121 protein-coding genes, 5 tRNA genes, 2 rRNA genes, 1 pseudogene and 1 riboswitch (2 of these 130 running past the window's edge) are annotated in these 114,093 nt (G+C 27.4%); of the genes and pseudogenes, 46 read left to right on the top strand and 83 right to left on the bottom strand.

Annotated elements, in window-relative coordinates:
* The 6 genes in view from AC5SLT_RS00895 to AC5SLT_RS00870 are tightly spaced (at most 2 nt apart) and all read right to left on the bottom strand, a layout consistent with a single transcriptional unit that may run on beyond the window.
* Positions 1-674, bottom strand: the 5' portion of a protein-coding gene (locus AC5SLT_RS00895; protein ID WP_494592092.1) for a glycosyltransferase family 2 protein. The gene continues 166 nt to the left of window position 1, outside the view; 674 of the gene's 840 nt are visible here — the first part of the coding sequence; it begins with the start codon at positions 672-674; its stop codon lies beyond the left edge, outside the window.
* A 2-nt stretch (positions 675-676) separates the two neighbouring features.
* On the bottom strand, positions 677-1,630 hold the full coding sequence (locus AC5SLT_RS00890) for a GDP-mannose 4,6-dehydratase (RefSeq protein WP_494592091.1): 954 nt from the start codon (positions 1,628-1,630) through the stop codon (positions 677-679).
* Between the two features lies 1 nt (position 1,631).
* Complete coding sequence (locus AC5SLT_RS00885; protein ID WP_494592089.1) at positions 1,632-2,441, bottom strand: glycosyltransferase family 2 protein; 810 nt, start codon at positions 2,439-2,441, stop codon at positions 1,632-1,634.
* A complete protein-coding gene (locus AC5SLT_RS00880; protein WP_494592087.1) occupies positions 2,422-2,712 on the bottom strand; it encodes an FkbM family methyltransferase in 291 nt (96 codons plus the stop codon). The genes AC5SLT_RS00885 and AC5SLT_RS00880 overlap by 20 nt, the downstream gene beginning before the upstream one ends.
* A complete protein-coding gene (locus tag AC5SLT_RS00875; RefSeq protein WP_494592085.1) occupies positions 2,709-3,149 on the bottom strand; it encodes an FkbM family methyltransferase in 441 nt (146 codons plus the stop codon). Before AC5SLT_RS00875 ends, AC5SLT_RS00880 begins: the two co-directional genes overlap by 4 nt.
* Entirely contained in the window at positions 3,142-4,833 is a 1,692-nt protein-coding gene (locus AC5SLT_RS00870; protein WP_494592084.1) for a DUF8201 family protein, read from the bottom strand. Before AC5SLT_RS00870 ends, AC5SLT_RS00875 begins: the two co-directional genes overlap by 8 nt.
* A 132-nt stretch (positions 4,834-4,965) precedes the next feature.
* Here AC5SLT_RS00870 and AC5SLT_RS00865 point away from each other — a divergent pair, with 132 nt between their 5' ends.
* Together AC5SLT_RS00865 and AC5SLT_RS00860 are read left to right on the top strand one after the other, a co-directional pair.
* A complete protein-coding gene (locus tag AC5SLT_RS00865; RefSeq protein ID WP_494592082.1) occupies positions 4,966-5,403 on the top strand; it encodes a hypothetical protein in 438 nt (145 codons plus the stop codon).
* Between the two features lie 736 nt (positions 5,404-6,139).
* Positions 6,140-6,805: a glycosyltransferase family 2 protein gene (locus AC5SLT_RS00860; RefSeq protein WP_494592081.1), complete on the top strand. Its 666-nt coding sequence runs from the start codon at positions 6,140-6,142 to the stop codon at positions 6,803-6,805.
* On the opposite strand, the gene AC5SLT_RS00855 is transcribed toward AC5SLT_RS00860, so the two are convergent.
* Both AC5SLT_RS00855 and AC5SLT_RS00850 read right to left on the bottom strand, forming a co-directional pair.
* Entirely contained in the window at positions 6,800-7,822 is a 1,023-nt protein-coding gene (locus AC5SLT_RS00855) for a hypothetical protein (protein ID WP_494592079.1), read from the bottom strand. The genes AC5SLT_RS00860 and AC5SLT_RS00855 overlap by 6 nt on opposite strands.
* A gap of 4 nt (positions 7,823-7,826) precedes the next feature.
* Complete coding sequence (locus AC5SLT_RS00850) at positions 7,827-8,567, bottom strand: glycosyltransferase family 2 protein (protein WP_494592077.1); 741 nt, start codon at positions 8,565-8,567, stop codon at positions 7,827-7,829.
* 105 nt (positions 8,568-8,672) lie between these two features.
* On the opposite strand from AC5SLT_RS00850, the gene AC5SLT_RS00845 reads away from it, so the two are divergent.
* Positions 8,673-9,767, top strand: coding sequence for a glycosyltransferase (locus AC5SLT_RS00845; protein ID WP_494592075.1), 1,095 nt, complete (start codon positions 8,673-8,675; stop codon positions 9,765-9,767).
* Here AC5SLT_RS00845 and AC5SLT_RS00840 read toward each other — a convergent pair.
* From AC5SLT_RS00840 to AC5SLT_RS00790, 11 genes are read right to left on the bottom strand one after another with little or no spacing between them, the layout of a single operon-like run.
* Positions 9,764-10,441: a class I SAM-dependent methyltransferase gene (locus tag AC5SLT_RS00840; protein ID WP_494592073.1), complete on the bottom strand. Its 678-nt coding sequence runs from the start codon at positions 10,439-10,441 to the stop codon at positions 9,764-9,766. The two genes, AC5SLT_RS00845 and AC5SLT_RS00840, sit on opposite strands and share 4 nt — an antisense overlap.
* A complete protein-coding gene (locus AC5SLT_RS00835; RefSeq protein WP_494592071.1) occupies positions 10,441-11,064 on the bottom strand; it encodes a class I SAM-dependent methyltransferase in 624 nt (207 codons plus the stop codon). The genes AC5SLT_RS00840 and AC5SLT_RS00835 overlap by 1 nt, the downstream gene beginning before the upstream one ends.
* A gap of 2 nt (positions 11,065-11,066) precedes the next feature.
* Positions 11,067-12,230 (bottom strand): glycosyltransferase, encoded by a 1,164-nt coding sequence (locus AC5SLT_RS00830; protein ID WP_494592070.1) that lies wholly within the window; start codon positions 12,228-12,230, stop codon positions 11,067-11,069.
* A gap of 15 nt (positions 12,231-12,245) precedes the next feature.
* The gene (locus tag AC5SLT_RS00825; protein WP_494592068.1) at positions 12,246-12,377 is read right to left on the bottom strand and encodes a hypothetical protein; all 132 of its coding nucleotides are present in this window, start codon (positions 12,375-12,377) and stop codon (positions 12,246-12,248) included.
* Positions 12,378-12,391: 14 nt separating this feature from the next.
* A complete protein-coding gene (locus tag AC5SLT_RS00820) occupies positions 12,392-13,321 on the bottom strand; it encodes a Gfo/Idh/MocA family protein (RefSeq protein WP_494592066.1) in 930 nt (309 codons plus the stop codon).
* Between the two features lie 13 nt (positions 13,322-13,334).
* The gene (locus AC5SLT_RS00815) at positions 13,335-14,129 is read right to left on the bottom strand and encodes a formyltransferase family protein (RefSeq protein WP_494592065.1); all 795 of its coding nucleotides are present in this window, start codon (positions 14,127-14,129) and stop codon (positions 13,335-13,337) included.
* Positions 14,126-15,022 carry an aminotransferase class I/II-fold pyridoxal phosphate-dependent enzyme gene (locus AC5SLT_RS00810; RefSeq protein ID WP_494592064.1) on the bottom strand — a complete coding sequence of 299 codons (897 nt, stop codon included), beginning with the start codon at positions 15,020-15,022 and terminating at the stop codon, positions 14,126-14,128. The genes AC5SLT_RS00815 and AC5SLT_RS00810 overlap by 4 nt, the downstream gene beginning before the upstream one ends.
* A 1-nt stretch (position 15,023) precedes the next feature.
* A complete protein-coding gene (locus AC5SLT_RS00805; RefSeq protein ID WP_494592062.1) occupies positions 15,024-15,713 on the bottom strand; it encodes a class I SAM-dependent methyltransferase in 690 nt (229 codons plus the stop codon).
* A gap of 7 nt (positions 15,714-15,720) precedes the next feature.
* Positions 15,721-16,452 (bottom strand): acylneuraminate cytidylyltransferase family protein, encoded by a 732-nt coding sequence (locus AC5SLT_RS00800; RefSeq protein WP_494592060.1) that lies wholly within the window; start codon positions 16,450-16,452, stop codon positions 15,721-15,723.
* A 12-nt stretch (positions 16,453-16,464) separates the two neighbouring features.
* Positions 16,465-17,130, bottom strand: coding sequence for a cytidylyltransferase domain-containing protein (locus tag AC5SLT_RS00795; protein ID WP_494592058.1), 666 nt, complete (start codon positions 17,128-17,130; stop codon positions 16,465-16,467).
* Positions 17,127-17,894, bottom strand: coding sequence for an aldolase/citrate lyase family protein (locus AC5SLT_RS00790; RefSeq protein WP_494592057.1), 768 nt, complete (start codon positions 17,892-17,894; stop codon positions 17,127-17,129). Before AC5SLT_RS00790 ends, AC5SLT_RS00795 begins: the two co-directional genes overlap by 4 nt.
* Before the next feature lie 113 nt (positions 17,895-18,007).
* Between AC5SLT_RS00790 and AC5SLT_RS00785 the strand changes: the two genes are divergently transcribed.
* Positions 18,008-18,694, top strand: coding sequence for a hypothetical protein (locus AC5SLT_RS00785; RefSeq protein ID WP_494592055.1), 687 nt, complete (start codon positions 18,008-18,010; stop codon positions 18,692-18,694).
* Complete coding sequence (locus AC5SLT_RS00780; protein WP_494592054.1) at positions 18,682-19,902, top strand: glycosyltransferase; 1,221 nt, start codon at positions 18,682-18,684, stop codon at positions 19,900-19,902. The genes AC5SLT_RS00785 and AC5SLT_RS00780 overlap by 13 nt, the downstream gene beginning before the upstream one ends.
* On the opposite strand, the gene AC5SLT_RS00775 is transcribed toward AC5SLT_RS00780, so the two are convergent.
* Positions 19,895-21,403, bottom strand: a complete 1,509-nt coding sequence (locus AC5SLT_RS00775; RefSeq protein ID WP_494592052.1) for an NAD-dependent epimerase/dehydratase family protein — start codon at positions 21,401-21,403, stop codon at positions 19,895-19,897. The two genes, AC5SLT_RS00780 and AC5SLT_RS00775, sit on opposite strands and share 8 nt — an antisense overlap.
* Before the next feature lie 239 nt (positions 21,404-21,642).
* On the opposite strand from AC5SLT_RS00775, the gene asnB (AC5SLT_RS00770) reads away from it, so the two are divergent.
* Complete coding sequence (gene asnB / locus AC5SLT_RS00770; RefSeq protein ID WP_494592050.1) at positions 21,643-23,487, top strand: asparagine synthase (glutamine-hydrolyzing); 1,845 nt, start codon at positions 21,643-21,645, stop codon at positions 23,485-23,487.
* Here asnB (AC5SLT_RS00770) and AC5SLT_RS00765 read toward each other — a convergent pair.
* Genes AC5SLT_RS00765 through AC5SLT_RS00755 form a run of 3 tightly spaced genes read right to left on the bottom strand, consistent with a single transcriptional unit; the run spans position 23,482 to position 26,019 of the window.
* The gene (locus AC5SLT_RS00765; protein ID WP_494592048.1) at positions 23,482-23,643 is read right to left on the bottom strand and encodes a hypothetical protein; all 162 of its coding nucleotides are present in this window, start codon (positions 23,641-23,643) and stop codon (positions 23,482-23,484) included. The two genes, asnB (AC5SLT_RS00770) and AC5SLT_RS00765, sit on opposite strands and share 6 nt — an antisense overlap.
* Positions 23,644-23,675: 32 nt before the next feature.
* Positions 23,676-24,236, bottom strand: coding sequence for a hypothetical protein (locus AC5SLT_RS00760; RefSeq protein WP_494592047.1), 561 nt, complete (start codon positions 24,234-24,236; stop codon positions 23,676-23,678).
* 7 nt (positions 24,237-24,243) lie between these two features.
* Positions 24,244-26,019 (bottom strand): ATP-binding cassette domain-containing protein, encoded by a 1,776-nt coding sequence (locus AC5SLT_RS00755; protein WP_494592045.1) that lies wholly within the window; start codon positions 26,017-26,019, stop codon positions 24,244-24,246.
* 107 nt (positions 26,020-26,126) lie between these two features.
* On the opposite strand from AC5SLT_RS00755, the gene AC5SLT_RS00750 reads away from it, so the two are divergent.
* The 4 genes and pseudogenes from AC5SLT_RS00750 to AC5SLT_RS00735 all read left to right on the top strand — a co-directional run bounded on the left by AC5SLT_RS00750 (position 26,127) and on the right by AC5SLT_RS00735 (position 28,137).
* Positions 26,127-26,453, top strand: a complete 327-nt coding sequence (locus AC5SLT_RS00750) for a hypothetical protein (RefSeq protein ID WP_494592043.1) — start codon at positions 26,127-26,129, stop codon at positions 26,451-26,453.
* A pseudogene (locus tag AC5SLT_RS00745) lies at positions 26,447-26,674 on the top strand (methyltransferase domain-containing protein); the annotation flags it as partial. The gene AC5SLT_RS00750 and the pseudogene AC5SLT_RS00745, both read left to right, overlap by 7 nt.
* Before the next feature lie 21 nt (positions 26,675-26,695).
* Positions 26,696-27,052: a hypothetical protein gene (locus AC5SLT_RS00740; RefSeq protein WP_494592042.1), complete on the top strand. Its 357-nt coding sequence runs from the start codon at positions 26,696-26,698 to the stop codon at positions 27,050-27,052.
* On the top strand, positions 27,049-28,137 hold the full coding sequence (locus AC5SLT_RS00735; protein WP_494592040.1) for a glycosyltransferase family 4 protein: 1,089 nt from the start codon (positions 27,049-27,051) through the stop codon (positions 28,135-28,137). Before AC5SLT_RS00740 ends, AC5SLT_RS00735 begins: the two co-directional genes overlap by 4 nt.
* 9 nt (positions 28,138-28,146) lie before the next feature.
* On the opposite strand, the gene AC5SLT_RS00730 is transcribed toward AC5SLT_RS00735, so the two are convergent.
* From AC5SLT_RS00730 to AC5SLT_RS00655, 16 genes are all read right to left on the bottom strand, one after another.
* Entirely contained in the window at positions 28,147-29,355 is a 1,209-nt protein-coding gene (locus AC5SLT_RS00730; RefSeq protein ID WP_494592038.1) for an N-acetyl sugar amidotransferase, read from the bottom strand.
* Entirely contained in the window at positions 29,352-30,164 is an 813-nt protein-coding gene (hisF, locus tag AC5SLT_RS00725) for an imidazole glycerol phosphate synthase subunit HisF (RefSeq protein WP_494592036.1), read from the bottom strand. Before hisF ends, AC5SLT_RS00730 begins: the two co-directional genes overlap by 4 nt.
* Positions 30,165-30,183: 19 nt before the next feature.
* Positions 30,184-30,792, bottom strand: coding sequence for an imidazole glycerol phosphate synthase subunit HisH (hisH, locus tag AC5SLT_RS00720; protein WP_494592035.1), 609 nt, complete (start codon positions 30,790-30,792; stop codon positions 30,184-30,186).
* A 9-nt stretch (positions 30,793-30,801) separates the two neighbouring features.
* Entirely contained in the window at positions 30,802-32,034 is a 1,233-nt protein-coding gene (locus AC5SLT_RS00715) for a capsular polysaccharide export protein, LipB/KpsS family (protein ID WP_494592033.1), read from the bottom strand.
* A 336-nt stretch (positions 32,035-32,370) separates the two neighbouring features.
* On the bottom strand, positions 32,371-33,183 hold the full coding sequence (locus AC5SLT_RS00710; protein ID WP_494592031.1) for a hypothetical protein: 813 nt from the start codon (positions 33,181-33,183) through the stop codon (positions 32,371-32,373).
* Complete coding sequence (locus AC5SLT_RS00705) at positions 33,141-33,455, bottom strand: hypothetical protein (protein ID WP_494592030.1); 315 nt, start codon at positions 33,453-33,455, stop codon at positions 33,141-33,143. Before AC5SLT_RS00705 ends, AC5SLT_RS00710 begins: the two co-directional genes overlap by 43 nt.
* 93 nt (positions 33,456-33,548) lie before the next feature.
* Entirely contained in the window at positions 33,549-34,346 is a 798-nt protein-coding gene (locus AC5SLT_RS00700) for a class I SAM-dependent methyltransferase (protein WP_494592028.1), read from the bottom strand.
* A gap of 5 nt (positions 34,347-34,351) precedes the next feature.
* Complete coding sequence (locus AC5SLT_RS00695; RefSeq protein WP_494592026.1) at positions 34,352-35,476, bottom strand: N-acetyl sugar amidotransferase; 1,125 nt, start codon at positions 35,474-35,476, stop codon at positions 34,352-34,354.
* A complete protein-coding gene (gene asnB, locus AC5SLT_RS00690; RefSeq protein WP_494592025.1) occupies positions 35,460-37,301 on the bottom strand; it encodes an asparagine synthase (glutamine-hydrolyzing) in 1,842 nt (613 codons plus the stop codon). The genes AC5SLT_RS00695 and asnB (AC5SLT_RS00690) overlap by 17 nt, the downstream gene beginning before the upstream one ends.
* Complete coding sequence (locus tag AC5SLT_RS00685; RefSeq protein WP_494592023.1) at positions 37,301-38,284, bottom strand: N-acetylneuraminate synthase family protein; 984 nt, start codon at positions 38,282-38,284, stop codon at positions 37,301-37,303. The genes asnB (AC5SLT_RS00690) and AC5SLT_RS00685 overlap by 1 nt, the downstream gene beginning before the upstream one ends.
* Entirely contained in the window at positions 38,274-39,287 is a 1,014-nt protein-coding gene (locus AC5SLT_RS00680) for an NAD-dependent epimerase/dehydratase family protein (protein ID WP_494592021.1), read from the bottom strand. Before AC5SLT_RS00680 ends, AC5SLT_RS00685 begins: the two co-directional genes overlap by 11 nt.
* Complete coding sequence (locus AC5SLT_RS00675) at positions 39,277-40,392, bottom strand: DegT/DnrJ/EryC1/StrS family aminotransferase (protein WP_494592019.1); 1,116 nt, start codon at positions 40,390-40,392, stop codon at positions 39,277-39,279. The genes AC5SLT_RS00680 and AC5SLT_RS00675 overlap by 11 nt, the downstream gene beginning before the upstream one ends.
* Positions 40,389-41,372, bottom strand: coding sequence for a Gfo/Idh/MocA family protein (locus AC5SLT_RS00670; protein WP_494592017.1), 984 nt, complete (start codon positions 41,370-41,372; stop codon positions 40,389-40,391). The genes AC5SLT_RS00675 and AC5SLT_RS00670 overlap by 4 nt, the downstream gene beginning before the upstream one ends.
* A 4-nt stretch (positions 41,373-41,376) precedes the next feature.
* A complete protein-coding gene (locus tag AC5SLT_RS00665) occupies positions 41,377-41,535 on the bottom strand; it encodes a hypothetical protein (RefSeq protein WP_494592015.1) in 159 nt (52 codons plus the stop codon).
* A 5-nt stretch (positions 41,536-41,540) separates the two neighbouring features.
* Positions 41,541-41,993: a cytidylyltransferase domain-containing protein gene (locus AC5SLT_RS00660; RefSeq protein ID WP_494592014.1), complete on the bottom strand. Its 453-nt coding sequence runs from the start codon at positions 41,991-41,993 to the stop codon at positions 41,541-41,543.
* Entirely contained in the window at positions 41,993-43,288 is a 1,296-nt protein-coding gene (locus AC5SLT_RS00655; RefSeq protein ID WP_494592012.1) for a nucleotide sugar dehydrogenase, read from the bottom strand. The genes AC5SLT_RS00660 and AC5SLT_RS00655 overlap by 1 nt, the downstream gene beginning before the upstream one ends.
* Positions 43,289-43,453: 165 nt before the next feature.
* Here AC5SLT_RS00655 and AC5SLT_RS00650 point away from each other — a divergent pair, with 165 nt between their 5' ends.
* On the top strand, positions 43,454-44,314 hold the full coding sequence (locus AC5SLT_RS00650; RefSeq protein ID WP_494592010.1) for a class I SAM-dependent methyltransferase: 861 nt from the start codon (positions 43,454-43,456) through the stop codon (positions 44,312-44,314).
* Between the two features lie 126 nt (positions 44,315-44,440).
* On the opposite strand, the gene AC5SLT_RS00645 is transcribed toward AC5SLT_RS00650, so the two are convergent.
* The 5 genes from AC5SLT_RS00645 to AC5SLT_RS00625 all read right to left on the bottom strand — a co-directional run bounded on the left by AC5SLT_RS00645 (position 44,441) and on the right by AC5SLT_RS00625 (position 50,155).
* Positions 44,441-45,436 (bottom strand): glycosyltransferase family 15 protein, encoded by a 996-nt coding sequence (locus AC5SLT_RS00645; protein WP_494592008.1) that lies wholly within the window; start codon positions 45,434-45,436, stop codon positions 44,441-44,443.
* 81 nt (positions 45,437-45,517) lie between these two features.
* Positions 45,518-48,271: ribosomal RNA gene (locus tag AC5SLT_RS00640) — 23S ribosomal RNA — on the bottom strand.
* 149 nt (positions 48,272-48,420) lie between these two features.
* A tRNA-Ala gene (locus AC5SLT_RS00635) sits at positions 48,421-48,496 on the bottom strand.
* A gap of 9 nt (positions 48,497-48,505) precedes the next feature.
* Positions 48,506-48,582, bottom strand: a tRNA-Ile gene (locus AC5SLT_RS00630).
* Between the two features lie 98 nt (positions 48,583-48,680).
* Positions 48,681-50,155: ribosomal RNA gene (locus tag AC5SLT_RS00625) — 16S ribosomal RNA — on the bottom strand.
* Together the 16S and 23S rRNA genes with 2 tRNA genes alongside form the textbook arrangement of a ribosomal RNA operon.
* Before the next feature lie 330 nt (positions 50,156-50,485).
* On the opposite strand from AC5SLT_RS00625, the gene AC5SLT_RS00620 reads away from it, so the two are divergent.
* Positions 50,486-51,784, top strand: coding sequence for a M23 family metallopeptidase (locus tag AC5SLT_RS00620; protein ID WP_494592006.1), 1,299 nt, complete (start codon positions 50,486-50,488; stop codon positions 51,782-51,784).
* Between the two features lie 2 nt (positions 51,785-51,786).
* On the opposite strand, the gene AC5SLT_RS00615 is transcribed toward AC5SLT_RS00620, so the two are convergent.
* Genes AC5SLT_RS00615 through AC5SLT_RS00595 form a run of 5 tightly spaced genes read right to left on the bottom strand, consistent with a single transcriptional unit; the run spans position 51,787 to position 56,516 of the window.
* Positions 51,787-52,263 (bottom strand): DUF4167 domain-containing protein, encoded by a 477-nt coding sequence (locus tag AC5SLT_RS00615; protein ID WP_494592004.1) that lies wholly within the window; start codon positions 52,261-52,263, stop codon positions 51,787-51,789.
* Positions 52,264-52,277: 14 nt separating this feature from the next.
* Positions 52,278-53,120 carry a peptide chain release factor N(5)-glutamine methyltransferase gene (gene prmC, locus AC5SLT_RS00610; protein WP_494592002.1) on the bottom strand — a complete coding sequence of 281 codons (843 nt, stop codon included), beginning with the start codon at positions 53,118-53,120 and terminating at the stop codon, positions 52,278-52,280.
* Position 53,121: 1 nt separating this feature from the next.
* Positions 53,122-54,195, bottom strand: a complete 1,074-nt coding sequence (gene prfA / locus AC5SLT_RS00605) for a peptide chain release factor 1 (protein WP_271564949.1) — start codon at positions 54,193-54,195, stop codon at positions 53,122-53,124.
* Between the two features lie 5 nt (positions 54,196-54,200).
* Positions 54,201-55,301, bottom strand: a complete 1,101-nt coding sequence (gene ispG, locus AC5SLT_RS00600; protein ID WP_494592000.1) for a flavodoxin-dependent (E)-4-hydroxy-3-methylbut-2-enyl-diphosphate synthase — start codon at positions 55,299-55,301, stop codon at positions 54,201-54,203.
* Positions 55,302-55,304: 3 nt separating this feature from the next.
* Positions 55,305-56,516: an aspartate kinase gene (locus tag AC5SLT_RS00595; RefSeq protein WP_494591999.1), complete on the bottom strand. Its 1,212-nt coding sequence runs from the start codon at positions 56,514-56,516 to the stop codon at positions 55,305-55,307.
* 65 nt (positions 56,517-56,581) lie between these two features.
* Here AC5SLT_RS00595 and ubiG point away from each other — a divergent pair, with 65 nt between their 5' ends.
* Positions 56,582-57,304: a bifunctional 2-polyprenyl-6-hydroxyphenol methylase/3-demethylubiquinol 3-O-methyltransferase UbiG gene (ubiG, locus tag AC5SLT_RS00590; RefSeq protein WP_011281767.1), complete on the top strand. Its 723-nt coding sequence runs from the start codon at positions 56,582-56,584 to the stop codon at positions 57,302-57,304.
* Here the strand turns inward: ubiG and AC5SLT_RS00585 are convergent.
* On the bottom strand, positions 57,301-57,732 hold the full coding sequence (locus AC5SLT_RS00585) for a DUF1178 family protein (protein WP_011281766.1): 432 nt from the start codon (positions 57,730-57,732) through the stop codon (positions 57,301-57,303). The two genes, ubiG and AC5SLT_RS00585, sit on opposite strands and share 4 nt — an antisense overlap.
* Before the next feature lie 41 nt (positions 57,733-57,773).
* The gene (gene argJ / locus AC5SLT_RS00580) at positions 57,774-59,075 is read right to left on the bottom strand and encodes a bifunctional glutamate N-acetyltransferase/amino-acid acetyltransferase ArgJ (RefSeq protein WP_494591997.1); all 1,302 of its coding nucleotides are present in this window, start codon (positions 59,073-59,075) and stop codon (positions 57,774-57,776) included.
* Positions 59,076-59,140: 65 nt separating this feature from the next.
* On the opposite strand from argJ, the gene secA reads away from it, so the two are divergent.
* Positions 59,141-61,705, top strand: a complete 2,565-nt coding sequence (secA, locus tag AC5SLT_RS00575; protein ID WP_494591995.1) for a preprotein translocase subunit SecA — start codon at positions 59,141-59,143, stop codon at positions 61,703-61,705.
* Here the strand turns inward: secA and AC5SLT_RS00570 are convergent.
* A complete protein-coding gene (locus AC5SLT_RS00570) occupies positions 61,700-62,806 on the bottom strand; it encodes an acetyl-CoA carboxylase carboxyltransferase subunit alpha (protein ID WP_006997392.1) in 1,107 nt (368 codons plus the stop codon). The genes secA and AC5SLT_RS00570 overlap by 6 nt on opposite strands.
* A gap of 91 nt (positions 62,807-62,897) precedes the next feature.
* A riboswitch (glycine riboswitch) is annotated at positions 62,898-62,984 on the top strand.
* Between the two features lie 70 nt (positions 62,985-63,054).
* On the opposite strand from AC5SLT_RS00570, the gene AC5SLT_RS00565 reads away from it, so the two are divergent.
* Positions 63,055-65,250, top strand: a complete 2,196-nt coding sequence (locus AC5SLT_RS00565; RefSeq protein WP_494591993.1) for a malate synthase G — start codon at positions 63,055-63,057, stop codon at positions 65,248-65,250.
* On the opposite strand, the gene recR is transcribed toward AC5SLT_RS00565, so the two are convergent.
* The 5 genes from recR to kdsB form a co-directional block, all read right to left on the bottom strand.
* On the bottom strand, positions 65,237-65,848 hold the full coding sequence (gene recR / locus AC5SLT_RS00560) for a recombination mediator RecR (protein WP_494591991.1): 612 nt from the start codon (positions 65,846-65,848) through the stop codon (positions 65,237-65,239). The two genes, AC5SLT_RS00565 and recR, sit on opposite strands and share 14 nt — an antisense overlap.
* 4 nt (positions 65,849-65,852) lie before the next feature.
* The gene (locus AC5SLT_RS00555; RefSeq protein ID WP_006997395.1) at positions 65,853-66,170 is read right to left on the bottom strand and encodes a YbaB/EbfC family nucleoid-associated protein; all 318 of its coding nucleotides are present in this window, start codon (positions 66,168-66,170) and stop codon (positions 65,853-65,855) included.
* A gap of 3 nt (positions 66,171-66,173) precedes the next feature.
* Entirely contained in the window at positions 66,174-67,847 is a 1,674-nt protein-coding gene (gene dnaX, locus AC5SLT_RS00550; protein WP_494591989.1) for a DNA polymerase III subunit gamma/tau, read from the bottom strand.
* A gap of 144 nt (positions 67,848-67,991) precedes the next feature.
* Complete coding sequence (locus AC5SLT_RS00545) at positions 67,992-68,822, bottom strand: prephenate dehydratase (protein ID WP_271480527.1); 831 nt, start codon at positions 68,820-68,822, stop codon at positions 67,992-67,994.
* Position 68,823: 1 nt separating this feature from the next.
* Entirely contained in the window at positions 68,824-69,564 is a 741-nt protein-coding gene (gene kdsB, locus AC5SLT_RS00540) for a 3-deoxy-manno-octulosonate cytidylyltransferase (RefSeq protein WP_271766198.1), read from the bottom strand.
* Between the two features lie 103 nt (positions 69,565-69,667).
* On the opposite strand from kdsB, the gene AC5SLT_RS00535 reads away from it, so the two are divergent.
* On the top strand, positions 69,668-70,207 hold the full coding sequence (locus AC5SLT_RS00535) for a c-type cytochrome (RefSeq protein ID WP_271626137.1): 540 nt from the start codon (positions 69,668-69,670) through the stop codon (positions 70,205-70,207).
* On the opposite strand, the gene argF is transcribed toward AC5SLT_RS00535, so the two are convergent.
* From argF to AC5SLT_RS00520, 3 genes are read right to left on the bottom strand one after another with little or no spacing between them, the layout of a single operon-like run.
* Positions 70,199-71,128, bottom strand: coding sequence for an ornithine carbamoyltransferase (gene argF / locus AC5SLT_RS00530; protein WP_011281757.1), 930 nt, complete (start codon positions 71,126-71,128; stop codon positions 70,199-70,201). The genes AC5SLT_RS00535 and argF overlap by 9 nt on opposite strands.
* A gap of 2 nt (positions 71,129-71,130) precedes the next feature.
* A complete protein-coding gene (locus tag AC5SLT_RS00525) occupies positions 71,131-72,297 on the bottom strand; it encodes an aspartate aminotransferase family protein (RefSeq protein ID WP_494591987.1) in 1,167 nt (388 codons plus the stop codon).
* Between the two features lie 3 nt (positions 72,298-72,300).
* Positions 72,301-73,113, bottom strand: coding sequence for an ABC transporter permease (locus AC5SLT_RS00520; RefSeq protein ID WP_494576984.1), 813 nt, complete (start codon positions 73,111-73,113; stop codon positions 72,301-72,303).
* A gap of 123 nt (positions 73,114-73,236) precedes the next feature.
* On the opposite strand from AC5SLT_RS00520, the gene AC5SLT_RS00515 reads away from it, so the two are divergent.
* Positions 73,237-73,737 (top strand): GcrA family cell cycle regulator, encoded by a 501-nt coding sequence (locus AC5SLT_RS00515; RefSeq protein ID WP_020169053.1) that lies wholly within the window; start codon positions 73,237-73,239, stop codon positions 73,735-73,737.
* A 172-nt stretch (positions 73,738-73,909) separates the two neighbouring features.
* Here AC5SLT_RS00515 and AC5SLT_RS00510 read toward each other — a convergent pair whose 3' ends face one another.
* Positions 73,910-74,878: a complex I NDUFA9 subunit family protein gene (locus AC5SLT_RS00510; protein ID WP_271766186.1), complete on the bottom strand. Its 969-nt coding sequence runs from the start codon at positions 74,876-74,878 to the stop codon at positions 73,910-73,912.
* Between the two features lie 16 nt (positions 74,879-74,894).
* On the opposite strand from AC5SLT_RS00510, the gene AC5SLT_RS00505 reads away from it, so the two are divergent.
* From AC5SLT_RS00505 to AC5SLT_RS00440, 14 genes are read left to right on the top strand one after another with little or no spacing between them, the layout of a single operon-like run.
* Complete coding sequence (locus AC5SLT_RS00505; protein ID WP_011281753.1) at positions 74,895-75,506, top strand: ribonuclease D; 612 nt, start codon at positions 74,895-74,897, stop codon at positions 75,504-75,506.
* Positions 75,507-76,478: a KpsF/GutQ family sugar-phosphate isomerase gene (locus AC5SLT_RS00500; protein WP_494591985.1), complete on the top strand. Its 972-nt coding sequence runs from the start codon at positions 75,507-75,509 to the stop codon at positions 76,476-76,478.
* Positions 76,479-77,060, top strand: coding sequence for an LPS export ABC transporter periplasmic protein LptC (gene lptC / locus AC5SLT_RS00495; protein ID WP_494591983.1), 582 nt, complete (start codon positions 76,479-76,481; stop codon positions 77,058-77,060).
* Position 77,061: 1 nt separating this feature from the next.
* Entirely contained in the window at positions 77,062-77,838 is a 777-nt protein-coding gene (locus AC5SLT_RS00490; RefSeq protein WP_494591981.1) for an ATP-binding cassette domain-containing protein, read from the top strand.
* Positions 77,804-79,168, top strand: a complete 1,365-nt coding sequence (gene aroA, locus AC5SLT_RS00485) for a 3-phosphoshikimate 1-carboxyvinyltransferase (RefSeq protein ID WP_494591979.1) — start codon at positions 77,804-77,806, stop codon at positions 79,166-79,168. The genes AC5SLT_RS00490 and aroA overlap by 35 nt, the downstream gene beginning before the upstream one ends.
* Positions 79,165-79,818 carry a (d)CMP kinase gene (locus AC5SLT_RS00480; RefSeq protein ID WP_494591977.1) on the top strand — a complete coding sequence of 218 codons (654 nt, stop codon included), beginning with the start codon at positions 79,165-79,167 and terminating at the stop codon, positions 79,816-79,818. Before aroA ends, AC5SLT_RS00480 begins: the two co-directional genes overlap by 4 nt.
* Positions 79,818-81,548: a S1 RNA-binding domain-containing protein gene (locus tag AC5SLT_RS00475; RefSeq protein WP_006997411.1), complete on the top strand. Its 1,731-nt coding sequence runs from the start codon at positions 79,818-79,820 to the stop codon at positions 81,546-81,548. Before AC5SLT_RS00480 ends, AC5SLT_RS00475 begins: the two co-directional genes overlap by 1 nt.
* 3 nt (positions 81,549-81,551) lie before the next feature.
* Positions 81,552-81,842 (top strand): HU family DNA-binding protein, encoded by a 291-nt coding sequence (locus AC5SLT_RS00470; protein WP_006997412.1) that lies wholly within the window; start codon positions 81,552-81,554, stop codon positions 81,840-81,842.
* The gene (gene pyrF, locus AC5SLT_RS00465) at positions 81,832-82,524 is read left to right on the top strand and encodes an orotidine-5'-phosphate decarboxylase (RefSeq protein ID WP_027306776.1); all 693 of its coding nucleotides are present in this window, start codon (positions 81,832-81,834) and stop codon (positions 82,522-82,524) included. The genes AC5SLT_RS00470 and pyrF overlap by 11 nt, the downstream gene beginning before the upstream one ends.
* On the top strand, positions 82,521-83,150 hold the full coding sequence (locus AC5SLT_RS00460; protein ID WP_027306777.1) for a phosphoribosylanthranilate isomerase: 630 nt from the start codon (positions 82,521-82,523) through the stop codon (positions 83,148-83,150). Before pyrF ends, AC5SLT_RS00460 begins: the two co-directional genes overlap by 4 nt.
* Complete coding sequence (trpB, locus tag AC5SLT_RS00455) at positions 83,140-84,372, top strand: tryptophan synthase subunit beta (RefSeq protein ID WP_494591975.1); 1,233 nt, start codon at positions 83,140-83,142, stop codon at positions 84,370-84,372. The genes AC5SLT_RS00460 and trpB overlap by 11 nt, the downstream gene beginning before the upstream one ends.
* A 1-nt stretch (position 84,373) precedes the next feature.
* A complete protein-coding gene (trpA, locus tag AC5SLT_RS00450) occupies positions 84,374-85,171 on the top strand; it encodes a tryptophan synthase subunit alpha (protein WP_027306778.1) in 798 nt (265 codons plus the stop codon).
* On the top strand, positions 85,168-86,097 hold the full coding sequence (locus tag AC5SLT_RS00445) for an acetyl-CoA carboxylase carboxyl transferase subunit beta (protein WP_011281746.1): 930 nt from the start codon (positions 85,168-85,170) through the stop codon (positions 86,095-86,097). Before trpA ends, AC5SLT_RS00445 begins: the two co-directional genes overlap by 4 nt.
* Positions 86,051-87,319 (top strand): bifunctional folylpolyglutamate synthase/dihydrofolate synthase, encoded by a 1,269-nt coding sequence (locus tag AC5SLT_RS00440; protein WP_271616307.1) that lies wholly within the window; start codon positions 86,051-86,053, stop codon positions 87,317-87,319. The genes AC5SLT_RS00445 and AC5SLT_RS00440 overlap by 47 nt, the downstream gene beginning before the upstream one ends.
* Here AC5SLT_RS00440 and AC5SLT_RS00435 read toward each other — a convergent pair.
* The 16 genes from AC5SLT_RS00435 to AC5SLT_RS00360 form a co-directional block, all read right to left on the bottom strand.
* Entirely contained in the window at positions 87,316-87,633 is a 318-nt protein-coding gene (locus AC5SLT_RS00435; protein ID WP_271627032.1) for a thioredoxin family protein, read from the bottom strand. The two genes, AC5SLT_RS00440 and AC5SLT_RS00435, sit on opposite strands and share 4 nt — an antisense overlap.
* Before the next feature lie 75 nt (positions 87,634-87,708).
* Positions 87,709-89,136: an exonuclease domain-containing protein gene (locus AC5SLT_RS00430; protein ID WP_006997420.1), complete on the bottom strand. Its 1,428-nt coding sequence runs from the start codon at positions 89,134-89,136 to the stop codon at positions 87,709-87,711.
* A gap of 1 nt (position 89,137) precedes the next feature.
* Positions 89,138-89,827, bottom strand: coding sequence for a hypothetical protein (locus AC5SLT_RS00425; RefSeq protein WP_027306781.1), 690 nt, complete (start codon positions 89,825-89,827; stop codon positions 89,138-89,140).
* Between the two features lie 37 nt (positions 89,828-89,864).
* A complete protein-coding gene (locus AC5SLT_RS00420) occupies positions 89,865-90,962 on the bottom strand; it encodes a DNA recombination protein RmuC (protein ID WP_006997422.1) in 1,098 nt (365 codons plus the stop codon).
* Between the two features lie 181 nt (positions 90,963-91,143).
* The gene (gene hisG / locus AC5SLT_RS00415; protein WP_494591972.1) at positions 91,144-91,833 is read right to left on the bottom strand and encodes an ATP phosphoribosyltransferase; all 690 of its coding nucleotides are present in this window, start codon (positions 91,831-91,833) and stop codon (positions 91,144-91,146) included.
* On the bottom strand, positions 91,833-92,885 hold the full coding sequence (locus tag AC5SLT_RS00410) for an ATP phosphoribosyltransferase regulatory subunit (protein ID WP_006997424.1): 1,053 nt from the start codon (positions 92,883-92,885) through the stop codon (positions 91,833-91,835). Before AC5SLT_RS00410 ends, hisG begins: the two co-directional genes overlap by 1 nt.
* Positions 92,863-94,260 carry a histidine--tRNA ligase gene (gene hisS, locus AC5SLT_RS00405; RefSeq protein ID WP_006997425.1) on the bottom strand — a complete coding sequence of 466 codons (1,398 nt, stop codon included), beginning with the start codon at positions 94,258-94,260 and terminating at the stop codon, positions 92,863-92,865. Before hisS ends, AC5SLT_RS00410 begins: the two co-directional genes overlap by 23 nt.
* Positions 94,261-94,265: 5 nt before the next feature.
* A tRNA-His gene (locus tag AC5SLT_RS00400) sits at positions 94,266-94,340 on the bottom strand.
* A 235-nt stretch (positions 94,341-94,575) separates the two neighbouring features.
* On the bottom strand, positions 94,576-94,788 hold the full coding sequence (locus tag AC5SLT_RS00395) for a cold-shock protein (RefSeq protein ID WP_006997426.1): 213 nt from the start codon (positions 94,786-94,788) through the stop codon (positions 94,576-94,578).
* Positions 94,789-94,876: 88 nt separating this feature from the next.
* Positions 94,877-94,952: transfer RNA gene (locus tag AC5SLT_RS00390), tRNA-Phe, on the bottom strand.
* Between the two features lie 5 nt (positions 94,953-94,957).
* Entirely contained in the window at positions 94,958-95,173 is a 216-nt protein-coding gene (gene infA / locus AC5SLT_RS00385) for a translation initiation factor IF-1 (protein ID WP_006997427.1), read from the bottom strand.
* A gap of 2 nt (positions 95,174-95,175) precedes the next feature.
* The gene (gene hisD, locus AC5SLT_RS00380; protein WP_494591970.1) at positions 95,176-96,462 is read right to left on the bottom strand and encodes a histidinol dehydrogenase; all 1,287 of its coding nucleotides are present in this window, start codon (positions 96,460-96,462) and stop codon (positions 95,176-95,178) included.
* Positions 96,462-96,857, bottom strand: coding sequence for a DUF2948 family protein (locus AC5SLT_RS00375; RefSeq protein WP_006997429.1), 396 nt, complete (start codon positions 96,855-96,857; stop codon positions 96,462-96,464). Before AC5SLT_RS00375 ends, hisD begins: the two co-directional genes overlap by 1 nt.
* Positions 96,857-98,110 (bottom strand): UDP-N-acetylglucosamine 1-carboxyvinyltransferase, encoded by a 1,254-nt coding sequence (murA, locus tag AC5SLT_RS00370; RefSeq protein ID WP_494591968.1) that lies wholly within the window; start codon positions 98,108-98,110, stop codon positions 96,857-96,859. The genes AC5SLT_RS00375 and murA overlap by 1 nt, the downstream gene beginning before the upstream one ends.
* Positions 98,111-98,112: 2 nt before the next feature.
* The gene (gene dcd / locus AC5SLT_RS00365; protein WP_006997431.1) at positions 98,113-98,670 is read right to left on the bottom strand and encodes a dCTP deaminase; all 558 of its coding nucleotides are present in this window, start codon (positions 98,668-98,670) and stop codon (positions 98,113-98,115) included.
* Positions 98,671-98,770: 100 nt separating this feature from the next.
* Entirely contained in the window at positions 98,771-98,968 is a 198-nt protein-coding gene (locus AC5SLT_RS00360; RefSeq protein ID WP_006997433.1) for a hypothetical protein, read from the bottom strand.
* Between the two features lie 101 nt (positions 98,969-99,069).
* On the opposite strand from AC5SLT_RS00360, the gene AC5SLT_RS00355 reads away from it, so the two are divergent.
* Positions 99,070-99,143, top strand: a tRNA-Thr gene (locus tag AC5SLT_RS00355).
* 2 nt (positions 99,144-99,145) lie between these two features.
* Here AC5SLT_RS00355 and AC5SLT_RS00350 read toward each other — a convergent pair.
* The gene (locus tag AC5SLT_RS00350; RefSeq protein ID WP_006997434.1) at positions 99,146-99,865 is read right to left on the bottom strand and encodes a TVP38/TMEM64 family protein; all 720 of its coding nucleotides are present in this window, start codon (positions 99,863-99,865) and stop codon (positions 99,146-99,148) included.
* 92 nt (positions 99,866-99,957) lie between these two features.
* Here AC5SLT_RS00350 and rpmH point away from each other — a divergent pair, with 92 nt between their 5' ends.
* Genes rpmH through AC5SLT_RS00300 form a run of 10 tightly spaced genes read left to right on the top strand, consistent with a single transcriptional unit; the run spans position 99,958 to position 107,391 of the window.
* Positions 99,958-100,122 carry a 50S ribosomal protein L34 gene (gene rpmH / locus AC5SLT_RS00345; protein WP_006997435.1) on the top strand — a complete coding sequence of 55 codons (165 nt, stop codon included), beginning with the start codon at positions 99,958-99,960 and terminating at the stop codon, positions 100,120-100,122.
* A gap of 10 nt (positions 100,123-100,132) precedes the next feature.
* Complete coding sequence (gene rnpA, locus AC5SLT_RS00340) at positions 100,133-100,477, top strand: ribonuclease P protein component (protein WP_006997436.1); 345 nt, start codon at positions 100,133-100,135, stop codon at positions 100,475-100,477.
* The gene (gene yidD, locus AC5SLT_RS00335) at positions 100,477-100,728 is read left to right on the top strand and encodes a membrane protein insertion efficiency factor YidD (protein ID WP_006997437.1); all 252 of its coding nucleotides are present in this window, start codon (positions 100,477-100,479) and stop codon (positions 100,726-100,728) included. Before rnpA ends, yidD begins: the two co-directional genes overlap by 1 nt.
* Positions 100,728-102,404 (top strand): membrane protein insertase YidC, encoded by a 1,677-nt coding sequence (yidC, locus tag AC5SLT_RS00330; RefSeq protein ID WP_006997438.1) that lies wholly within the window; start codon positions 100,728-100,730, stop codon positions 102,402-102,404. The genes yidD and yidC overlap by 1 nt, the downstream gene beginning before the upstream one ends.
* Positions 102,405-103,271, top strand: coding sequence for an acetylglutamate kinase (argB, locus tag AC5SLT_RS00325; RefSeq protein ID WP_006997439.1), 867 nt, complete (start codon positions 102,405-102,407; stop codon positions 103,269-103,271).
* Positions 103,268-103,939 (top strand): pyrimidine 5'-nucleotidase, encoded by a 672-nt coding sequence (locus AC5SLT_RS00320; RefSeq protein ID WP_006997440.1) that lies wholly within the window; start codon positions 103,268-103,270, stop codon positions 103,937-103,939. The genes argB and AC5SLT_RS00320 overlap by 4 nt, the downstream gene beginning before the upstream one ends.
* 29 nt (positions 103,940-103,968) lie before the next feature.
* Entirely contained in the window at positions 103,969-104,796 is an 828-nt protein-coding gene (gene dapD / locus AC5SLT_RS00315; protein WP_006997441.1) for a 2,3,4,5-tetrahydropyridine-2,6-dicarboxylate N-succinyltransferase, read from the top strand.
* Entirely contained in the window at positions 104,797-105,954 is a 1,158-nt protein-coding gene (dapE, locus tag AC5SLT_RS00310; RefSeq protein ID WP_494591964.1) for a succinyl-diaminopimelate desuccinylase, read from the top strand.
* The gene (locus AC5SLT_RS00305) at positions 105,951-106,880 is read left to right on the top strand and encodes a histone deacetylase family protein (protein ID WP_494591962.1); all 930 of its coding nucleotides are present in this window, start codon (positions 105,951-105,953) and stop codon (positions 106,878-106,880) included. Before dapE ends, AC5SLT_RS00305 begins: the two co-directional genes overlap by 4 nt.
* A 31-nt stretch (positions 106,881-106,911) precedes the next feature.
* Positions 106,912-107,391 carry an SET domain-containing protein gene (locus AC5SLT_RS00300; RefSeq protein WP_006997444.1) on the top strand — a complete coding sequence of 160 codons (480 nt, stop codon included), beginning with the start codon at positions 106,912-106,914 and terminating at the stop codon, positions 107,389-107,391.
* On the opposite strand, the gene truA is transcribed toward AC5SLT_RS00300, so the two are convergent.
* Genes truA through AC5SLT_RS00280 form a run of 4 tightly spaced genes read right to left on the bottom strand, consistent with a single transcriptional unit; the run spans position 107,381 to position 111,352 of the window.
* On the bottom strand, positions 107,381-108,121 hold the full coding sequence (gene truA / locus AC5SLT_RS00295; protein WP_271615766.1) for a tRNA pseudouridine(38-40) synthase TruA: 741 nt from the start codon (positions 108,119-108,121) through the stop codon (positions 107,381-107,383). The two genes, AC5SLT_RS00300 and truA, sit on opposite strands and share 11 nt — an antisense overlap.
* On the bottom strand, positions 108,114-109,046 hold the full coding sequence (fmt, locus tag AC5SLT_RS00290; protein WP_494591960.1) for a methionyl-tRNA formyltransferase: 933 nt from the start codon (positions 109,044-109,046) through the stop codon (positions 108,114-108,116). Before fmt ends, truA begins: the two co-directional genes overlap by 8 nt.
* Positions 109,047-109,565, bottom strand: coding sequence for a peptide deformylase (def, locus tag AC5SLT_RS00285; RefSeq protein WP_020169025.1), 519 nt, complete (start codon positions 109,563-109,565; stop codon positions 109,047-109,049).
* 26 nt (positions 109,566-109,591) lie between these two features.
* Positions 109,592-111,352 (bottom strand): hypothetical protein, encoded by a 1,761-nt coding sequence (locus AC5SLT_RS00280; protein ID WP_494591958.1) that lies wholly within the window; start codon positions 111,350-111,352, stop codon positions 109,592-109,594.
* Positions 111,353-111,561: 209 nt separating this feature from the next.
* Between AC5SLT_RS00280 and AC5SLT_RS00275 the strand changes: the two genes are divergently transcribed.
* On the top strand, positions 111,562-112,074 hold the full coding sequence (locus AC5SLT_RS00275; protein ID WP_494591956.1) for a shikimate kinase: 513 nt from the start codon (positions 111,562-111,564) through the stop codon (positions 112,072-112,074).
* The gene (gene aroB / locus AC5SLT_RS00270; RefSeq protein WP_494591954.1) at positions 112,061-113,167 is read left to right on the top strand and encodes a 3-dehydroquinate synthase; all 1,107 of its coding nucleotides are present in this window, start codon (positions 112,061-112,063) and stop codon (positions 113,165-113,167) included. Before AC5SLT_RS00275 ends, aroB begins: the two co-directional genes overlap by 14 nt.
* Here aroB and AC5SLT_RS00265 read toward each other — a convergent pair.
* Positions 113,156-113,416 carry a BolA/IbaG family iron-sulfur metabolism protein gene (locus AC5SLT_RS00265; RefSeq protein WP_271480451.1) on the bottom strand — a complete coding sequence of 87 codons (261 nt, stop codon included), beginning with the start codon at positions 113,414-113,416 and terminating at the stop codon, positions 113,156-113,158. The genes aroB and AC5SLT_RS00265 overlap by 12 nt on opposite strands.
* A gap of 25 nt (positions 113,417-113,441) precedes the next feature.
* On the opposite strand from AC5SLT_RS00265, the gene AC5SLT_RS00260 reads away from it, so the two are divergent.
* Together AC5SLT_RS00260 and cobS are read left to right on the top strand one after the other, a co-directional pair.
* Positions 113,442-113,969 carry a J domain-containing protein gene (locus AC5SLT_RS00260; RefSeq protein ID WP_006997453.1) on the top strand — a complete coding sequence of 176 codons (528 nt, stop codon included), beginning with the start codon at positions 113,442-113,444 and terminating at the stop codon, positions 113,967-113,969.
* A protein-coding gene (gene cobS, locus AC5SLT_RS00255; protein WP_271741897.1) for a cobaltochelatase subunit CobS crosses the window boundary here: on the top strand, positions 113,959-114,093 show its 5' portion. 840 nt of this gene lie beyond the right edge of the window; the window shows 135 of its 975 coding nt (coding positions 1-135); the start codon lies at positions 113,959-113,961; its stop codon lies beyond the right edge, outside the window. Before AC5SLT_RS00260 ends, cobS begins: the two co-directional genes overlap by 11 nt.

Genomic DNA, 114,093 nt, shown 5'->3' with positions numbered 1-114,093 from the left:
ATTTCTTTTTTTTTTGTGGCTAACCCATTCATTTTTTTATGAACAATTAGTCTATAAAAATAATCATAGTCTGCGTGGTATTTATATTTTAAGTCGTATAACCCAACTTTTTGAGCAGAAGTTCTTTTAATAAAAAATCCAGTTGAATGACTTGAATAAAAACCCCAACTATAAAAAATTTTTTTTGGTTTATATCCATATAGGACTCCCCAGTGTTTTCTTACACTTCCAAATATAAAGTCAAATTCAGGCTTTTTTTTGATATAACTTGAGATAATTTTTAATGAATTTTTAGTATATGTGTCATCTGAGTTTATTATTCCTATAAAATTTCCCCTACATAAAGACATGCCTTTATTAAATGCATCATAAATTCCTTTGTCTTTCTCACTAACCCAGTAATCAATTTTATTATTATACTTTTTAATTATTTCTAATGTTTTATCAGTTGACCCACCATCGACTATTATATATTCAAAATTTTTATACGATTGCTTTAGAACACTTAAAATTGTTTCTTCAAGGTACTTTTGATTATTATATACAACTGTTATAATTGAAAATAAAGGATTCTTATTTTTAGTATTTTTTTTTCTTAATCTGGTTCCACCTTCATAAAAAAAATTTTTTTTTAATCGAACTATTTTGTCAAAAAATATTAGCTTAGCTGTCATCTTTAATCTAATTTATCATTTAATAAATTATTAACGATGTCCATAGCAGTATATTTTGGATTCCAATTCAGCACCTTTTTTATTTTACTATTGTCGGCTATTCTTGTTCTGTTATCAAACTTTCTAAGTAAAGAATTATTGGTTTTAGTATATTTTAACCAGTCTAAACCGTGGTGGTCAAAAACTTGTTTGATTAAGGTTTTTAGTTTCAAAGTTCTTCCTGTTGCAATTACAAAATCTTCAACTTTTTTTTTATTTAAAATTTTATGAATTAATTTAACATACTCTGGTGCCCAACCCCAATCTCTACTAATTTTTATATCTCCCAAATATAGTTTTTGAGTTTTTTTATTTTTAATATTTTTTGCAGTTTCAATTATTTTTTTTAAAACAAAATCTTTATTTCTTAGAATAGACTCATGGTGAAACATTATGCCAGAGCAAACTTTAAGATTAAATTTTTCTCTAAAAAATTTTACAATTTCAAAGGAAATTAGTTTACTTAATCCATAAATACTATTAGGAGACATTTGACTATTTTCATTCATAGCGTAATTAGATTTTTTAAAAACTTCACAAGACGATGAATTAAAGAATTTAATTTTTTTATTATTTTTTAATATGATATCTATTATATTATAAACTGGGATTACATTACTATAGAGAGTTTCAATAACAGAATTATTTGATATTTTTGGAATATTTTGTCCAGAAAAAAAATATATTTCACTTATTTTGTATTTTTTAATCACTTTTTCTAACTTGATATAGTTATTATAGTCAAAATATTTAATAATTATTTTATTATGAATAGACAATAACTTGTGGTTTTTTAAAACTTTTTTTCTTCTTGATACTCCAATTATATTATAATTTTTTTTTTCAATTAAGTATCTTGATAGATAAGACCCATCTTGCCCTGTTACACCTAATATTAAAATATTTTTTTTTTTCATCTTAATTGTTATTTTTTTTTATTAACATGTTTATAACTTTGGTTATAATCTTATCTAAAGTTAAACGATTTTTAATATTCAACTTATTTGCAACATATTCAAAATAATCGTGGGCTTCGGCTCTTCTTAACCACCAATCATTGCTAATTTTTTTAAATTTAGACGATGCTGAGTTATCTCTTATTCTGTAATATGTTAAATAATTTTCAATTATATTCAATTTTTTATATTTTAGAAATGCGTAAGTGGCTATTCTAAAATCTAGCCATATATTCGGATATTTCTTTATATTAGAAATTCTAAATATATTCTTAGCAAAATTTCTTCGAACTGAAATACAACTCTGAGGACTAAATCTTGGCCAGCTTGAAAAAATAAATGATTTTTGTTTAAATTTTTTTTTAAATTTTTTTTTTCCTATAAGATTTATTGGCAGATCAAATAATAGATTAAGCTTTGTATTCTCTTGATATAAAATCATAATATCTTGAATCTTATTTTTTAAAAAAAAATCATCGCTATCAAGAAAAAATATTATATCTCCTTTTGATTTTTTGTAACCCAAACTATAAGCTTTAATTTGATTAAAACTTCCAACACTAGTTTTAGATTTTGTTTTTATAACTTTAATATTTTTAAATTTTTTTATAGTTTTTAATGAACTGTCATTTGATTGATCATCTACAAAAATTATTTCAATATTTTTATATTTTTGAATTTTAATAGAATTGATACATTCATTTATATATTTATTATTATTATAATTTGCTATAATTACAGAAGCTAAATTGTTATTTTTTTTTAAGTTCATAAATATATTCAAAAGTTTTCCTAAATTTCATTTTTATCTTAAACACCATTTCAAAATTGTGATAAGTCAATAATTTATTTATATCTGAAAATTTATAATCTTTTTTTAACATTAGATCATAATGATGCTCAAAGTAAATAAGCTCTATATCTTTAAATTGGTTATCTGCAATTCCCTTAAGAATTTTGTATTCAAAACCTTCAGTGTCTATTTTAAGTATATCAATTTTTTTGATATTATTTTCTTCTATAAATTTAGATAAAGTGCTCACTTCTGCTTCGATATCTTCTGAAAAAAATTTGTTTGAAAATAAATTAAATATTTTTTTTTTCTTAAATAATAATTACTTTTACTATCTATTTGACTAAATGTTGATGAGGAGGTATCTAAAAAAGTCTTTAATGATCTAGTTTCTATTTTGCTTCCTAGTCCATAATTAAATAAAAATACATTTTTATAATTCATCATCTTTATTTTATTTTTTAATCTCTCGTATATTTTTCTATTTGGTTCAAAACAAAATATTTGTTCAATATTAAAACTTTTAAGAAAAATTTCTAGAGTTTCACCCTTATGTGCACCAACATCAAAAACAACAATTTTTTTATTCAATGTTTTATTTTTTAAAAATTTTATTATTAAATTTTTATTAGATTTATCCACAATACTAATTAGTAATTCTAAAAATTTTAGATATAAATTACTCATCTTTTCTAAATACGATATTAAAACCTAATTTTTTATAACTATCTAAATTTCTATTATATGAACATGGTGTTTTAGAATCCCAACAAGACCCACCCAATGGAGAATAAATTTTAAAATTTTTATTAGTATGTGTAATTTCAGATTGGATTTTTTCAACATAAAATAGTGGAGATTGTTGAATATCATATTTATAAAAATCAATTTCTTTATTTAACCTAACAATGTTTCTTCCATTAAATGTAAGAAATATTATGAAAATCATTAAATTTGTAGTTAAAAATATTTTTGAATTTTTATATGTGTGAGAGCCTAAATATCCACTTATAAAAGTAAAAAAAGGTAAGCTGATTAATACAAAACCACCATAGCGCATTGCTGGATGTTTAATAAACCACACGGTTAAAAAAAATATAATAATTAAGTATATATCGAATGTTTTATATTTTCTTTTCTTTCTTTTTTTTATTTTTAAAAAAAATGAAGAAAAAATTAAGCAAATTGCAAGAATTCCCAACAAGGTGTCTGAAACTTTATTAAAAAAATGTCTATCAATCCAATTCTTTACCCAATTAAAATCTTTAATGTATTCTTCTTTTTTAAGTTTAGATTTATAATTTGGACCTCCTCCTGCTTTAGCCCACCACTCATAATGAATATTCATTTTTTTTACTTCATTGTGTGGTATGTGCCAAATTACTTTTGTGGTGCAGGTGCTTTTTGCTGGATAAAGCAAACATCCTGTACTTAAAAAATTTACTAACAAAATTGAAGTTCCAGCAAAAAATAAAATTAACAAAAATTTATATTTAATAGAAAGGAAATAATATTTAAAATCCTTTAATCCATAAAGTGCAACAGGAATTAAAACTAAATATAAAATATAAATAGCTTTTAAGCTGGCAGTAAAGATTATGATTAACATCATTAAATAAATTAAGTCTTTTTTAGCTTTTTTTTCTAAATTTAAAAATTTTATTTCAAATAAAAAGATAAATATTAAAAGTAATAGTATTTGTGCAGATCTATCAGTTCCATGTTCACCAATTCTATAAAAAATAATGTTTGCAAAAGCTAATGACAATAGAGAAAAAAAATAAACAAAATTTAAATCTTTCTCCTTAGCAAAATAGATTATTTTTGAAATTAACATCGAATTAACAAATATTAATATAATTAAGGGGCCAGAATGAAATAAATAATATTTAATAAAAGGCATATATAAAATAGAGTGATAATAAAAAATTGAAGAAAATGTTCTAAAACCATGACTAAAGTTTCCAGTGCCAACAATAAATTTGTTTTCAGTAAGATTTAATGAGTATGTTAGATGATAATATGAAAAATCATCATGATTTTTAAAAATATAAAGTGCACTAATCAATAATAAAAAAATTATAAAAAGTTCTTTGAGTTCATCTATTTTTAAAGTTTTCTTTTTTAGATATATCAAAAATGAAGCACATCCAATTAAATGGATTATTGAATTATGTAAAAAACCATGTTTAAAAAAAAATGATGTTATAATGGATATAAATGTTATAAAAAAAAAACCAATTAAACCTTGATAGCCTATATTAAATTTTAAAAAATTATTATTAAAATAATTGGAAAACATATAGCCATAACCAATCGTAGAAATAATAAAAAAAATTAAATAGAGTGGAAATATTAAATGATTACTCATAAAATATAAATATAACTAATAATAAATATATCTATTAAAAAATGTCGATGTATCCTAAGAAAAAAAAAAACTGAATATCAAATAATTTTTTTATTTATTTTCTTATACATTAGTGTCCTGCTTGGCTTTATATTGGGTGAAAACTCTAGTGGTGGTGCTTTTCATGACTATGTAAATCAAAAAGAAATTACAGGGTTCTTTGCTAATAATTTTTTATTTACATTCATGAATTATGATGACTACACTACGAGACATTCACCTGTCTTATTAATAGCTTTATCATTTTTTGAGAGGGTTCAATTAGATGATTATCTTATTAGATTAATATATTTCCATATATGTCTAATACTGCCTATTTCTTTTTTTTATATTTTAAAACATAAGTTTAAAGCCCAACAGTTGAAGGCTAAATATCTTCTGATACTTGTTGGACTAATTTTCTTATCACCAATCTTTAGAAGCTTGAGCATATGGCCAGATAGTCGATTAATAGGATTAACTTTCTTTACAACAAGTATCTTATTTTTTTTAAAGTTTATTGAAAAAAAAAAACATCTTTCATGTTCTTAAATATAATTTTTTATACAATCAGTTCTTACTTTAGTCCTAATTTTGCAGTTTTCTCAATATACTTTGTTTATAAATACTTTGGGTATTTGGGTATTAGATCATTTAGATTTTACATTATAATTATTTTTAATTGTATTCTTGCATTTCCTGCTCTGTATTATGTTTTTATTTTAGATATTAATTTCCTTAATAAGTCTGCTGCTATTGGACTTGGTAGAATTGATAATATTTTTTTTACAAATATTTTTAATCAAATTCTCATTATACCCACAATAATATTTTTTTATTTTTTACCCTTTTATTTAACAAAAATTTTAAATATAAAAAAATTAATTAATTATAAAAATTTGTTCATCTCTTTAATTATTTTTTTCATATCATTATTTTATTTTGATTATAGGCCAGAGTACTCCGGAGGTGGAATTATATATAAACTTTCTGACTATTTCTTTAATAACAATATTATTTTTTTTATTTTTTCTTTTATTTCAATTATATTTATTTTAGGGATTATTACAGAAAAAGTAGATAATTTATTAATATTTTTTTTACTATTTATTAGCAACCCACAAATAACTATTTATCACAAATATTATGACCCTCTTTTAATAGTTATGTTTTTTAGTTTATTTGTGTTTAATGTGCGACTAGAGCACCTAAAAAATTTAAAAAAAATATTTTTTCTATATTTATATTTTTTTGGTTTTCTTTTAGCAAATATTTTAAAATCTTATATATGAAAAATTTAACTCTTTTGATCCCTGCAAAAAATGAAGCTGAATCATTACCTGAAGTTTTAAAAGAATTGGAAGCATTTGGATATTCAACCGTAATTATTTTACATCAAAGTGATTTAAAAACAATTGAGGCAATTTCTCACCTCAATGTAAAAATAGTTTTTCAAAAAAATTTTGGTTATGGTGATGCACTTATCACTGGAATAAATGAAATTAATACAGAATTGTTTTGTATATTTAATGCTGATGGTTCTTTTAAACCGGGGGAAATTAAGGATATGATGATAAAACTTGAAACAAATAATTTAGACTTTGTATTCGGTTCTAGATATAACAAGAATGCTAAAAGTGATGATGACACTATAATTACATTGGTAGGAAACTATATATTTTCAACAATAGGTAAGATTTTTTTTAAATTAAATATAAATGATATCTTATATACTTTTGTGCTAGGCAAAACCAATAAGGCTAGAGAGCTGAACCTTAATAGTAAAGACTTTGGTTTTTGTGTTGAATTACCCATCAAGGCTAATAAAAAATTAATGAAATTATCCACAATCACCTCGCATGAAAGACCGCGTATTGCTGGTAAAAAAAAAGTTAATGCTTTTAAAGATGGCTTCTTAATACTTTTAAAGATGATAAGATTATTTTTTTCATAGACTGATATTTTTTATACTTTTATATAATTTTATATAAACGAATAAATACACTAAAACATTTAATACAATTAATGTAATTTGAAATTGAGTGTCACGAACACTTAATGACCCAATGTATAATATAATTAGATTATATAAATTTATCACATTGGCACCTAAATTATTTGATATGTGTCTTTTAAGTTTAAGTGAATCTTTAAAATATAAAAAAATTAATTGATGAAAATGTTGGTTATCTGGTTCAATTGGTGATTTATTTAATTTTAACTTTCTTATTATTGAAAATAATATTTCAAAGCATGGATACCATAATAACAGGATAATAAAAAATGGTGAAATATTTTGATCTAAATTATAAAAGTGAATTAAAAGATAAGAGTAAATCAATCCCAGAACATAAGCGCCATTATCACCTATAAATAAAAGCTTAAATAAATTAAAAAAATAAAATATGACAAGACACATTATCCATCCAACCCATTGTGAACTATTAAGATCTAAAATATAAAAAAAATCTATTTTATATAAAATCAGGGAGACTATAATATAGTATCCTAAAACATTAGTGTTTAGTCCATCAATAAAATTAGTACCATTTACAACTATCAAAACACAAAATAATACAAATAAATTATTAAAGATTGGATCAGTAAGTAATTTATCCAGATAAAGTATTCTTGTATCAAGAATACTTATATCCATAAAATCAATAAATAAATATAATATCATTATTTGTAAAATAAATCTTTTTTGAGCTGATTTAATTATTTTTAAGTCTGCCGACAATCCTAAAAGAAAGGTAAAAAAAAGATGTAGATTGAATACATTTGAGTAATCATAAAAATATAGATAAAAACTACTTAAAATCAATATGCCACCAGATAATGGAATGTTTTCTTTAATTGTAAATTTTTGATGGATTTCACCAGAATAATTCATCAATAATGATTTTTTTTTTAACAAGTTATTAATTAAATAAATTATTATTGGTAACAAAAAAATATATAAATATTTCATAGAATTATTTTTTTTTTAAATAATTAATACTTAAAATAAATAAATAAAAAAAAGATTTAATAAAATTAAAACCCATGTATTTATTATAAACTCTAAATCCATCTTTCAATTTTTGAATTGTGAATGATGATAGTGAATTATCCAGCTTTCTCCAATATGCAAGATTTGATTTGATACCACAGATTCTATAATTTTGTTTTAAAAGATTTAGCCATAATACAAAATCTTCTTTAGTTTTTAAATTTGGGAATTTTATTTTGCCTTTAAAGATACTCTTTTTTAATATAATGGTGGATAGGCCAATATTACAAGATTTTAATAAATCTTCAAATTTGATAAAATCTTTCGCTACACGCGAGGAAATCACTTTATTTCCCTTAATAATATTATATGAAGTGTGAGAAATAGAACATTTATTTTTTATCATAAATTTTAATTGTAATTTTAGTTTATTATTTTTCCACAAATCATCAGCATCAATAAATGCAATAAATTTTCCTTTTGCTGACTTAACACCCATGTTTCTTGAGCCTCCAGCTCCCAATTGTTTTGGATTTATAATAATTTTAACATTTTTATAACCTTTGATTATTTTTCTAATAAATTGAAGGTCCATTAAGTCACTATCATCATAAATTATTATTATCTCAAAATTTTTAAAATTTTGGCTGATAACTGAATTAAAAGTTTTTTTGAAATACAGTTTTTTTTTGAAATAAGGAATAATAACACTGACTAAAACCATATAAATCTTATTTTTTTATTTTTATTAAAGAAATAATATATTTGTAAAACATATTGAATAAAGTGTTTACTATATTTGTATTAAATATTACATACAATATACTTTATGATTAATAAGAAAGTCCTTTTTTTTATGCCCTCTATTGAGGGTGGTGGGGTTGAAAAAAACTTATTCATTGTATCTAAATTTTTCACAAAAAAATTTAGATATATTTCATTAATTACTACATCGGTAAATTTTAAATCTAAGTTTGACAAAAAAATTAAAATAGTTAGTCCAAAATCTGACTTCTGGGTAAAATTTCAAAGAAGACCAAAATATATTATTTGTCTTTTTTTACTTCTAACTGAAATTTTTAAGAATAGAAAAATTATTGTATTTTCTTGGCAAGCAAATATTTATTGTCTTCTCTTGTGTAAATTATTTAGAGTAAAAGTTGTAGTTCGATCAAATTCAGCTCCAATAGGTTGGTCAAAAAATATTTTTAAAAATTTTATTTTTAAAAAAGTTTTAAGATTAGCTGATAAAACTATGGTTAACAGTGAGGAGTTTAATCGTGAATTAAGGAAGAGATATAATATTAAACCAGTAACAATATATAATCCCTTAAATAAAAGTGAAATAATTAAATTGGCCAATAAAAAAATTAAAGAACCTTTTTTTAAAAAAGATTGTTTAAATTTAATTAATGTAGCTAGATTTACCGATCAAAAGGATCACTTAACTTTACTTAAAGCTATTAATTTAATTAAAAATAAAGTTAGATTAAAATTAATGATAATCGGAAGGGGCTCCAACCTTCACACAATGAGAAATTATATAACTAATAATAACTTAAATGATACCATTAAAATAAAAAAATTTACTGATAATCCTTTTCCATACATGCAGTTAGCAAATGCGTTTGTCTTAACATCTACCTTTGAAGGATTACCAAATGTTTTGTTGGAATCTTTAGTTTTAAAAAAATTTATTATATCAAGTAATTGTCAAACAGGTCCTAGGGAAATTTTATTAAATGGAAAAGGAGGCCTACTTTTTAATGTGGGAAATCATACCCAGTTATCAAAAAAAATATTATTTCTCAGCAGAAACAAAAAACAATGTAATAAAATGCTTTCTTTAGCTATTAAAAATTTAGATAGGTTTGATGAAAGTCTCAACTTAAATAAATACCTTAAATTAATAAATAATATTTAACTTTTGTAAAAAATTTTATATTTTATTTTTTTCACGTATTTATAAAAGAAATACAAAAAAACATTATATTTCCATATTGATTTTATATTTGTTATTTTTGAGTCTTTTGTTTTTTTTAAAATGCATAGTCCATTCTCATTCCCGTTAAACTGAAAATCTATTTCTTCAAAATTTGAAAAAAAAAATTCCTCAACAGCTTCTTTTGATAAATCTGAAGTAATTGCATTTGATACACTTTTTATTTGTCTATAAGGGTATGACGAAGTATCATCCACATATATATGCCCATCCTTATTTAAAAAAGGGAAATAAATTTCTAATAATTTCTTTATATGATTGGGCTCATGATAACTATCAATATATAATAAGTCTATTCCCTCATTCAATTTTGGAAATAAAGTAAAAATTTTTTGTTGGTTAAGATCGTTTATTTTGTAAAATTTCCATTTATCGTGACTAAAAAGATTTTTACAATCTTTAATATCAAATGAATAAACTTGTCCATCTGTTTTTTCTACAGCATCTAAAAAAGCGGCAGTAGAGGTTCCTCTATCAACTCCAAATTCTACAATATTTTTGAATTTATTCTTAATTATTTCACTGTGCATGATTGAAAGATGATTTTCTTTATCCCCTTTAATGATCTCAAGTGTCTGTTTATGAAGGCTATTCATTATCTATTTAATAGTTTTCTCAATGAATTTTTTAACGATAGTTCTCTTGACTTAATATTTTTAGGCTCATTTAATTTTTTTTCATTTAATTTAATTATTTTTGCCATTCCAGAACCAACAAAAGAAAAGTATACATTTAGATTTTCTTGATTTGAAAGAATTACCTCATTTATCATTTTAAAAGTTTCTCTATTATTAATCTCGCTATTAAAATGATTTCTATAATTATTTTCAACATATGGTATCCAGCAAATATCATCTATGAACATCTGGCCACCAACTTTTAGTTTTTGATAATAATAAAAAATAATTTTTTTTACATGTTTTGCATTATGAAATGAGTCAATCATGATTACATCAAAAGCATTTGGTATTTCTTTTTCTAACAAGTCAAAATTATCATCTCTTGACTGTATAAATTTCCACCTACTGTTATTTGAAATATGTGAACAATCATCAATATCTACTGAAAACAAATTTCCTTTATTTTTTTCACATATTTCTATAAACTTTTTTGTAGAGAATCCATGTCTAACTCCGAATTCTAATATTATAGGTTTAGAAATTTTATTGGCCTCTGCCATTACAAAATTATCTAATTTATTGCTATACTCATCATTCATTTTTAACTAATTTCTCTTAATAAAATTACAATTTGTTTATAGTGGGAAAAAACTGTAAATTTCTTAATATACTTCTTAGTTTTTAATATTTTAATTTTTTTCTCTATTTCATTTAAATTAGAAAAAATTTTAAAATTTTCTATAAAACTTTTCTTATTATTAGATTTAAACAAAATTCCATTATCTCCATTGTTTAGTATCTCTTTTGGTCCATTTTTGCAATCACTTGATAATATTGGAACATTCAAATATGCGGCTTCAATCAATACAAAGCCTGGGTCTTCCCATAATGATGATAGTATAAAACCACTTGATGCATTCAAATAATTATAAATATTATTTTTGAATGGTATTAACTTTATATTTTTATTTACCTTGTTTTGATTTATTTTATTTTGCATTTCATCTTTTAATTCACCCGTGCCAACAATCAAAAGTTTTGCATCATTTCTAACTTTAATAACCTCAGAAAAACAATCTATTAAAAAGGAAAAATTTTTTTGTTTAGTGAATCTACCTATAGAAATAAAAAATTTTTTAAAATCTGAATTTATAAAAATATTATCATTAATTTTTTCTATTTTTTTTTTTAATATCTCTGAGGGTGTGATTATTGGATCAAATAAAACTCTAATTTTATTTTTTAAGTAATCTATTTCTTTCAAATCATTATAAGTTCCTATAGTTGGGGTGGTAACTAGATTAATATTGGCTACCGTATATTTCCATAATATAGTTCTAAAAAAATTAAATTTTGGCATACCTGAGATTCTTAATATTATTTTAACTTTAAATCTAAAAAAAAAATTTGCGATCAAAGGTAAAGATGAAATTAGATGTAAAATAAAAAAATCTGGTTTATATTTTTTCAAAAGTCTTATTAAAGGGATAAATGCTATTATTATTATATACATATATATCAACCTGCTCCTCCAAAAACCTGTCCAGTTTTTTCCATCTAAAATTTTTGAATTAGTTAGATCTATTATTTTTAACCCAAGTGTATTTTCTTCATTCTTATAACTATTCCATTCGCCAGCTACGTTAACTATCGTGGGTTCAAATTCGTTTTTAGAAAATTTTTTAAGAGCTTCTGATGATTTGATCACAGATCTTACTGTTGCAACCTTTGAAATAAATGGACACCAATAAAAGACTTTCTTCATAGTCATTGATTTAAATTACTTATATATTTTTGAAATTTTTTTATCTGCCCTACCAAGTCTTTTAGAATTTCCTGACGAATTAACTTTTACTGTTTTATTTTTTTCATCTGAAACATAAAATGCATTAATTAATTCCACAGTTTTCAAACAATCACGAAAATTTATACTATATTTTTTTTTTTATTAAAATCGTCTTTAATATCTTCATACATTTTAAAATGACCAAAACCATATGCATTAGGAATATTTTCACTATATTTTTTACAATAACTGTTATCAGGAGAATATTCTTTTAAAATATTTGCAGATAAACCACCAATAGTAACAATTCCCTTAGAACCAACTGCTGAAATCTTAGCTTCATAATCTTTAGGCCTAGCCGCAGTTGTCAATTCTAAAGAACCTAGTGCACCGTTTTGAAACTCAAAAAAACCAACCACGCTATCTTCAACTTCTATTTTTGCACCAAATGTTTTCATTCTTGAACTAACAATTGAAATATCACCAAATAAATATCTTACTAAATCTAAATAATGAATACCTTGATTTGTTAAAACACCTCCATCGTGAGAATAAGTTCCACGCCACTTAGATAAATTATAATATCTTTGAGGTCTGCACCATCTTAATGAAAGATTTACTAATCTAATTTTTCCTAACTTATTTTTATTAATTTCATTTCTTAATTTGAGAATACATTTATTGTTTCTACTTTGAAAAACTGGATAAATTTTTTTTTTATATTTTTTAGCAAGATTATACAGTGAAATTACTTGAGATCTATTCATGCATGGAGGTTTTTCTAATATAATATTTTTTTGAAATTTTTTGATAATTACTGAGGCATGTTCGTAATGCATACCTGACGGAGACATTATCACAACTATATCAATTTTTTTTTCTTTATTAAGCATTGATGTATAATGTTTAAACGTTCTTATTCTAAATTTTTTATTGAAATAATCTCTCTTAGATTTAGATAAATCTGTCATTGCAACTAATTCAAAATTTTTTATTTTTTTAATTGCTTTTATATGATGCTCAGCAATTCTTCCTCCACCCAATAAAGCTATAAAAATTTTTTTTTTCATTAAGTATTTAATGTTAAAATAATTTTACTAATTTAATATTTCTAATTCTAATATTTTTTTTTAAATAGAACGCGGATAACTTATCTTTAAATAATTTATAGTTAATTAACAGATGTTCAATTTTAAAGTCTTTTAATAAAAAAGATTTCCCACTTGTTAATTTTTGACCCTTAGGACTCTTTATCAGCAAAATTGAAATAATTTGATTTATGATATTTCCAATCTTTAATATTGAGACTGATGATAAATCATGAAGATTATAATTTTTTCTTAAATCTGCTCTAACTTGATGTAGTATATTTCCACTATCTGCTTTTTCAATAACGTAATGGATAGTTGCACCAACATTATTTGGCTCTAACATATAACAAGCCCAAAAATTTGAAGCATAACCCCTAAATTTTTGAGTTAATCCACTATGAATATTAATTGTTTTATTTGGCAGGGTAGATAGTAACTTTTTTTGAATAAGGGTAATTCCATAACATAAGACTAAATCAGGTTTAAAATTTCTAACTTTATTAATCATTTTTTGTGAGTTTAACTCATTTAATTCAATGTAAGTTATATCATTATATTTATTAATATAATTTTTGTTTATTTTTAAAAATTTTTTTTCTGAAACATCTCTAAATTTTAGATGATTTTGCAATAAAGAATCTGTTTTTTTTTTTAATTTTTCTTTATTTCTTTTTTGAATAATCACTTTACAATTTTTAAATTTACTCAGCACTTTATTTAAAATAAATTTATTTCTTAAATCATCCCCAAAAAGTAACAAAATTTTTTTATTAGATTTTTTTATCATACTGTGTTCAAAGTTTTCATATCTGTCAAAGCCATCCTGTGGAAACCATCAATTTCTCTTGAACCAAAAACTTTAGTGTATTTATTTTGTTTTTTAAATAATACATAATTTGCAACTGATTTTTTACAGTCATATTTTTGCTCCAAAAAGTTTTTTGTTTCAATCATTCTCATAATAACTTCATCTGTTAAACTAATTATTTCTGGTACAACTATTGAAGCTATAGAGCTAGAAACTTGACTTGTTCTTAATTTTTGAATTTCATTAGCGATTTTAGCTGAAGAATAAGAAAATCCAACTCTCAAACCAGCTATACCTAAGCTTTTACTTAAACTTTTGATAATAATAAAATTAGACTGAAATTTATTTAATAATGAAAATTTATTGGAAAAATCAGAATAAACTTCATCTAAAATTAAAAATTTAAACCTATCTTTTAGTTCAGATATATCATGGCTAGTTCCATCAAACCCGTTAGGATTTGCAATATACATTGCTGAATTATCTTCTAAATTTTTTTTTTTTAAATCTTCCAAATCAATTATCTCATAATTTAAATTAATCATCTTGCAGTAAATTTCAATCATCGCAAACGAATGTTTGACTATATAAAGTTTATCTATATTTAAAGAAAAGATTACTCTCTGCAGTATATCAGCTGCTCCATATCCAATGGCCACCTTACCTATATCTAGATTGTAATAACCACATATAGCTTCATACAAGGAAAATTCATTTCCATAATTTAAAATATATTTTTTTTTATCAATTAATTCTTTTACTTTTAGATTTAATTTTGAATCAAAGTGTACATTTTTTGATAGATCAATTTCTCTATTTTCTTTATCATTAACCATCCAACTTGGTCTAAGTATATCATTTTTTGGCAGCATCTTATTTTTTAATTTCTATATTTAAAGAAAAGCTCTTTGTTTTGTCTATTAAAACTGATGTCATTATAACTTTTTTATTTTTTGTTCTTACGTCACTTGATACTGTATGTTCATATCCATATATATCAATCTTATACTTATATTTTGAAATTTTTAAAATGAATTCTAAAAATTCATTAAAATCTATGATTACGTACGGAAGTCTTAAAAGTGGTTTTTTTGCTATTATTTGATAACTATCAACTTTCTTTTTCATAGTCTTATCAAAAATAAGTCTTACATCAAAATTAATATATTTTTCAGAAAGATTAATAAAATCCTTAATTAGGTTTTTATAGTTTAAACAATAAATTAGAGTCCCAAAACTATAAACCAATTCATATCTAGACTTTAACAAGATTTTCTTTCCATTAAATTTTTCAAATTTATACTTGGGATGTAACAATCTTGCAAAATTTAACATATCATTAGAAATATCAAGGCCTGTATAATTTTTAATACTAGAAATATTTTTTAATATATTTATAAAATTTCCTGTGGCACATCCAAAATCTAGAAAAGTTTTTGAGTTTTTTGCTAATTTAAGGAAAAATTTTTTTTCAGAAGGATAAAGATCTTTAATTCTTTTTCTACCTTTACTAAATTTTTTTAATTGTGATTTATGTCCAAATGCATTTAAATTGAAAGTCATATATTTTTCAATTTTTTATCTTTTTTAAATCTCGCTTTAAGTTTAATTTTTTAATTAAGTGTTTCGCAAGTAATAAATCTTCTTGATTATGAAGATCAATTGAGTCTTTTATTTTAAAAGCCTTTACTTTTTTTCCCATAAACTTCCAAGGATTAAAACCATTATTATTATTTATTGAATTAGTTCTTATTACCCAAAAATTATGGCATAAAAAATAATTTTTTTCTAAATCTTGTCTATTTGTAGATTGGTTATTGTTTATATCTAGATATCCCCTCAAATAACCCTTACTTATCCTTTTGGCTCTTAATGGATGGTAATCATTATTTTCAATAACTGGCACAACCGCACTGATACTTTTATTTTTAATCAAAATATTTAAACATTTTGAAACCCACTCTGATTTTATAATTGGAGAATTGGCTAGTAAGACAACAATAATATCAGGATAAATATTCTCATTTTTTTTTAAATACTTTAAAAAATGTCTTAATACATCTAAATGTTTGGAGTTTGATTGAGAAAATTTTTTTGGCCTTTTTATAGGGCTGAAACCTAACTTTTTTCCTATATCAAGGATTTTATTGTCATCGCTACTTGTAAAAAAATATTTAATCTTTGTAACTTTTTTTGCCTCTCTGCAAGGGTATTCCATGCATGGTATACCGTGTATTTTTAAAATATTTTTATTTTTAAAAGTACTGTTTCCTCTTCCAGTTAAAACTGCTACTACGTTCATGATAGTTAAATTTTAAGAATTTTTTTCAAAGTAATGATTAATTAAAAAATTGTAAATCTTGATATCTTTTAAGGAATTAATTTCAAGACTTGACATCCAATCTATTTCATAAAAATAAGGTTTATTGCCAATAATATTTTTTTTTTCAAAACAAGTTCTTGCATCAACTAAAAACATCCCATTTGATATTTGTGTTAAATAATCAATATTTGCTCTTGAAATTGAATTTTTTTTAAAATTAAAATTAATTGAGTTTTTATTATAAAAAAAATAATCATTTTTTTTTTGAACAGTACATAAAGAATCAAATTTATTTTTATGTTTTTCAAAAGTTATTAATGTTTTATTTATGAGATTAGGAGATAAAAATGGAGATGTTGGATATAAATGCAACAAATAATTTTGTATAAATTTTTTTGAAATTTTTTGATGAAATGTTCTAAGACTGTCTTTTGAATATCTTGAGTAAATTTTTACATTTAATTTTTTGCAAATTTTTTTAATTACTTCATCTGGAGTGGCTACATATATATCTTTTATATATTTTAGTTTTTTTGCCTGAGAAATTTTCCACTCTAATAGGGTCGATCCACCCCATTGATGCAAATCTCCTGATGAAGAATATCTATTTTTTGCAAGTGCAGGAATTATAACAATTATATTTTTTTTAAATTTCATTTTCTTGTTATTAATGTAGATAATCTATTTTTATCAGAATCTGCTCTTTGCTCATAAATTTCATTTTTCAATAAAATATAATAATTTTCAAAATTTAAAGCTTCATTAATTGCTATATCAGACATAAAATTTGATGTGGGTAGAATTACTTTTCTAGTTTCCATTTTATTTATTAATTTCAGTAAATTTTTTGATTTGTTATATTTTTGAATTGTTTTATTACTCAAAGAGCCACCAACAGTTAAGGTCATTTTATATTTTTTTACTTTTTTAGCTATATTAATAATTATATTACTTATAAAATCAGAGTCTGGATAAAGATTTTTCCTAAAAAAACTTTTTGACAAGTCTGATCTCCCAACAGTGATATTCTTTATATATCCGTCTGTATATTTTAATATTTCATCTAAATTATCATATGCAGTTTTAGTCTCTATATTTATACTTAAATGTGGAATTTTCTTTAATTTTTTTTTTCTAAAAAAATCTACAAATTTATAAACAGCAAATTTGCTTTCAATCATAGGGGCAATTATTCCATCAACACCAATCTCTAAACATTTATAGATGTCATTCAAAGCCTCTGCACCTCCAATTTTTACAAACAATTTTGTATTACAATAATTTGTAATTCCTCTAAGATTAGATACGTCATCAAAGCTACTGCCTTCAGCTTCAAATTCAGCTTTTATTCCTATTAATTTATGTTTTGATAATAATATATTTATTTGTTTTATAAGGTTATCTTTGTGTTTAAAATACATTATTAAAGATGAATTAGTTATATTAGAATCAATATAGTTTAATAATTGATATTTACAACAATACAAACTAACAAGTATATAAAAAAGTATTTAGAAAACATTCTAGTTTATTTATGAAATTCGATGTATTGGTAATTGGTTCTAAGCCTAATTCAATTATACCAAATTTTTTTATAAAAAATGTCTATACAGCCCAAGGAGCAGCAGAGAGAGGCAATATATATAAAAAAAAATTTCATAATTCAAATTTGAATTGTTTGGTGGGTGATCTTGAATTTGAAAAAAATCTTAATGTTAAAAAAAGAGTGATTGGCTCCATTCCTCAAAGAATAATTGTAAGAGGAACGAATATTAACTTACCAGAAAAATTAAAAAAAGATTGCAAATTAGAATATATATCTTTTTACAAACAGCTTAAATTTCAATCTCAATTTTTTAAAGGAGGTATAATTACCATTCTTTTTGGTGAGCTAACTAAAGAAATACAATTTTGGGATAAACTTAAATATTTTTTAAAAAAACTAAAAAAATTTGAAATCCAAGGTACTTCAACTGGATTTTATAGCATTCTAAAAGCAATTGATGAGAATCCAAATTCTAAAATTTTGATTACGGGTATAGGAATGGCTGGAGGCAAACAATATTATCATAATTACAACTATGAAAGAACAAACTATCAGGGTAGAGCTCGTGTGGATCGGTTTTTAGTTAAGAAATTAAAAAAAAAATTTTTACAAAATATTTACACTACCGATGAAGAACTTTTTAAAATTGGAAATATCAAATTATGGAAATTATAAAAAAAGACTTCAACATAACCCATCTAGTGGGTGGAGTAAAAAACTCTGGGGCCTTTAAAGGTGCAAATCTACTACATAACGATTTGTTAAAATATAATATTAATTCAAAAATAATATATGATGAACAAAATACAAAAATTAAATTTTTGAAAAGCAAATTAAGACAATCAATAGAAAAATTACCCAAAATACTTTACCCTAATCGTCAAAATACATCATTTAGTTCCTCAATAATAGGCTACAACTTTTTTAATGATAAAACTTATATAAACTCAAATATTATTCACTTACATTGGATTAATAATGGTTTTTTTAATATTTCTCACTTGAGAAAAATCAATAGACCTATTGTATGGACAATAAGAGACATGTGGCCTTTTACTGGTGGATGTCATTATAGTCTTGGTTGTGAGAAATTCATTTCAAAATGTAATCGTTGTCCTCAATTATCTAGTAATAAAAACTATGATCTTTCTACTTTTATACAAAACAGAAAAGGTAAATATTATAATAAAAAAATTAAGTTTGTCGTTAATAGTAATTGGATGAATAAAATGGCGTCAAAAAGCAGCTTACTAAAAAATTATGAAATACTAACATTTTTTCCTTCTTTTGATCTAAATAATTTTTATGAAGACAAAGATAAAAATTATTTAAACTCATTAAATATTAATTCAAATAAAAAAATAATTTTATATGGGGCTCAAAATATAGAGGCAAAATATAAAGGTTTTAAATATTTTTTAGAGTGTTTAGATCATTTAGAAAAAGAAAAATATACAATCGTATTCTTTGGAAATTTCTGGAATGAAAAAGCTTTAAAAGAAAAAAATATAGAATTCATCAATTTAGGTTTTATTAGTGATCAAAATATTCAAAGAAAGCTTTTTAGTTTAGCCGATGTCTTTGTGGCAACATCTTTACAAGAGGGATTTCCAAAAACTGTTGTGGAATCATTATTATGTAAAACACCAATTGTATATTTTAAAGAAACTGCAATAGAAGATGTTTGTGAAAATAAGAAAATTGGTGGATATGGTGCAGATTATTGTGATAGTAAAGACTTGGCAAATGGAATTAAATGGATAACGGAAAATAATACGAAAGTTAAAGAAATAATTGATAAAGCCATATTTAAAATTAAAAATGAATTTAATTCTGAAAAATTAATAAAAAAATACATTGAATTATATAATACGCTTATTTGAATATTTTATTTTCTTTTAGATATTGTAAATAATTCTCAATACCTTTTTCAATTGTATAATTTGGAGAGTATCCAAGAAGTCTTTTTGCTTTTTGTATAGACAATGTACCTCTTTTGGGTCTAAAATTATCTCTTTTAACAACTTCATATTCTAAATTAGGAAAATATTTTTTCAAAATTTTAACAAATTCAAACAACGTTCTCCCTTTTCCGTTGGTTATATTAAAAGTCTCATTTGCACCTTTTTTATTAGTAGAGGCTAAAATCACACCATTAACTAAATCTTGAATATAAGTAAAATCTAGTTTTTCTTCTTTGCCTTGAATAAAAATCTTTTCACCCTTTATTGCTTTTTCAATAAAAATTTGGCTTACTCGCTGATTCATATCTGTAGGTCCATAAACTGCAGAGGGCCTAATCGACGTATAATCAATGTTATAATAGCCACACAAACCTGCTGTAATTACTTCTCCTGCTAGTTTCATTGTTCCATATATTTCTTTTGGATTTGCTTTTGTGTTCTCAGACACTATGTTAGATTTAAAATCTCCATAAATCATACTTGAAGAAAAATAAACAAACCTCTTTATATGATAATTATTAGATGTTGACCTTACAAAATTTAAATTTTCTATCAAATTTTTAGTAGCATCAACCGATCCTATACTGGCCTCAGTTGCATTTAGATTTTTAATTTTAGCAAGCGGTAATGCAGCTGTGTGATAAATTAATGTTGGCTTATATTTTTGTATTAACTTTAAAGTAATCTGCGTATTGCTTGCATCACCTCTTTCAATTATAAATTTTTTACTACTAATAATTCTTTTTTGTCTGTAATCATTATAATTAGACTTTAGGGGGTTAATAAAGCTACCAAAATTATCAAGTAAAATACATTTGGTAACAATTTTTCTTTTAATTAATGTGTTTGCTAAAGTTGAACCAATAAATCCTAATCCACCTGTTATAAGAGCAACATTATTTGACATTAATATAGATCTTTTTTTTAAAGTTTCAGTAGCATATATCATTCCAACAAGATTTTTACTAAGATTAAAAGTTCTATATAAAGTGGCATAATTTTTTCTAAATAGTGCTTTCCATTGGTTTTTTTTATAAAAATTCACTAATCCCTTTTTACAAAGCAAAAATGATGGTTTTTCTTCTTTTGTAATTATATAATTATTAAAACCCATCATAATTTTTCCAAGTTTACTTTTTCTATATTTATTATCTAATATAAGCGTATCAAAAAGTAAAAAAAAATGTTTTTTTTCCTTATCTTGATATTTAAAATAACCTTTCCTTAAAGCAGTATAGCCAATTAAATTTTTATTCATAAAACATAAATTATGAATATCATCTTTTCTTATGTTTTGATCAAACCATTTTAATTGATTGGAAAAACCAAATTTCCAATGATAATCTTTTAATTTACAAATTTGAAAAATAATCTTTTTATTAAGTTCTTTTGTTCTTTTTGACTTAAAGATTAATTCCATTAACTTCTAATATCTATTTTCTTATTATCTTAATTCTTACTTTCATATGTTAATCATCCAGAATTTAAACTTTTAACAATTACTGAAATATCTTTTTTATCAAGATTTGTTTTACATAAAGTAATTTTTCATGATCTTCTATACGAAATTATTTACTAAAAAAAAAGGATTTTAAAAATTTATTTTTAATAATATATAATTTGACTTATTTTTAAATTAAACTAAATCCATATACTATAATGTGTGGAATTGCTGGATATTTTAAAAAAAAATTAGAAAAAAACGCACTCATTTCATGTTTACATAAAATGAATCAAAGCCAAATACATAGGGGCCCTAATAGCACAAATTCTTATATAAACCCTGATAATAACCTTGGTTTAATAATGTGCAGATTATCAATATTAGATTTAGAGCTTGGTATGCAACCAATGACCTCGAAAGATGGACGGTATACAATAATTTTTAATGGAACAATCTTAAATTCACCTGAATTAAGAAAAGAGTTAGAACAAAAAAATGTTAAATTTTTTACAAATAATTCTGACACAGAAGTATTACTTCAATTACTGATAAATTATGGAATAGAAAAACTTGATAAGTTAAACGGTTCGTTTGCATTTGCTTTTTATGACAATCATAAAAAAAAAATAATTTGTGCAAGAGACAGATTTGGCTTGGCACCTTTCTATTATACATGGAAAAATAATGAATTTTTATTTGCTTCAGAATTAAAAGCTTTGCTTGCCACAGGTAAAATATCTAATGAATTAAATTTTGAGAGCTTAAATAAATATTTAAGCTTATTATGGGTACCAGGACCAGATACTATACTTAATGATGTAAAAAAACTTCCTGCAGGATATTTTATCAAAATAGATATTGATAAAGAAAAATTTTCTATAAATAAATGGTGGGACATAGAGATTAAGCAAACAAATTATAAAAATTTAAATGAAATTACTGAAGAAATAAAACAAACCTTAGAACAATCAGTTAAAAGAGCTACTTTATCCGATGTGCCTCTAGCATGTGGATTGTCAGGTGGCTTAGACTCTCAATCGATAGTTGGGCTACTTGCAAAAAACAATTATAAAGTTAATACTTTTACCATGGGTTTTGACGGTCATGAACCAGGCGATTTAAATGAAATCGAAGTATCAAAAATAGCATCAAAAAAATTTAATACCAATCACACAGAGATGATTATTGAAACTAATGACTATTTTAATGATCTTGATAAAATGATTTATCATTTAGATGAACCATATGGGGGTGGATTGCCACTTTGGCATGTGCTTAAGGAAGCTGGTAAAAATTTTGGTGTTATATTAACAGGACTAGGTGGTGACGAACTTTTTGGCAATTTCGGAAGGTGGACTCTATTAGAGAAAACACATTATAAAACTCTTAAAAATAAATTTCATTTTGACACTTTATTTTTTAATAGAAAATATTTTTTTTCTGAAAATCTAAAATCAAAATTGATCAATAAAGAATTAAAATCTTCTGCTAGCACATATCTAAAAGAAATTATAGATAAGAATGATCTAACTAACATGAGAGATAAAATAATGTATTTAGATGTAAAAACTCAATTACAAGATGAATATTGTAATATGGTGAACAAATTTTCAATGGCGAATCAAATCGAAGCTAGAGCTCCTTTTTTAGATAATGATTTTACGAATCTAATTTTTTCTATTTCGTCCAACATAAGAACAAGTAAAAAAGATTTTAAATATTTATTAAGAGAGTCTATGAAAGAAATTATTCCAAAGCAAAATTTAAATAATAGGAAAAGAGGCTTTATTGGTCCAGAATCAAGAAAACAAAATTTTAATTATAAAGAATTAAATAATACTTTATTTTCACCTAATAAGATTAAATCTCAAAATATATTTGATGCTGATTTTATAAAAAACTTTTTAAAATCTTTTGAAGAAAAAGGTTGTTATAAAGAAAATTTGGGATTTTTTACTAAGAACTATGGCTATAAATCATTATGGGGTCTTGTAATGTTTCAAAAATGGTATGATATTTTTTTAGATAAAAATAATAATAATTTTCAATTAAAGTTATAAATATGAAAATCTAAAATTTTTCTTACAAATAATCTTTAAATTTTTCTTACTGTTCAGGATTTTAAATGTAACTTTATAAATTTTAAGAAGTTCTTTATAATCCATATTAAATTCTTTATTACTGAATTTCTTTCTTTTTATTACTTTTTCATCCATTACTATAAGTATGGAAGGCATGGGACAGTGTTTTAGGTACAAATTTGCAATCTTTTTCTTATTTTTTTTTTATAAAGATAAATAAATAATCTTTGAATAAAGCCTTCACTATCAATTATAAATTGAATTTTATTTAAATTCTTGTTTATAAGATAATTTGCTACTATTTCCTCTTTAAACCATCTTGTAAAGATTAACTTATTTTGATGACTGAAATTACTCTCTCTTATCAATTCTAATGTAATTTTTGAAAACTTTTTATTTCTATTCTTTTTAAAAATATTATCAAGATTTTCTTCATAAATTCTAAAAATTTTTTTTTTTAAACCTTGAAACAAAGTCTCCTTATGAACCTTATTGCTTAAAAGGGTTTTTTTAAGATAAAAACTTTGATGACTTTTTTTTCTAAAGAAAAAAAAAATTCTTAATAAAAAATAATTAAATATGTTACTTTCATTGTAAGGTAAATATTCCTCTATTATTTGTTTATATGAGTATGTCCTAATTTTTTTTTCTTTAAGTGTGTTTTTAATATTATCTTTGAATGTTGTCTTTCCTGAACCAGAAATTCCAAAAAACTCAACCCTATTCATAAAAAATTTAGCTTAAATATTTATTTAAATCTTGATTTCTAGACAATACTAACTCTTTTTCACCAAAATCTTTAATAATACCATCACTCATGATCAATAACTTATTACAAAGTTTTAAACTTTCTAATCTATGTGAAACAAAAATTAAAATTTTATTATTTAATTGTTTTATATTCGATAAAATTTCTTTTTCATTATCGTAATCTAATGCATTTAAACTTTCATCTAAAATTATAACATTTGGATCATTATAAATTGCTCTTGCTAAACCTATCCTTTGTCTTTGACCATGTGAAATTTTTGAACCATCATCTCCTAAAAGAGATTTTGTTTTTTTAGGTAAATTTTCAACAAAATTACCTAAGTTAGTAAAACTTAAGCATTCGCTTATTTTTTTTTGATTAATTTCATGTTCTTGATCTGCAAAAGCAATATTTTTTTCTAAAGTTGAGTCTAAAATAAAACTATCCTGTGGAACATACGAAATTTTATTATTTAAATTATATTCATTAATATTATTTTTATCATAATCATTTAAGATTATGCTTCCTTTGTTTGGCTTCAACAATCCACTTAATAGATGAAGTATCGTTGATTTTCCAGATCCAGACGCTCCAATTATACCTAAAAAATCATTTTCCTTAACCTCAAAACTAATATTATGTAGTACGTGCTTGTCAGTTGAAACATATTTAAAATCAACATTTTTAAATGTAATCTTTTTAATATTTTCATTGAGCAAAATTTTTAAATTATTTTTCTCAAAATCTTTTAAGTCCATCATCATGCTGTAAATAATTTCAAATGGAGATCTAAAAAATGATAAGCTTGTATAAGCATTGTTTATTGCTACAAAAGAGGGCAATAATCTAATTGATGCAAATGCTAAAAAAGTAATTGTACCGAATATAGTTTGATTATTTTGACTACTATCTATTAAAAATATTACGACAGATGTGAATATTATTATTATTATCATTTCGAGAAAAATTTTTGGTAATTTTCCTATCAAATAATGGTAAACTTGGTATTTATTTTTTTCTTCTGCAATTTTACTAATAAGATTAATAAAAAAATTTTCTTTTGATCCAAGTTTAATAAATTTTATACTTTGATATGCTTCATTTAAGTATTGAGTTTCAGTTTTTTCAAGTATTCTGGATTTATCACCAATATCATTTAATTTTTTTTTGAAAAACTTGCTAAAAGTATATGTTAAAAGGACTAATATTAGTGTTATAAATAAAATTATTTTCCATTCAACATATATCATTCCAAATAATATTAGTGAGATTAATATTAATTCTTTTATAATTGAAAAAACTTGAAATATGTATCCCATGAAACTTTGTGATTGTCCTGAGACTAAATTTATTAAATGAGATTTGTTATTATTTAAAAAATATTCATAATTTTGACTTAAAAAGAAAGTGAAAATTTTTTTTTTTATATCTAGTAATATTTTCTTAGAAATCTTAATTTCCAAAAAACTAATAAAAAAACTTAACGAATGTTTTATCAAAAAAATAATAATTATAGCAATTGAAAAGAAAGTGATTAATTTGAATTTATCTAGTCCTTGCAAAAAGAATTTTAATGCTGGAACTGGAATTTTCTCTATTACAATTCCTGGATCACTTAGAGAGATTGCAAAAACACCAATCAAACTAATTCCAATCAACTCTAAAAAACTACTTAAAACAGATATAACTAAAACAGATAATAGAGAAAAATAATTTTTATTTCCAAAAATTTTTTTTAAATTTATAAATTTTTTAAACACAATAGAATAAATGAGTAATGATAAATATTGTTAAAATTAAGTTTTTTTTATACTTATTTATTGCATAACATGTATAAGTAATTTTAACTATTTTATTAGGCTTTTATATGTTTTTTAAATATACCAGTATACTTAAATTGATATCTACATACAAAATAGCTAGAAAAAAGTACGCTGAAAGAAAAAATATACAACTATTTCTCAAAAATAAATTAAAAAAAACTGATGTAATTAAGATATCTTACGATATACAATCAGGGGATTACATAAAATATTTTAATAAGCTTCCCAAAAAAAAAATTGAAAAAATTTATTATCCATTAATAAAAGCTATTAATAATAATTTTAAATATTCAAAAACGATCTTAGATTTTGGGTGTGGAGAACTTACAACTTCATATTATGTTTTTAATCATCTAAAAAAAAAATTGTAAAGTATCTTGCCAACGATAACTCTTTAAATAGATTAATAATAGGTAAAAATAATTTAAGAAAGTATTTAAATAAAAATGATTTTAAAAAATTTGAAATATTTTGTAACTCTGAATACAAACTACCATTTAAAGAAAATTCAATTGATTTAGTTTTTACTATTCACTCTTTAGAACCAAATAACAAAATTAAAGAAAAAATTTTTGATGAATTATATAGAATTTCAAGACACGGAATTATTTTTATGGAACCTCATTATGAAATTGCTTCTAAAAAACAAAAAAAACGAATGGTTAATTTAGACTATGTTAGAGGATTCGAGAGGTTATTAAAGAATAAAAAAATTAATTATCAAATTATTAAAAAAAAGTACCATATAAATAATGAAAATATTTCCTCGCTTTTTATTATAAAAAAAAAGAAAACTAACAAAAAAAATAATCATAGATTTGTAGACCCTTTAGATTTAACAGAATTGAAAGATTTCAAAAAATATTTTTATTCAAAAAATAATTTTAGAATTTTTCCTATAATAGATGATGTTAAGATCTTTAATAATGATACTCAGCTTTTTTTACCATCTATAAAAAAATCAAGATGAAAATTTTGTTTGATAATAAAATATTTATTAACCAGATTAATGGTGGACCTTCAGTATATTTCATAAATCTAATTAAAAAGTTACAAGAAATAAATTATAAAACTAACATTTCATCAAAATTACACTTAAGCAACGCACTTTCTGATAGCGGAATTCATAATACTGGAAATAAAGTACCCTTTAACTCAAACCTAATTAAATATAATTTTTTAAAGAAATATCTCCATAAAATTAATAACAAAACTTGCAATAAAGAAATTAAGAATTTTAAACCAAACATATTTCATACAACATACTATGAAAACTATAATTATTCTTATGATAATAAATTAGAAAAAGTTGTTACTATTTTTGATTTAATAAATGAAAAATTTAACAAAACATTTTATAAAGAAAAAAAAAATTCTCATAAAAAGGAAATTTTAAACTTTGCTGACAAAATTATTTGTATATCTAATAATACAAAAAAAGACCTTTTAAATTATTATGATATAGATGAAAAAAAAATAAGTGTTATTTATTTAGGCTACCCAGATAAAAAGGGAAATTTACAAAAAATTTTTGGTTTTCCATATATCTTATATGTTGGAACAAGATGGAAATATAAAAATTTTGAAAATCTTTTAAAAGCAATTTCTTTTTCTAATTATTTGAAAAAAAATTTTAAGCTAATTGCTTTTGGGGGTGGTAAGTTTAATAGATATGAGGAAGATTTAATAAAAAAGTATGACTTAAAAAATGTTTTACAAATTGAGGGCGACGAAACTAAATTACACTCATGTTATAAACATGCATCTTTATTTGTTTATCCAACAAAGTATGAAGGCTTTGGACTGCCTATTTTAGAAAGTTTTTTATATGAGTGTCCTGTTGCGTGTAGTTATAACTCATCATTACCAGAGGTTGCTGGTGATGGAGCTATATATTTTAACCCAGATGATCCAGATGATATTTGTGACAAAATTGAGAAAATTTTAATTTCATCAGAAATAAAAGAAGATCTTAAAAAAAAATCTTCTTTACAACTAAATAAGTTTTCATGGTCTAAATGTGCAAAAGAAACCTATGATTTTTATAAATCTTAATAATTGAATTTATATTTTTCTATTATTTAATTTTTTTTTCTTTTCATTAAATTCATCTATCTCTTTTTTATCTAAGTAGACATATCCATAAGCCGACTCTCCACCCCAAATATTATCTTTGTACCATTGCTTGTTCTTAATTGACCAAACTCTTGGATCTCTAAATTTGTCTGCTTTTTTCCAAAAAGAATTTTCACTCATTCCTACATAATCTAACCAATGTGCCAAATCCTTAGATACAATATGATCATGTTTTTTTACAAGTTCTATCCCTTTTTCTCTTTTTATATGTTTATTTCTCACGTCTTTAGATGCATGATCTGTACATCTTCCATATCCAAACTTAATAAATTTCAATAAATCTGATGCACCATTTGAATATCTATTGTCTAAATTAGAAAAATCTCTGTAAGTTCTTTCAAATGGTTGTTCAGATGATTTCCAATTATATTCTTTTTTCATTAGTTCTGCATTATATCTACCATCCCATTTGAAAAAATTTCCTATATAGATGCCCCTGACTCCAACAGATAAAATTTCCTCATCACTTGGGTATTTTGCCCATATAAAATCTTTTTCACTAAGTTTATTTTCTTTATCATTAATAAAATCATACCATTCATAACCCCTTAATGAATTTTCATGTCTACTTCTATTGCTAAATTCCACAACATCTTCTGGTCCATAAATTCCTGCTATATCCCACTCTGTTTCTCCCCAAATTATTAAAGGAATTTTAAATCTTACTGCCATGATAATTGGTGCAGTAACTATTCCACAATGATCATGCCAATTCATATCTCCAATTTTATTAAATGCTAAACGATTTACCTTTTTTAAAACTTCAACGCTTGGGCTCCACATAATATGATCTATATCAAAATTATTTTTTAATTTATTTCTGTTATATTCACCTTCTGGCAACCAATTATTTCCATCATAAGTTACTAATAATGGTTTTAAATTGTATTTTTTACAAATTATATGAGTTTGATAATAACTATCTTTTCCTCCACTTACTGGGATAATGCAATCATAATAATTATCACTTTTATTGATATTTAAAAGTTCTTGAAATATTTGTTCTCTTTTATTCCAAAACGCATCGTCACATTCAAGAAAAGCTTTATGTGATCTACATCCTGAACATATTCCATCATCATGAATGCTTAATAAAACACTAATACTTGGGTACAAACATTCTTTACAATAATTCATTTTAAAATATTTAATATGTCTGGTTTTCTAACATTTAATTTGTTCTCGTAAAGATATTTTTTTACATTGTAAACACTAAGATCTGTGTGATGAAAAAAGTTTGCTGCTGCTACTGCATCAACAGTTGTATGAGACAGAACATCTAAAAAGTCTTCATTTTTACCAGCACCACCACAGGCAATAATAGGAATTTTGCAATTCTTTGAAACATAATTTAGTAATCCCATATCATAACCAGTTTTACTCCCATCCTTATCAATTGAATTAATTAATACTTCTCCTGCACCTTTATCCTGAATAATTTTAAGCCACTCATTCAAGCTGTAATTGACTTTCTTTTTTCCAAATTTATGAAAAATTTCATGTTTGCCATTTATCATTTTGACATCGATTGAAATTACGATGCTCTGGGACCCAAACTCTTTAGCAATCTGATTAATAAAATCAGGATTTTCCAATGGAGCAGTATTTATACATATCTTATCCGCTCCATATTTAAATCTTTTTTCAACATCAAAAAGATTGCAAATTTTTCCACCAACTGTAATCGGCATAAAAGTTAGCTTTGAGACTTCATTAATTATACTTAAAAAATCATTATAATTTTGATAACCATGATCCTCTCTATGAACATCATAATTTTCATCTCGACTAATATCTAGATATATCAGTTCGTCAGAGCACCATTGACTTAATCGCTTTACAGCTTTAATTGGGTGTCCTATGTAATTGTGAAATTCAAAATTTTTACTTTGGACCAGAAAACCATTTTTTAATAGTAAAATCGGTATTAATCTTTTTTTTATCATTATTCAAACATCTATTTTCTTATTTATAAAAATTCAAAAAATTTTTTAAAAGTAATTGACCAGCTTTTTGACTTTTTTCAGGGTGAAATTGAACACCAACAATATTATCTTTTTGAATAATTGAGCAAATATCTTCCTTATAGTTTGTGGTGGAAATTATATTTTCTTTGTTATCAGGAATAAAATGATAACTATTTAAAAAATAAAAATCAAGATCAGGGTCAAAATTATTTAGTAGATTTGACTCATTTTTGATATTAATGCTATTCCATCCAATATGAGGAAGCTTTTCATTTTGAATTTTTTTTACAACTCCTGGTATCCAATTTAATCCTCTACTTTCTTCAAATTCAAATCCAAAAGACGATAAAATTTGCATACCTACACAAATACCTAAGAAAGGTTTTTTTTTTTTAATTATCTCAATTTCTAATTCATCTAAATTAACTGCTTTTTTTAATTTTTTCATAGCAGCAGCATAAGATCCTACACCTGGTAAAATTATGTGTGATGAGCTCTTTATGTGTTTAGTTTCATTTGTAATTTTACATTCGTAACCCAAAAAATTTATTATATTATAAACAGAAGCTATATTACCAGAACCATAATCTAATATACAAACTTTCATATTCAATTTTTAAATTACCCTTTTAACAAGTGAAAAAAAATAACTCTTATCAAGATTCTTCGATAAGTAAGTTTTAAAAAAGTTAAAATTATTGTTACTTTTATTACGTAAATCAAAAGTGAAATTAAATATTTTTTTAGCTAAATTATCTTTTTTATAATTTTTAAATCTTATGAAGCGCTTTATATGCATTCCATTTTCATAAAAAAATAAAATTTTTTTTGCCAAATTTATTGCCTTAGTTGATGGGTTTTTAATAGTGTGCAGATTACTTAAAACTTTAAAATATTCACTCTTGTTAAGATAACATTTAAATCCTAATGATTTATGAAAGTATCTGGGAACTCCTGCAAGAATAACTGGCTTTCCTTCACATAAAAATTCTAAAGCAATAGTTCCTCTTGAAGAGACTACAAAATCGCATATTTTTTTTAATTTTTCTACTGGGACATTTCTGGGACAAAAAAAAATATTCTTTTTTTTATATTTTTTAAAAAGACTATATAAATGGTTTCTTTCAATATCCAAATTTGATGATGGGTGTGGTCTAAAAATCCAAATATTATTATCATCATTTTTATACACATAATCAAGGGTCTCCTTGAACTGATCGTAATAATCTTGAAAGCAATAGGTAATACCTAACAAATGAGTGACATCTGACAACCTGTGTGAGGCATAAAGTAAGATTTTTTCATATTTATTTTTTTTTAGTTTATCTATTTTTTCTAAAAATTTATCTCCATTACCTTGATTTGCTCTTCCAAAAGAATCTCTAGTATAAAAATTAGATGTTTTAAGTTTTTTTCTATTATAAAAAAATTCATTAATCTTTTTTTTATTAATTTTAAGATTATTAAATCTTTTTAAAATTATTTTATCTTGTAAACTATTATGTCCAATTAATTTTGTTCTACGATTAAATTCAACAATTTCAATGTAACTTTCTTTTACTGGACTATTCCACGTAAAATTTCTTATGTTCTTTTTATAAGTTGAAATTCTTGTCGCTAAACCACTGTCATATGCATAATGCTCTGTACCAGTAATAATTATTTTTACGTTATATTTTTTTAAAAATTCATTTATTTTTATTGTTTTATAAATTGCTGAAATTAATTTTTTTATAAAAAAAAAATCAATTTTAGGGTTAAGGTAATTATTATTTGGTCTCAAATAAGTATCATAAATTAAGTCACCAATTAGTATTTTATTTACTCTAAAAGAATTTATAAACCACATGAATCCTTTTTTTTTAAATTGATTAAACAAACAAGAAAAATGCCAAAACACTTAGTTAATGTGTATGGATTAAACAAAATTTTATATAAACTTATGTCAACAAAATATCTAAACCCAAGGCTATTATAAATTTTAGTAATTCTATTGTCTTTATATGTATTTAGCACATATATTTTTTTTTTATATTTATTATTAACTGCTGCAACAAAATATGAATTAGTGTAAGCCGCATCCAATCTGCCTCTATCAACAAATAAGATGCTTTCTTTAGTATTATAATCTGCAATCAGATTGTTTTTTGATAGTTTTTTTTTTTCATAATTCGTTATAATTTCTTTAAATGGAAATTACATCAAAACCAGAAGTATACTTTATGTTTTGAGCATTTTCTAATTCTTTATTTTTATCAAATTTATACTCAAAAACTTTTTTGTTTTTTTTTGTATTAAAACAAACTACAGAAAAACCACTAGAGCCATAAACTCCATCGACAGTAGTAATAATTCTATTCTTATCAAGTATTTCTATTCCCCTACACCAAGATGGAATTCTATTCAAATTTTTTTTGTTAATCACAAAATATTCTACAGCATGTGAATTTTCAAAATTTTTGTATAGAAATTTATTTTTTATTATTTTTTCCTGTTTTGTAATTTTTTTATCATTATTAACAATTAAAATTTTTCCATCTACTGATGTAAAATAAATTTTATCAAATTTTTTCTTTCCATCATGTATTAGGGATGTACTCATATGACCTATTGTGATTAATTTAATTTTATTTTTTTGAGTATCCAATTTTAATACAGCTCCTAAATTTCTTGATGTTAAAAATACATGCTTTCCATTAACTCTTATATGGTTAAAGTGAAAATTTCCAGTAGGTCCTCTACGTTGTTTTGTTTCAAATCTCCAATCTGTTTTTAACAAAGATCTATCATTTTTTACTACTGATAAATCATCTTTAATTGTAAAGGAACTTTCTAGATTACCTTTTAAATCAGTTATAACTAATGTGTCTTTAAATGATAAAGTTGTATAAATTTTTTTATTTTGAAAAGCCAAACCATGTATATCAGCTGTTAATTTATTAGAAAGTATTTCTTTTAATTGAAAATTTTTTTTTTTATCACGTGTATCCCATTCCAACTTCCTGCAAAGATATATTTATTACTTTGTGCTAATCCTGAAAAACCAAACCTGGGTTGTCTTTTAAAGTCTTTTGAATTTGAGATTTTAAGATCACCTTTAATTATATTTTTATAAATTTTAAAATCTTCAAAGTTTCTTGGAAAAATATAAGAAAAAATTTTTTTTGTATTGTTATAAATATATAGCAGTGCTGGTCTTTTTGGGTCTTTGCTTAATACGTGATTTAAATACCCATGATCAAAACTACACAAGATTTTTTTATTAATCATTAAGGATGATTGTTTAACTGAAAATATCTAAAAATACAAAATTTATTTTATTTCTATTACTTAATAGTTATATCAAAATATTTAAATTCAAATTTACAAATTTTTAAAAAAACCATAAATTGTATATTTACCTGAAGGTTCTTGTATTTGATCAATCTTTAAAACCTTAAAATTATTTTTTTTAAGTAGATTGGAAAAAGATTTTTTGGAAAAAACATGCAAATGTTCAATCATTAATTCCTCTCTATTCTTACTTATGTTCGCGGCAATTTGGTCTGGAACCTCGATATAAAAAATTCCTCCAGGTTTCAAAAGTTTTTTAATTTTTTTTACAAAATAATCAGGTGAATGAATATGTTCCAATACTTTATTTAGACTTACAAAATCATATTTGCCAATAATTTTTTTTGAAAAACTTTTCAAATCAGTATTGTAAATATTAGTTTTTAGAATTTTTTTACAATGATGAAATAAATTTAGATCTGGCTCAATTCCAGTAACATTGTAACCTCTTTTTTTTAGTTCATATAAAAAAACACCTAATCCAGTTCCAATATCAAAAATTTGATGATTCTTATGTAAGTATGATAGGCATCTTTTTACTCTATTTTTGTTGTCTGATTTTTTTGAAGGTAGTGAAATAATTTTATTAAAAATATTTAAAACTTTTTCTAAATTTCCATACGCTTTTTGTGAATAACTTTCATTGTACAAATTTTTTAAATCAAAATCAAAATAGGCAAACATATGGTTGCAATTTTTGCAAATTTTGAACGATCTTTTATATTCTTTAATTCCAAAATTATTTTCTCCTTTTGGTTTTTTTTTATATAAAAAAATATCTGAAGTTTTTTTATTTTTACAACATTTTAAATAAGCTTGGGCTTTCATTTAAATCAATTCCATAAATAATTTTTTACTATGAAATTTTTAATATACCAATTATCTTCTTTACTTTTTTTCCAGATTGATTTGTTTCTAAATTTTTTGATAATTTTATCAAATTGTTTGACTGATATATTTATAAATTTACAAAACTTTTTGATATCTGATGTTGGCCTAATAGTCTTATTAAGTTTTATGATTTTGAGTGCTTTAGATCTGTTTAACCTTCTATTTCTTATTTCAATTGAAAGGTTATCAAATAATCTTGTAAATCCAAATTTATACCATTTTAAATAATGATGAATTGATATAAAATCATCATCTAGATCAGCAAAATTATATAAACCTGTTTTAGCTTTTTTACCTTCTTTGAAACCTGCTTTTTTTACTTCTTGATATACTTTTTTAGGATCCCACTTAATAAAATCCCCCAAAAAAATAGACATAACTTTATTTTTTTTTTTAGGTGTAAAATAAAATCCATTTAAGTCTTTTTCTGAAATTAATTTATCTTTCCAAAAACTTAATTTTGTATTTTTTGTAATATTATGTTGCATAAAATATTCATAGTCAGGATTTTTTTTTATTTCTGAAATATTTTTGTATCCATATTCTGCAGAAGGATTTTCACCCCAAATAACTAAAGGAATATTAAAAGTATTTGCAACTTTATAAGTAATATTAAAAATTGATAAGTGCATCGGTATACCTATTGAACCAAAATTCTTTAAAGCTTTAAGCATCATAGCTTTCTCAATTTTTGGATTAATTGTATAATCAATATGATCTACCCCCAATTTAATCAAATTTTTCAAATTTTTTTCACCAAGCTGATTCCTACCTGAGGGCTTCCAGGTTACTGCGAGTGGTTTGAGTCCAAGTCTTAATGCGGTTAATACCTGCCAAAAACTATCTTTTCCCCCTGAAACTGGAATTACACAATCATAATTACTTTTTGATCTTTTTTTAATTTTTTTTGATAAATTCTTTAAAAACCTAAATCTGATTTTCCAATTTATTTTTTCTTTTTTGAGTGAGCAGATACTACAAATACCATTTTTTAAAATAGTTAAATTAGGCCTAGTATTAGGTAAAACACATTTTTTACACCATTTTATATTATAAGTTTTTTTCATTAAAGTTTTCTATAAATAGCATGGTTGAAATTACAGAAAATATAAATTTACTTTCTGAATTTAAATATTTTTTTTTATTTAAAAGTTTTTTAAATTTAAAAAAATCTACAAATTCATATACTTCAGATTTTTTATTTAGAATATAATTATTTAAATTTTTATCAGTGAAATCAAAAATGGATTGAATTGAAGCATTAAAGCCCTTTTTTTTTGAATCAAACATTACTTTTTTATCAACATATTCTTTGCATGACTCTCTTAATAAATTTTTTGTTAAACCGCTACCCATTAGATATTTAGTTGGTATTGTCGACACAAATTCAACAAGATCTTTATCTAGAAAAGGACATCTATTTTCAATTGAATTATACATGTGATTTAAATCATCTTGATCCGTTAAGACGGGAATAGTTTCATAAAAGCATTCATTGAGCATTCTATTTCTTAATACATCTTTTGTAAAATATTTTTCTTCAAAATTTGAAACTATTTTAGTCTTAGAAAAATCATTTATATCTAAATTTGTTTCAAATATATGTTTACGAAAATTTTTGTTTTGTAAAATAAATTTTTCATTATTTAAATATGGATTTCTAATATTTTTCTTATAATTTTTTTTCCAATAAAGATAATTTTTATTAAAAAATTTTTCTTTTTTAATCACATTTAAATAAAATAATGTATGATCGTAATAACCAGTAAAAATTTCATCAGCACCAATTCCTGACAAATTAACCTTAATATTGGTATTGCTGATTTTTTTTGTCAATAATGATGATAAAAAAGATGAAATTGTTAAGACAGGTTTAAAATGATATTTTGATAATTTTTTAAGTTTTGCAAAATTTAATTTAGATTTTCCATTTAATTTTAATTTAATGTTTTTATTATTTAAAAATTTTTTTGTTAAATTGATATTTTCAATTTCATCATATCTTGCATCATTATCAATTATTGAAAATGATTTAAAATCTTTGTTAAATTTTTTTCTTGCTATTCCAAGTATCGTAGAAGAGTCTATTCCACCACTCAACATTATTGAAAGAGGAACATCTGATATAAGCGTTCTTTGAACGCTTTTTTCAACTAAATATTTTACATTGTTTAATATATCTTCATAACTAATCTTGTAATTTGGACTATATGAAACTTTCCAATATTTTTCTGATGTGAGTTTTCCTTTAAATAATACTAAACACTCTGAAGGTTTAACTTGTTTTACATCTTCAATAAATGTCTCATCATCTTTATATAAAGATTTATAACCTTTGAAGATAAAATTATTTATTTTACTTTTATTAAATTCTAATTGTTTTTTATATAAAATTTTTAATGTTCTCAATTCAGATGCAAAATAAAACTCATCATTTTTCATTATATAATAAAATGGCTTTTCTCCAAACCTGTCTCTACTTAGATATAATTTTTTTAGTTTATCGTCCCATATTGCTATTGACCACATACCAACAAATTTATTAAATGAATCAGTTTTCCATTTAGAAAAAGCCTTAATAACTACTTCTGTATCTGACTCTGTCTTAAATTTATAACCAAGAGAGATTAATTGAGCCTTAATTTCTCTAAAGTTATAAATTTCACCATTAAATATTAAAGTAAAATTTTGAAACTTAAATGGCTGGTTTGACCTTGTTTTTAAGTCGATAATACTTAATCTGCTATGAAAAAAATATAATTTTTTATTATTGAATTGAAGATTTAAACTACTTTGATTATCAGGTCCTCTGTTTGACATACTCAGAAGAGTCTTGTTGATTAATTCTCTACTAATTAGATCTTTAGACAAACAGCCAGCAATTCCGCACATTAATATTTTACGATTTGATCAACTTCAAAATTTTTTTTTGATCTTTTGTTAATTATTTTATCTATATCAATAATTTTATTATATTTACTGCTTCTTAAAAAATTTAAATTTTTTTCAGAAATTTTCTCTTTTTTAGATATTTTTTTTGATGCAAATGGTTTTCTTCTAACTGCATTAATAATTTTTTTTTCTCCTTTTTGTAAATGTTTAACTTGACTTCCTAATATATTTTCTATTTTTCTTATTTGATAAACTAATGTTTTCAGTTCTTCGAAATCAGCAGATAATTGATGATCTCTAAAATTTGAAAATCTTTTATCTAAAGTGATATGTTTTTCTATAACTCTTGCCCCTAAGCTTACTGCACATAAACATGCTTCAACACCTATAGTATGATCAGAATATCCAAATTGAACTTTATGGTTATCTTTTATGTTTTTGATAGATAACATATTTACATCTTTTTCATCAGTTGGATAGCATGCAACGCAATGCAAAACAGCTATATTTGATTTTCTAATCTTTAATAAATCTTTTATTAGTTTATTTGTTTCTTTTGAGTTAAGAAAACCAGTTGAAATAATCATTGGTTTTTTTGTTTCGATAATCTTTTTATGTAATAAAAAAAAATTATTATCTGATGAGGCAACCTTTATAGCATCAGAATTATGAATCAAAAATTCAGCACTTTCTAAATCAAGTGGGGTAGAAATAAATAAAAGTTTTTTTCTATTTGCATAAATTTTTAGTTTTTTAAATTGATCAAAAGTTAATTCAAATTTTTTAAATTTTTTAAAATTTTTTTTATCTAATTTTGAAATAAATTTTTCTGTCTTAAATGTTTGAAATTTTACAGCATCCACACCAGCTTTTGCAGCCATATTTATTAATTTTAATGCATTCCTGAAACTTCCTTCATGGTTGTTACCTATTTCACCAATAATCAAAATTTTTTTTTTTGTATCAAAATTTTTAATTTTCATAAGTCTTTTGTTTTTCCCAAAAATTTTTATACCATTCTATATATTTCGTGTAACCCTCTTCAATTTTATATGCAGGGTTAAATTTGAGTAAATCTCTAGATTTTACATTTAATAAGGTGCCTCTTTTTGGCATTAACTTATCTCTAGCTATATAATTAATTTTAATAGAAGGAAAATTTTGAATCAATATTTCTGCAAGATCACTGATTTTTCTTGCATTTCCATATGTTATATTGAATATTTGATTAAGAGCATTTTTATTCACACAACAAAGACTTATTCCCTCAATTAAATCATTTATGTATGTAAAGTCTAATTTTTCTTCTCCATCACCACTTATGTTTATATCTAAATTTTGTATTGCATTTTCAATAAAAATTTGACCAACTCTTCTACTTACACATCTCTCACCGTATAAAGCTGATGGTCGAATAATAGTATATGGTAAATCAAAAACTTGATTGAATGATTTTATCATTAATTCTCCTGCTAATTTTAAATTGCCATAAATTCCTAATGGTTCACAAATTGAATCCTCATCCACATGGTCTAATTTAAAATTACCATAAACCATGCTTGAAGAAAGATAGATTACATGTGCATTAATATTTTTTGCATTATCCAAAGTGGTCTCCAAAGTTCTTAAACTATTATCAAAAGTGGTATGTGGTTCTTTATTTGATTTTGCTGCATGTGATACAGCTGCTAAATGGATTACTATATCAGGTTTTATCTTATCAAAAATTTTTGACATTTGATGATGCTCTCTAGAGTCCCCTATAATTAATTCAATTCCGTTTTGATTTAATAAATCAATTCTATTATTAAGAATTTTTACGTACAACTTTTTATTTACAATATCCTTATCAGTAAAAGACAAAAGATTATTTACACTTAAGCTATCAACTACAGTCACATTATGACCATCATTTTTTAACTTAATTGCTAGATTGTGACCAATAAAGCCACATCCACCAACAAGTAAGATTTTTTTAACTTTCATTAAACATCTGTTTAATTGAGTAGCAAATAAAATCAATTTCCTTATTTTTTAATTTTGGGTAAACGGGTAAAGATATTATTTGTTTAGAAAATAAATTTGACGATTTAAAATTTTTATCTAATAAATTATATTTTTTTTTATAATATGACATTTGATTAATCGGTTTTAGATATTGGATACTAAAACCTATGCTCAAACTCTTAAACTTTTCGATTAGTTTCTTTCTTTCCTTTAATAATATTTGAAAGACATAAAATGAATGAGATGGATTAAATTTTATAAAATCTACTTGTTTTATTTGCTTTAAATTTTCTGAGTATCTTTTGGCAATTTCTCTTCGTCTTTTCAAATTTTTATTATAATTTTTAACCTGATTTAAACCTAAAGCAGCTTGGAAATCTGTTAATCTATAGTTCAATCCTAAACTCTTTACATCATAATCACCTGGTATTTTTCTATTTTTAATATCCTTATCTATTCCAAAGGCTTTCAATTGTTTTAATTGTTTATAAATTTTTTTATTATTAGTTGTTATTGCTCCACCTTCACCAGTAGTAATTTGCTTTGTTGGGTAAAAAGAAAAATTACCTGTAATACCAAAATTTCCAACGTGAATTTTTTTAAAGGTTGAACCTAAACCGTGTGCACAGTCTTCTATCAAAGTAATTTTTTTTTCTTTACAAAATTTTACTATATCTCTTAAATCACACGGTAAACCAGCCATATGAACAATTATTATTCCCTTTGTTCTAGTAGATATATTTTTTTTAATGTTAATGAGATCTAAATTACCCGTTCTATAATCTATATCAGCAATAACCGCTTTTGCACCTGTATGTTCTACTGCATGAGCTGTAGCCACATGTGTCATTGAAGGGACTATAACCTCATCTCCTTTTTTAAATCCAGCAACAATACAAGATAAATGAAGTCCTGCAGTACAACTAGATACTGTTACACAATATTTTGAGCCAGTTAATTTGCAAAATTCCTTTTCAAATTCGTCTGTAAACTTTCCATGAGTTAACCAACCACTTTTGAGTACATTATTTACACTTCTTAAGTCGCTTGAATAAATTTCTTTTTTTGAGTAATCAACTTTCATAAATACCTTATTTTAACCTCTTTCCTAGACTTAAGAGATTTATCTGCATAAAAACAAATCGACATTAAATCAAATTGTTCTTTTAATGTTAAAATAGGTTTTATACTAGTATCTTTAATTTGATCAATAAAATTTTGAATAAGTTTTTTTCTGTTAAATTTATCAGGATAATTACCCTTTAAATTTTTTTTATTCTTTTTACTATCAATAATAAAACTATGACTTAAATTATGGATGATAGTTTTATTTTTTTCAAAGATTTTTAGTTCATGGAAATGTTCGTAATTTCCAGCTAAGTTTGATGTTATCTTTAACAAGACATTCCCTGGAAATTTAAACAGATTGATTACAAAGCTATTTTCTTTAAATTTTGTTTTATTCGTTGCAATACTATTTCCATAAGAGATTACCGAAATTGGCTTTTTTTTCAAAATCCATGTTGATAGATCAATGAGATGAATTCCAGCACCTAAAGTAGCTGAATAATTTTTAATATTTGCTCGCCACCCTAAAAGCTTTTCTTTTCTGCCCCATATATAATCAGCCTCCAAATAATAAATATTTTTTGGTTTAACAATTTTTTTTATATTTTTAAATAAGTCATTAACTCTTAAAACTAAATTTGATAAAAATTTAATTTGTCTATTTTTTTTTAACAATTTATAAATGTCTATCAATTCTTTTAAATTTAAACAGAATGGTTTTTCTACTATTATGTGTTTATTGTGTTTAATGCACTTGACTATCTGCCTATAATGATAGTTATCATAACTTGCAATTGAGACCAATTTAATACTTTTATCTTTAAAAATTTCATTTTCATTATCAGTAATTTTTAATTTAGTGAACTTTTTCTTTAAATATAGAGCTCTCTTTTTATCCTTTTCACAAATAATTCGTACTTTCACAGATCTGTACCCGTTCATAGCCTCTAAATGCTTTAAACCAATACCAGAACCTATAATTGCTGCATTAAACATCTTTTTATAAATACTTTCTTATTTTTTTTAAGTCAACTTTTCTATCAACTGTAAGATCTATACTATATTTTTTTTTATTTAAATTAATTAAATTTTTAATTTTAAATTTTTTTGGATTATTGTAAAAAAATTTTGTTACGTGTTCTTTTTCATAAATAGACATGTTTTTTAAGTTTGCTTGAATAATATTTCTTTTAATAATCTCAAAAGACATCCCTTTTGAAAATGTTCTTGGGAAAACATTTGTAATAACATCATAATTTTTATAATTTTTTTTTTGTGAATAGTAATTAACTGATCCATTATTTCTGTGTCAATTAATGGGCTATCTGCTGATACTCTTATAAAAAATTTTTTTTTAAATTTTAACGATGTCATATATAATCTTTCAGCTACATTATTTAGATCTCCTCTAAAAAATTTAATTTTTTTTGTCTTTAAAAAATTAACTAATTTATCGTCACTTTTATCAATAGATGTAGAAACAACTATATCATTTTTAAATTTTGATTTTTTTAGCCTGTTTAATACATGAATTATTATAGGTTTATTTTTAAGTTTGAATAAAACTTTATTTGGAAACCTTTGCGAGCTAGTTCTTGCTTGAACAATTATTAACACTAACCTCTCACTATTTTTTTATTCAAGCTATACCTGCCTCTACAATCGATAATAAAATTAGAATTATTTTTTATCAAATCATAATCAAATTGATCGTGATCTGTTGCTAGAATTACAATATCATTTTTCTTTAAAGATCCTGGGCTTAATTTAATTGAAGTTTTCCTTATATTTTTTGAAAATTTACATGATGATATAAACGGGTCTGAATAACTAACAAAATTAAATTTCTTGCTAATTAAATAATCAACCAATCTTTTTGGAGCTGACGCTCTGATGTCATCTAGATTTTTTTTATAAGCAATTCCTAAAATCAGTATTTTAATATTTGATTTATTTTTTTTTATTTTTTTAGTATGTGAAACAATTTTATTATAAATAAATTTTGTAACATCTGAATTTATTTTTGCAGATAACTTAATAAATTCAGGATTAAAACCTTTTTCGACAGATTTCCAATACAAATATTGTGGATCTATTGGAATGCAGTGGCCACCAACTCCTGGTCCTGGATCAAATCTAGAAAATCCGTAGGGTTTAGTACTTGAAAGGGACAAAATTTCAAAAATATCTAAATTAAATCTATCTGCTATAAATTTCATCTCGTTAATAAAACCAATATTTACCGATCTATAAATGTTTTCTAAAAGTTTTGAGAACTCTGCGTCCTCTAAAGATTTCGCTTTAATTACATTTTCAAATAAATTGTTGTAAAATTTTTCACATAAATTTAAACATTTACTACTATATCCACTCACAACTTTTGGGATTTTGTCAATTTTGTTATCGTTATATCCTGGATTAATTCTTTCAGAGGAAAATCCAATAAAAAAATCTTTTCCGATCAAAAATTTAGATTTAAGTTTTTCATATAATTCTTCTCTTGTTGTTCCTGGATAAGAAGTGGACTCTAAAATTAACAACTGACCTTTTCTTAATTGAGGTTTTAGTAACTTTATAGCATTAACAATATGAGATAAATCAGGCTTATTATTTTTTAAAGGTGTCGGCAAACAAATTATCAAAATATCACATTCTGATATGTTCGAAAATCTTTTAAAAAATTTCGTTTTTTTTGAAAACACATTTAAGGAGGTGGATGGAATGTTGGTAAAATACGATTTTCTTTTATCTAACATTTTAAATCTATAGCTATCTCTCTCGTAACCAAAGACTCTAAAATTTTTTTTTGCCGCAAGTATTGCTAAAGGCAATCCAACATACCCCATTCCAATAACTCCAACAGCAATTTTTTTTGATTTTAATCTTGATGTAAAATTATCGTAGAAATTCATAAATATGGTTTGTTTTTATATTAAATGAATATTTTTGATAGTATTATAAAAATTATTTTCATGCTAACTTTTTAAAATCATAATACTTAAAACTTCTACTATTATTGAAAAAATAAATAATATCTGATAGGTAAAATTACCATTAAATATAATTTTGATATAAATATGATAATAAATTTTATAAAAGTTAAATTTTATCTAAAAAATTTAACAAAAAACCCTTTAAAAATATTTTTAATATTTAATTTAAGAATTTTATTAGAAAAAATGAAAGATATTTTTAATACCCAGGTCAAATTTGAGGATTTAAGTTATAAATATCAAAACAAGGTTTTTTCTGAAAGTATAAAAAAAATAAACGAATTTAATAAGACATTCACAAAACAAAAAAAAATTAAAATAATGTCGAGCAATAATTTGGGTGATTTAAGATCTAGATATATAAATCTTGAAGATTACAAGCATTTTGAAAATTTATTTCAAAAAAATGGTAGTGATAAAAAAATAAACCACCTTTGTGCTCTTTATTATGAAATTTGTTTACAATATAATATTCATAATCTTTTAGAAATAGGGCTTGGAACAAATAATATCAGGATAAGGTCAAATATGGGATTAAATGGAAAACCTGGTGCATCACTAAAAGCTTTTGATCAATATCTAAAACATTCCAAAATATTTGGAGCGGACATAGATAAAGAAATTTTATTTCAGACTAAAAAAATAAAAACGTTTTATGTTGATCAATTAGACATTTTATCAATAATAAATTTAAAAGAAAAAATTCCAAAATTAGACTTAATAATAGATGATGGATTACATCAGCCAGATGCAAATCTAAATGTAATTTTGGAATTACTAGATCATCTAAATGAAAATGGCATCATGGTAATTGAAGACATAGAAGGTACAGATAATTTCAAAAATATATTTGAAATTATAAAAAATCAAATTAATATTTCTGAAAAATTTGAAGCAGAAATTATTTATGGTCATGGTTTGACTTTAGTAATAAAAAAAATTTAATAAGTAACTTGCTCGTTGGCTTAATTTACTATTTGATAATGTGAAACTTTTGTTAAAACTAAAGAATCTTAAAAATAAAAACTATCTGTTGTCACAATTAGTATTTAAAATGATAAATTTAGACCTTTAATAAGTTTTATTTTTTTTTAATAAGTTAATATTATAGAATAATCTCATAAGTCTTTTATATAATAGAAAATTTATATTACTAACCAGCCTAGGAAGAGAAAAACCGAAAACACCTTTATGTTCAGTATGTAAAATTTTTTTACTTTTTATATGTGAAGACTTATAAATTTTCTCAGATAAATTTAAATTAGCTATTGGATCTTTGTGATATAAATATAAATATAAATTTATCAAATCATAATCAGCCCACCTATACTTATAAACTCCCCCATATGCATTAACTGCATTTATAAATTTACTAAATTGTTTTGATTTAAAATACTTCATATTATAAAGGTCAAAGTTCCCCATACTGTATGGCAAGTTAAATAACTTTTTTTCATCTCCAGAATTCAATGCTAATCTCAATTCATAGTTAGCAACATTAATTTTATTTTTTTTTATAAATTTTTTTAAGAAAAAAAATAGTTTTTCTCTTGTTAGATGAATTTTACTGTTTTGTGTCTTATCCAATCTTGCGGTTGCCATAGGATATTTTTTTAACTTATTAAAGAAATCAAAAGGAATTTTTTTTCTAAACCACGAATCATCATCAATTCTTAGCAAATAGTCATATTTTTTTAATCCTAGACCTAAACATCCAGTTTTTCCAAATGATGCAATGTTTGAAGTAAAATTACACATATGAAGATAACCTAGTCTCTGTGGGTTAAAACTTTGGTAGGCAAAGTTATTATAGAATCTATAATAAAATAATTCTTTTTTTTTTATGTGGCTGGGTATTGCTGGATAAATAGTTTCAAAATAAATATTTTTATACTTTTTTTTAAAGTATAATTTTTGTGATTCATTAAAAACATTACCAAACGTGTGAACAAATATTGGATAATTATATTTTTTATTCCAATTTTTGTAAAATAATCTTAGAGTTTTTTTAAATAATAAAGGTCGTCCGACAAGAATGATAATTGCCGCTTTTAATTTTATCTTCATTAATTATTCATTGAAAATGAATTTATTTTAAAAAACTACCTAAATACCAATTTTTTATATCTAAAAATTTTTTTCAGTGCATAAATCAAGCCAATTGAGCTATTAGTACTGGTCAGCTACACGCATTACTGCGCTTCCACATCCAGCCTATCAACGTGGTGGTCTACCACGGCTCTATAGGAAGAACTAGTTTTGAGGTGAGTTTCCCGCTTAGATGCTTTCAGCAGTTATCTCTTCCATACTTAGCTACCCTGCACTGCGGCTGGCGCCACAACAGGTCCACCAGTGGTATGTTCAACCCGGTCCTCTCGTACTAGGGTCAACTCCTCTCAATTCTTCTACACGCATAGCAGATAGGGACCGAACTGTCTCACGACGTTCTGAACCCAGCTCACGTACCACTTTAATTGGCGAACAGCCAAACCCTTGGGACCTGCTCCAGCCCCAGGATGTGATGAGCCGACATCGAGGTGCCAAACACTGCCGTCGATATGAGCTCTTGGGCAGTATCAGCCTGTTATCCCCGGCGTACCTTTTATCCGTTGAGCGATGCCCCTTCCACTCAGAAGCACCGGATCACTATGACCGACTTTCGTCTCTGCTCGACTTGTCAGTCTCACAGTCAGGCAGGCTTATGCCATTGCACTCTACGAACGATTTCTGACCGTTCTGAGCCTACCTTCGCACGCCTCCGTTACTATTTGGGAGGCGACCGCCCCAGTCAAACTACCCACCATACAATGTCTCGCTGCCGGATGACGGCTAGCGGTTAGATGTCAAGAAAAACAAAAGAGGTATTTCACTGGTGACTCCACAAAAGCTGACGCCTTTGCTTCAAAGTCTCCCTCCTATGCTAAATATGTTTTTCCTAACACCAATGTAAAGTTGCAGTAAAGGTGCACGGGGTCTTTCCGTCTAACTACGCGAACTCCGCATCTTCACGGAGAATTCAATTTCACTGAGTTGATGTTGGAGACAGCGGAGAAATCGTTACGCCATTCATGCAGGTCGGAACTTACCCGACAAGGAATTTCGCTACCTTAGGACCGTTATAGTTACGGCCGCCGTTTACTGGGGCTTCAGAAGTTAGCTTGCACCAACCGCATTAACCTTCCAGCACCGGGCAGGCGTCAGACCCTATACATCCACTTACGTGTTAGCAGAGCCCTGTGTTTTTGATAAACAGTCGCTTCTCCCTGGCTTGTGCCACCCTTCTATAGTTGCCTACAAAAGGGTCTTCCTTATCCCGAAGTTACGGAAGCATTTTGCCGAGTTCCTTCAACATCATTCTCTCAAGCGCCTAAATATACTCTATTAATCTACCTGTGTCGGTTTCGGGTACGGTCTTCATGATGGAGCTATTTCTTGGGACCTCTTCGCAGCAAGTTCAATCCATTAAGAACTCACAACTTACGAAATCCGTCACTACCATCAGGTCAAGGAATATTAACCTTGTTTCCATCGACTACGGCTTTCGCCCTCGCCTTAGGTGCCGACTAACTCTACGCGGATTAACCTTGCATAGAAACCCTTAGATTTTCGGCGACGAAGTTTTTCACTTCGTTTATCGTTACTTATGTCAGCATTCGCACTTCTGATACCTCCAGGATCCCTCACGGGTATCCCTTCGCAGGCTTACAGAACGTTCCGCTACCCCTTACAAAGTTCGAAAACTTTGCAAAGCCACAGATTCGGTACATGATTTTAGCCCCGTTACATCTTCGGCGCAGAAACTCTATTAGACCGGTGAGCTGTTACGCTATCTTTAAAGGATGGCTGCTTCTAAGCCAACCTCCCGGCTGTTAAGGAATTTCCACATCCTTTCACACTTAATCATGATTTTGGGACCTTATCTGGTGGTCTGGGCTCTTTCCCTCTCGACCATGGACCTTAGCACCCACAGTCTGTCTGCCGAAGAACAATGTCTAGCATTCGGAGTTTTATTAGGTTTGGTAAGAATCTCTTCCCCCTAGCCCATTTAGTGCTCTACCTCTAAACATCTATTTATTCGACGCACTACCTAAATAGTTTTCGCGGAAAACCAGCTATCTACGAATTTGGTTGGCCTTTCACCCCTTACCACAAGTCATCCAAAGACTTTTCAACGTCAACTGGTTCGGTCCTCCGGTTGGTGTTACCCAACTTTCAACCTGCTCATGGTAAGCTCATTCGTTTTCGGGTCTAATTCATTAAACTAATCGCCCTATTAAGACTTGCTTTCGCTGCGCCTACACCTAGATGGCTTAAGCTTGCTTAATAAATTAAGTCACTGACCCATTATACAAAAGGTACGCCCTCACCCTAAAAAGGGCTCGGACTGATTGTAGGCATGCAGTTTCAGGTTCTATTTCACTCCCCTAATAGGGGTTCTTTTCACCTTTCCCTCACGGTACTAGTTCACTATCGGTCACTGAAGAGTATTTAGGCTTAGAGGGTGGTCCCCCTATATTCGAGCAGGATTTCTCGTGTCCCGCTTTACTCAAGAATTTTGTTAAACATTACTCATACGGGACTATCACCCTCTATGGTTAGCATTTCCAAACTATTCAAATTTTTCTAACAAAACTACTGGCCTACTCCGCGTTCGCTCGCCACTACTAACGGAATCTCAATTGATTTCTTTTCCTCTGGTTACTTAGATGTTTCAGTTCTCCAGGTTGTCTCTTTAAACCTATGTATTCAGTTTAAAGTACCACATAAAGTGGTGGGTTTCCCCATTCGGAAATTTTCGGATCAAAGCTTACATACAGCTCCCCGAAACTTATCGCAGTATATCACGTCCTTCATCGGCTTTCAGTGCCAAGGCATCCACTACACGCCCTTAAACGCTTGATTTATGCACAGAAAAAAATTCTTTTAACAGAAAATTTATCTATGTTGTGATCAAATTTTTATTTTGAACATTAAATAATAACTTTTAATGTTCGGATATAGATATTGATATAAATTATTTTTATTTACAGTTTTAATAACTAAATGTTTCCTGGTGGAGGATAGCGGGATCGAACCGCTGACCTCCTGAATGCAAATCAGGCGCTCTCCCAGCTGAGCTAATCCCCCAGTTAAGTATGGTGGGCCGAGAAAGACTCGAACTTTCGACCCCACCCTTATCAAGGGTGTGCTCTAACCAACTGAGCTACCGGCCCTACAAGAAGGAAACATTACTTTAAGAAGAGAAATGAGGACGGTCAACATTACCGATGTATATTATTTAGAGTGAAATTTTACTTTCACTCATCCTTAGAAAGGAGGTAATCCAGCCGCAGGTTCCCCTACGGCTACCTTGTTACGACTTCACCCCAGTCGCTGACTATACCGTGGTCAAGGGTTTAAAACCTTGCCTTAAGGTAGAACCAACTCCCATGGTGTGACGGGCGGTGTGTACAAGACCCGGGAACGCATTCACCGTGGCACGCTGATCCACGATTACTAGTAATTCCAGCTTCATGCACTCGAGTTGCAGAGTGCAATCCGAACTGAGGCATCTTTTCGGGATTTGCTTAACGTTGCCGTTTTGCTTCCTGTTGTAGATGCCATTGTAGCACGTGTGTAGCCCAACACGTAAGGGCCATGAGGACTTGACGTCATCCCCACCTTCCTCCAGCTTATCACTGGCAGTTCTTTCAGAGTGCCCAACTTAATGATGGCAACTAAAAGTGAGGGTTGCGCTCGTTGCGGGACTTAACCCAACATCTCACGACACGAGCTGACGACAGCCATGCAGCACCTGTGTTTCGTCCGGCCGAACCGAAAACTCTAATCTCTTAGAGTCGCGACGAACATGTCAAGTGTTGGTAAGGTTCTGCGCGTATCTTCGAATTAAACCACATGCTCCACTACTTGTGCGGGTCCCCGTCAATTCATTTGAGTTTTAACCTTGCGGTCGTACTCCCCAGGCGGTGTGTTTATCGGTTTCCCTGCGACACTGAAAATAAATTTCCAACGTCTAACACACATCGTTTACGGCATGGACTACGAGGGTATCTAATCCTCTTCGCTACCCATGCTTTCGTTCCTCAGTGTCAGTAATGATCCAGAAAGCTGCCTTCGCAATTGGTATTCTTTCTAATATCTACGAATTTCACCTCTACACTAGAAATTCTGCTTTCCTCTATCATACTCTAGCTGAAAAGTTTTGATGGCAGTTCCAGAGTTAAGCTCTGGGATTTCACCACCAACTTTTTCAACCACCTACGAACTCTTTAAGCCCAGTAATTCCGAACTACGCTAGGTCCCTTCGTATTACCGCGGCTGCTGGCACGAAGTTAGCCGGACCTTCTTATTCGGGTACAGTCATTTTCTTCCCCGACGAAAGAGCTTTACAACCCAAAGGCCTTCTTCACTCACGCGGCATCGCTGCATCAGAGTTTCCTCCATTGTGCAAGATTCCCCACTGCTGCCTCCCGTAGGAGTTTGGGCCGTGTCTCAGTCCCAATGTGGCTGATCATCCTCTCAAATCAGCTATTGATCATAGTCTTGGTAGGCCATTACCCTACCAACAAACTAATCAAGTGCGGGCTCATCCAATGGTGCATAAAGCTTTCTCCGTAAAGACTTATCCGGTATTAGCACAAGTTTCCTCGTGTTATTCCAGGCCAAAGGGTAGATACCCACATGTTACTCACCCGTCTGCCACTAAGTATTGCTACTTCGTTCGACTTGCATGTGTTAGGCGTGCCGCCAGCGTACGTTCTGAGCCATGATCAAACTCTCAAGTTAAAAAACGGCGCACACTAGCTTCATATATAAATTGTAAGAATACAATCCATACGATTTTGAAGTGTGTACGACAAATTTTGGTAACCTTAACCGTCCACACTTCTCTTCTTAAATTTTTACTTTTTAAATAGCTAATTGGGTTTAAAACGCCCAATAATCCTCACTAATTTATTGAGTAAACAATAATTTTACTGAGAAAGTGTGCTGCTTATAAGCTAAAATAAAAGTAAATCAAGCATTTAGCATTTAAATAAATGCTCAAATATATCAATAAATACTAGGTTTTTTTTGATTTTTAGTCATTACTAAATTAATAATTCAAAGTTCAAGATGATATTTAGTTCAAATAAAATAATAAAAATAATAAAAAAAAACATTGAAATTACTTTTCTTTTCTTACTATTGTTAATTACGATTTTAAGCACCAGTATCTATAACGAAAAAAAAATATTAATAAATGAAAATTACAAAAATTTAATAAATAATATTTATTTCCAAAAAAGTATTAATCAAATTTTTGACAATCTAGTTCCAAGATATAAAAATATTGAACATAAAATTTCTAGTGGTGAAACCTTTGATAAAATTTTAAATAATTATTCAATACCAAATGAAGAAATTAATCAGATCAAAAAAAAATTAAATTCGGATTATAATATAAATAATCTTCAGCCAAATCTTGAAATAAAAATTACTATTGACCAATCAAATAATAAAAAAATTACTTCTTTTTTATTTCCAGTTTCTAGAACAGAAAAAATTCAATTAACAAGAAATCTAGATAATAACCTTTTTGAAAAAAAAATAATTATTACAAATTTAAATAAAAAAATTATTTTTAAAGAAGGAAAAATTACACAAAGTTTATATAAAACAGCTATTGATTTGAAAATTCAGCCAAATGTGATTATTGAGTTCGCAAGAATTTATGGATTCCAAGTTGATTTTCAAAGAGATATTAGAAAAAATGATAATTTTCAAATCATGTATGAAGTGTTTGAAGATGATAATGGTAAAATATTTGAGACAAGTAATATAATTTTTGCAGATCTAAAACTAAGTGGAAAAAATAATGCATTATATTATTTTGAAAAAAAAGGAAGTGAAGGACACTATGATGAAAATGGTAAGAGTGTTGAAAAAGCATTGATGAAAACTCCTATTAATGGTGCAAGACTTTCTTCTGCATTTGGAATGAGAAAACATCCTATAGATGGTTTTAATAAAATGCATAGAGGAACTGACTTTGCAGCCCCAATGGGCACTCCTATCATGGCATCTGGAAGTGGACTGATAACTAGAGCAAGATGGTGTGGTGGTGGTGGAAATTGTATTAAAATAAAACATAATTCAACTTATGAAACTATTTATGCTCATATGAAAAATTTTGCTAGAGGAATAAAAGAGGGAGTAAGAGTAAAACAGGGTCAGATAATTGGTTATGTCGGGTCGACTGGAAAATCTACAGGTCCACATCTACATTATGAAGTAGTTGTAAATGGAAAAAAAGTTAACTCTCAAAAATTAAAGTTGCCTTCTGGTAAAACTCTTAAAGGAAAAGAAAGAGAAATATTTGAGGTAGAAAAAATTAAATTAGATGTTTTAAAATCAGAATTAATTATTGGATAAAATTAACTAGCAGCGACTTTCTTTTCAACCACTTTTTTATCTACACTTTTTACAACTTTTTTAACTTCAGGTTCAGTTACTTCTTTTTTAACCGTTTCAGCTTCAGTTTTGATAGTTTCTTCAACTTTTTTTTCTGAAACTAGTGGCTTAATAGTTGCAGTTGCAGATGAATTTGCTCTAGCCATTCTAAGGCTTTCTTGCTCGTTTTGAACTCTTGTAAAGTGATCCGCGTGTTGAAAATAATTTTCAGATAAAATTTTATCTTCATTAGCTAAAGCTTCTCTCGCTAAATCATTGTATTTTTCAATAAGTTTAACTGCATTGTGATTATTTCTACCTGGAACTTTTCTTTGAAAATTATCATTGTTAGAAAATTTTGACCCTTCATTATTGCTTCTAAATGGAGGTCTTCTATTATTATTGCTTCTAAATGGAGGTCTTCTATTATTATTACTATTATTACTTCTAAATGTTACCATAATATTTTTTCAATTTAAATTTTAGTGCTGATTATACAGCGATCATTGTTGCCATAATCTTTTATGGCTTTGTTAACGTAAAAACCTTCTTCTTTTAATATTTTTATAACTTTATTTTTTTGATTAAAACCAATTTCTAAAATAAATTTACCATTTTTCTTAATCAGATTACTTGTTTTATTGATTACTTTTCTGATTTTTGAAAAACCATCAAACCCACCACTTAAAGCTAACTTTGGCTCAAAATTAACTACATCTTTTTCCAAATATTTTAAACTTAACTGCTCAATATATGGAGGGTTTGAAACAATGATATCATATTTGCCATTATTAAAATTGTCAACACTTGAGTGAAAAAACTTTACTCGATTAGTTAAGTTTAGTTGTTTTGCGTTAAATTTACTTACATTTATACTTTTTTTAGAAATATCTATTCCAGTTCCATAAAAATTAGATCTCTCTTTTAATATAGATAAAAGTATGCATCCAGATCCAGTTCCAATATCGAGAATTTGTAGTTGATCATCTTTTGAATAAATTTTTAAAACCTGTTCTATTATTAATTCACTATCAGGTCTTGGAATTAGCACATCTTTATTGACAAAAAATTCATCTTTCCAAAACTCTTTTTTATTTATTAAATAAGCAATTGGTTCACCTTTTTTTCTTCTTTCAATTAAATTTTTAAATTTTCCTAATTGCTCTGAGTTCAAAACTTCTTTAGGATTTAAAATAATATGCTTTTTATCTCTTTTAATCGAGTTGGATAATAATATCTCGCTATCAAGTTGAGGATTGGCTATTTTATTTTTTTGTAGGATGCTGATTCCCTCAATTAGAATATTTTCTATATTCATTTTAATTAAGATTGCTCAATTTTTCTTCTTGTGCTTGTAGCGTTAAGCTTTCTACCATTTCATCAAAGGCTTCGCCTTCTAAAAAAGCTTCAAGTTTGTGTAGGGTTAGATTAATACGGTGATCTGTTACTCTTCCTTGTGGAAAATTATATGTTCTAATTCTTTCAGAGCGGTCTCCAGTTCCTATTTTGCTTTTTCTATCCTCTGATCTTTCGCCCTCTATTCTTGATCTTTCTAATTCATAAAGTCTTGATCTTAAAATTAACATCCCTTTTGCTTTATTTTTGTGTTGTGATTTTTGATCTTGTTGAGATACAGATAATCCAGTTGGAATATGAGTAATTCTCACGGCACTATCAGTTGTATTAACAGATTGCCCACCTGGGCCACCAGCTCTAAATACATCAATTCTTAAGTCTGAATCATTTATTTTTATATCAACCTCTTCTGCTTCTGGTAGTACGGCCACTGTTGCAGCAGAAGTGTGAACTCTCCCTTGAGTTTCTGTATCTGGAACTCTTTGAACACGATGAACTCCACTTTCATACTTTAATGTTGAATAAATATTTTTTCCCCTAATTGATGCAATAACTTCTTTCAGTCCCCCTGCCTCACTCTGAGACATACTTATTAATTCTAATTCCCATTTTTTTTGATGACTAACTTTTTCATACATCTTAAAGAGATCCGCAGCAAATAAACTTGCCTCCAATCCTCCTGTGCCTGCTCTAATTTCTATAATTGCATTTTTTTTATCTGCTTCATCTTTTGGTAATAAAAATAGTTTTAATTTTTTTTCTATAGTTTCGTTTTCTAATTTTAAATCTTTTAATTCTACTTCAGCCATTTCTTTAAACTCATTATCACTACTAGAATCGCTTAATATTTTTTCTAGATCTTTTTTTTCTCCCTCATAAGAAAAATATTTTCTAGCATCATCAATTACCTCATTTAAATCCGAGTATTCTTTTGATTTTTCAGCAAAAAGTTTTTTATCCACTTCACCTGATGATAATTCTTTCTCTAAAACAGAATGCTTAGATATTAAATCTTCAATAGTTTTTAGAGGTATCATTGTATTTATAATTTTTTATCAAGTTCAGCAGCTTTTTTTTCAACTTCACTTACAACTCTTGATATTATATCTTCTGATAAAACTTTTTCACTTTGAATGCCAGATAAATAAAGCATATTATTACCCTTACCGCCTCCAGTAATTCCTATATCTGTCATCGCTGCTTCTCCAGGTCCATTAACTACACAGCCAATAATCGATAATGTTAAAGGGGTTTTGATGTGAGCTAGTTTATCTTCTAATATTTTTACCGTGTCAATTACTTGGAATGCTTGTCTTGCACATGATGGACAAGATATAATTTTTACACCTCTATTTCTTAAATTAAGTGACTTTAATATTTCATTACCAATTTTAATTTCTTTAACAGGATCATCAGACAAAGAAATTCTTATAGTATCACCTATTCCATCCATTAAAAGTGAGCCAAGACCTATTGATGACTTGACACTGCCTGATACAAAGCTTCCAGCTTCTGTAATCCCTAGGTGTAACGGATAATCTGTAACTTTTGATAGTTGACGATACGCTGCAATAGATAAAAATATATCTGAAGATTTTACACTTATCTTAAAATTAAAAAAATCTTGATCTTCTAAAATCTTAATATTCCTTTGTGCGCTTTCAACTAAAGCTTCTGGGCATGGCTCTTTATATTTTTCTAAAATATCTTTTTCAAGAGAGCCAGCGTTAACACCTATTCTAATAGAACAATCATTATTTTTAGCAGCACTAAGTACATCGTGTATTTTTAATTTATCACCAATATTTCCTGGATTAATTCTTAAACATTTTGCTCCATTTTCAGCTGCTTCTATTGCTCTTTTATAATGAAAATGAATATCAGCAATTATTGGAACAGATACATGTTTTGTAATTTCTTTAAGAGCTAATGAAGACTCTTCATCTGGGCAAGAAACTCTAACCAAATCTGCACCCTCTTCATGAATATCATTAATTTGTTTTATTGTGGCCTGAATATCGGTTGTTAAGGTATTGGTCATTGATTGAACAGAAATAGGATTGTCACCACCTATTTTTACATCACCAACATTTATTACTTTTGTTTTTTTTCTATGAATGTCTCTAAATGGTCTTAAGCTCATAAGTTAATCTAACTTAAATTCTTTGTGAAGCACTGCTACTGCTTTTTTTATCTGTTTATTTGAAATTAAAACTGAAATTTTAATTTCAGAAGTTGAAATAACCATTATGTTAATCTTTTTTGAAGCCAAAGCTTGGAACATTCTATAGGTAATTCCTGGTGTTGTAATCATACCCACACCAATAATAGATACTTTTGAAACATTATTGTCATACGTAAGTTTTCTAAATGAAATTCTTTTATTTTGTTTAATTATTTTTTCTGTTTTTTTTACATCCTCAGATTTAATTGTAAAAGTTAAGTCTGTTTCTTTTCCATTTAAAGAAATATTTTGAACTACCATATCAACATTAATTTGATTAAGTGATAATGGTTTAAAAACAGCAGCTGCTACTCCTGGTCTGTCCTTAACACCTACAATCGTAACTTTAGAATCATTTTTTGTAGAAGTAATTCCAGTTATTATTTGATTACTGAAGGTTTTTTTTGTACCAGTTATTAATGTGCCTTTCTTTTTTTGAAATGAAGATTTAACTGAAAAATTAATATTATTTAGTTTTGCATCTTGCACAGATGTAGGTTGCATAACCTTTGCGCCTAATGATGCCATCTCTAACATTTCATCGTAGGAAATTTTATGAATTTTCTTGGCTTTAGAATGATTTCTTGGATCTGTAGTATAAACACCATCTACATCAGTGTAGATATCACACGCATCAGTATTAAAAAATTTTGCAAGCATTATTGCTGATGCATCAGTTCCACCTCTGCCCAGTGTTGTAAGTCTATTTTCTAAGTTAATGCCTTGAAAACCAGTTATGATAGGTATTCCACCTGATTTCATAAAACTAAGTATTTTTCCTTTATTGATTTTGCTAATTCTTGAAGAGCTATAAGGTCCTTCTGTAATAATTGGTAGCTGCCAAGACATCCATGATCTAGCTTTAAAACCAAGGTGTTTTAATCTACCAGCAATTAATGCACAAGTTGCTTGCTCTCCTGTTGCTAACAAAACATCATATTCTGCCGCATCAAAGATATTACTTAATTCTTTTGTTTTTTTTATTAATTCATTGGTTGTGCCACTCATTGCAGATGAAACCACAATGACACCCATTTTCTTCTTTTTGTAAGAGGAAATAATTTTTGCTACGCTCTTTATTCTATCTATACTTCCAACGGAGGTTCCACCGAACTTTAATACAACAGTTTTCATTGATAATTTTGTAATTTATATTTGATAAAATACATCTTAATTGTTATGTCCACAAGTTATCTATTATGAATTCAATAAATAAAAAAGAAATTGAGAAATTTTCCAAAATTGCTGAAGAATGGTGGGATCCTAATGGTAAATTCAAACCATTGCATAATTTTAATCCAATAAGAATTAGATATATAAAAGAAAATATTATCAAAGATTTTAAAATTAGATCATCTGATAAGCCGTTAAAAAATATTAAATTACTTGATATTGGTTGTGGTGGAGGGTTATTATCTGAACCAATGTGCAGACTAGGAGCAAGTGTTGTTGGCATTGATGCATCAAAGAAAAATATTGAAGTTGCAAAATTTCATGCAAAAAAAAATAAACTTAAGATTGACTATAAAGTTGCATCTCCAGAGATGTTAAAAGATAAAAAAAAATTTGATGTAATTTTGAACATGGAAATAGTTGAACATGTTAATGATATAGACTTTTTTATTAAAGAAAGTTCAAAATTATTGAAAAAAAATGGAATAATGTTTATCGCAACTCTTAACAAAACATTAAAATCTTATGTATTTGCAATAGTGGGTGCTGAATATATTTTAAAATGGCTTCCAATTGGAACACATGATTGGGAAAAATTTGTTAAACCTAGTGAGCTAATAGATATAAGTAAAAAAAACAATCTATCTCTTAAAAAATTAGATGGAATGAATTTTAATATATTAGATAATAGCTGGAAAGTAACAAATGATACTTCTGTTAATTATATTACAAAATTTATAAAAAATTAGTTCGTAGTATCTTTTATCCAAGGCAGTATTTCTGCTTTTATACCCTCTTCCTTTAATTCGTTAAGATCTTTTTTTGTTGCGGTACCATAAATACCTTTGGCTTTTTTTTTGTCTTTATAATGTAGAGACCTTGCCTCATAAGCAAAATTTTCTCCCACATATTCAAAATTTTTTTTTATAAATTCTTGATATTTATAAATTGTTTTTTTTATTTCTTTATATTTTTCACTGGATGAATCAATGTCTGTTAAAATATTTTTTGAAGTACTCACATTAGGAGACATCAAACCCTTTCCAACATTTAAAGAATTACAAAAATGACAATTTAAGAATTTTTTCTTTTTAAGTTTTTCATATTCCTTAGACGATGAAAACCAACTATCAAAAGTAGTTTCACAATCTTTACATATGAGCTTGTATTTGATCATGGTTTATAGTTAATAATTAATAAAGTTAATTCAATATCAAATTAGCTTCTATAATCAGCATTAATCTCAATATATTTTTTTGTTAAATCCATTGTGTAAGCAGTAAAACTTTTTGATCCCATATTTAAATTTACTGAAATATCTATTGATTGACTTTTCATATAGTTAGCCACTTCATTTTCTTTGTAATATTTAAAAATTTGTCCTTTTTCTATAATCTTAATACCACCAAAGTTTATTGCTAATTTTTTTAAATCTATTTTCACTCCAGATTTTCCTATGGCCATTATTATTCTACCCCAATTTGGATCTTCTCCTGCGATGGCTGTTTTAACAAGATTTGAATTCGCAATAGAAAAAGCTATTACTCTTGCTTCTTTCTCACTTTTTGATTTAACTATATTGATTGTAATAAATTTAGTAGCTCCTTCACCATCCTTAACCACTCTTTTTGACAAATTTAATAATACTGAATGCAGTGCTTTATCAAAACTAAATATCTTTTTATCATTAATATTATTAATGATTGAGTTTTTTACTTTTCCTGTTGAAAAAATAGAAACCATATCATTAGTACTAGTATCGCCATCGCAACTAATTGCATTAAAAGTTGTATTAATATTTTTCTTTAATAGTTTGTTTAAAATATCGTTTGAAAGATCTGCATCTGTAAAAACATAACCTAATGTGGTCGCCATGTTTGGAAAAATCATTCCTGATCCTTTGGCAATCCCATAAATCTTAACATTTTTATTTCCTATTTTGCATTCCTCCATAGAAATTTTTGGCTGTAGGTCTGTTGTCATTATGCCTAATGCAGCTTTCATCCAGGTAAATTTATTTTGTGTATATTTAATTTTTTTGATTAATTCTGGAATGTTCTTTTTAATTTTTTCAGTTGGATATTTTTCTCCAATTGTCCCTGTGCATCCAAAAAGAACTTGATTTGATGATATCTTCTTTGGAAAATCTTCATCTTCAGTTTGTTTTTTTGTTAATTGTAATGCTGCTTCTTCTGCTATTTCTTTTAAACCTTGGTAACCATCTGATCCTGTAAATGCATTAGCATTTCTAGTATTAATAATCAGAGAGCTTATTTTTTTACTTTTAATATTTAAATTCCACTTAATGTTCTCTGAAACTATTTTTGATTGTGTATAAACAGACGCATAGTTTGCCCCGTCTCTAAAATAAAACATAACCAAATCATCCCTAGGTTTGCTGTATAAATTTGCACAAACTGTGGATATTGAAACTCCATCTAGATGTTCTAAATCTTGAAAGTTACTATTTTTTGACTTTAAATTTAGTGAGTTTATAAAGTTTTTAACGTTTATTGGCATGTGTTTAAAATATTTATTTAATACTTATATTAAAAGTTATAATTAATTATATACCAGAAAATTAAATGCTTAATCCCTTAAATTTTATCACAAAGTTTATTAAATCTAGCAATCAAAAAGAGCTCGATAGAATAAACAAAATAGTTGTAAAAGTTAACTCCTTAGAAGCTTCTGTTAAAAACCTTAGTGACGAAGACTTTCCTAAAAAAACTACAGAATTGAAAGATAGACTTAAAAATGGTGAAAATTTAGACACCCTATTGCCTGAAGCTTTTGCGCTTGTGAGGGAGGCTTCTAAGAGAACAAGAAATGAGAGGCATCATGATGTTCAAATACTTGGAGGTGTTGTGCTTCACGAAGGCAAAATTGCAGAAATGAGAACTGGTGAAGGTAAAACTTTAACAATAAGTCTAGCTGCTTATTTAAATGCTCTGACAGAAAAAGGGGTACATATAGTTACTGTAAATGACTATCTTGCAAAAAGAGACTCCCAAGAAATGGGGGAGATATATAAATTTTTAGGATTAACTTTTGGTTTTATAAATAATGACCAAGATGATCTTGAGAGAAAAAAAAATTATAATTTTGATATTACATATGCAACTAATAGTGAATTAGGGTTTGATTATCTTAGAGATAATATGAAATTTTCAAAAGAACAAATGGTTCAAAGAGGACATGTTTATACTATTGTCGATGAAATAGATTCTTGTTTAATTGATGAGGCTAGAACGCCACTTGTAATATCGGGAGCGGCTGAAGATAAAACAGAACAATATCTTGCGATTGACAAACTTATAAAAAGATTATTACCAGAGCATTATGAGATTGATGAAAAAGATAAAAATATATTGCTTACCAATGAGGGAATAAATAAAGTAGAAAAAATATTCTCTGATGCTGGAATTCTAAAAAATAATAACTTTTATGACCCTGAAAACTTAAGTTTAGTTCATCATGTAAATCAATCTTTAAGAGCTCATCATCTATTTGAAAAAGGAAGGGATTATATTGTTAAAGATGGAACATTAAAAATTATTGACGAACTTACTGGTAGAATATTAGAGGGAAGAAGATTTGGAGATGGCTTACACCAAGCACTTGAAGCCAAAGAAAGAATAGATGTTCAAGCTGAAAATCAAACTCTAGCATCAATAACTTATCAAAATTACTTCAAGCTCTATAATAAAATTTCAGGATGTACTGGAACTGCAGCAACTGAATCTCAGGAGTTTTATGAAATATATAATTTAATTGTGGTTATCATTCCTACGAATAAAGAAATGATTAGAAAAGATTGGAATGATCAAATTTTTAGAACTGAAGAAGAAAAAAATAAAGCCATCATTGAAAAAGTTCTAGAGTGTCACCAGCAAGGTCAGCCTATATTGGTTTTCACTTCTAGCATTAATAAATCAGAAATTTATTCAAAATTACTTAATGATGAAAAAATTAAACATGTAGTTTTAAATGCAAAAAATCATGAAAATGAAGCTGAAATCATTGCAAATGCTGGAAAAATGAATTCAGTTATAATCACAACAAGTATCTCGGGTAGAGGTGTTGATATCCAGTTAGGTGGAAAAAAAGGAAGTCAACCTGATGATGAACTTTTAGAAAGTAAAAATAAAATAAAATCACTTGGTGGACTATTTGTTATTGGTACAGAAAGAATGGAGTCTAGAAGGGTTGATAACCAAGCCAGAGGAAGAGCTGGTAGACAGGGCGATGAAGGAAGTTCAATTTTTTATGTTAGTTTAGAAGATGACTTAATGAGAATTTTTGGTTCAGAATCTATGAATAATATTCTTCAAAAATTAGGCTTAAAAGATGGAGAAAGTATTGATCACCCTTGGATTAATAAAGCACTTGAGAGGGCGCAACAAAAAGTTGAGGCTAGAAATTTTGATATAAGAAAAAATTTATTAAAATTTGATGACGTGTTAAATGATCAAAGACATGTAATATTCTCTCAAAGAAATGGTGTGATGAACAGTGAAAAAGTTTTTGATTATTCAGATGAATTCTTATCTGAAATTATTAGTCATCTAATCACCTTAAAAACACAGAAACTATCAACAACTAAAAATAATGAATTTAACAATCAGTTAAAAACTTTACTAGGAAAAAGTGTTGATGATAATGAATTTAAAAATGTTACTGAATTAAAAGATGAAGAGTTCAAAAATAAAATTAATTCTAAATTTTTAGAAGCAAGAAATGAAAGAATTAAAATGTTGGATGAAGAAAAAGCAAAAGAAGTTGAAAAAAGAATTTTTCTTCAGTGTATAGATTTAAACTGGAAGTCACATATTCAATATCTTGAACAACTAAGACAAGTTATTGGCCTAAGATCTTATGGTCAAAGAGATCCATTAGTTGAGTATAAAAAAGAAGCCTTTTTTCTTTTCGAAAACTTATTGAATAAATTGAAAATGGATTTTGTTACAATTTTAATAAATTTAAAAATAGTTCAAGAACCTAGTGAAAGTATTTCAAGACCATTAAAAAAAGAAACATCTAACGATCCAAAATGTTTACTAATAAAAAGAAAAAATGAAAAAATTTCAAGAAATGAGAAATGTGAAGCTACAGGTAAAAAGTTTAAAAACTGTTGTGGGGCCTTATAAAGAAAATATAAAATAGCCCAATAAAACTATTACTCCAAATAAAACTGCTAAATTTAACTTTGATTTAAAGAAGTTTTTAATAAATAAATTAACCTTACTCTCTTTCATGCTGAGTGTACTTAGATCGTCTAGTTGATTTACGAAACCTTTAGATCTTCCAATAGTTAAAAATTTATTTTTTCTATGATTAAAAATTTCTTCTCCACTCATGTTAAAAAATTCATTCAAATTTTTTTCAATCGATTTTCTTACGTTATCTAATATTAGGTCTCTATCTCTGTGGGCACCACCAATTGGCTCTGGAATAATTTCATCAATTACTTTTAGTTCTAAAAGGTCTTTTGAAGACAATTTCATAGCTTTTGCTGCTTCTAAAGTTCTTTTAGGGTCTCTCCATAAAATGGTGGCACAGCCCTCTGGAGATATTACTGAGTAAATTGCATTTTCTAACATGATTACCTTGTTAGATGAAGCAAGTGCTATTGCCCCTCCTGATCCACCTTCTCCAATAACAATTGCAAGAGTTGGGACGTTTAAAGACATGCAGCACTCAATTGATTTTGCAATTGCCTCTGCTTGACCTCTTTCTTCTGCTCCTACACCAGGGTAGGCTCCGGGTGTGTCTATAAAAGAAATTATCGGAATGTTAAATTTATTTGCTAATTTCATTAATCTAATTGTTTTTCTGTAACCTTCAGGTCTCATCATTCCAAAATTTCTTTCAATTCTACTTTCAAGGCTGTCCCCTTTTTCTTGGCCAATAACTAAGACAGATTTTTCATCAAATTTTGCAAATCCTGCTAATACAGATTTGTCTTCTCCATAATATCTATCACCTGACAATGGGATAAAATCTTCAAATAAATTATCAATAAAAAATTTTGCTTTAGGTCTATCTTCATGTCTTGCAACTAGAGTGGTTTGCCAGGGGTCTAAGTTAGAGTAAATTTCTTGTAGCTTATTATCTATCTCTTTTTGAGACTCAGATATTTTTTTGGTATCTACTTCTGAAAGACCATCTTGATTATAAGGATCTTTAAGTTTGTCTATTTCTATCTCTAAGTTTTTAATATCTGTCTCAAAATTTAAATAATTTTTCATATGATTGTTTAATTATTAATTAATTAAGAAAAAAGGCAATAAAATGTTTCAAATAATTTATATTTGACATAATTCTATTAAGAGATAGTCTTAATCAATATCGGGAGAGACTATTTTAAATAGCGCCGAAGGAGCAACCACCCCGGAAACTCTCAGGCAAATGGACCGATAACAAACATAACACTCTGGAAAGAGATTTATCTCGCCGATGGAGCAAAACTCTCAGGCAAAAATACAGATGGGGTAAAATGGGTGCTATGAAAGAACAATATACAAAAATACACAATCTATCAGTTTCTAATAAATTGCTTAACTTCGTTAATGAAGAGCTGCTTAAAGATACAAATATTTCTTCTGAAAAATTCTGGGAAGGCTTCGACCAAGTAGTTCATGAGCTAGCCCCAAAAAATAAAGAGCTATTAAAAATAAGAGAAGATTTACAAAAAAAAATAGACGATTGGCATATTGCAAATAAAGGAAATGAAATCAATCTAGAGGAGTATAAAAAATTTTTAAAAGAAATTGATTATTTAAAAGAAGTAGGCCCTGATTTTAAGATCAAAACAAATAATGTTGATGAAGAAATAACTAGTATTGCTGGACCTCAATTAGTAGTTCCAATCATGAATGAAAGGTATGCACTGAATGCAGCTAATGCTAGATGGATGAGTTTATATGACAGTTTATATGGTACAGATGTAATCGATCAATCTGAGGATAGTGCCACTCAAAGATACGATCCTTTAAGAGGAGAAATGGTTATAAAATATGGAAGAGACTTTTTAGAAAAATATTTTCCTCTAGAAAATTTTGAATGGCATAATATTACAGGCTTTAAAATTGATAATGGCTCTTTAACAGTATTAAAAGATAGTAATAAATCATCTTTAAAAAATAAAGATAAATATATTGGTCATAGAGGAGAGGCCAATGATCCATCAGCAATAATTTTAAAAAATAATAATCTTCATATAGAAATAATTATAGACCCAAATGCTTTTAGCGCTCAACAAGATCCTGCTAAAATTAGTGATATTATTGTTGAAGCTGCAGTTTCAACTATTTGTGATAATGAAGATAGTGTTGCTGCAGTAGATGCTGATGACAAAGTTATTTGTTATCGTAATTGGCTTGGACTTATGAAAGGTGATTTGAAATCAACTTTTGAAAAAAATGGAAAGACTTATGAGCGTAAATTAAATCCCGACAGAAGTTATGTTTCTAAAGATGGAAAAGGATTAAAGCTACATGGAAGAAGTTTATTATTGGTAAGGAATGTTGGACACCTTATGACTAACTCAGCAATCACTTTAAAAGATGGTTCTGAAATACCAGAAGGTATTATGGATGCCTTTATAACTTCAGCAGCTTGCCTTCATGATATTAAAAAAAAAGGTAATTCTAGAACTGGTTCCATTTATATTGTTAAACCAAAAATGCATGGCCCTGATGAAACCTCATTTACTGATTTAATTTTTACTAAAGTTGAAGAAGTTTTAGGATTGGAAAAATACACTTGTAAAATTGGAATTATGGATGAAGAGAGAAGAACCTCATCAAATTTAAAAGAGTGTATTAGAACACTGCAAAATAGAGTATTTTTTATTAATACTGGTTTTTTAGATCGTACTGGTGATGAAATGCATACTTCAATGGAAGCTGGTCCTATGATTAAAAAAGGAGACATGAAATCTTCTAAATGGATTGGGGCATATGAAAATAACAATGTAGACATAGGTCTTCAATGTGGTCTTTCTGGTAAGGCTCAAATTGGCAAAGGAATGTGGGCTATGCCGGACAAAATGAAAGAGATGATGGAACAAAAAACTGGGCATCTAAATGCTGGTGCAAATTGTGCTTGGGTTCCCTCACCTACAGCGGCAGCTCTTCATGCTCTTCATTATCATGAGATAAATATTTTTGAGAAACAAAAAGAAATTCAAAAAAGAGAATCTGCAAAACTGGATGATTTGTTAACAATTCCTGTGGCAGATAGACCAAACTGGTCAATGGAAGAAATTAACTCCGAAATTTCCAATTCTGCACAAACTCTTTTAGGGTATGTCGTCAGATGGATAGATCATGGGGTTGGCTGCTCAAAGGTACCCGATATTAATAATGTTGGTTTGATGGAGGATAGAGCCACTTTAAGAATTTCTTCTCAACATATAGCTAATTGGATACATCACGATATTTGTACAAAATCACAAGTTATGGAAGTAATGAAAAAAATGGCAAAAATTGTTGATGATCAAAATAAAAATGATGGTGCCTATACTCGCTCCGGAAGAGGAAGCTACGAAATGATGTCTGAAAATTTTGAGCAATCAATTGCTTTTAAGACAGCTTGTGATTTAATCTTTAAAGGTAAAGAGCAACCTTCGGGTTACACAGAACCGTTATTACATCTAAATCGATTAATAAAGAAATCTAGTCAGAATTAGTTTTAATTCCAGTTCTGTTTTTAAAAGCTGAATATAAAGTTCCATCATCGAGACTTTCTATTTCACCACCAACAGGAAGTCCTTGAGCAAGTTTTGTAACCTTAGTAGAAGTTTTTTTTAAACTATCCTCTATGTAATAAGCAGTAGTTTGACCTTCTACTGTTGCACTTGTTGCTAGTATAACTTCTTCAATATTTTCTCTTGAAACTCTTTCTGCTAATGAATTAATCAAAAGATCCTCTTTTCTCTGGCCGGCAGAAGAAATAGTGCCACCAAGAATATGAAAGTAGCCTTTATAGATATTTGAATTTTCAATTGACCATTGATCTGCAATGTCTTCAACTACACATATTTTATTATATTTTTCTTTTGAATTTTCACAATTGTTACAGCCTAATGAATTAGATTTTAAAGTACCACAAGATTGACACCTAATAACATTTTTATAAACTTGTGCCAACGTGTTTGCCATTGGCTTTACAAGTTCATCCCTATTATTAATAAGTTTTAATACAATTCTTTTTGCAGATTTAGGACCTAAGCCAGGAAGTTTAGAAATTAATTTAATTAACTCTTCTATCTCATTAATATTTTGCATATTCTTAAAGTGGCCATTTAAAACCAGGAATACCTAATCCACTTGTAGACTTAGAAATTTCTTCAGATGTCTTAGATTTTAATTCTGATTTTGCATTATTATGGGCAGCCACTATCAAATCTTCGATTATAATTTTATTTTCCTTTAATATTTCGTCTGAAAGATCAATTTTGATCATTTCATTTTCACCATTTAAAGTAACCTTTACAGAATTTGAACCAGACGTTCCTTCTACCTGAATGTTCTTTATTTTTTCTTGGCTCTCTTTCATTTTAGCCTCTAATTCTTTTGCTTTATCTAAAATTTTTGTAAAATCAGTCATTCTTTAATCTTCTTTTCTAGGTTTAACATCAATAAGTTCTGCGTCAGGGAAACTTTTTAAAATATCTTTATAAATTGAGGAGTTCTTTACACTTTCTATCAGTTCTTTTTTTTGATTGATTTCTTCTTCTTTTTTAGATGGCTGTCCTTTAGTTTTGCTTAGACTTATAATCCATCTTTCATTGGTCCATTCAAAAAGTTTTGTTGAAAGATCTTTAATAAAATCTTTATCTAAATCTTCATTAAATGAAATTTCAATTCTTTTGTTCTCAAAACTTACAAGGTTAACATTTTTTTCTAATTCATATTTTAATTTAATCTCTTTTTTAGAAGAGCATGCTTTTAATAGATCATCAAATGAATTTATAAGACTGGTATTTATTTCAATGTTATTATTTTCTTTTTCTTTGATATCTTTTTCCTGAACAATATTTTTCATTTGCCCTATTGTTTCAGATTTATCTTTTATTCCAAAGATATCTTCGTTTGTTTTTTTTGGGGAAAAAGATGTTTGGTTTTCACTTTCAACTAATAGTTTGCTATCTTCTTTATATTTTTCACTTTCCTGTTTAATACTTTTTAAATGAATTAATCTAATTAAGAACATTTCCATTGATAAATGTTGATTAGAAACAATATCAAGCTCCTCAAGTGTTTTAATAGTAAATTGCCAAAATAATATTAGGGTTTCATTGTTAACTTTTTCTGAAAGATCTTTAATTTTATTAAACTCTTCATCATTCAATAAAAAATTATTACCATCCAAATTTAGTGAATCAATATTTTTAAAATAATATAAGAGCTCTAAGAAATCATTAATAAAAATTTTTGGTTCAACACCTTGGTTATATATTTCTCTGTAAGTGTTGAGAACTTCAGTTTCTTTACCTTCAAATATTAATTCAAATAAATCAATTAATTGAGACTTATCAAAATAACCAAATATTTTTTGTGCTGCTGCAAGATCTAATTCTTTGTCTTTATCCAAAGTAAGTAGAGCTCTATCAAGTAACGATAGCGCATCCCTAACTGAACCCTCAGAAATTTTAACAATTAATTTAAGAGCATCATCTGATGCGTTACCATTTTCTTTTTCTTTAATTTTCTTAATAAAATCAAACAACTCTAAAGATTTAATTCTAGATAAATCAAATCTTTGACAACGTGAGACTACTGTAATTGGAATTTTTTTTATTTCTGTTGTTGCAAAGATAAATTTTAAATATTCTGGCGGCTCCTCTAAGGTTTTTAATAATGCATTGAATGCTTGTTTGCTAAGCATGTGAACTTCATCAATTATAAATATTTTATATTTAGCAGTAGTTGGGCCATATCTAGAAAATTCAATAAGGTCTCTTACATCGTCCACCCCTGTTTTACTTGCTGCATCCATTTCCAATACATCAATATGATTTGAGTTAGAAATGGCATTACAATTTTCACAAAGTTCCTCTTTACACAAATTATCTATTCCATTTGAACAATTTAGAGATTTTGCAACAATCCTTGCTGTTGTCGTTTTTCCTATTCCTCTAATTCCAGTAAAAAGATAGGCATTAGGCACTTTATTAGCCTTAATAGAGTTAGAAATTGTTTCCGCAACAACATCTTGCCCTATAAGATCATTAAATGTCTGAGGTCTGTACTTTAAAGCTAAAACTTTTGTATTTTTATTCATTTTATATAAAGGAGACTAGAACCTGAATAACTGTCTCTACGACTGCTTCCGTTAAGATCTGGTCGGGTTCAAGCAGTATCCACCTCTAGCCTCCAAAACTATTATAACAGTAATGTTTTCAATTCTACAAGAAAACTTTCTAAGTTATTTTTCTCTAAACTTATCAGCCTCAAAAACACCTAGTACGTGAAAATCTTGGCAATGAAGTCCTAATTCTTCTAAAGACTTTTGTACTTTTGGATTGTCTATGTGTCCCTCTAAATCACATAAGAAAAAATATGACTCAAAAGAATTTTGCTCTGGATAGCTTTGAAGTTTTGTAAGGTTAACTCCATTGATCGCAAAGCCACCTAATGATTGATAGAGAGCTGCAGGCTTACTTTTTAACTTAAATAGAAAAGAAGTTATGTATTTTTTATCACCAAAATCAGGCTGTAAAACTTCATTACCCATTACCAAAAACCTCGTAGCATTTCCTTTTTCATTTTCAATATTTTTTGAAAGTATTTTTAGATCATAAATTTCAGCACTTAAAGTAGAGGCAATTGCAGCTTCTGTTTTAATTTTAGACTTTGAAATTGTCTCAGCTGAACCAGCAGTATCTGCACGAATATGTTCAACTAAATTATTTTTTTTAATAAATTTAGAGCATTGTGATAAAGCTTGAGCATGAGAATAAACATCTTTGATATCACTTAAATTGCTATCTGGCTGTCCTAATAAATTATGTTCAATTTTTTGAAAATGTTCTGCATAAATATTAAGTCTATACTTAAAAATAAGATATTCGATTCCAATATTTCCTGTAATTCGATTTGATTCTGGAATTACCATTCTCGAATTTTTATCTTGAGATGTTTTTAAAAAACATTCATCAAATGTCTTACATGGAATTATTTCTGCTTTAGGATTTATTTCTAGCGCTGCTAAATGTGAATAAGCACCGAATGTTCCTTGAAAATAAATTTTGGTCATTTTAGGATTTATATTCCATAATTTTTTTTATAGCTAGATAATCTTCTTTTGTATCTACACCAATGGGAGAAAAGTTTGCCAAAGCAACGTTGATTTTCAGATCATTATCTAATGCTCTTAACTGTTCTAATCTATTTTTTTTTTCTTTAAATGTTTGATCCAGACTAACAAATTTTTTTAATGTACTTGTTTTATATGAATAGATTCCAATATGATGATAAATATTTTGATCATTTCTTGAAAAACCATCTCTAGTAAAATTTAATGCTGTTGGAAAATTATTCTTTTCTAATTTTGTTTCTGTAATAACCTTAACTACATTTTGATCAATTAACATTTTATCATTTTTAATTTCTGCTGCTAGCGTTCCAATTCCAGAATTACTATTAATCATAAAGTTATTTAAATTTATAATATCATTTTTATTGATATTTGGTTCATCCCCTTGCAGGTTTAATATAAAATCAATGTCTTTAATATTAAGCTTTTCGTAAGCCTCAAAAATTCTATCTGTGCCAGTTTTGTGAGTGTTACTCGTCAAAACAGCTCTACCACCATTTTTTTCAACATCATCGAGTATTTCTTGATCTTCGGTTGCTACTACTACCTCGCCAATATTTGTTTCCTCTGCCCTTTTAAAAACATGAGAAATTATTGATAAATTATTAATTGTTAAAAGCGGTTTACCTGGCAATCTACTTGCTGACATTCTTGATGGAATTAATATTAATGTTTTAGCCATTATAAATTTACCAATTTGTGCGTCTAACAGACGCAAAATTAAAAATTAAAAATTAAGTATTTTTTTAATTATCATGTTATATCTGCAAAATAATAAAATTTATATGGATTCGTTCGAGCTTAATAAAATTATTGCTGCTATTTTAATGGTTGCACTTCTTGTAATTGGTTTAGGAAAAGTTGCCGACGGTGTCTTTCATGTAAATAAACCAGAAAATCCAGGGTATCAAGTTGAAGTAGAAGGACAACCAGCTTCCACAGTATCTCAAGTTGCTGAAGTTGAGCAAAAAGTAGACATTGCCGCTATAATGGCTCTAGGCGATGTAACTTCAGGTGAAAAAATTTTTAAAAAATGTGCAGCATGTCACTCTATTGAAAAAGGTGGTCCAAATAAAATTGGTCCTGCTCTTTATAACGTAGTGGGCAGTAAAGTAGGTGCTGTAGAAGACTACAAATATTCTAAAACTTTAGCCTCATATGGTAAAGACTGGACTTTTGAAGAACTCAATGGTTTTTTAACAAAACCTAGCTCATATTTGAAAGGAACAAAAATGTCTTACGCTGGCTTGAGAAAAGAAGCAGATAGAGCCTCGATTATTAAGTACCTAAATCAAAATAGTGATAGCCCTAAACAGCTACCTTAATTTACCAAAACAATATAATAAAATACTTTTTTGAACATGCACTCTATTTAGAGCCTGCAGCCATACTTCAGAATTTTTTCCCAAAAAAACATCTGCTGCAACCTCTTCTCCCCTTGGAAGACAGTGTAAAAAAGTTGTATCTTTTTTAGCAAAACTCATCAATTTTGAATTGATTTGAAAGTTTCTAAAATCTTTAATTTTTTTATTTTTATTAACTTTATCGTTCAATGAAATTACTTTATCTGAAAAAATTACATCAGCATTTTTAACTGCTTTTTTAGCATCATAAAATATGTGAATTTTTCTTTTATTTTTTTTTACCCAATCTAATACAAATTTTTTAGGCCCATAATTCTTGGGACAACCAATATTTAAGTTGAAAGAAAATTTAACTGAAGCAGCAATCAAACTATTTAGAACATTATTAGAATCTCCAATCCAACAAATATTTAATTTGGAAATAGATTTTTTTTTAATTTCTTCAACTGTGAAAATATCTGATAGCACTTGTGTTGGATGAGACGATGGACTTAGACCATTTATTACTGGTATCTTTAAGTATCTGCTAAATTCTTCTATTTTTTTATCACTGTCAGTTCTCAGCATAAAACCATCCCCATAAGTTGATAAAATTTTAGCAGTATCTGCTAGACTTTCCCCACCTTTTCCTAGGTGTAATTCATTAGCTCTAAGTGTTATAGTTCCTCCACCTAGTTGTTTTATTGCAAGGTAAAAACTTAATCGCGTTCTCAAACTTGCTTTTTCAAACATTTGAATGAGTAACTTGCCTTTTAAAGGTTTATCTTTATCAACTTCTAAAGTGTTATAATTTTTTCTTTTTTGTTTTCTGTTCTTTGCATCAATGATGATTTTTTTAAGGTCTGCTGAAGGTATATCTTTAAGGTTGATGAAATGTTTCATATTTATTTATAAGTAGAACACACTTTTTCAATAATATTTATTGCTATTTTTATTTCTTCTTTTTTAACATTAAGAGGAGGTAATATTCTAATAACATTTTCAGCCGCTCTAATTGTTAATAATTTATTATCCATTAGTTTCTGTATAAATTTTGTTTGATCATTATGAAGTTGTAATCCTATTAATAAACCAACACCTCTTACTTCTTTAATTATTTTAGGAAACTTTTTTCTCAATATATTTAATTCTGAATGAAAGTATTTTGATAATTTTTTAACATTTGAAAGAAATCCTTTTTTTAATATTTGATCTAAAACTGCATTTCCAACAGACATAGCTAGTGGGTTGCCACCAAATGTTGACCCATGAGTTCCAGCTGTCATTCCTGATGCTACCTTTTTATTCATTAAAACTGCACCTAACGGAAACCCACCTCCAATTCCTTTTGCTATTGGAACAATATCGGGCTTAATTTTCGAATTTTCAAATGCAAAAAAATTTCCACTTCTTCCAATTCCACACTGGACTTCATCTAAAATTAATAAAATTTTTTTCTTATCACAAATTTTTCTTAATTCTTTTAAACACCAATTGGGTATAACTTTAATTCCTCCTTCTCCCATCACAGTTTCAACCATAATAGCAGCCGTTTTTTTTGTTATTTTTTTTTTAAAATCTTTATGATTTCCAAATTCAAAATGGTCAAATCCATCAACTTTCGGTCCAAAGCCCTCCGTCATCTTCTTTGATCCACTAGCATAAATTGTAGCTAATGTTCTTCCATGAAATGAATTTTTAACACAAAGAATTCTATTTTTTGAAGGTTGTCCTATCGAATAAAAATACCTTCTAGCAACTTTAATTGCTGCTTCTGTGGCTTCTGCTCCACTATTTTGGAAAATAATAAAATCTGCAAAAGTTTTTATTGCCAATCTTTTAGCCAATTTTTCTCCCTCTGGAATGATAAATGCATTAGAAACATGCCAAAGTTTTTTAGATTGTTTGTTAACTGCTTTTATTAAATATGGGTTTGCATGCCCCAAGGAATTTACTGCTATTCCCTGAACAAAGTCTAAATATTTTTTTCCATTAGTAGAATATAAAAAACTTCCCTTACCATATTTAAAAGAGATTTTTTTTCTATTATAATTTTTTGCTAAAGCGCTCATTAACTAAGATTTAATTTTATAACCTTTTTTGTAAAGAAGAAAAGCAACATACCACATGAGAACACTTAATATAATTAGATAGATTAAGCCTACTGTTATCGATCCATCTGATTTTCCTAAGAAGCCATATCTAAACCCATCGATCATATAAAAAAATGGATTAATATGACTTATCGTTTGAAAAAATTGTGGAAGTTTATCTATTGAATAAAATACTCCAGATAAAAAACTTAATGGAGTTATTATAAAATTTGTTACAGTTGCTGTATGATCAAATTTTTCAGCCCAAAGACCAGTTATAAAACCAAGACTTCCAAGAATAAATGCACTTAAAAAACCAAATACAAAAATATAAAAGATATTATAAATTGTGATATCAACTATTAATGAAAAGACAGCTATTGAAATTATAGCTATTAAAAAACTTCTTGTTAAGGCAGCCAATATTATTGCCATTGATACTTCAAGGGCTGATAATGGTGCATAGAGCATATCAACAATATTTCCTTGAATTTTTCCTATCATTAGTGAAGAAACAGAGTGACTAAATGATTGTGTTAAGATGCTCATCGCAATTAAACCAGGAGCTAAAAAATTTATAAAAGAATAGCCAAGTACATCTCCTCTATTATTGCCTAAAGCTAGGGATAGAACTGATAAAAATAATAAACTTGAAACAAGTGGAGATAACAAAGTTTGCTGCCAAACTGCCATGAACCTGTTACACTCTTTAAGCCATAGACTTTTAAAGCCAATCCAATTTACAAAGCCAAACTTTTTAACTCCGATATGATATTTTTTATCCAATTCAACCATAAGTAATCATATATAAATTTTAAAAAAAGATGTGTATAAAACAGAAAAATCCGTTGTCTTTTTTTTAATCTTGTGTGATCTGTATATAGTTATAAAAATTAATTAACATACTAAATATAGAATATGAGCTGGAACGAGGAAAAAGTAGAAAAGTTAAAAGAACTTTGGGGCAAAGGAAGCACTGCAAGCCAAATAGCTGAAATAATCGGTGGTATTAGTAGAAATGCAGTAATTGGTAAAGCTCATAGATTAAATTTATCATCAAAAATTAAAACTAGAAATGTATCTTCAAGCCAAAATTTTGATAATAGTTCAGAAGAAAATTCTTCTAAGCAAAAAAGAGGCCGAAAAAGTAAGTTTCAATCCTTAATTATTGAAAAAGATTTTGAACCAGAAAATCCTAAGAAATTAGAAGAACTAGACGAGAGCTCTTGTAAATGGCCTATAGGTCATCCTGAAGAACAATCATTTTATTTTTGTGGGCGATCGTCTTTAAAAGATTTTTCATATTGCAAACTTCATTTGCTATATGCCTATCAGCCAAAAGGAAGAAAAGAAGAGCCTGTAGCTGATAAAGATGAAGAGACACCTCAGTATATTGATAAAAAAATTAATACTGCTTAATAATTTTTTAATTTAATTAATCTTAATTTTTTATTTCTTATTCTTCCCATTAAACCCTCTAATCAGAGATTTTATGATTAGATAAATTAGATAAGAGAAAATTGAGAATATTAAAAAATAAATAATATTAATTATCATAAATAATCATACAATTTTAGTATAGGAAATTCTATTAAGAATTAGCAGGGTTATATTTTTTTGTAGAAAATTGCCCACCTTCTCTCCACATATAGCTATATTTTTCTACTTCATTATCAAATACTCTTGTACTTGGAACCCCAATATCAGCATTAGTTTGATATTTACCTGAAGGAACATTGTCATATTTTAAAAGCGTAAGCTGATCTATTGTTAGGAGTGGTTTTGGAAATAATTGAAAAAATTTAGCAGACATAGTTGCTACAAAAAGAGGTAATGGTACTAATAATCTTTTTTTATCTATTAAATGTAATAATTTTTTTAAAATTTCTTTTAAGGATAAGATGTCAGGCCCAACACACTCTATAATTTTCGAGTAAATATTTTTAGAGACAACATGATAAATGGTATCAGTTAAATCCGAACAATGTATTGGAGCAAATTTAGTTGATCCATTATAATAAAGAGGGAAAAATGGAAGTCTACTGAGTAAAGTCATAAAAGACGTAGTAAAATTATCATCAACTGAATAAACTACAGAAGGCCTTAATATTGTTGCTAAAGGAAAATTTTTTTGAATATTGAGTTCACCATCTAATTTACTTTTTGCATACTCTGAGTCTGGTGCATTATTTATCCCTAATGCTGACAAATGAATAAATTGCTGAACTTTATATTCTTTACAAAGTTTAGATAAAATAGATGGAAAAATAGAGTGAATATTTTTGAAAGTATTGCCCTTGCCACTTTCATATAAAATACCAATTAAATTTATACAAATATCAGTTTGAGAGAAAAGCTTTCTAATTTTTTTTTCATCAAAGATATTAGCTTCAACAATGTCTATGTAACCTGCATTAGCTTGAGTTTTTATTGCATATCCTTTTTGATGAAGGTTTCTAGTAACCACAGTTACTTTATAATTATTTTTAGTAAGCTTTCTTATTAAATGACGACCTATTTGACCACTACCGCCAAAAATTAGACAATTTTTTGCTTTCATATATATATAATTAAAAATGAATATTGATATTAAACTTCACAAGAATGATCTACCAGAAGATTTAGATTTAGGCAATATTATAGCGGTTGATGGAGAGTTTATGGGTCTCAATGTTAAGCGTGATCCTTTATGCCTTATTCAAATATCAACTGGTAATTCTGATGCTCATATTATCCAGCTTGATAGGGAAAAATATGATGCTCCAAACTTAAATAAAGTTCTTTCTGACGCATCAATCATAAAAATATTTCATTATGGTAGGGCGGACATGGCTCACATAAAGCATTACCTAAAAACAGAAACTAATAATATTCTTGATACAAAAATTGCTTCAAAGCTAGCTAGATCCTATTCTGATAGTCACTCCCTAAAAACGTTAATTAAAGAATTTATGAACGTAGATGTAAGTAAACAATTTCAAAGTTCAGATTTTGGAGGAGAACTATCTCCAGCACAATTAAAATATTGTGCTAATGATGTTATTTATTTGCATAAAATTCATGAAGAATTAAATAAAATTCTAGTAAGAGAAAAACGAATTGATTTATATAAAAGCTGTTTAGCATTTTTAAAAACTAGAGTTGATCTTGATTTGGCTTTATTTAAAGACGATATATGGTCTCATTAAATGAAAAAAAGAAATTATAAAAAAATTGCAAAGAGTGTAATTGATCTTGAAATCAAAGCTCTAAAAAAATTAAAAAATTCAATTAATAATTCATTTAATGACGCTGTTGATGCAATATCAAAATGTCAATCTAAAGTAATACTATGTGGTGTTGGCAAAAGTGGATTAATAGCAGCAAAAATTTCAGCAACACTTTCTTCTGTTGGAACACCTTCGTTTTCACTATCTGCAAACGACTGTTCTCATGGTGATCTTGGTAGCATTTCAAAAAAAGATATTTTAATTTTAATAAGTTATTCAGGATCTACAGAAGAATTAAAGAATATAATAAAATATGCCAACAGAAATAAAATTACATTAATAGGCATAATGTCTAAAAAAGACTCAATACTATATAAAGCTTCAGACATTAAGTTACTTATACCAGAGGTAACTGAGGCAGGACTTGGTATTGTTCCAACTTCAAGCACTATAAATCAATTAAGTATTGGTGATGCATTAGCAATATCAACTCTAAATCAAAAAAAAATTAGCAAAAAAGATTTTAAAAAATTTCATCCTTCAGGAAATCTTGGGGCCAAACTAAGAACAGTAGAGGAAATAATGATAATTGGAAATAAAATTCCTTTTGTAAATGGTAATTTAATAATGAAAAAAGCTTTACAAATAATATCAAATAAAAAACTTGGAATATTGGTGGTTAGGAATAACAAAGGGATTACAACTGGAGTTATTACAGATGGTCAAATTAGAAGATTTAATGAGGTAAATAACAACCTACAGAGTTTAACTGTGAAAGAAGTCATGACTTTAAACCCCATCAGTATTGATAAAGATACCTTGGTAGAAAAAGCTTTATCAATCATGAACAGCAAAAAGATCACCTCTTTATGTGTTCACAACAAAAAAAACTTAAAAAGAACTGTTGGAATACTACATATTCATCAAATATTAGAGACTAACATCAATTAGATGGGTCAAAAAAGTTTAATTCAGTTAATAATAGTTTTAATAATAACCTTAATCTCATCAGCTGTGTATTTAAATTATTTTACTAAAGACTCGGAAGATTTGGCAACTAAAATAAAGACCTTAAAAACTGAAAACATTAAAGACGAAACCAGTAATTATATAGAAAATATTAGTTACATTTCTAAAATTGGTGAAAACAAATATGAAATTATGGCTGATAGAACAGAAATTAAAATAAATGAACCTGATATAATGTTTTTAGAAAATGTAGCTGCTTTTATAACCCTTAAAAACTCTAGCACAATTAAAGTAACTTCAGATTTTGCTAAATATAATTCAAAAAATTATGACACTATTTTTTCAAAAAATGTTACAGCAACTTATCCTGAGCATAAAATAACAGGTGAGTTATTAGATTTTTCTTTTGTAAATAATATTGGTATTTTCTCAACTAATATTGTTTATGTTGGTAGTAAGACAAAAATGATTGCTGATAAAATGGAAGTGAATCTTACAAATAACGATACTAAAATTTTTATGCTTGATCAGTCTAAAAAAGTTATAATTGAGGGAATAAATTAATATGGCTCTTATAAAAAAATTTAGAATTAAATCATTTAAAAATCCCCATCCTATAATATCACTGGATAATATATCTTTATCATTTGGAAATAGAAAAATTTTAGATAACGTGAGCTTCAAAATAAATCATGGACAAATTCTTGGAATGTTGGGACCTAATGGAGTTGGAAAATCAACTATTTTTAATTTAATTACAGGTTTAATTAAGCCAGACTATGGCAAAATTAATTTTAAAGGTACTGTTGTTAATGACTACCCAATATATTTAAGGACTACAAAATTTAAGATTGGCTATGTTCCTCAGTATGGAGGATATTTTGGTGATCTTACATTATTAGAAAATTTAAAAGCAATTGCTGAAATAGTAATATTAAAAAAAGAATTGATTAAAAATAAAATTGATCAATTAATTGCTAAATTTGAGCTTGATGCCATTAGAGACACTAAAGCAAAATATTTGTCTGGTGGTCAAAAAAAAAAACTAGTGATTGCATTAGCTTTATTAAGTGATCCCGAAATTTTATTGCTTGATGAATGTTTTGCAGCATTAGATGTTCTTACAATTAAAATGCTCCAAGAAATTATAGTTAACTTACAAACAGAAAACAATATAACAATCTGTATCTGTGATCATCAAGCAAGAGATTTACTGTCCTGTGTAGATATTGCTTTGATTTTGTCCAATTGTAAAATTGTGGCTCACGGCTCACCCAGCGATTTAGTTAATAATATTGAAGCAAAAAATGCCTATTTTGGCAACGCCTTTAAATTTAATTAAAATGGCAAAAATACTTGTAATTAAAAAAAAAATTAATTCATTCAAAAAAGAAATAGAAGTTAGTGGTGATAAAAGTTTAAGTATAAGGTGGGTCCTTTTAGCCTCCCAAGCAATTGGAAAATCAAAAGGTTACAACCTTTTAATGTCAGAAGATGTATTAGCTGCAATTGATAGCATCAAAAAACTTGGCATAAAAGTGCGGATACAAAAAAATTACTGCGAAATAGTCGGTAATGGAATTAATGGCTTTAAATACAATAAAAACTTAACAATAGATGCTAAAAATTCCGGGACACTTGGTAGATTAATTTTAGGTCTTTTAATTAAATCTCCTAAAAAAATAAAAATAATTGGTGACAAAAGTTTATCTAAAAGAGATTTTTCAAGAGTGACCACACCTCTAAGAAAATTTGGGGTTAAATTTTCTTATAAAATAAAGAATAAACTGCCTTTAACAATTCTTGGCACACAATCAGCAAAAGGTATTAAATATTTAGAGAACAAAGGTTCAGCTCAATGCAAAAGTAGCGTAATGTTTGCAGCACTAAATGCATCAGGAACAACTTCTATTAAAGCAAAAAAGTCAAGGAATCACACAGAGTTACTTTTTAAATATTTAAAAATTCCAATCAAAGTAAGAAAAGCTAAAAAATTTGATTTTATAGATATTAAAAAACCAAAAAAAATTAGTGCCTTCAATTATCAAATTCCAGGAGACATAAGTTCCAGTGCTTTTTTTATGGTACTAACAACGCTTGCTGATAATTCAAAACTTTTAATTAAGAATGTAAATATTAATCCTTCTAGAGTGGGAGTTATTACAATCTTAAAAAAAATGGGAGCCAAAATAATACTTAAAAACCAAAAAAATTATAGAGGAGAGAAAATTTCTGATATTTTAACAAAAAGTTCAAAAAAACTTAAAGCTATTAATTGCCCAATAGAATTAAATAGTAGTGCCATTGATGAATTTTTGGTTATTTTTTTAATTGCAGCAAAAGCAAAAGGTGTTTCTTATTTTAAAGACCTTTCAGAATTAAACCAAAAAGAAAGTCCAAGATTAATTTGGGGTTCTAAAATTTTAAATATGATGGGTATAAAAACAGATTTAACAAATGATTCTATTAAGATTTATGGACAACCTGATTTAGAAATAAAAAAACCAATAACTGTTAAAAACTATCTAAAGGATCATAGAGTTTTTATGATGAGTACAATTGCTGCTTTAACCTTTGGTGGAAAATGGAAAATCTACAATAAAGATTCTATAAACACTTCCTTTCCATCTTTTTTGAAGATAATTAAAAATATAAATCATTCATCATTATGAAGCTTAAAAAAAAAATTAAAATCGCTATAGACTCACCTGCTGCTGCTGGTGCTGGCACTCAAGCAAAATTAATTTCTAAACATTTTAACTTATTTTATTTAGATACTGGAAAAATTTATAGATTAATTGCAAATATTAAACTTACTCAACCAAATAAGTATAGTCATAGTTTAATAAAAAAAAAGATGCTCAAATTAACTATGAAAGATTTGCAAAATAAAAAATTATTATCGGATGAAGTTGGAACAATGGCATCAATTATATCAAAAGATAAAAAAATTAGAAAACTTGTTCATGCATTTCAAATTAAAAGCGCTTATCATCCTCCCAAAAAGTATAATGGATCTTGTTTAGATGGAAGAGACATAACTTATAAGATAATTCCTGATGCTGATTTTAAATTTTTTATAACAGCAAATACTAAGACTAGAGCTTTAAGAAGGTATAAAGAGTTAAAAGGACTAAATAAGAAAATATCTTTTAATGAAGTCCTAAAAAGTATCAAAAACCGTGACAAAAGTGACTATAATAGAAAAGTTTCACCTCTTATCAGAACTCGAGATTCGGTCTTGATTAATACCACGAATTTAACTAAAAGATCATGCTTTTTAAAAATTAAACAAATTATGGATAGGAAACTAAAAGCTTAATGGAAATTTATAAAGACCTTTCAAACCCTGCCTCTAAAGAATTCGAACAATTACTAAATTCACAGTTTACTAAAACAGCAAATCTTGAAGAAGGAAAAATTATTACTGGTGTAGTAAACAAAGTTACTGATAACTTTGTATTTCTTGAAGTACCTGGTTTAAAATCAGAGCCTATCTTGGATATTAATGAATTAAAAAGCATGGGTATGCTTGATAAAGCAAAAGTGGGTGAAAAAATTTCTGTTCTTCTTGAAAGGTTAGAAGATAAAAAAGGTGAAGTACTAGTATCAGCTTCAAAAGCTCAAAAAATTCAAGGTTGGGACAAACTTGTTGAAGCGTATGAAAAAAATGAACCTATCATGGGTAAAATTACTGGACGTGTTAAAGGTGGATGTATAGTTGAACACATCGATACTGGTTCTTTAATGTTTTTACCTGGATCTCAAATTTCAGATAAACCATTAAAAGACATTAGTCATTTAATGAATGAGCCTCAAAAATTTGCTCTAATAAAATTAGATAAAGTTAGAGGGAACGCATGTGTTTCTAGAAGAGAAATAATCTCTTCATTTAAAAAAGAAGATAAAATTAAAATTGTCGAAAAATTCAAAGTTGGAGATATAATTAAAGGTGCTGAAGTAAAAGGCTACAGTTCATTTGGTTGTTTTTTTAGTGTTAATGGTGAGCTTGATGTTTTAGTTCACTTACAAGAAATTTCTTATTCAAGAGTTAATCACCCTGATGAAGTTTTTACAATCGGTGAGAAACATGACCTTAAAGTAATCAGTGTTGATCTTGAAAAGCTTCAGGTTGGTTGTTCAGTAAAACAGCTTACACCAGACCCTTTTGAAAACATTTCAAATTATGAACTAAACAAAATCTATAAAGTAAAAGTAGTTAAGCTTATGGACTTTGGAGCTTTTTGTGAGCTTGAAAAAGGATTATCAACTTTATTGCACTCAAGTGAATTAAGTTGGACTAAAAAAAATATTTCTGCAAAAAAAATGTTTAAAGTTGGAGATGAAATTGATTGTGTAATCACTGAAATTGATAAAGAAAAAAGAAGAGTGGCAATATCTCACCGTTTAACAACTGATAACCCTTTTGAAACATTTGAAAAAACTTACCCAATTGGATCTGAGGTTGAGGGTGAAGTTGCAAGTAAAAATGAATATTCTATTTTCTTAAAAGTTGATGGCTTAGATATTGATGCTTTCTTGCATTGTAATGATTTAACTTACCTAAATAATGGTGAAGAAGAATTAGCTAAATATAAAATTGGAGATAAATTAAAAGTTAAAGTATTAGAAGTAAAAGCAGCAGAACAAAAAGTTAGAGTTGGCTTACGTCAAACTCAACCAGACCCTTTTGATTGGTTTAATGATAAAAAAGTTAAACAAACTATCACTGTTAAGATTATTTCAACTGACAACAAAGGTCTTGTTGTAAGACCTGAAGGCTGTGAAATGGACTTCATTATTAAAAAATCTGCAATAGCTATTAATGCTGCTGATGCAAGACCTGCTAGATTTACAGGTGGAGAAAGAATTGACTGTGCTATTCAAGAGTTAGATATAGATAAAAGAAAAGCAACATTAAGTATTAAACTTTTAGAAGAAATTGAGCGTAAAGTTGCACTAGATACTTATGGTTCTGAAGCAAGTGGTAAAAACTTACCTTTCTCATCATTATCTGATGATTTAGAGAAAAAGAAAAAAGAAGACGAATAAAAATTGGCTATTGTAAAATCAAAGCTTCTAAAACAACTCGCTAATAACTACCCAAATTTTTTAAAAAAAGACCTAGAAAAGTTTACTGATATTATTCTTACTGAAATAAAGCAGGCCCTTAAACGAGGAGATCGTGTTGAATTAAGAGGTTTTGGAATGTTCTCTACTAATATTCAAAAAGCAAGAATATCAAGAAATCCCAAAACGGGAGAGAAAGTGAATACACCTGAAAAAAAAACAATTCACTTTAAAATGTCTAAGGAAATGTTTAAAAAATTAAACAATGATGAATAAAAATATCTTTGTTGCTTGTGATACATCAAGCTTAAAAGAAATACAAAAAATAATTAGCGATACGAAAACTAATAAACTTCAAATAATTCCAAAATTTGGCTTACAGTTCTTTTATTCAAAAAGTGGGAGAGCTTTTCTTCAAAATTTTAAGAGAGATTATTTCTTAGATTTAAAAATAAATGATATTCCACAAACTGCTTTATCTGCAATGGATAGTTTAAAAGATTTAAAGAGATGTAAGTATATTACAGTTCATGTAAGCGGTGGCCTTGAAATGCTTAAAGCTATTACAAAAAAAGCTAAATCAATTAACAAAAATTTAAAAGTATTAGGAGTTACAATTTTAACAAGCCTTAACAAAAAATCTCTTGAAGAAATTGGTCACACCAAGACCGTAGAGCAGTTAGTATTAAAACAAGCTGGTCTTATAAAAAAATCAGGTGCAGCTGGAATTGTGTGTTCTGCACAAGAAGCAAAAATAGTTAGGAAAAAATACAAAAATTTATTTATTGTTACGCCAGGAATAAGGCTACCTGGAGATGATGCAAATGATCAATCTAGAGTAATGACTCCTAATGATGCTTTTAAAAATAAAGTTTCTGGTATTGTAATGGGAAGGTCATTAATAAAGGGTAATATCAAAAACAATATTAAAAGATTAATTAATCACTTAAATCAATGATCCAACCCTGCAAGATTTGTGGGATCTCCGACTCTAAAACTTTAGAATTTTTAACTTCCCATCCTACTCCACCTAAGATGATAGGGTTTATTTGTAATTGGCCTAAATCAAAAAGATTTGTTGAACACAACAAGCTTAAAAAGCTATTAAAAGTTGATAAAAAAAAATCAGAATATGTTGCTGTATTAGTTAAACCTAATGAAGATATATTAGAAAAAATAAAGGATTTACCATTCGATTATTATCAACTTTATGATTGTACACCTACTGAAGTTAAATCAGTTAAAGAAAAATATAATAAGAAAATTATCGTTGCGATAACTGTAAAAGATCAAAATGACACAGTTAAATATTTAGAATATAATGAGCTTGCAGATATAATATTATTCGACAGTAAAGGTTATGAAAAAAGCATGTCCTTTGATCATCAATTAATTAAAAATATTAAAATTAATAAAGAATTGATGCTTGCTGGGAATATTCAGATTGAAGATAACCTTGAAAATTATAAAGAAATTGCAGACATTATAGATATTTCTGGAGGTCTAGAAACATCTGGATTAAAAGATGTTTCAAAAATAAATATTTTTTTAAATAAAATTAAATTAATTAACAATGAAACTTAAAAAAAAAATTCCTTTAATTGATCAGCACAACAAAAATGGATTTTGGGGTGGTAAATTTGGTGGAAATTTTATACCTGAAACTTTAAAAAAGCCCATTGAGGATTTAACTGAACTTTTTGAAAAACTTAGATACGATAAAAAATTTCTTAAAGAAAGAGACTATTATTTTAAGAATTATATAGGCTCTCCTACTTCATTTATTAAACTTCAAAACCTATCAGATCACTTAAGTGGAGCTCAAATATATGCCAAAATGGTGTCTGAGGCGAACGGAGGAGCTCATAAAATTTATAATGCAACAGTTCATTGCCTTATTGCTAAAAAGGCAGGGAAAAAATATGTCGTTGGTGATACGGGTGCAGGGTATGCTGGAAAGATGCTGAGTATGGCTGCTAAAAAATTTGGCCTTAAATGCAAAATATTCATGGGTGCAAAGGATATTAAAAGACAAAAGCCTAATGTAGATGCAATGAAAAAGAATGGTGCAGAAGTTGTACCCGTTTATTCAGGAAGCCAAACATTAGTAGATGCTGTCAGTGAATGCATGCGTTATTGGGTTTCAAATTGCGATAACACCCATATGTGTGTTGGATCAACAGTAGGCCCTAATATATTTGTTAAAATTTGTGGCTGGAGTACAGCTCAAATTTCAAGAGAATTGAAAATTCAAATTCAGTCAGAATTTAAAAAGATGCCTAAAAAAATTAAACTCATTAATTGTGTTGGAGGTGGAAGTTCAGCTTATGGGTTTTGGAGTGAGTTTATTGATTATGACAAAAAGCAGATTGAATTAATTGGTGTTGAAGCTGGTGGACCAAAAAGTTCAAAACTACATGCAGCACCTCTAACTAATGGAGCTAAACTTGGAATATTACATGGAGCTGCAGCTTATGTTTGTCAAAATAGTGAAGGACAAATTAATGATACCGCTTCTATTTCTGCTGGATTAGATTATCCTGGGGTATCCCCTATTCACTGCTTCTTAAAAGATACTAAAAGAGCAAGATATACATCTGCAACTGATGAGGCGGCTTTAAATGCATACAAACTAGTTACAAAACTTGAAAAAATAAACCCAAGTCTTGAACCTAGTCATGCTTTTGCTGAAGCTATAAAAATTGCTCCAAAATTAAACAAAGATACTATCATTATTGTTAATTCTTGTGGTGATGCCAAAAAGGATCGTGATATTTTAAAAGAAAGATTGGGAAAAATTAACTAAGATGTCATTAATCAACTTAGCATTTAAAAAAGTAAAAACTGAAAAGAGACCTGCATTACTAACTTACACGGTAGCTGGAGATAGTACTAAAAAGAAATCTCTTGAGATATTAAAATCAATTGCAAAATATGCTGACATTTGTGAAATAGGATTTCCTCATAACACTCCAATTGCAGATGGTGGACAGATTCAATCAAGCGCTTATAGAGCTTTAAAAAATGGTATCAAAATTAAAGATGTTTTTTCAATAGTTAAAAATTTTAAAAAATCAAAACAATCAAAACCCGTAATATTGATGGGTTATTATAATATGATTTATCAATATGGAGATAATAACTTTATAAATATTTGTAAAAAAGTAGGAGTAGATGGATTAATTGTTGTTGACCTTCCTTATCCAGAAAATAAAGAATTTGCAAAAAAATGTAAGAAAAAAGATATTAGTTTTATTCAATTAGTGTCTCCTACTACGTCTCTAGACAGAATGAAAAAGATTATAAGAGACTCACATGATATGGTCTATTATATCAGTATGCTCTCAACAACTGGTGGCAAGCTAAAGGTTTCACCTAAAAAAATTTTAGAGCGTTACCGTAAGATTAAAAAACTTAACAAGAATAAGAATATTGTAATAGGCTTTGGGATCACAGAAAAAACCATAGCATCTTTAAGAAAGGCTGATGGATTAGTGGTTGGCAGTGCTTTATGTAAAGAAATATCAAATTCTATTAAAAAACGCCAAAATCCTGTCACAAATGTAACTAATATTGTGTTAAAGTTAAGAAAAAAAATAGCATGAATTGGATTAAAAAAACTTTAAGATTTGGTGAAAAGATTAAAACCATCATTAAAGCACGTGCAACCAAAACAGAGATAGCTAATAGTGACTGGACCTCATGTTGTAAGGGGCCAATCTTAAAAAAAGATTTAGAAGAAAACTTATGGGTTTGCCCATCTTGTAACAAACACCACAGAATAAGCCCACGTCAGAGATTTGACATTATATTTGGCAAAAATAATTATGAAGTTTTAAAAACTCCAATTCCTCAAGATGACCCTTTAAATTGGAATGATGCAAAACCTTATAAAGATAGATTAAAAGCTGCTAGAAAAAAAACTGGCATGGATTGTGGAATGATGGTTGTTAATACTAATATTCTAAATTTAAAAATCACAGCAATTGCATCTGATTTTGATTTTGTAGGTGGCTCAATTGGTGCTGCAGAAGGTGAAGCTTTTTTATACGGAATTCAACATGCAATAGAAAATGAACAACCCTTTGTAGTGTTTACTTCTGGTGGCGGAATGAGAATGATGGAAAGTCTTATATCTTTAAGTCAAATGACAAGGACGACACTTGCAATTAACGAACTAAAGAAAAATAATTTACCCTATATTGTTGTTCTAACTGATCCAACTGCTGGTGGTATTACAGCGTCATATGCAATGTTAGGTGATCTGCACTTAGCAGAACCAGGAGCTCTTATAGCTTTTGCAGGAGCAAGAGTAATTCAAGGCACTGTAAGAGAAGAGTTACCAGAAGGCTTTCAAAGAAGTGAGTATGTAGAAAAAACTGGCTTTGTAGATTTAATTGTAGAGAGAAAAGACTTAAGAGAAAAAATTGGATCATTATTATCAATATTGTTAAAGAAAAATTCTGCTATAAATTCATCAGAAAATGAAACTTCAGAAGATAGTAGAGCGCTTACAAAAGCTGCATCCTAAAGAGATTGATCTAAGTCTAGATCGAACTAAAAATCTTTTAGAAAAATTAGGCAATCCTCAAGATCAAATTAACTGCATTTCTATTGTTGGCACGAACGGAAAATTTTCAACTATCCAGGCACTTTATGCAATTTTAAAAGAGGCTGATTATAAATGTAATATTTATACCAGTCCTCACATTCAAAAAATTAATGAGAGATTTGTCTTTAACAATAAGCCTCTAACAGATGATGAATTAGCCAATCTTTTTTCTGAAGTAGAAGAAGCTAATAATCAAACACAAATCACTTTCTTTGAAATTTTAACGGTTGCTTATTTTCATTATGCAAAGAAATACCCTGAAAACATTAACTTAATTGAGTCAGGTCTATTTCATAGATTTGATGCAACCAATATTTTAAAAAAAAACTTAGCTAGTATTGTAACAGCTATTGGTCTGGATCACTTAGACTGGCTTCCAAAAGAAGAGCAAACAGTTGAAAAAATAATATTTGAGAAAACATCCACTTTGTTAAACTCTAAAATCGTAGTTGCAAAACAAAGTTCAAATGAAATAAGCAAAAGTATTGAAAATACAATTAAAGACAATACTTCTAAAAAAATAATCTTTAATAAAAATTATAATTTTACATTAAAAGAAAATGATTTTTTTTATTTTGAGGATGAATTTGGTGCTCTTAAACTTCCAAAACCTAATTTGCCTGGAGAATTTCAATTAGAAAATGTCTCTACGGCAATTGCAACTGCTAGACAATTAACAGAATATAAAATAACTGATGAACATATTAAGAGTGGTATTACTAAAATAGAAAGTATTGCACGACTACAAGAGTTAAAATCTGGAAAATTAAAAGATTTAACTAGTAATAATTTATTATTTGTTGATGGATCTCATAATCCACTTGGTGCAAAGGTATTAAATGAATATCTTCAAAGTCTAAATTGTAACAAACATATTATTTTAGGAATGATGGCCAACAAAGACCACAATGAATATATGAGTTACTTTAAAGATATTAAATCATTAACAACAATTGACATTCCAAATCAACCCAATGCTATTAAGGGAAGTGAACTTAAAGGGAAAATTAAAAATTTTGAAAATATTAATTATAAAAATTCTATTGAGGAAGCAATTAGCTCAATTGATCTTCAAGAAAATGATATTATTTTAATTACAGGGTCTTTGTATCTTGCGGGAGAAGTTTTAAACTTAAACTAGATATGCTTATCTAGAAATTCCTTCATTTGACTCTCAGCAACTCCACCAACTTTTCTGTCTACTTCAACACCTTTTTTGTAAACAATAACAGTTGGTACACCTCTTACACCAGCAGCTGAACCTGTGTTAATTCCACCATTTTCTATGTCAGCATAATAAAAGTTTGCTTTATCTTTGTAGCTATCTGAAAACTTATCCATGATGGGTTTAAGGCTCTTGCACGGAGCACACCATTCTGCAGAAAATTGAACTACAGAGATATCTTCATTCTTAATTTTTGTTTCAAATTCTTCATCTTTAAAATCAATAAGCATATTTCATATATAAATTCTTATTAGATTTATTCAATATGTAAAAAAGGATTTTTTTAGTTAATTAACAAAGACTTATTATGCTTGTTCGTATTTTTTTTGAATACCTTCAACGAACTCATTAATTTCGTCTAAAAACTTGAGCTTTTTCTCATCTTTTTCGTTGGTATATCTATCTCTTAAATTATCACACTCAAAATAAAATTCTTTGCATGTCCACCATTTTTCTTTTTCATCACTTAATATTCTTTCGGCTATTCCACGTTTAATGGTCTTAAACATATCAGGAGGAAGTGTCTCAGGTGATTCTTGATATATTATCTTTTTTCCAAAGCTTACCATTCTCTCATCCTCAAATTTATCTAATAATATTAATTTATCTTTCCAAGAAGCTGCATGCCATTTTGGAAATAAAGCTGTGTCTTTTTGAGGAGTAAATTTTTTATAAATTGTCTCTTCTGCCAGTAAATCAACTTGTGAGTCGAATTGTGCTTTTTCTTCAGCTGTTTCTCGTAATGCGGTTAAAACATTTTGAGAAAATCTCTCATTACTGTTTACTAATTTTGCACGCTCTTTAATTAGATCGGGATCAAGATTACTATATGGTTCAACTTGTAGTCCATAACTTGCGTCTAAAATTATAGGAGCTTTATTTGATCGTATAGTTCTTAAAAACTTTAATTTTTTAATAGCACTTTTAAGTTCAGAAATTGACATATCAAATAATGGGATCGGATCAATTTTAAGATCAAAAGCTTGGCCCCATTGATAGATTGGGTGAATACAATGTTTTGGGTGAAGTGGTGCAACTACAAATCTATAATTTTTACCAAAATGATATTCTGCTAATGTAAACATTTTTTCAGTTTTAAATATCGTCTCAGTATCACTCTTATTTGCTGTTCTTAAAAATGTATCCCAAGTCTGAGGTTGATTTTTTTTAATTAATCCTAAAACTTTAACAGTTAGTTCTGCATCAAATAAAGCTGAGTGAGCTCCACTTGATTCAAAGCCATTCATTCTAGCTAACGATTCTAGTTTCATGACCGCATTACCTTTTGCATTTGTTTCAGTTTTTATAACACTCTCATCAACTGCATGGGCACCTCTTGCAATGTTTAAACCATCATGTCTTTTGTTCGGTGTTGCATTGGTGATATAAGGATATCTAATTCCTCTAAAGAATTCGTTTCTTATCATCTCATCATCAAAGCCAATGTTTGACCAACCCATGAATATTGCTGGGCTCCATTTTTTAAATGTTGCTTCTAACTGAGATAACATTTGGTAATGACTTAAATTTCCTTTAGTTAATAAATCAACACTAGTTTTGTTAACTATCAAAGCCATTGCTTGAGGAACCTCTCCTTCTGGTAATCTACATCTAAAATTAAAACGATCTAATTCTTTAAAATTAGGGTCAACTAAAATACCACCTACTTCAATAATACTTCCCCATGAAGTATTGGCACTACTTGACTCAATGTCCCATATTGCTAAATTCATATTAGTTCATATTCCGTTGATGATAGTATTGTTCTACTTTTTCTAAAAACTTGTTTTGGTATTCTTCTAGTTTTTCACCTTGAATTCTAAAGTCTTGGAATAAATTATCTACAGTGCAAAGTAAAACAATTCCTTGGGTTATTTTTGAATTATGGACAACGTTATGAGCTAATGAATATGCCCCTAATTGAAGATAATAGTCCTCAATCCACTCTTCTTTTTTTGGTTTATTGGATTGTTTAAAATCAATGATAGTTTCTTGCCCTTCATACACACCGACTGCATCACATGTACCTGCGTATTTTCCAGGATAATACAATGTTGCTTCAGTACCATAAATTTCTGACAATTTTCCTTTAATACCTTGTTCGATAATTTCGTCTGCCATTTTTTTAGATTTGCTAGCCTCTTCTTCTAATAGCTCTAAATTTAATTGACCTAATAAATATTTTTCTAAATGAGAATGCATTGATGTGCCTCTGCTTGAAGCATCATTTTTAATTCTATTTGCTTCAGCAGCTCCCACTCTTGCCTTCCAATTTGCAAGGGATGCTTTTTTTTCTTCACTTTGTGTTGCTTGTAATATGGAAGTTACTGAAGGAAGCTTTTCTTGATTTACAGCATACATCCTTGAACCACTCACCATTGATCTCATAGATTTTGGATAAGTAAATTTATTATTCCACTGCATATAGTTTGTTATAAGCGGTATTGAAGAAAAAAAGAAATTAATTTTTTGCTTGTTTTGAATGGTCAACAAATTTTTCTACATTTTCTGTTTGAACGGCTTTATCAACTCGTTCAGGATCTTTAATATTTTCTAGGCTTCTGCTAATCGATCTTGCATCTGTTCCAAACTTATCAACAACAATCATTGCTTCTTCTAATTTTTTTCTAAGAGCAACTATATTTTCAAAATGTTTTCCAAATCTTGAGCTAATTGTTTTTAAATGATCGTAGATTTCTGTTGCACCTTTTTGAACTTTTAAAGATTGAAAGCCCATGTGTAATGATTGCAAATAAGCAGAAAGAGTATTTGGACCACAGATTACAACTTTATGTTTTTTCATTAATTCTTGAGTTAATAATTCTTTAGTAGTTGGATCTTGGTATTCAGTTAATTCTTTGTATAAACTTTCAGTTGGTGCATAAACTATTGCAAAGTCTGTAGTTTTTGGTGGAACAATATATTTTTCATTAACACTTTTAGCTTTTGCTTTAAATGCAGTAGCTAATTTTGCTCTTGCATCTGCAACAGCTTTTTTATCATCAGCATCATAGCCATCAGTAATTGCTTTAAATTTTTCTACTGGAAAATGTGAGTCTACAGGCACCATTACATCACCCTGAAGTTTGATTGCAAATTCAACATTTTCACCTGTATCTTCTTTCATCTTAACGTTAGTCATGAATTGAGAGGCAGGTAATAAGTCTTTGATTAGAGCATCTAATGAAAACTCTGCAAGAGTTCCATATTTTTTAACTCCAGCTAAAATTTTTGTTATACCTTCTTGGCTTCTATTTAATATTTGAACTTGTTGATTAAAATTTCCAACTTTTTCATCAACTTTTGTTAGGGCCTCTGTCATATCTTTAGTTACCCCCGTTGATAAATTGTTAAATGAAGTCGACATTGAACCAAGTGAAGTATTAATAGTAGTATTTAAAGTATCTTTTAATGAAGTAATTTCTGTCTTTAAATTGGCCATCTCTTCAGCTTCCTTATTTTCACTATCATCTTTTGGCTTAGACCTTAAGTTTAGATAAAGGATTGCTAAAGCAACTCCTAATAACAAGACTAATACGGTTAATAAAATTATGTCCATGATTCTAGGAGATATTTTATAGTAAAAATTTGATTTATATATGTAATTATTTAAAACTGTCTTTATGGAATTAATCTTAATACTAAAAATACTACTTATTATAGGAGCTATTGTTGCAGCTTATGCAGTACTTAGAAACCTTGATATTATTAGGATTATTTTAATTTACGTAAAAGATACTTTACTTCGAAAGTAACTTAACTAGTTTTTTAACCAAACCATTTTTTAAAGAGGGTTTTGAAGTCATCATGCAGGCTTCTGACTTTAAAATTTCACCATCTTTAAGAATTCGAAGATTATTTGCTCTTAGAGTTTCACCAGACGAAGTAATATCAGTTATAATTTCAGATGATTCTGTAAAAGGATACGCTTCAGTTGCACCTAAACTACTAACTAATTTAAATTGAGTAACTCCTTTTGAAAACAAAAACTCCCTTGTTAACTTCGGATATTTTGTTGCCACTCTTAATCTTTTTTTCTTTTTATCTTTAAATTCAAAAGCAATTTCTTCTAAATCAGCAACTGTTTGAACATCAATCCAAGGATCTGGGATAGCCACAACCAATGTTGCTTTACCAAAACCATAATTCTTAACAACACTTATCTTTTTTTGAATATTTACTTCACTTTCTTTTAATAAATCAAATCCAGAAAAGCCAAGATCTAATGAACCATCTCCAAGTCTTTCAACTATCTCTCTTGCATGAAGATATAATACCTTAACATTTTTCAAGTTTTTAATAGATCCTAATAAATCTCTTTCACCTCTTTCTGAGATTAAATTTAGTTTATTTTTTTTAAATATCTTTAAGATATCAGCTCTCAATCTACCTTTACTTGGAATTCCGATATTAATAATATTTTTTATCATTAGTAATTTAAATTTAAAGCAGCTCCTACTGCTGGAACTTGTTTTTTTGATCCGAGGTCTGAAATTAGTTTGTCGTAACGTCCACCATTAATGATGTTAATATTTTTAGATTTAGATTTAATATCAATTTTAAAGACCATACCTGTATAATATTCTAATTGACGCCCAAAAGACGCTGAGAACTCTACATTTAATTTTTGAATTTTATTTAATGAAGTTGGGAAATATTTTTGATCCACAACTAAATTAATTTTATTTTTTTTAAAAAAGATATTAAGTTTTTCAGCAGCTTGTCCTATTGGACAGTTAATTTTTAAAAACTCTTTAATAATTTTTGAAACGTTTTTACCTCTACTAGCTCTTCTTGGATCTTTAATCTTGTTATCAAATCTCTTTAAAATCTCTTCAATTGATCGTCCAGCAACTACTGTTTGCTGTTTATCTTTTAGCATTTTTTGATATCTCTTTTTATCAACCTCAACAATTGTTGGGTCTACATCAGAATTTGTCTCTAATCTTTTTAATAAATCATTGAAGTATACTTCTCTCCAAAAGTGTCTTGAAAGCCTTAACTTCCATCTTTTTGGGATATCTAGTTTTGAAATTAATAAATTGAAAATCTCAACGTTACCAATTTTTAAAGTCCCTGATGAATATTGTAAATTAGATAAAGATTTTAGGGCTGTATTAATAATTTCTTTATCATCTTTTTTTTCATCTTTAGAACCAATAATCTCAAAGCCAACTTGATCTCTAATAATAGAATCTTTTTTATTATTTGATTTTCTATAAGCCTGACCGCTATAAAATATTTTCTCTTTTCCTTTAAGATTGTTTTCTAGGTATCTTAAACATGATGCTATTGTAAGATCTGGTCTTAGACAAAGCTCACTACCATTTTGATCAGTAAATGAAAAAATAAACTTTCTAAAATTTTCCCCAGATCGTTGAACGATATGATTGGCCTCAATTACTGAAGGTAAATCAATATATTTAAATCCTTTAGATTTAACCGATCTAAGAATTTTTTCAGATAAATTTTTTGATTTCATTAATTAAATTTTCTTTTGGGAACGTTAACTGATTGTTTTCACCTTTAACTCCTAAAAGGTTTTTTAAAGTAATCGTATTATCTTTAAATTCATTTTCACCACAAATAACAGCTATCGGGCATTGTTTTTTATTAGCATATGTTAATTGTTTGCCTAGATTTTTTTTACTATCTAAAAATATTTCAGAGTTAATATTATTGTCTCTTAAAACTTTTAAAATTTCATAATAATTTTTTAAATACTTTTCATCCATTACACAAATAATGACTGGTTTTTTCTCATCAACTTCAATTTGATCAAGTTGCATCATAGCAAATAATAATCGGTCAACACCAATACTCATTCCAGTTCCAGGAATATCAACTCCCTTAAATCTTGAAATTAATTTGTTATATTGTCCACCTGAACAAATACTTCCTATATCAACTTCTTTACCTTTGTTATTTGTTGTCTTAAATTTTAAATTTGTTTCAACACAAAATCCGTCATAATAAGCAAGACCTCTAACAATTGTAAAATTTGTCTTTATTTGATCTAAATAATCTCCATAACTTACTATTCCTAATAATTCTTCTAGTTCTTTAATTCCTTCTTGGGATAAAGGGTTTTTTAAATTTTCTTTTAATTCTTTTAAATCTTTTACTTTCAGGAAGTTAATTATTTGTGAAGCCTGATCATCTGTTAAGTTAGCACCCTTTGTAACAGCTCCACTTACATCTACTCTTTCTTCTTTTAATAAATCTTCAACTCCTCTTAAACCAAAGCCAGGCTTATCTAATTTATCTATTGCTCTCATAACCTTTATCTTCTTATCATCGGATATTTTAAGCTCTTCAATTAAACCTTGAACAATTTTTCTATTACTAATGTTAATAACGAACTGATCTTTTTTTAAACCACAAGCAAGAAGTGTACTTGCAATTAAATTACAAAGTTCGGCATTGGCTTGAGCTGGATTAACGTTACCAACGATATCTGCATCACATTGTAAAAAGCTTCTATAGCGAGCATTGCCTGCTTTTTCGTTTCTCCATACATCACCCATTTGATATCTTTTATAAGGTAAGGGTAATTCCTGATTATTTTGAGCAACAAATCTAGCTAGTGGACTTGATAAATCATATCTAAGTGTAATATTTTTCTCCCCATCTTTGAATGAGAATACGTCAGACATAGGATTACTATCATCATCTGCAAGAAATGATCCTATGTTCTCTGAAATTTCAAATGAAGGCGTTTCAAGAGCACCAAAACCAAATTTTACAAAATTAGCTTCAATAGTATTAATTAACTTTTTCTTGAGAATTAATTTTTTGCCCCATCGATCTTCAAATCCTGAGGGTAACCCAGGAATTAGTTTATTTTCTTTATTCATCTTTTTGGTACCCGGGCTGAGAATCGAACTCAAACTTAAAGTTCCACAAACTTTCGTGCTAACCGTTACACCACCCAGGCATTCCTTGTGTTTATATTATTTTTGTGTGGATTTAAAATTATATTATAAATAAATAGCCTAAAGGCTATGGAAACAAAGTCTGTGAGTACTTCTTGAAGTCTCTCTGTATGTAATATTTATAATCATGATCAGTCTTTTAGACAATTAAGAATAATTTTCAACACCTAAATATAAAAGGACGTTAACCTTATTTTTAAGGATTAAACGCCCTTTTAGATTTTTGAAGTTTAAGAACTAGTCTATTTTTTTTAAATTTACAGCTGAAGGGCCTTTCGGGCCATCCTCCATCTCAAATTCTAGTTTATCACCTTCGTTTAAAAAACGCATACCTGCAGTTTTTACTGCTGATGCGTGAACGAATGCATCTTTTTCTTTATCTTCTCTTTCAATAAAGCCAAAACCTTTTTTACCGTTAAACCACTTTACTGTTCCTTTTAGTGTGCTCATTTTTACTTATCCTTTTATTATTTATATAAAAAATTATTTTATTTTTTTTATTTTTTCAATAATTTTTTGGATTTTTAAAGGGAGGTGGTGGTGGCCCCAACTGGACTCGAACCAGTGACACACGGATTTTCAATCCGATGCTCTACCAACTGAGCTACAGGGCCCCTTATTAACCTCTAAAAGTGATACGACCTTTGGTCAAATCGTAAGGTGTCATTTCAACTTGAACCTTATCACCTTGAAGTACTCTAATTCTGTTCTTACGCAATTTGCCTGCAGCATGAGCTGTAACAATATGGCCGTTTTCTAATTTTACTCTAAACATTGCATTTGGTAATAAATCCTCAACAATTCCTGAGAACGACAGCATTTCTTGTTTTGACAAATTTATTTTCTCCTAATTCTTTTTTCTACCGACTTAGCGTGTCCCACTAAACCCTCGTAGTTTGCAAGTGTTATAACTGATGGACCAAGGGTTTCAATCCCTTTTTTTGATAGGTTTATATATGAAATTCTTTTATAAAATTCATTAACACTAACTCCACTTGAATATCTTGCTGAGGAATTGGTTGGCAATACATGATTAGAGCCAACATTATAATCTGTCATTGCCATTACAGCATATTTTCCTAAACAGATAGATCCTGCATTTTTAATCTTACTCACTACCTTTTTATAGTTCTTAGTATTAAGCTCTAAGTGCTCAGGAGCAATTTTATTTACTGTGTTAATAATTTTTTGGTCAGACGGCATATGAATTAAAATTCCATTATTAAGTAGACTATTTTTTGCAATCACTGCTCTAGGCAATTCTTTTAATTGATTGATAATTTCATAATTAACTTTTTTAATAATTGATTTGTCTTTTGAAATTAAAATACATTGAGCAAGGTTATCGTGTTCTGCTTGACCTATTAGATCGCTCGCTATCCATTCAGGATTTGAAAACTTATCACAAACAATTGTCACTTCAGAAGGACCTGCAATCATTCCTTCAATTCCAACATCTCCAAATACTTCTTTTTTTGCTGCAGCTACATAAGAATTTCCAGGGCCAATAATTTTGTCAACTTTTTTGATTTTCTTAGCACCATATGCAACAGCTGCAATAGCAGATGGTCCTCCAATTGAATAAATCTCTTTAATCTTACATTTTTTAGCAGCATATAATACCGCAGGATTTTGTTTACCTTTTTGACCTGGATTAACCATAACTAGTCTTTTCACTCCAGCAACAATTGCAGGTACTGCATTCATTAAAACACTGGAAGGATATGAAGCTGTTGAACCAGGTACATAAATTGCAACTGATTCAATAGGTACGTATTTATACTCTAATTTATTTTTTAGTTTGTCTGTATAAGAAATGTTTTTAAATTTTTGTAATGAATGGAATTTATAAATTCTATCATAAGCAAGATCGATTGCCTTTTTAACTTTTGGATCTAAAGACTGAATAGCTCTATTAATTTGTTTTTTGCTTGGGGCAATAATACTATTTTTATTAAATCTCTTTTCATACTTTAAAATAGCTTTATCTCCATTTTTCTTAACATCTTTAATAATTTTAATAACTGAAACTGAATTAAGTTGGACTTTATTTTTTCGTTTAGACAGTAATGCATCTAAAGTTTTGTCAAAGTTTTTATTTTTACTATCTAATATCTTAATCATTAATCAGCTTTGTTTTGGTCATCTAAAGTTACTTCAATTATTTCTGTCGATAATGTAATATATGCATTGTTTGTAAACATTAAGTTTATCTCATAATTGTCATTATTTTTTAAATAATCCATCCCAATTAACTCTAATTTTTCCTCAGGATCGTTTTGTTTAATATTTTTAGATTTAACTCTATCTACAAATTCAAATTTGCAAATACTAGTAATTTTTTTATCTTGTTCTTCCGTTTCTACTTTAGATCTTTTTAATGATAATAGAAAAACTTTGTTTTTCTGAAGATACTTAATTTCATTAACTTTAACTTCAGCTCCAGAGCAACATGCTGAGATTACTTGTAATCCCTCATTATCTGTAGCTATAATTTTTGATAAATATTTTTTATCCATTAATTAATTCTCTTAATTTTAGCCCCTACTTTTTTTAATTTCTTCTCTATATCTTCATAGCCCCTATCAAGGTGATATATTCTATTAATTACTGATTTTCCTTTAGCTGCAAGAGCTGCAAGAATTAAAGATACAGAGGCTCTTAGATCTGTGGCCATTAATTCTGCTGCTTCAAATTTGATATTTCCTTCTATGCTTGCTTGATTTCCATTAATAGAAATTTTAGCTCCCATTCTATTAAGCTCTGCAACGTGCATAAACCTATTTTCAAATATTTCTTCTTTAATATGAGATCTTTTATTAGCCTTACATAATAATACCATCATTTGTGCCTGCAAATCTGTTGGAAACCCTGGATAAGGAGATGTTTTAATATTTATATTTTTAATCTTTTTACTTCCTTGAATAAGGATTTCATTTTTTTTTAAAGTAATTTTTGATCCTACTTTTTTTAAGATATTAATTTCTGTACTTATTATCTTAGGATCAATTCCAGTAATTTTCAAATTTCCTTCAGTTAATGCTGCAGCTATTAAATAAGTTCCAGCCTCTATTCTATCCGGCATTACTGAGTAATCTAATTCTTTAAGATTGTTCACTCCTTCAATTCTAACCGTTCTCTTTGCAGTCCACTTAATATTACACCCCATATTAATTAAAAAATTAACTAAATCTTTAATCTCAGGTTCAATCGCACAATTTGATAAAGTTGTTTTTCCTCTAGCTAAACATGCGGCTATAATTAAATTTTCTGTAGCACCAACTGAAACTTTAGGAAATTTTATATTTGCTCCTATTAATCCTTTAGGTGCATTAGCATGCACATAACCTTGGATAATTTTATATTTAACTCCAAGTTTTGATAGAGCTTGTAAATGAATATCAACAGGTCTTGTCCCTATTGCGCAGCCGCCAGGTAATGAAACTTTTGCTTTACCAAATTTAGCAAGTAATGGTCCTAAAACTAATATTCCTGCTCTCATAGTTTTAACCAAACTATAAGCTGCAAAAGTTTTTGTTTGCTTGGTATTTTTGATAATCAATTTTTTTTTATTATCTTCAATAATTGAACCTAATGACTTTAATAAAAGTATCATTGTTTCAATATCTTTTACCCTTGGGAGGTTTGCTAAAGATATCTTTTTATTTGATAATAATGTTGCAGCTAAAATAGGAAGGGATGCATTTTTAGAACCTGAAATTCTAATTTGTCCCTTGAGCTTTGCTGCCCCAAAGACTTCCAATTTTTTCATGATTATACTTTTGGTAAAGTTACTCCAGTTTGACCCATATATTTTCCTTTACGGTCAGCGTATGAAGTTTCAGGAGACTGATCTCCTTTTAGAAATAAAAATTGTGCAACACCTTCATTTGCATAAATTTTTGCAGGTAGCGGTGTGGTATTAGAAAACTCAAGAGTAACTGTTCCAAAAAACTCAGATTCAATTGGAGTTACATTAACTATGATTCCTGTTCTTGCATATGTGCTCTTACCAACAACAATACACATAATATCTCTTGGTATTTTAAAGACTTCAATAGTAGTTCCAAGAGCGAAAGAATTAGGAGGAATGATAATATAATCAGAGCTTTTTTTGGTTACAAAATTATCTGAACTAAACTCCTTAGGGTCAACGATAGAAGAATTAACATTATGAAATATCTTAAATTCATCTCCTACTCTTGCATCATAGCCAAATGAACTAAGTCCATAAGAAATTTTACCATCCCTGACTTGCTTATCTATAAAAGGAGAAATCATTGACTGCTCAACTGCTAACTTCCTTATAGATTTATCAGAAAGTACTGACATTATTTACTTTTCTTCTTATTTTTTTTTTGAAAAATTTTTCTTTTTTTTAAATTTTTTCTAAGAGCCAGACTTAACTTCTCATTTTTTTCTTTATCATTCATTATTTGTCTGGATTAGTTAAAAAATCTAAAGTGATAGGCTTTGATGCATCTAAAGTTTTCTCTGGTTCTTCTTGAACTTTTGGTCCCTCTTTAGCTTCACGTTTTGCTTTTTTTTCAGCAAGCTTTTTTTCTCTCTTTGCCTGCTTCTCCATAAGCTTATTGCCTTTAGTAGATTTATAATCGTAATGAATGCCCATAAAATTTCCTCCGTAGATATAAATCATTATATGAAAAAAATTAAGGCAATTTTTTGAAAAAATGATTTATTATAGAAATACTTCAATAAAATAACAAATTAGCCCCTATAGTTAAATGGCATAACATGTCCATGGTAAGGATAAATTTCAAGTTCGATTCTTGGTGGGGGCACCAGATTATTTTTTGTAGAATATTTTTCTAGCAACAATTGCAACTACTAATAAAGCTCCAAAAGCAATCATTGGGATGTAGATATCTGGTGAATATATCAAATCAATGATTCTAGGAGCTTCTAAGTTTTGTTCTATGATTTTTTCAAGTCCACTTCCAATTGAAACAACTAAAAATAGTGGTGGAGTTAATCCTATTAATGTTGCCCAAAAGAAATTACTTGTCTTAACATTAAAAATACAAGGTAACACATTTGATAATGCAAAAGGAATGCCTCCAATAAATCTATAAGCTAAAAGATAAATAAATTCTGATTTTTTAAATTTTACTTCTAAATTTTTAAATCTATTTAAAAACTTTTCTTTAATAATTTCTTTAAAAAAATAATTTCCAATGATGTATAAAATTGTTGCACCAATAGTCATTCCAATTATTAGAATAATCGTTCCAAGCCACTTGCCAAAAATAAACCCTGCTAAGAGTGCAACTGGCAAACCAAATCCAGCCATCACAACCCAAATAATTGTGGCTATTAAAAATATTAAAGAGATTAAAAATAAATTAGTTTGTTTTAATTCAAAAAAATAATCTCTATTGTTTTTAATAAATTCATAGCTTGTTAATTCTTCGAGGGTGAATTTTGATAAAAAAAAGTATAAAAATGATGAAACAACTAGAAGATAAAATAAACCTAAAGTTATCTTAACTTTTTTTGATTTTTCCATAATTTATTGGTCGTATTATAAAATCTTCTATTTGCTATTTATACATATAATTACTATAAAGGGCGAAATTTAAAAAAACTTAAATAAATCCTATGAAAAGAACATATCAGCCTAAAGTTGGAAAACGTCTTAAGAAGCATGGCTTCAGATCAAAGATGGCAACTAAAGGTGGGAAGAAACTTATTAAGAGAAGACGTGATAAGGGACGTAAAAACCTTACAGTGTCATCTACTCAAAAAAAACCTCAGGGTAAATAGTTCAAAATAAATGAAAAGCAAAATTGTTGCTCTTTCTAAAAACGAAGATTTCAAAAATTTACTTAAGAAAAAAAAAATCTCAAATAAATATATAACTCTTTTTTTTGGTCCTCTTGTAGATAAAGATAATAGAAAACTAAATATTAGCTTTGTCGCTAAAAAAAAACTAATCCGTGGTGCTGTAAAGAGAAATAAAGTTAAAAGAAGATTAAGAAATATAATAAACGAAGCGGTAAAAAAATTGTCAATAAACTTTAATTATTCTTACCTTGTGATTGCGAAAATAACTATGCTAAACAATGAATATGCGATAATAAAAGATACTTTATTCCAAGACATAGAAAAGATTAAGTAATGAATATTATATCAAACATTTTAATTGGCCTGATCAAATTTTATAAAATGGTTATTAGCCCCTACTTAACTCCTTCGTGCAGATATCTTCCAACTTGCTCAGAATATACAATTGAATGTTTAAGAACATATGGGCTTGTTAAGGCAATCTCAAAAAGTACTAAAAGAATATTTTCATGTCATCCTATTAAGATATTGGGTGGTGGTGAAGGATTTGATCCAGTAAATAAAGAATTCAAGGCTAAGAAATAATGGATACTAGAAACGTAATCGCAGCAATATCCTTATCAGCAGCGGTAATTATTTTATACTCTCTTTTTTTTCAGCCTGACCCTGCAACTATTAAAAAAAATCTAGCTGAACAAAATAAAATTGAAAATAATGAAGACACTCCAAGCTTAGATAAAAATGAAAATTTTTCAAAACTTTCAAGAGCAGATGCTTTAAAAGAAAATGATAGAATTCAATTTGAAAATGGAAGTGTTGTTGGGTCAATTTCTTTAAAGGGTGCGGCGATAGATGATCTGACTTTTAAAGAGTACAATATTGAACTTAATAGAAATGAAAAAATAACCTTATTAAGCCCAAGAAATGTTGAAGATGGTTATTTAATTGAAAGTGGCTTTGTAAGCACTAATAAAAATATAGATATACCTGATGCTTCTACCGTCTGGGAAGTTTCAGGAAATAACAAATTAACTAATAATAATCCTGTAAAGCTAACATGGAGTAATACTCAAGGGATTACATTTGAAAAACATATAAGTCTAGATGATCAATTTTTATTTACTGTAAAAGAAAAAATAATTAACTCATCAGATAAATCTTATAATTTTTACTCCTATGGGCAAATAATTAGAAATGAGATACCAGAGATATCTGGCTTTTATATTTTGCATGAAGGGTTTTTATCTGTACTTGATGATGAATTAATTGAGGAAGATTACGACGATATCCAGGATAAAAAATTTACTCAAATCGCACAAGATGGATTTGTTGCTATTTCAGACAAGTTTTGGGTTACATCAGTTATACCACCAAAGGGTAAAGAGTTTAAAACAACTTTTGACTATAAAAATAAATTCAGAGCAAATTACATATCTACCAAAGGTATTGAAGTTAAAGCAAACAGTTCCATTGAAGAAAAAATTCAAATTATAGTTGCTGCTAAAAGAGTAAACGTCATTGATGGTTATGCTGAAAATTTAAATATCAACAAATTTGATCTAGCGATTGATTGGGGTTTTATGTATTTCATCACAAAACCTTTATTCTTTGTATTAGATTACTTCTTTAAATTGCTTGGTAATTACGGTTTAGCAATTATTGCTGTCACTATTTGCATTAGATTGGCTTTCTTTCCTCTTGCCAACTTTAGTTTTAAGTCTATGGGTAAAATGAAGTTATTAGCACCTGAAATGGCTCGTCTGAAAGAATTGCACAAGGATGACAAAATGAAATTACAACAAGCAATGATGGCTCTTTATAAAAAAGAAAAAGTTAATCCTATGAGCGGTTGTCTGCCTATCCTAGTTCAAATTCCAGTTTTCTTTGCGCTATATAAAGTATTATTTGTAACCATTGAAATGAGACACATGCCATTTTATGGATGGATACATGACTTAAGTGATAGAGATCCAACATCTTTATTCAATGTTTTTGGTTTAATTCCTTGGGATCCACCTTCTTTCTTATTAATAGGTGCGTGGCCTATTATTATGGGTATCACAATGTGGATACAGCAAAAGCTTAACCCAACACCACCAGATCCTATACAGGCTAAAATATTTATGTTCTTTCCAGTATTTTTAACTGTAATTCTTGCACCATTTCCTGCAGGTCTTGTTATCTACTGGAGCTTCAACAACATCTTCACAATGATACAACAATATATTGTTCAAAGAAAAATGACTATCAAAACAACATAAATGTCATCGTTAAGAGAAGAAGAATTAATAAATATCCTACCCAAAGATGGCCCAACAGTTGAAGAAGTAAAAAAATATTTAGAAAAATATAATGATGAATTTATTATCATTAAGTGTGGTGGCAGTGTTTTAGTTGATCCAAAATTATTTAAAGTTTTTATTGAAGATGTAGTCGTTTTAAAAAAACTTGGTTTCAATCCTATAATTGTTCATGGAGGTGGAAAAAGAATTAATAATAAACTTTCAGAAGTTAATATTAAAAGCAATTTTATTAACGGACTAAGAGTTACTGATAAAGATACGATCAACATAGTTAAGGATGTATTAATTGAATTTAATAAAGAGATTGTTGAAGCTTTAAATGAGTTAGACTGCAAAGCAAAAAGAATTACCTCAAAAGAAAATAATATAATTACTGTTGAGCAAGAAGATAAAGATCTTGGATTTGTGGGAAAGCCTACTGGGATTAACAAAGAGTTCTTAACTGAAATAATAAAAGCAAACGAAGTACCAGTCATTGCACCCTTAGGTGTGGATAAAGATAATCAGACCTTTAATATAAATGCAGATACTACTGCAGGATCAATTGCAATTGAACTAAAAGCTAGAAGATTAATGATTATTAGTGATGTTGAGGGCGTATTAGACAGTGAAAAAAAACTAATCCCTGAAATTAATTCTAAAAAAGCTAATGAATTAATTGATCAAGAAGTAATTTCTGGTGGAATGATACCTAAAATTAAGAATTGTCTAGATGTTGCAAGTAATGGAGTTAAGGCAGTTGTAATAATTGATGGAAGAAAAAATCACTCACTCCTTTTTGAACTATTATCTGATAAAGGTTCAGGAACTTTAATTAGAGAATGAAAAATTTAATTGATACTAAATACTGGCTATTCGACCTAGATAATACTTTGTATTCTGGACAAACAAAAGTTTTTTCTGAAGTTGATAAAAAGATGTCTTCTTTTATTTCAAAGAAATTTAATGTTGATTTAATTAAAGCAAGAGAAATTCAAAAAAAATACTTCTATGAATATGGAACGACATTATCTGGATTAATGAGTCACGATAAAATTGATCCACATGAATTTTTGGAATTTGTTCATGATATTGATATTAGCTGGCTTCCTAAAGATGAGATATTAAGAGAAGAATTAATTAAAATAAAAGAAAAGAAATATATTTTTACTAATGGTTCTCACGCTCATGTTGAAAATGTAACTAAACAACTAGGTATAGATGGTTTGTTTGATGGAGCGTTTGATATTGTTGATGCTAATTTTATTCCAAAACCAAAAATTGAACCTTATAAAAAGATAATAGAAAAATTTGAGCTTGATCCAACAAAATCAATATTAATCGAAGATATTGCTCATAATTTAGAACAAGCGAAAAATTTAGGAATGAAAACTTGTTGGCTTGAGAATGATGAAGTATTTGCAAAAAAAGATGCCGATAAACCATATATTGATTATAAGATTAAGAACTTGCCTTCTTTTCTTCAAGAAATTAATATATTAAAAGCACAATAAAACTAACCTACTAAAGATAAAATAAAACTATGAAAGAATTTGAAAGCATTATTAATACAGCTTGGGAAAATAAAGATTCCATAAATGGTCAATCTGATAAATCTATATTAGATGCTATCAACCAAACAATCGAACTTGTTGATAAAGGTGAGCTAAGAGTTGCTGAAAAAAATGGCAATGAGTGGGTAGTTAATCAGTGGGTTAAAAAAGCAATAATGTTAAGTTTTAGAACTCATGATATGGATTCATTAAGTGGCCCGTATAGTAGTTGGTATGATAAATCTCATTTATTAAAAGGTAAAACAGCAAATTGGACTAAGGAAGATCATATAAAAGCTGGTTTTAGAATGGTTCCAAATTCTCCAGTTAGAAAAGGATCTTTTATTGGAAAGAATGCAGTACTAATGCCTTGCTTTGTAAATATTGGAGCTTATGTAGATGAAGGAACTATGGTGGACACTTGGGCTTCTGTAGGGTCTTGTGCACAAATAGGAAAGAACTGTCACATATCAGGTGGTGCTGGAATTGGAGGTGTATTAGAGCCAATGCAAGCTAACCCTACTATCATCGAAGACAATTGCTTTATTGGAGCTCGTTCAGAAATAGTTGAAGGAGTAATTGTTGGAGAAGGATCTGTATTATCTATGGGTGTATTTATTGGTCAATCTACAAAAATTGTTTATCGAGAAACTGGTGAAGTAATCTATGGAAAAATTCCACCATACTCAGTAATAGTTCCAGGTAGCATTCCTAGTAAAGATGGTAAAGGTCCTGCTTTATATTGTGCAGTAATTATTAAACAAGTTGATGAAAAAACTAGATCTAAAACTTCTATTAACGACTTATTAAGAGACTAAATGCCAACTTATAATGAAATCACATTAGCTAAAGAGCTAATAAGATTTCCAAGCATTACACCAATTGATGCTGGGGTAATGAAATTCTTAGCTAAAAAATTAACTACTATTGGATTTAAATGTAAGATTTTAGAGTTTAAAGATAAAAACTCTAAACCAGTTAAAAACCTATATGCAAGATTGGGTAATACTCAACCAAACTTTATGTTTGCTGGTCATTTGGATGTAGTGCCTCCCGGAAATATACAAGATTGGACGATTAAACCTTTTAGTCCAACTATTAAAAAAAATCATCTTATTGGTAGAGGTGCTAATGATATGAAAAGTGCAATTGCAAGCTGGGTTGTTGCTGTAAACAACTATGTATTAACTAATAAAAAAATTAATGGATCAATTAGTTTATTAATTACTGGTGATGAAGAAGGTGTTGCAATTAATGGTACTAAAAAAGTAGTTGATTACTTAAAAAAGAAAAAAGAAAAAATAGATTTTTGCTTAGTTGGTGAGCCAACAAACCCTAATAAACTTGGTGAAATGATTAAAATAGGTAGAAGAGGAAGTATTAATGTTGAATTAACGATAATTGGAACTCAAGGTCATGTTGCATATCCTAATCGTGCTAAAAATCCATCGACTTCATTAATCAAAATACTAAATGAAATAAAAGAAATAAAATTTGATAAAGGAACAAAAGATTTTCAGCCTACAAATTTAGAGGTAACTAAAATTAATATCAATAATACAGCTGATAATGTTATTCCAGGACTTGCAAGAGCTACCTTTAACATAAGATTTAATAATAAACATACGTCTTCTAGCTTAAAGAATAGATTGAATAAAATTTTCAAAAAAATCACTAAAAAGGATAAATCTAATTTTAAAGTTGAATACCGTGTATCAGGTGAAGCTTTTTTAACTAAGCCCAATAAAACAACTTATATGATTCAAGATGTAATAAAAAAGGTTACAAAAATTAAACCTCAATTGTCTACAACCGGTGGAACTTCTGATGCAAGATTTATTAGAAAAATTGCCCCATGTTTAGAATTTGGTCTAGTAGGTAAAACAATGCACAAAGTAGATGAGGCGGTGTCTATTTCAGATCTAAAAAAATTGACTAAAATATATTATAATATTTTAGAAAATTATTTTAAATGAAAACTGGTTTAATAACCTCTGGTACTTATCAAAATCATAATACAGGCGACGGTCATCCAGAGAAAATTGATAGAGTTACAGTAGTTATCGATAACTTTAAAAAGTTAGATAATAAAGATTTAGTTTGGAAAAAACCTTCAAAATTTGACCGATCACTTTTAGAAATAACTCATAATTCGGATTATATAAATTTTGTAGAAATATCTTTTCCTGAAAAAGGATTATCTTTTTTAGATGGAGATACAATAGTCTCCCCTGGGAGTAAGGATGCAACCTCAGATGCTGTAGGTTCAATTATAACAGCTATCGATGGTGTTCAAAATAAAGATTTTAAAAATGCTTTTTGTGCCGTTAGACCTCCAGGGCATCATGCAGAGAAAAATAAAGCTATGGGTTTTTGCATTTATAATAATGTGGCTGTTGGAGCCAATTATCTTATAAATAAATATAAACTTAAAAAAATAGCAATTATTGATTTTGATGTGCATCATGGAAACGGCACTCAAGATATTTTTTATGATAATGAAAAAGTTTTATATATTTCTACTCATCAATACCCTTATTACCCAGGCTCAGGCACTAAAGATGAAAAAGGAAAACATAACAATATATTAAATATTCCTTTACCAGCAGGAACAACTTCTGAAGAGTATTTAAATGCTTATGAATTTGTACTTAATAAAATTAAAGAGTTTAAACCTGAATTTATCTTACTTTCTGCAGGGTTTGATGCTCATAAAGATGATCCATTGGCACAACTTCAATTAGAGTCAAAAGATTTTTATAGTATTACCAAAAGAACACTCGAGTTATCAAAACAATATTGTGATGGAAAAGTAGTGTCAATTTTAGAAGGTGGATACGATCTACAAGCACTTCAAGAAAGCACTGAGATGCATGTAAAAGCTTTACTAGAATTTAATTGATAATTTCTCAATACGCATTAAAGAACTCACAATGAAACTTTACAAAATTAAAAAATCTGACATCGATAAAAAAGGTCGTGGCCTATATGCTGCAAAAGATATCAAAAAAGGTACTAGAATTATTGATTATGTGGGTAAAATTATCACTAAGAAACAAACAGAAGAATCACAAAAGTTTGATAATGCAAAGCCCATATATTTATTTAATTTGAATAAAAAATATGACTTGGATGGAGATGTTTCTTGGAACACAGCACGTTTAATAAATCACTCATGTTCTAATAATTGCGATTATAACGGGACAGGTTTAAAGTTATGGGTGGTTGCTATAAAAGATATTAAAAAAGGTGAAGAAATTACAGCCGATTATGGTTTTGGTTATGATGAAGATTACAAACAATTTCCATGCAAATGTAAGTCAAAAAATTGTTGTGGTTATATTGTTAGAGCAGAATCTAGATGGAGAATTAATAAAAAATTTAGTATTGGCCGACAAAAAACTAGTAAATAACTTTTTCTAAGAATAATCCCTCAGCAGGTGCTGGTGGTGCACAAAGAATTCTTTTTTTTGATTTAATAACAAATTCAAATTTTTTTAAATCCCATTTATTTTCAGCTAAGTATTTTAAACTACCTACCATTGATCGTACTTGCTGTTGTAAGAATGATTGTGATTTAAATTGTATTTCAATTCTTCCATCTTTTGATTTAATCTTAACAGATTTCATAGTTTTAATTGGACTTTTTGCATTACAGCTTGATGCTCTAAAAGTAGAAAAATCTTTAGTACCTAAAAGTTTTTTTGCCCCTTTTTTCATTAACTCAATATCTAATTTTTTGATTATGTGCCAACCTCTTTCTTTTTCAAGAGAAGGCTTACTTAATCTATTAAAAATTATATATTTATAAATTCTTTGTTTGGCAGAATGTCGTGCATGAAATTTTAGACTTCTTTTTTTAATTGCTAAAACAGAAATACCTTTATCATTTATAAAATGATTAATTGATTTTAATAACTTATCTAAATTTTGAATTTCTTTTTTGCAATCAAAATGAGCTGACTGCTCTATTGCATGAACGCCTGCGTCTGTTCTTCCAGATCCTATCAAAACCACTTTTTCTTTTAAAAATTTTGATAACTTGACTTGTATTTCTTTTTGAATTGATTTTCCTTTAGATTGTATTTGCCAACCAACAAAATTAGTTCCTATATATTCTATTAAGACTTGATATCTAAACATTTGTTATTCTTGAGCCTTTTGTAATTTGAGAACCAAGAACAAATTCATTAATATTTTGGGGCTTTTTTCCTTGTCTTTGAATTTCAAGAATTTTGATAGATTTTTGGTTACCGCAGCTAATTTCTAAATCTCTGGACATTACTTCACCTATCTCACCACTTTTATTTCCTAATTCTGCTTTTAAAATTTTGTATCTTTCATCTTTAAAAATAAAAAAGGCCCCAGGGCTTGGGTATAATCCGTTTATTTTTCCAATAATGCTTTCTGCATTATCATTCCACTTAATTTCACCCTCTAATTTTTCAATTTTAGAAGCATAGGTTGCGTTTGTCTCATCTTGTTCTTTAAATGTTAATTTATCTTCAAATATATTTTCTACATTTTCTATGATTTTTTCTGAAGCTAAAATTGAAAGTTTAGTTGATATTGTTTCTGCATTATCACTATTTTTAATTTTTATTCTATAACTATTGCCAACTGGACCAGTATCAAGTTTTTCTCCTATTTTCATAATACTAATTCCTGTTTCTTTCTCTAAATTCATAATAGACCTTTGAATGGGTGCAGCACCTCTCCACTTTGGCAGAAGGGAAGCGTGAATATTTATAAAACCTTTTTTGGCAAGATTTAAATATTCTTTGGGTATTATTTGACCATAGGCCACAACAATTACCAAATCTAAATCTAGTTGTTTTAAATATTCATATTCTTCTTTATTTGCTTTTAATGTGTCTGGTGTTCTACAATCCATATTATAATCTTCTGCTACAATTTGTATTGGCGACTTATTTATTTTTTGACCTCTTTGAGATTTTTTTGGTGGCTGTGTATACGCAGCAGATATTATATAATTTTTTTCATATAAAGATTTTAAAATTGGTACAGCAAAAAATGGTGTACCCATGAAGACAATTTTCCTTGTCATTTAAACGATTATTCTATTCGACTTAATCTTAGAGAGTTTTTTAATTATCATAGATTTTTTTAATTTAGATAAATAGTCTATAAATAAAACTCCTTCTAAGTGATCCATTTCATGTTGAATACAAGTTGCCAATAATCCATCTGCTTTTAATAATTGTTTTTTCCCATTGTAATCTAAATATTCAACTTCACATTCATTTGGTCTTTCTATTTCAGCAAACTGATCAGGAACTGACAAACAACCCTCTTCATATTTTGACGTTATATCATTTTTATTTTTGATTACTGGATTAACAAAATATCTTGGCTCCTTTTTGTCTTCATCTCTACTTATATCCATTACTATAATTCTTTTTGGTACCCCTATTTGAATTGCTGCAAGACCTATTCCCGGTGCTGCATACATAGTATCCAACATATCATCCATAAGTCTTCTTTCTTCATCACCAACATTTTCAACTGGTTTAGAAATCTGCCTTAATAGTTTATTTGGTTCTGTTAAAATTGGTTTAACTGACATTATGGTTGATTATTTTAGTATAAATTTTAAACTTTTAAAGGAAGAACTTTAAAGAGTATTTTATTTCTTAGTGGATCCGCATTTAGCTGATTAAGTGTGCTTATAATAAAGTATAATGTATCTTCATCAATAGCATTTAAGCTGTCCTGCCCTATAACCTCAACAATTCTAAGCAATGCAGCAGCCATATCACCACTGTTAACAAATATTTGAATATCAGAAGGTATTTCTGAATCGTTTATTTGGTATAAATCATCATACTTATCTAAAATCTTGACACCATCGGACTTAAAGGTCTCAACTAAAATTACATCTTTTTTAGAAAAAAAATATTTTTTATCTTTTTTTATCTTTTTTAAGAAATCATTTATATCTTTTGTGGGATCATTTTTAGATTTTTCTAATTTTAAATAATTTATTAATTTTGATTGATGTAAAATTTTATTATTTATTTTAATATTTGCTTGTTCTGTCTCCTCATTACCTAAATTATTTTGATAAAACGCTGTAAAATTTGAAGGCACCTTGTTCTCTTCTATATTTTTTAAAAAATTTTTTAATTCTATATTAAATGCATTTTCAATACCGTCATTCTTGAAAGAATTTTTGAGGGCGTTCATTAACTGTAACTTATTCTCAATTTCAGTAGTAATTAAAATTCCTTGATAAATTAGCGCTCTTGTCTCTATTCTTGAGAGTACTTTTGTTGATTCTTTAATATTTAATAATTGATTAATACTAAATTGAAATCTCTTATAAAGTTCAAATAATTCTTTTTCTGCATAATTTCCCTCATGTGTTGCTTTTTCAATATTCGTAATTTTCTCTATATCTGTAAGCTCAATATCACTGATATCATCTAATAGATTTGAAGTTGATAGATATTTCCATATTTGCCTGGATGTAGTATTTTTTGGTTCAAATTTAAATTCTGGGTTTGTTCTGTGAGATAAATGGAAATCTAAAATTGTTTTTTCTGAAACTTCTGTTGCTGGTTCTGTATTATACCCCATTAAATAATCAATTTTTTTATTAAAAAACTTATCTACAATGCCTAATTCTAATTGAAGATCGATAAGCAATTGAGCTTCATCTCTTTTATTATTATTAATTAAGCAATAAATGTTGAATTTAGATAAATATAAATCTTGTATCGGTTCATTAATTTTAGAAAAAATTTCACAAGCTTTTTTAACATCTGATTGAGACAAATAATGATCTACTAAATGTTTGGTAAGTTTTGGATGCTCATTAATAATCTCATTATTTAATAAATATTTTTCAATCAAGTCAAAGTTTGAGCGTTTAATAAGCCACTTTGATTTAATTTCTAAAAACTGTTCTTTTGAAATATTCATTTCTGGATAATGTGCATTTGTTAACAATAAAACATCCAAAATCTCTGCAGCGTCTCTTGAAAGTTCCAATTTATCTATTCTTTTAAAGATATTTAAAATTTGATCTCCATTAGAATTAGACCACATATTAATATCCAAACCATTTTCTGCAGGATCATAAATTCCAATTAATTTTTTTTCTTTTGAAATTAAAGTTTGTGTTTCTTCTATACTTAATTCCCCTTCTGTTTGGGATTGCATTTCATAAATACTATTCTGTGGAATATTTTTTTCCGCTTCATCTTCGGTTAAGATTATGTTTTCTTTAGATTTTTTTTCTCCTACTTCCCAGATATCCACTGGTTCTTGTGAGTTGGTTGCAAAACCAAAAAATAAGGAAAATAATATAATTAAAAAATAGTTCTTACTTAACAATTTTAAATTTTTCATTAGGGATGATTTTTTCAATCTCTTTATTTGGAGATGGAAATTCAATATTACCAAGTAGTACTATGGCTCCAATAAAAATAATTAACACAAATACTATTTTGATTAATAAACTTTTACCACTCCGATTACTTGTGTTTTTTGAAAATTGCATATATTCTTTAGTAATTTCAAATTAAGACATATTTGTGTTTTTTCAATAAAGAAAGCTTATGAATTCAAATAAAAACCTCGTTTTTTTAGGTATGATGGGGTCAGGCAAATCTTCTATTGGGGCTATGGTTTCCAAAAAATTGAATATTCCATTCATTGATATAGACAATTTAATTGAAGAACATGCTGGTATGACCATCTCAGAAATATTTAAATTAAATGGCGAGGCATACTTTAGAAATTTAGAAGAAAAAATAACTATTAAGTCTTTAAAACATAAAAAAGTTGTTGTTTCTTTAGGTGGGGGCAGTTTTATTAATGACAAGATAAGAAAAGATATTTTAAAAAATCATTTTTCTTTTTGGCTCGATTGGGATGATTTAATTTTAATTAAAAGAATTAAAGGTAGTAAAAAAAGACCCTTAGCCTCAAATTCAACGGATCTTGAAATTAAAGCCATTATTAATAAAAGAAAGAAAGTATATTCAAAAGCTAATTTTAAAATAAACTGTAATAAATTAACAAAAAGTGAAATAGTTAAAACAATAATAAAAACATATGAGCTTAATTAAATTAAAAATTAACACCAACAGTCAACAATATTCAATTATTATTGGAAATAATATTTTAAAAAAAATAAATAAATTTTTGAAAGAAAATTCTATTGATTTTAATCAATGTCTTCTAGTAATTGACAAAAATATTCCAAAAAATTTAGTAAAAGATACTTTAAAATCTTTACCAAAAGGATCTGTTTCAATTCATTATTTTAATGCGAGTGAAAAAAATAAAAATCTAAAAAGTGTCAATGAAATCACATCAATTCTTTTAAAAAAAAGTTTTAATAGAAATGATTGTTTAATTTCTATTGGTGGTGGTATTACTGGTGATGTATCAGGCTTTGCAGCAAGCACTTTTAAGCGAGGTTTAAAGTTTGTAAATATACCAACTACACTACTTTCACAGGTCGACTCATCAATCGGAGGCAAAACAGGTGTAAATACCAAATATGGTAAAAACTTAATTGGCTCATTTTATCAACCTAGTCTAGTTATATCAGATACTAACTTTTTATACTCTTTACCAAAAAGAGAAGTTGTATGTGGCTATGGTGAAATTTTAAAACACTCACTTATTAATGGAAAAAAATTTTTTTACTTTTTAAATAAAAATGGAGAAAAAATTCTCCAATTAAAAAGTCCCTTTATACAAACAGCTATTCATCAAAGCTGCTTGATTAAAAAAAAAGTAGTTGAAGCTGACGAGAAAGAATTAGGTATAAGAAAAATACTAAATTTTGGACATACCTTTGCTCATGCCTTTGAAGCAACACTGCGCTATTCAGCAAAGTTAAATCATGGTGAAGCAGTTATCCTCGGTGTTAAAACTGCTGCTAGATTTAGTTTATTAAATAAAATTTTAAATAAAAAAGAATTCGAATTAATTGATGGTCACTTAAATGACCTAAATCTTCCAAGAGATATTAATAAATTCTTTTCAATAAAAAATTTAAATACAATTTTATCTTTTATGAAAAAAGATAAAAAAAATAATACAAAAAAAATTAGTCTAGTTTTGCTTAAAAGAATAGGTTCTCCAGTTTACAAATTACAGTTTAACGAAAAAACTATTAATCTCTTTTTAAAAAAAGAATTAACTAAGTAGTATTTGGATAGAATGTATGTGTTCTTTCAGCTCATACTCTAAAATATTATAGATTTTCTTGGTTGATTCTATCTTATTTAATTTTTTAAGCTCTTCAGATTTAATAATTAATTTTAGATGGAACATTCCTTCTTGATTTCCTTTATGATTTTTATGTAAAAAACTTTTATCTTCGATTTTAAGATCTTGTATAATAATTTTTGCTTCAAGTTTATTTTTAACAATTTCAATTAATTCGTTTATATTCATAAATAATAATTTATTACTATACAGCATGAAAAATATTTGTGATTGGAATAATTGCTTTGATACTGGTGAATATAAGGCACCAATTGAAAAAGATAATAGCAAACGCTACAGATTGCTTTGCTTAGCTCATGTTAAAGAATTTAATAAAAATTGGAATTATTTTAAAGGAATGGATGATGAGCAGGTATTTGATTTTTTAAAGTCTGACATGACCTGGCATAAACCCACTCAAAGTTTTAGCTCTTCAGATAATTTTTTTAAAGTTCTGTGGAACAATACGTTAAAAGATGAGTTTGATAAAACCAAACTTAGAGGTGAATATAACCACATGAATCAATTCAAATTTGATGCTAATGATATTAAAGCTTTTAGTATTTTAGGTGTTTCAGTTGGCCAAAAATGGGAACAAATACAAGATCAGTTCAAAACTCTTGTCAAAAAATTTCACCCTGATATTAATTTGGGAAATAAAGAATACGAAGAAAAACTTAAATTAATTACTTTAGCTTATACTCAGCTAAAAAATACTTATAAGGAAAAAATTGACACCTAATTTAAACATACAGCCAGACATTAAAATGTCTTTAAAGCAAAGCTTTGGAATTGATTCAGATATGGAAGTTGACGCTTTCTCTAAAAGAAGTGAATACGTTCCCGAAATAGATAAAAATTATAAG

The organism is Candidatus Pelagibacter sp. PS_11 (assembly GCF_059417975.1).
This window is presented reverse-complemented; position numbering and strand designations above follow the sequence as displayed.

What these genes read in the sequence shown, in the direction of transcription:
- AC5SLT_RS00740 (WP_494592042.1), top strand. Translation starts at nt 26,696, where the DNA reads ATGGAACCTCATTATGAAATTGCTTCTAAAAAACAAAAAAAACGAATG.
- AC5SLT_RS00275 (WP_494591956.1), top strand. Translation starts at nt 111,562, where the DNA reads ATGAATTCAAATAAAAACCTCGTTTTTTTAGGTATGATGGGGTCAGGC.
- AC5SLT_RS00785 (WP_494592055.1), top strand. Translation starts at nt 18,008, where the DNA reads ATGAAATTCGATGTATTGGTAATTGGTTCTAAGCCTAATTCAATTATA.
- AC5SLT_RS00760 (WP_494592047.1), bottom strand. Translation starts at nt 24,236, where the DNA reads ATGAATAGGGTTGAGTTTTTTGGAATTTCTGGTTCAGGAAAGACAACA.
- AC5SLT_RS00890 (WP_494592091.1), bottom strand. Translation starts at nt 1,630, where the DNA reads ATGAAAAAAAAAAATATTTTAATATTAGGTGTAACAGGGCAAGATGGG.
- AC5SLT_RS00430 (WP_006997420.1), bottom strand. Translation starts at nt 89,136, where the DNA reads ATGAATTTAGCAATATGGGACATTGAGTCAAGTAGTGCCAATACTTCA.
- AC5SLT_RS00500 (WP_494591985.1), top strand. Translation starts at nt 75,507, where the DNA reads ATGAAAAAAAGAAATTATAAAAAAATTGCAAAGAGTGTAATTGATCTT.
- AC5SLT_RS00260 (WP_006997453.1), top strand. Translation starts at nt 113,442, where the DNA reads ATGAAAAATATTTGTGATTGGAATAATTGCTTTGATACTGGTGAATAT.
- dapD (WP_006997441.1), top strand. Translation starts at nt 103,969, where the DNA reads ATGAAAGAATTTGAAAGCATTATTAATACAGCTTGGGAAAATAAAGAT.
- AC5SLT_RS00775 (WP_494592052.1), bottom strand. Translation starts at nt 21,403, where the DNA reads ATGGAATTAATCTTTAAGTCAAAAAGAACAAAAGAACTTAATAAAAAG.
- AC5SLT_RS00835 (WP_494592071.1), bottom strand. Translation starts at nt 11,064, where the DNA reads ATGAATGATGAGTATAGCAATAAATTAGATAATTTTGTAATGGCAGAG.
- AC5SLT_RS00265 (WP_271480451.1), bottom strand. Translation starts at nt 113,416, where the DNA reads ATGAATATAAACGAATTAATTGAAATTGTTAAAAATAAACTTGAAGCA.
- AC5SLT_RS00675 (WP_494592019.1), bottom strand. Translation starts at nt 40,392, where the DNA reads ATGAAAGTTGATTACTCAAAAAAAGAAATTTATTCAAGCGACTTAAGA.
- AC5SLT_RS00800 (WP_494592060.1), bottom strand. Translation starts at nt 16,452, where the DNA reads ATGAACGTAGTAGCAGTTTTAACTGGAAGAGGAAACAGTACTTTTAAA.
- AC5SLT_RS00360 (WP_006997433.1), bottom strand. Translation starts at nt 98,968, where the DNA reads ATGGGCATTCATTACGATTATAAATCTACTAAAGGCAATAAGCTTATG.
- AC5SLT_RS00855 (WP_494592079.1), bottom strand. Translation starts at nt 7,822, where the DNA reads ATGAAATATTTATATATTTTTTTGTTACCAATAATAATTTATTTAATT.
- prfA (WP_271564949.1), bottom strand. Translation starts at nt 54,195, where the DNA reads ATGATACCTCTAAAAACTATTGAAGATTTAATATCTAAGCATTCTGTT.
- AC5SLT_RS00585 (WP_011281766.1), bottom strand. Translation starts at nt 57,732, where the DNA reads ATGATCAAATACAAGCTCATATGTAAAGATTGTGAAACTACTTTTGAT.
- AC5SLT_RS00650 (WP_494592010.1), top strand. Translation starts at nt 43,454, where the DNA reads ATGATAATAAATTTTATAAAAGTTAAATTTTATCTAAAAAATTTAACA.
- yidD (WP_006997437.1), top strand. Translation starts at nt 100,477, where the DNA reads ATGAATATTATATCAAACATTTTAATTGGCCTGATCAAATTTTATAAA.
- AC5SLT_RS00280 (WP_494591958.1), bottom strand. Translation starts at nt 111,352, where the DNA reads ATGAAAAATTTAAAATTGTTAAGTAAGAACTATTTTTTAATTATATTA.
- kdsB (WP_271766198.1), bottom strand. Translation starts at nt 69,564, where the DNA reads ATGGCTAAAACATTAATATTAATTCCATCAAGAATGTCAGCAAGTAGA.
- AC5SLT_RS00840 (WP_494592073.1), bottom strand. Translation starts at nt 10,441, where the DNA reads ATGAATAGCCTTCATAAACAGACACTTGAGATCATTAAAGGGGATAAA.
- AC5SLT_RS00570 (WP_006997392.1), bottom strand. Translation starts at nt 62,806, where the DNA reads ATGAAAAATTATTTAAATTTTGAGACAGATATTAAAAACTTAGAGATA.
- AC5SLT_RS00510 (WP_271766186.1), bottom strand. Translation starts at nt 74,878, where the DNA reads ATGAAAGCAAAAAATTGTCTAATTTTTGGCGGTAGTGGTCAAATAGGT.
- AC5SLT_RS00810 (WP_494592064.1), bottom strand. Translation starts at nt 15,022, where the DNA reads ATGCTGCCAAAAAATGATATACTTAGACCAAGTTGGATGGTTAATGAT.
- AC5SLT_RS00515 (WP_020169053.1), top strand. Translation starts at nt 73,237, where the DNA reads ATGAGCTGGAACGAGGAAAAAGTAGAAAAGTTAAAAGAACTTTGGGGC.
- AC5SLT_RS00735 (WP_494592040.1), top strand. Translation starts at nt 27,049, where the DNA reads ATGAAAATTTTGTTTGATAATAAAATATTTATTAACCAGATTAATGGT.
- rnpA (WP_006997436.1), top strand. Translation starts at nt 100,133, where the DNA reads ATGAAAAGCAAAATTGTTGCTCTTTCTAAAAACGAAGATTTCAAAAAT.
- pyrF (WP_027306776.1), top strand. Translation starts at nt 81,832, where the DNA reads ATGATGAATAAAAATATCTTTGTTGCTTGTGATACATCAAGCTTAAAA.
- AC5SLT_RS00870 (WP_494592084.1), bottom strand. Translation starts at nt 4,833, where the DNA reads ATGAGTAATCATTTAATATTTCCACTCTATTTAATTTTTTTTATTATT.
- asnB (WP_494592025.1), bottom strand. Translation starts at nt 37,301, where the DNA reads ATGTGCGGAATTGCTGGCTGTTTGTCTAAAGATCTAATTAGTAGAGAA.
- AC5SLT_RS00555 (WP_006997395.1), bottom strand. Translation starts at nt 66,170, where the DNA reads ATGACTGATTTTACAAAAATTTTAGATAAAGCAAAAGAATTAGAGGCT.
- dapE (WP_494591964.1), top strand. Translation starts at nt 104,797, where the DNA reads ATGCCAACTTATAATGAAATCACATTAGCTAAAGAGCTAATAAGATTT.
- AC5SLT_RS00305 (WP_494591962.1), top strand. Translation starts at nt 105,951, where the DNA reads ATGAAAACTGGTTTAATAACCTCTGGTACTTATCAAAATCATAATACA.
- secA (WP_494591995.1), top strand. Translation starts at nt 59,141, where the DNA reads ATGCTTAATCCCTTAAATTTTATCACAAAGTTTATTAAATCTAGCAAT.
- AC5SLT_RS00875 (WP_494592085.1), bottom strand. Translation starts at nt 3,149, where the DNA reads ATGAGTAATTTATATCTAAAATTTTTAGAATTACTAATTAGTATTGTG.
- AC5SLT_RS00685 (WP_494592023.1), bottom strand. Translation starts at nt 38,284, where the DNA reads ATGAAAATTAAAAATTTTGATACAAAAAAAAAAATTTTGATTATTGGT.
- AC5SLT_RS00440 (WP_271616307.1), top strand. Translation starts at nt 86,051, where the DNA reads ATGAAACTTCAGAAGATAGTAGAGCGCTTACAAAAGCTGCATCCTAAA.
- AC5SLT_RS00680 (WP_494592021.1), bottom strand. Translation starts at nt 39,287, where the DNA reads ATGAAAGTTAAAAAAATCTTACTTGTTGGTGGATGTGGCTTTATTGGT.
- AC5SLT_RS00460 (WP_027306777.1), top strand. Translation starts at nt 82,521, where the DNA reads ATGATCCAACCCTGCAAGATTTGTGGGATCTCCGACTCTAAAACTTTA.
- AC5SLT_RS00505 (WP_011281753.1), top strand. Translation starts at nt 74,895, where the DNA reads ATGAATATTGATATTAAACTTCACAAGAATGATCTACCAGAAGATTTA.
- AC5SLT_RS00300 (WP_006997444.1), top strand. Translation starts at nt 106,912, where the DNA reads ATGAAACTTTACAAAATTAAAAAATCTGACATCGATAAAAAAGGTCGT.
- AC5SLT_RS00670 (WP_494592017.1), bottom strand. Translation starts at nt 41,372, where the DNA reads ATGTTTAATGCAGCAATTATAGGTTCTGGTATTGGTTTAAAGCATTTA.
- AC5SLT_RS00480 (WP_494591977.1), top strand. Translation starts at nt 79,165, where the DNA reads ATGAAGCTTAAAAAAAAAATTAAAATCGCTATAGACTCACCTGCTGCT.
- AC5SLT_RS00705 (WP_494592030.1), bottom strand. Translation starts at nt 33,455, where the DNA reads ATGATTAATAAAAAAATCTTGTGTAGTTTTGATCATGGGTATTTAAAT.
- AC5SLT_RS00445 (WP_011281746.1), top strand. Translation starts at nt 85,168, where the DNA reads ATGAATTGGATTAAAAAAACTTTAAGATTTGGTGAAAAGATTAAAACC.
- hisF (WP_494592036.1), bottom strand. Translation starts at nt 30,164, where the DNA reads ATGATAAAAAAAAGATTAATACCGATTTTACTATTAAAAAATGGTTTT.
- AC5SLT_RS00525 (WP_494591987.1), bottom strand. Translation starts at nt 72,297, where the DNA reads ATGAGCGCTTTAGCAAAAAATTATAATAGAAAAAAAATCTCTTTTAAA.
- trpA (WP_027306778.1), top strand. Translation starts at nt 84,374, where the DNA reads ATGTCATTAATCAACTTAGCATTTAAAAAAGTAAAAACTGAAAAGAGA.
- AC5SLT_RS00490 (WP_494591981.1), top strand. Translation starts at nt 77,062, where the DNA reads ATGGCTCTTATAAAAAAATTTAGAATTAAATCATTTAAAAATCCCCAT.
- AC5SLT_RS00820 (WP_494592066.1), bottom strand. Translation starts at nt 13,321, where the DNA reads ATGAAAAAAAAAATTTTTATAGCTTTATTGGGTGGAGGAAGAATTGCT.
- AC5SLT_RS00520 (WP_494576984.1), bottom strand. Translation starts at nt 73,113, where the DNA reads ATGGTTGAATTGGATAAAAAATATCATATCGGAGTTAAAAAGTTTGGC.
- AC5SLT_RS00620 (WP_494592006.1), top strand. Translation starts at nt 50,486, where the DNA reads ATGATATTTAGTTCAAATAAAATAATAAAAATAATAAAAAAAAACATT.
- AC5SLT_RS00845 (WP_494592075.1), top strand. Translation starts at nt 8,673, where the DNA reads ATGATTAATAAGAAAGTCCTTTTTTTTATGCCCTCTATTGAGGGTGGT.
- argB (WP_006997439.1), top strand. Translation starts at nt 102,405, where the DNA reads ATGTCATCGTTAAGAGAAGAAGAATTAATAAATATCCTACCCAAAGAT.
- AC5SLT_RS00850 (WP_494592077.1), bottom strand. Translation starts at nt 8,567, where the DNA reads ATGGTTTTAGTCAGTGTTATTATTCCTTATTTCAAAAAAAAACTGTAT.
- murA (WP_494591968.1), bottom strand. Translation starts at nt 98,110, where the DNA reads ATGAAAAAATTGGAAGTCTTTGGGGCAGCAAAGCTCAAGGGACAAATT.
- dcd (WP_006997431.1), bottom strand. Translation starts at nt 98,670, where the DNA reads ATGTCAGTACTTTCTGATAAATCTATAAGGAAGTTAGCAGTTGAGCAG.
- AC5SLT_RS00780 (WP_494592054.1), top strand. Translation starts at nt 18,682, where the DNA reads ATGGAAATTATAAAAAAAGACTTCAACATAACCCATCTAGTGGGTGGA.
- argJ (WP_494591997.1), bottom strand. Translation starts at nt 59,075, where the DNA reads ATGCCAATAAACGTTAAAAACTTTATAAACTCACTAAATTTAAAGTCA.
- trpB (WP_494591975.1), top strand. Translation starts at nt 83,140, where the DNA reads ATGAAACTTAAAAAAAAAATTCCTTTAATTGATCAGCACAACAAAAAT.
- AC5SLT_RS00645 (WP_494592008.1), bottom strand. Translation starts at nt 45,436, where the DNA reads ATGAAGATAAAATTAAAAGCGGCAATTATCATTCTTGTCGGACGACCT.
- prmC (WP_494592002.1), bottom strand. Translation starts at nt 53,120, where the DNA reads ATGAATATAGAAAATATTCTAATTGAGGGAATCAGCATCCTACAAAAA.
- rpmH (WP_006997435.1), top strand. Translation starts at nt 99,958, where the DNA reads ATGAAAAGAACATATCAGCCTAAAGTTGGAAAACGTCTTAAGAAGCAT.
- AC5SLT_RS00545 (WP_271480527.1), bottom strand. Translation starts at nt 68,822, where the DNA reads ATGACCAAAATTTATTTTCAAGGAACATTCGGTGCTTATTCACATTTA.
- AC5SLT_RS00815 (WP_494592065.1), bottom strand. Translation starts at nt 14,129, where the DNA reads ATGATAAAAAAATCTAATAAAAAAATTTTGTTACTTTTTGGGGATGAT.
- hisS (WP_006997425.1), bottom strand. Translation starts at nt 94,260, where the DNA reads ATGAATAAAGAAAATAAACTAATTCCTGGGTTACCCTCAGGATTTGAA.
- aroB (WP_494591954.1), top strand. Translation starts at nt 112,061, where the DNA reads ATGAGCTTAATTAAATTAAAAATTAACACCAACAGTCAACAATATTCA.
- hisH (WP_494592035.1), bottom strand. Translation starts at nt 30,792, where the DNA reads ATGAAAGTTTGTATATTAGATTATGGTTCTGGTAATATAGCTTCTGTT.
- AC5SLT_RS00420 (WP_006997422.1), bottom strand. Translation starts at nt 90,962, where the DNA reads ATGGACATAATTTTATTAACCGTATTAGTCTTGTTATTAGGAGTTGCT.
- ispG (WP_494592000.1), bottom strand. Translation starts at nt 55,301, where the DNA reads ATGAGCTTAAGACCATTTAGAGACATTCATAGAAAAAAAACAAAAGTA.
- AC5SLT_RS00375 (WP_006997429.1), bottom strand. Translation starts at nt 96,857, where the DNA reads ATGGATAAAAAATATTTATCAAAAATTATAGCTACAGATAATGAGGGA.
- AC5SLT_RS00860 (WP_494592081.1), top strand. Translation starts at nt 6,140, where the DNA reads ATGAAAAATTTAACTCTTTTGATCCCTGCAAAAAATGAAGCTGAATCA.
- AC5SLT_RS00475 (WP_006997411.1), top strand. Translation starts at nt 79,818, where the DNA reads ATGGAAATTTATAAAGACCTTTCAAACCCTGCCTCTAAAGAATTCGAA.
- AC5SLT_RS00885 (WP_494592089.1), bottom strand. Translation starts at nt 2,441, where the DNA reads ATGAACTTAAAAAAAAATAACAATTTAGCTTCTGTAATTATAGCAAAT.
- truA (WP_271615766.1), bottom strand. Translation starts at nt 108,121, where the DNA reads ATGTTTAGATATCAAGTCTTAATAGAATATATAGGAACTAATTTTGTT.
- AC5SLT_RS00695 (WP_494592026.1), bottom strand. Translation starts at nt 35,476, where the DNA reads ATGAAAAAAACTTATAATATAAAATGGTGTAAAAAATGTGTTTTACCT.
- AC5SLT_RS00410 (WP_006997424.1), bottom strand. Translation starts at nt 92,885, where the DNA reads ATGAAATCAAAAAATTTATCTGAAAAAATTCTTAGATCGGTTAAATCT.
- AC5SLT_RS00535 (WP_271626137.1), top strand. Translation starts at nt 69,668, where the DNA reads ATGGATTCGTTCGAGCTTAATAAAATTATTGCTGCTATTTTAATGGTT.
- hisD (WP_494591970.1), bottom strand. Translation starts at nt 96,462, where the DNA reads ATGATTAAGATATTAGATAGTAAAAATAAAAACTTTGACAAAACTTTA.
- AC5SLT_RS00395 (WP_006997426.1), bottom strand. Translation starts at nt 94,788, where the DNA reads ATGAGCACACTAAAAGGAACAGTAAAGTGGTTTAACGGTAAAAAAGGT.
- recR (WP_494591991.1), bottom strand. Translation starts at nt 65,848, where the DNA reads ATGCAAAATATTAATGAGATAGAAGAGTTAATTAAATTAATTTCTAAA.
- AC5SLT_RS00795 (WP_494592058.1), bottom strand. Translation starts at nt 17,130, where the DNA reads ATGAAATTTAAAAAAAATATAATTGTTATAATTCCTGCACTTGCAAAA.
- AC5SLT_RS00565 (WP_494591993.1), top strand. Translation starts at nt 63,055, where the DNA reads ATGGGTGCTATGAAAGAACAATATACAAAAATACACAATCTATCAGTT.
- AC5SLT_RS00730 (WP_494592038.1), bottom strand. Translation starts at nt 29,355, where the DNA reads ATGAATTATTGTAAAGAATGTTTGTACCCAAGTATTAGTGTTTTATTA.
- AC5SLT_RS00435 (WP_271627032.1), bottom strand. Translation starts at nt 87,633, where the DNA reads ATGCTTATTGATTTTAAAGATGAAGAATTTGAAACAAAAATTAAGAAT.
- lptC (WP_494591983.1), top strand. Translation starts at nt 76,479, where the DNA reads ATGGGTCAAAAAAGTTTAATTCAGTTAATAATAGTTTTAATAATAACC.
- fmt (WP_494591960.1), bottom strand. Translation starts at nt 109,046, where the DNA reads ATGACAAGGAAAATTGTCTTCATGGGTACACCATTTTTTGCTGTACCA.
- AC5SLT_RS00715 (WP_494592033.1), bottom strand. Translation starts at nt 32,034, where the DNA reads ATGTGGTTTATAAATTCTTTTAGAGTAAATAAAATACTAATTGGTGAC.
- def (WP_020169025.1), bottom strand. Translation starts at nt 109,565, where the DNA reads ATGTCAGTTAAACCAATTTTAACAGAACCAAATAAACTATTAAGGCAG.
- argF (WP_011281757.1), bottom strand. Translation starts at nt 71,128, where the DNA reads ATGAAACATTTCATCAACCTTAAAGATATACCTTCAGCAGACCTTAAA.
- AC5SLT_RS00655 (WP_494592012.1), bottom strand. Translation starts at nt 43,288, where the DNA reads ATGAATTTCTACGATAATTTTACATCAAGATTAAAATCAAAAAAAATT.
- AC5SLT_RS00700 (WP_494592028.1), bottom strand. Translation starts at nt 34,346, where the DNA reads ATGAAAGCCCAAGCTTATTTAAAATGTTGTAAAAATAAAAAAACTTCA.
- AC5SLT_RS00350 (WP_006997434.1), bottom strand. Translation starts at nt 99,865, where the DNA reads ATGGAAAAATCAAAAAAAGTTAAGATAACTTTAGGTTTATTTTATCTT.
- aroA (WP_494591979.1), top strand. Translation starts at nt 77,804, where the DNA reads ATGCCTATTTTGGCAACGCCTTTAAATTTAATTAAAATGGCAAAAATA.
- AC5SLT_RS00765 (WP_494592048.1), bottom strand. Translation starts at nt 23,643, where the DNA reads ATGGATGAAAAAGTAATAAAAAGAAAGAAATTCAGTAATAAAGAATTT.
- AC5SLT_RS00615 (WP_494592004.1), bottom strand. Translation starts at nt 52,263, where the DNA reads ATGGTAACATTTAGAAGTAATAATAGTAATAATAATAGAAGACCTCCA.
- AC5SLT_RS00595 (WP_494591999.1), bottom strand. Translation starts at nt 56,516, where the DNA reads ATGAAAACTGTTGTATTAAAGTTCGGTGGAACCTCCGTTGGAAGTATA.
- ubiG (WP_011281767.1), top strand. Translation starts at nt 56,582, where the DNA reads ATGAATTCAATAAATAAAAAAGAAATTGAGAAATTTTCCAAAATTGCT.
- AC5SLT_RS00665 (WP_494592015.1), bottom strand. Translation starts at nt 41,535, where the DNA reads ATGTCTATTTATGAAAAAGAACACGTAACAAAATTTTTTTACAATAAT.
- AC5SLT_RS00790 (WP_494592057.1), bottom strand. Translation starts at nt 17,894, where the DNA reads ATGTATTTTAAACACAAAGATAACCTTATAAAACAAATAAATATATTA.
- AC5SLT_RS00425 (WP_027306781.1), bottom strand. Translation starts at nt 89,827, where the DNA reads ATGCAGTGGAATAATAAATTTACTTATCCAAAATCTATGAGATCAATG.
- AC5SLT_RS00320 (WP_006997440.1), top strand. Translation starts at nt 103,268, where the DNA reads ATGAAAAATTTAATTGATACTAAATACTGGCTATTCGACCTAGATAAT.
- yidC (WP_006997438.1), top strand. Translation starts at nt 100,728, where the DNA reads ATGGATACTAGAAACGTAATCGCAGCAATATCCTTATCAGCAGCGGTA.
- AC5SLT_RS00830 (WP_494592070.1), bottom strand. Translation starts at nt 12,230, where the DNA reads ATGAAGAAAGTCTTTTATTGGTGTCCATTTATTTCAAAGGTTGCAACA.
- hisG (WP_494591972.1), bottom strand. Translation starts at nt 91,833, where the DNA reads ATGATAAAAAATATTATTAATATCGGAATTCCAAGTAAAGGTAGATTG.
- asnB (WP_494592050.1), top strand. Translation starts at nt 21,643, where the DNA reads ATGTGTGGAATTGCTGGATATTTTAAAAAAAAATTAGAAAAAAACGCA.
- dnaX (WP_494591989.1), bottom strand. Translation starts at nt 67,847, where the DNA reads ATGAATAAAAATACAAAAGTTTTAGCTTTAAAGTACAGACCTCAGACA.
- AC5SLT_RS00750 (WP_494592043.1), top strand. Translation starts at nt 26,127, where the DNA reads ATGTTTTTTAAATATACCAGTATACTTAAATTGATATCTACATACAAA.
- AC5SLT_RS00805 (WP_494592062.1), bottom strand. Translation starts at nt 15,713, where the DNA reads ATGACTTTCAATTTAAATGCATTTGGACATAAATCACAATTAAAAAAA.